The organism is Paenibacillus sp. P36, from assembly GCF_045866505.1.
Taxonomy (GTDB): Bacteria; Bacillota; Bacilli; order Paenibacillales; family NBRC-103111; genus Paenibacillus_E; species Paenibacillus_E chondroitinus.
Map to the genome: position 1 here is coordinate 4,003,290 of NZ_AP038372.1, position 115,343 is coordinate 4,118,632.

Below are 115,343 nucleotides of genomic sequence, written 5' to 3' on the forward strand. Positions count from 1 at the left end.
CCTGCTTTTATCCGGCGTATTCGGACTGAAATTTGTCACGAAGGAGAATGATAAGAAAGGAGCTGCCGTCTAATGGGTTGGATTTTTTTGATGTTTGCCGGTATTTTCGAGGTCGTAGGCGTTGTGGGCATGAACCAAATTAATAAGGCGAAAAATATTCGCTCGTTTAGTCTTTTCATCGTGGGTATTGTTATGAGTTTCTCGCTTTTAAGCCTGGCGATGAAAAGTTTGCCGATGGGCACTTCTTATGCCGTCTGGACAGGGATCGGTACAGTTGGCGGCGCCATCGTCGGTATGCTTTTTTATGGTGAGTCCAGGGATTGGAAACGTTTGATGTTCATTGCGATGGTATTGGCTGCGGCCGTAGGGTTGAAATTAATTGCATAACCACATAGATATCAATTTACAAAAAAAATGCATGAATAAGACGCTATCGTTCGTGAAGAACCGTTTCCTAAAAATTAATCCTATGTAATAATAGACATAAAAAATGTAAGAGGTAAAGGAGTACATCTTCAATGAAAATCAATTATCATGGTCATGCCTGTATTCAAATTCAAACGGGGGATAAATCTCTCATTATCGATCCTTTCTTAAGCGGTAATCCTGCGGCCAAAATTAAGCCAGAGGACATTAAGGTGGATGCCGTCCTGCTAACGCATGCTCATATGGACCATATTCTCGACGCAGCGCCTATTGCGAGCGCTAATAACGACGCACCGGTTGTTTCTATTGTCGAGCTTGCGTCCTATATGTCTTGGCAGGGTGTAAAAAATACCGTCGGCATGAACATGGGAGGCACATGCGATTTGGGCTTCGCTAAGGCGAAAATGGTTCAAGCGTTCCATAGCTCAGGTATCGTTATTGAAGAAACGAAACAAATTCTGTACGCGGGCATGCCTGCCGGGTTCCTTGTATTCGCAGAAGGCTTGACGATCTTGCACGCGGGAGACACCTCCTTATTCAGCGATATGAAAATGATTGGCGAGCGCCATCCGATCGACGTTGTTTTCTTGCCGATTGGAGACTTCTACACGATGGGACCGGAAGATGCCCTTCAAGCCGCGGAATGGTACAACGCGAAACTGACCGTGCCGATTCACCACAGTACATTCCCAGGGATCAAGCAAGACGCGGAGCTTTTCGTGAAGCAGCTTGAAGCGCGGGGATTAAAAGGCAAGGTCATGGCCCCTGGCGATGAGATTGAGATAGCGAGTCACTAAGATAGGTCTAAGGTAGGATGTGTCGATGATTTTGTCGAAAGCATAAGTGAGACTTCTAACATTTTGAAAAACCGCGAGGGTTATATACTCCGCGGTTTTTCGTTTTTTTAATGATAAAATATTTCACAATTTCTAGTGGTGGTCATGGTATAATCGAACTATTATTCGACAACATGAGCGTTTTTTTTCAAAAATCGAGAATGGCGTGGATTTATTGTAGCTAAAGGGGGGGCTTAGTTGTGAGTGAACATACATCCGCAAGTCGGACAACTAGCAGCCAAACAACGGCTCAAGCTCAGCCGGTCAGGTCCGAGACGGAAGTTCCAAGCACATTGGATACTCGTCAAATGACACCTGCAAGTATTATGCAAATGCAGAGAACGCTGGGGAACAGGGCGGTTCAGGGTATGGTTCAAAGGATGGGAAATACGCATCCCGTTATTCAAAGAGCGGGAGGAGCGAGTGCAACCCCAGCTCCTGCCATATCTCAAGAGCAGCAGCAGCGAAATGCTGATCTAGTAACGGCGCGTGACGCGAAAGTTAAGACGCTTGTTGATAGTTCTTATACGGAAATAAGCGAGAAACTGAAGCGAACGATCGATACATACTTGACTTCGGATTCCCAAGCGGATCCGATTCGTAAAAATGTGAAAGAAAAAGTGAAAGCAGAAATCAGAGCGAGTATGGGGTCAACGGGTACAGCAGAACAGAGAGAAGATGCCTATAAGTTCGCGCAAGCAAAAGCAGATGGCATTATGATAACCAAACTTAAAGAATATGCCATTGAAGTAGCGGATAGCGAGTTTGCCGTCAGCAAAAAAACAGCCATGAAGGATGAAGCGAACAAAGCCTATCTGATTACGCCAAATCTAAACAATGCCACATATGAAAAACAGAAAACAAAAGCAGCAGCTGATGCAAAGAAAAAGCTGGATACATATTCCAAAACCTTATTCACGAATTCGGTTACGGCTTCCAAAAGAGCTATTGCCTTGAAGTTCGCTCCCCCAACTGCAGCCGGTGGTACCTCTGGCTTTGATTCCATCAGTGTTGGAAGGGCAGGAACGGATGAGTTAACCAAGCGAATTGGTCTTGAAAGTCAGCTGGTCGACTTAGACGTTGTGAGGCAAGAAACTGTTGACGGGACGACTAGAGACATTAAAGATATGGAAGAAATCTATCTAAACATCCTGTTAGCTCCTATGAAATCAGCGGTTTTATCCAAATTAGGTGTAGGCCGAAGGGCGTTCAGAAGATCGGCGGAGTTGAATGCGTATCGTGAAGATCTTAAAAAAGCAGCGCGAACCAAAGTTAACGCGCAGATCAATAACGAGATAGATAATCCATCAAGTACTTCAACCCCAACAAACTCTGCTCCTACAGGAACGACTCCGACAAGTGGGACACCGACTGGCGCAACCCAGTCTTCAACAAGTACTTCGACTCCGGGGCCAATGCAAAAAGAATATCTGAAAACGGCTACGAAGGCCGTTGCCTATAAGGAATCTAAAGTCCTTGTAGACGATGTGATGAGGGATGAGGCTAATCTCATTCTGGAAAGAGTCATTCCTAAAGCACTTACCATTGAAGATATGACAAAAGTAGCAAAAAGCTCAGCTTATGAAGTGGCTAGATTACCTGAAGCCAAGCCGGAAAAGATTCGTGCCGCAAGCGTCAAGGCAGCTGAAGAACACGCAGCTAAATTGCTGAAATTGAACAAAGATAAAGCTGTACTTGAAGCCAGAAAGCTCACGAAGGGAACAAAAGCGGAAGGGACTACGGCTGCGACATTGCCGGATGCAGCTAAAACCACGCAAATTAAAGAAGCGGTTCAAAATGATGAAAAAACGAAGAAGCTTGCCAAAACCATTGTCAAGTCCGTAGAAGCAAGCGATTTATCTTCCGGATTAACGAAAGTCGGTCATTTAATCGACATTTCAACACCGAACCCAGGAGATTCAAGTTCATTAGAATTAGAGTTGAAAATTCCAGTTGCCTCTGCAGCAGGCGGCGGTAATGCCTACTTCCTTTTCGGATTCGCAGGAGAAGCAGAGCGGGAAGCGGATGAATTAAGCGTAAATACCCAATTAACCTTTGGCGCAGGGTTTACGACCTTTGGTTTTGATGCAAACGCACGTTTCGGGCTATTCCTTGAAGGAAAAGGTAAAGATACAGATACTGTCATGAATTTACTTTCCTATGGGTTATACAGACAGATGCCGGAAAGCGCACAAGCCTACTTCTGGGGCAAAGGCGGTAAATCCGGCGAATCAAGCTTGATTGAGGCTGAGAAGTGGGCCATGATGATCGAGGAAATGCATATGGGTGATGACGAAGCCGAGGTTAATGTTGGTTTCCTTACGAAATTGGCAATGGAAGCAAACGTAGGTGTCGCATCATTTTCTGCTGAGCTGGCATTCAAACGCCTCAGTAAATATAACAAAGAAATTATTGAGGCGAAGGGCAAGGATGCAGCTGGTAATGTGATGTCTGCGGCAGAGCGCTTAACGGCTGAGAAGGCCGGTAAAGGGATTGGCAAAGGCGAAGTCAATACAACCGTAGAAGCGGGAACTGAAATAGAAATCGAATTCGGTAAAGACAAAGTTGCTTTTGGTCTTGAAGGCTCTGCGACCTTCTTAAATGGGGACGAAACCAAGCTCAAAGAATTGAATCTGCAGCTATCGGCAAGTATCCCTTCGCAATTCGGAGAAGAGGGTGGAGATTTCACCAAGTATGCATCCAAAATTGTCACTGCTGCGATTGGCGGAGGTAAAAACCTTACTGCACTGTTCAGGAAAGGGATGGCTTCCAAGGCAGATAAAGCCAAACAAGTGACTGGTTCTTTAGTTGATGCTGGAACCGATGCGTTATACACGGGGAATTACTTCGATGATATTGGTGCAAGCTTTGCAAGTAAGATCCAAGGCGATGAAACGGTCAACGATACTATGCGATCCTGGCTGCCTGGCCAAGATTCAGAGGCATCCGATATTGAAACAGTTGATAAAATTGGATTATCCAATGCGCTTAAGCTGGAAATTGGTTTCCAAAGGGAATATGATGGAAGAAGCGTACCAACCTCACCTTGGGTAATCGCAATTTCAGCTTCTCAAGTAAAATCGCTGGAAGTTGACGCAGAAATTGTTAAGGTTGCTGTAGAGAAGTCCAAGCGACTAGGGCAATTAGAGTTCCGGAATGATAAAACCATGAAGTATGAGTTTATCGGTTTTGAGGGCGGCGGCCAAGACCGACCGGCGCCGACGCCATCTGCAAGCACCGCCACGGCAGGAACGACAGGAGCGACAAGTACGGGAAGTACAACGAGTACAGGAAGTACGTCGAGTACTCAAACAGCACCGGTTCAAACTCCAGCGCCGACTACAACGACTACAGCTAGTCAAGTACCGGTGGTCACGCCATAACATAGATGTGTAGAAATAATAAGAAGTAAAGGAGGTTTGTAGATGGTTGATCTGAGAGCTAATGGCGACGAAGAGAAGTCAATTTTGGATTTTGACATCGACATCGTATTTCAGACCCTCGTGGGTGATGCATTGAAAGCTAATGCGAAGCGATTAACCCTTACTGAATCTGAGGAGGAGAAGTCGCATTGTACGCTTAATCTTGAAGTGGAATGGAGCGTATACCAGCAATTGTTAGCTGGCGAATGGATGGGGCTGTACGCACAAGGAAGCAATCGAGATTTAGAAGTGAAATTCGATGAGAATCGGCCTGTTGAACTTCAAGTCATGTTAAAACAAAGCCTTATGAAAACGGTATTTCACAAAGGTTCAGAGATCGAAAATGTTCTGCAATCCTTCGTCGAGGACTCCGAAGAATCGCGACCTCTGCGCCAAAGCGAAAGCTGGCTGATCACAGAAGTGAAGCAGCAAATGAGTTTGCCGGATGGACTAGATGGGGGGACTTTGAGAGTTGGCTACCGTACTCAATGGGGCGAGCCTGCGGTCTCAAAGGCAGCATCCACCATCGTTAAATCTACTTTAAATGAGGTCGTGGACGACTATCTGAAACGGATGGAATTGCCATTTGAATGGGTGGATGACACCATTGCCCGTTTATCATTCTCAGGAGAGAATGGCGAATGGATCGTGTTGGTTCGTACAGATGAAGAGAAGCAAATTTGTATTGTATTTTCCATTTACCCGGCGTTAGTCCCCGAAGAGCAGCGGACGGAAGTGGCGAAATTCCTTTTCGAAGAAAATTATGATTTGGTGATCGGCAACTTCGAGATGGATGCAACCGATGGGGAGCTGCGGTATCGAACAAGCATCGATGTAGAGAACGACCGATTGACGATGGAGCTTTTCAACCAGCTTTTTACTACCAATGTCGTGATTATGGATCATTACTACCATGTGATTGATGACAGCATTCAGAACGTATAGTTTCAACAAAGTCCGCTAAATAGCGGGCTTTTTTTTCTGAGTAAATTGAAAGAAATTGGAGTTTACTATTATAGTAATGCCTATCGTTTGTTTCTATAATAAACTAAAAACACAACGAGGTGAGCTAGATGGAAACAACAATTGTAACCTCAACAACCAAACGTCGGTCTACAAAAGTAAAACGATGGGATTCCTTTATTACCGGGCATTTGTTTATCTCGCCTTGGTTAATCGGATTCTTATTGTTAACGCTTTATCCGATGATTCAATCCCTTTATTATTCATTTACCGATTTTTCGTTACTTGAAGAGGCGAATTGGGTAGGGGTCAGGAATTACGAGAAAATATTCACGGTAGACACTAGATTCTATCAATCTGTCAAAGTAACTTTCCTCTATGTGCTTGGTTCGGTTCCTTTAAGACTGATTGCCGCCTTATTTATTGCTATGCTCCTTGCCAAGAGCCTTAGAGGGATATCGGCCTATCGAACGATGATTTACTTCCCTTCATTAATTGGAGGAAGCATTGCCGTATCGTTATTATGGAAAAATATTTTTGGCAGAGACGGGTATATCAACGAAGTTCTTGGTTTATTCGGTATCCAAGGGATAGGCTGGATCAACAATCCAGACACCGCTTTGAGCACACTGGTTCTGCTCGTCGTTTGGCAATTCGGTTCTGCGATGGTTATCTTTCTGGCAGGATTGAAACAAATCCCACAAGACCTGTATGAAGCTTCCTCTGCGGATGGAGCGGGGAAGGTTAGACAGTTTTTTAACATCACCTTACCGATGCTTTCCCCAACGATCTATTTCAATATCATTATGGGTATCATCGGCGCCTTCCAAATGTTCACGCCTGCCATGATCATCACACAGGGTGGACCTATGAATTCTACGTATGTATACGCTCTATACTTATATGAGCGCGCTTTCAGTCAACTGCAAATGGGATATGCCTCCAGCCTTGCTTGGATTATGTTGATCATTATTGCACTTTCGACTTCCGTCATCTTTCTTTCATCCAAGTATTGGGTTTTCTATGAATCTGAAAAGGAGGAACAGAAATGAGTACCTCTTTACAACGTAGACATATATTCACTCACGTCATTCTAATATGCTTGAGCGTAGCCATGATTTATCCAGTCCTATGGTGGGTCGGAGCTTCCTTAAAGTCCAATCAAGAGCTGAGTATGCCCGGTCTGTTCCCGGCACATCCGCTATGGAGCAATTTCTCGAAAGGTTGGAACGCCATTCCCGGCCATTCGTTTACTGATTTTTACATCAATAACTTTGAACTCATTATTGGACTTCTGTTTACAACGGTCATTTCTTGCAGCTTGGTTGCTTTTGGGTTTGCTAGATTGCAGTTTCGGCTGCGAAATTTCTGGTTTGCAATCTTAATGCTTACCTTGATGCTGCCAGGTCAAGTAACGATCATTCCACAATATTCGTTGTTCCATCATCTCGGCTGGGTCAATACCTATTTACCGTTCATTGTACCTCACTCTTTGGCTGGGGGAGCAGGAGGAACCTTCTTCGTATTCTTGCTTGTCCAATTCATTCGGGGGATTCCTAGAGAACTGGATGAATCGGCGAAAATGGATGGATGCAGCTGGTTTGGAATCTATTGGCGCATCGTGATGCCACTCACGAAACCCGCGCTTCTAACCGTTATTATCTATTGTTTCTTATGGAACTGGGACGACTTCTTTGGTCATCTGCTCTACATCAATTCAGTCGATAAGTATACCGTAGGACTGGCCTTAAGAATGCTCAATGATTCGCAGTCCGCTCAGCAATGGGGACAACTTTTGGCGATGGGGCTTGTTTCCATCATCCCGTCGGTGATCATTTTTACATTTGCGCAGAAATATTTCGTCGAAGGAATCGCCACAACAGGGATTAAAGGTTGAGCGAATCTTAGGAGAATTTTGAAACAAATCGTTGGGTACTATCATAGGCATGATGATTTGATAGAGCTATAGTTAATAAAGATAGAAAATTCAAACTACTATATTACGAAGGGGTTATGACGAATGGCTACAATGAGAAAAAGACTGACAATCGCCATGTTAACAACAGCAATCGGATTATCGTTAGTAGGATGCGGTGCGGCAGAATCGTCGCCTAAAGCAGCTGAAAGCAAGAGCCCAGGAAGTACAACGAATGCTACAACAAGCAATAAACCAGTTAAGCTGCGCATTATGTGGTGGGGATCTCAGCCACGTCATGATGCGACCTTAAAAATGTTGGAGCTTTATACGAAAAATAATCCAAATGTCACGTTCGAACCGGAGTACTCAGGGTTTGACGGGTATATCGATAAACTGACTACACAAGCTGCAGCGAAGAATGCTCCGGATATTATTCAGATGGACGCAGCGTGGTTGGCAGATTGGAACGCTAGAGGTCAGTTGGCGGATATCAGCAGTATCAATGAAAAGGATGTAGATCCTAAACTGGTTGAAGCCGGGAAATACAAAGATAAGCAAACGGCAGTTCCACTTGGCGGGAATGCTTGGGGTCTCATTTATGACAAAGGCTCACTGGATAAACTCGGAATCAAACTTCCGGCAGAAGGGATTACCTGGGATGGATTCTTCAGCCTAGCGAAAGACATTAAGTCCAAGTTGGACAAGGATCATTACGTCATTGGGGATTTTGCGAGAAATCGTGATATGTATACGTCCTATCAATTAAGTAAAGGAAAAGGATATCCCGTCACACCGGATGGAAAGTTTAATTTTGATAAGGACACATGGTTGGAATGGATGAAGATGGCCGAAGATTTCCGCAATGCGGGTATTATTCCACCAGCTGATGTATCGGTCAGTGACGTTGATTTGGATCCGAAGCAAGACTTGATGCTTACTGGCAAAATTATCTTCAAAGCTGCGCATGCGGCACAAGCTTCTTCCTGGGACAGCTTGAAACCTGGCAGTATCGGTGTTTATGCGATGCCGAAGGACAAGCAGGGCGGAAGTTGGTTGAAGGCAACGTTCTTCTTCAGCGTCAGCCAAGATTCTCAGCATAAAGAAGAAGCCAAAAAGTTCATTGACTGGTTTATTAACAATCCGGAAGCAGGAGAAATTTCGGGAACAACACGTGGTGTGCCTGTTTCAAGTAAAATTCTAGCTCAATTACAACCGAAATTCAGCAGCGCTGATAAATTGACAATTGATATGATCAACATGGCAACACAAGGAGCTCAACAATTTAATCCGGGTGCCAAAGGTTGGAACAATTTCGATACGAAGGATTACAAAACGATCACTGAATCGATTATGTTTGGAAAAATGAAGATTGAGCAAGGATTTGACGAGCTGAAGAAAAAATCGGCTGAATATGAAAAATAAGTAGTTGAAAGCACCCCTTAGTTAACATAGAAACCCTAATTAGGTTATTCTGATGTTATAATTAAGGGGTGCTTTGACATGATACCCGTTTTTATAGGAGGCAACGAGATGTGGAAGGTTGCAATCATTGATGATGATCGGCAAGTACTCAAAGGAATGAAACAAGTGATTCCCTGGGAAGAAATCGGAGCCGAGTTAGTAGGAGAGGGTCTGAATGGAGAGCGCGGATTAGAACTGATTCGGGAGAAAAAACCCGATATCGTCATCACAGACATTTATATGCCTGTTATGGGTGGAATGAAAATGATAGAAACATTACGCAATGAGAGTTTTGAAGGAAAAATTCTTATTCATAGCGGTTACGCCGATTTTGAAGTGGCTCGTCAAGCGTTAAGACTTCAAGTTGAGGATTACTTATCAAAGCCAGTCTCTAGAAACACCATCACGGAAGTGCTGCTGCGAACGATTTCGTCCATCGAACTTGAGAATCAATCCAAGATTGAGCAGGAGAAACTGCGAGACCAAATTGATGAATATGAACCTTTCGTACGGAAAGAACAGCTAAAGACAGTCGTGACGGGGACAGCTAGCAATTGGAATGAAATGACACTTTTATGCAACATGAGAGAGGATCAAAGTCATATCGTCCTTGGATTAGAAATTCTAAGAACGTCGAGAATTTCCGATGTCCGTACGCAAGATCGATTGTTATTTCGGTTTGCCATCAAAAATATTATGAAAGAAATTCTCCAAGCCGAAAAGAGATCTTATGACTATGTTGAATTGCATGGTTATCATGCCGCTTTAATTCTTCATTTTGATAAGAATGCGGTGTATTCGGAGCATATCGATCATATAAGAACTATTGCCAAGAAAATCATAGAATGTGTACAAGCCTATCTCGATATTACAATCCGGATTGGCATCGGCAGATTCACAGAGAATTGGTCCAATCTATCGGATTCGTTGGAAGAGGCCTTTCAACCACTAGTCCCGGATGGCCGAGTGCTTCAATCAACCGGCGTGTTTGAATATGTGAATACGGAGCGTTTCCCCGCCAGTCACATGCAGACGACGGCCAAACCGATTAAGTTTTATCAGCAAATTATTGAGGATATCAAAACAACGCAAGGCAAGAATGCAGAAAAGATGATTGAAAGTTATATGGCTACCTTAAGGGTAAGCGCAACCCCTCCTCCATTCAGCTTACTTGGGGCGCAATTTTGGGCTATTTTCAGCTTCGCGCTAGCGGATGAGGATATCCGGCTGACGGAGATCTTTCAGGATCATAGTATGGAAAACGAATTGAATAAAGTGTATACGTTTGACCAGTATGCAGCATGGCTGCACAGCATTATTCAGCGAATTTGTTCGAATCAGCCTTGGCAAGAAAGCTTCAAGCATAAGATTGCCATTGATTTTATTAAACAATATATCCGTGAGAATTATGCCAACGATATCACGATTGCTGAACTTGCCGATAAAGTGTATATCTCTCGTAATTATTTAAGTCAAATCTTCAAGAACGCAACAGGAGAGACAATCAACAACTATATTATCAGTGTGAAGATGGAAGAGGCCAAACGGCTTATTTTAGAAAGAAAATATAGAATCTATGAGGTCGCAAATAAAGTTGGCTACAATAATATCCCTTATTTTAGTACCACTTTCAGAAAACACTTTGGAATTACACCAGCGGAATTACTCACATAAGGGCGGAATGGCGAATGAAGAAGATGTTTAAAAGATACCGGATCGATTATCTGCTTTTTGGAGGCTTAACAAGTTTTGTCCTCATCTTGCTCTCGATTGTCATTTTGTTAACTTACACACTTTCAACAAAAGAACTGGTGCGGGTAACAACCTATTATCAAAAAGAGAATTTGAATGAATTATATAACAAAATTGAAATTCAAATGCGCGCAATTGAGCAAATTTCTCTAGCTGCGACCAGGAATATTGTGACAACGGAATATCCAGACATGACCAATGATTCCTACGTCAATTATCAGAAACGTGAAGAACTAGAAACATTTTTGAGTAATATCGCATATTCTACGCCAATTATTCAGTCTATTGAATTATACACGGGGAATGCGTTTCCATCGAAATCACAAAGTCTTGTTTCATTTATTGACATGAATCAAGCCAAAGATCAAGTCTGGTATGAAGCTGTTGAGAATGCAGACTTCGCATGGATTGGCGAACATACCATTACTTCCAATCAAGGCCGAATAGAAGTCATCAGCTTCGCCCGCAAAATTTATTCGAATAGCGGGAAATACCAAGGGTTCATGATGCTTAACTTGAAAGCGTCATCAATTAAAAATCAGATCAGCGGTGAAATCCCGACCTCTAACCGGATACTGCTGGATTCAGGGGGCAGAGTGATAACTTACATCGGTGATCCCTCCTTACCGACGAAGATAAAGTCCTATTTGTTGGACATGAATAATGAAAGCGGTTATATGAAAGTGGGGCTTCCCGAAAGTAACGACTCGGTTAGCTCTCAAAAGAATACCTTAATGGTATGGGCCATGCATTATAATTCCAGTTGTATGCTCGTTCAGCTTACACCCCTGAATCAAATTACAAAAGGCAGTGTTCACATCTCCGCTGTTTTATCTCTTGTGGGTGTTTCGGCGATTCTGATTGCCTTATTGTTTACTTTATATTTTTCGAATCTATTCATTACACCTATACGTCAGCTGCTCCACGAAATGGGGAGATATACGGCTAACACGAATAAAGTGAATCTGCCGGAAGACTATCAGAATGAATTCGGTGTGTTATTCTCCGGTTATCGCAAATTAATGGATCGCATCAAGTCGCTATATGATTCATTGGAAAATCAATATAAGGAGCAAAAGAAAGCAGAAATTAAAGCGCTGCAAGCGATGATAAACCCACATTTTCTGTACAACACGTTAGATCAATTAAATTGGATGGCCCTGACTGCCGGGCATGATAAATTAAGTCAGATTCTTGAGCTGATGGGGAAAATGTTTAGAATCGGACTGTCCAACGGCGAAAGCCTTATCACGATTCGCGAAGAGTTTACACACGCGCTGTGTTATGTGCAAATCCAGCAGCTGCGCTGGGAGGAGGGGTTGACCGTATCCATCGATCTGTCAGAGCATTTACAGGATTGGTACATCCCCAAAATGACGTTACAACCGTTCATTGAAAATGCGATTATGCATGGATTTAACGAGCGATTAACCGGAAATATTACCATTAGCGCCAAAGAAGACCAAGGAGACGTTATTATTCAAATCACAGATGACGGCGTCGGGCTGAAAAAAAATTGGAATGCCCAACGGGAAGGAAATACTGGCGGTTATGGGATACGGAATGTCAGAGAGCGTTTCGAAGCTTTTTTCGGGACCCGTTATCGAGTCGACATTGAAAATAATTCGCAAGCCAGCGGTACGAGGGTAACGGTTCAATTTCCAATGCTAAAATACAAGCAAGAAGAGATGAATCTCAGCCTCGGAGCAAGTATCCCATAATCATCTTGGGATTGGCGTAACCTACAGAGGAGAGGTGAAAGAAGATGCGTGAGCCTAAGCCTTATTGGCGTGATGTACCCCTTAACTTGAGGAAGCAAGTGGAAGAGCAGATGGCAAGCCCGATTCGAACGGCAGCTCGTGTGTTCGGAGGATATGGACCGACGGCAACGTTTCGTATTTTTTTAGAAGATGGAAGAACGTTGTTTGCCAAGGGAGCAGGGCAGGGATCACTACCAGAGAATTGGCGGGTGCTTCCGTTAGAAGAAGCCGTGTATCGTGAGGTTCGTGCGATTTCGCCGATTTCACCACGTTATTATGGCTCAGTCAGCACCCAAGGATGGCATCTATTATTACTGGAGGATTTAAAGGGCAGTAAGAAAGTGCCGTCTTGGACCGAAGCATTAGCGGTTCAGGCGATGCGCGATCTAGCCCAATTTCACGTGCAAGGAATCGCCGAGGCTGATAAGGTGGAAGCGATGTCTGCCCGAGGTGTAACGGAGAACTGGCTTTCCATGAAACAGAGCAGCGAAGAGCGAAATTATTTTCTTGACTTGTTTCACGAGAATAGGGAAGAAGCGGAGGCTTGGCTGGATGCGGTGCTTGATGTTTTGATTCCTCTTGAAACGGATCTTATGCGTCAAGACCAACCCTGGGGTTTGATTCATAAAGACATACGCTCGGATAATCTTCGTTTCAAAGACGGCAGATTAGTGTTATTTGATTGGGCATTGGCTTGTAAAGGCCCCTTGCTATTTGATATTGGTTTTTTCTTTCCTAGCCTGGAAGGGGAAGGAGGGCCGACCGCAGAGCGATTATTGCCTATCTACAAAAAGGAAATGGCTGAACACGGGATTGAATTCCCCGAATATGCCGAACGAGCTGTTGCCGTTTGTGCGGCAGGATTCTTTGCTACAAGAGCGGGGAAACCGCCAATTCCTCAGCTCCCGCGGCTTCGATATATTCAGTGGTTACAGCTGGGACCTGCGCTGCGTTGGACATGCAATCTGCTAGGTCTGCCTCAACCGCCTAGATTATCGCCACTTAAAGATGAGTAATGTTAACTTATTCCATACATTGGAGGAATGGTATGAATCCTATTCAGAATAAAATCGGTGGCGTCTTTATTCCAGTCAGCAATATCGAACAGGCTCGGGACTGGTATTGTGATATTTTAGGCTTACCGACGGATGGAGAAGTTTTGTTTGGGCATATTTATGTTTTGCCGATGGAAGGACCTAGTCTTGTGTTGGACAGCAAGATATATGCACCTGATCACGTTTATAAAGTGCCAGCCTTTCAATTTCGCACCGATGATATCGTTCAAGCCTTTGAATTTATGAAAGCAAAAAATGTTCAATTATTAACTGAAATCGAGAATGATCACTGGTTTAATTTTAAGGACCCTGATGGTAATGTTCTAATGATTTGCAAGTAGTGTTTAAGCTAAGCTCCCTAATCTTAGGATTAGGGAGTTTTTTTATGTCAAATCTACAAAAAGACATGATCATTTCATAGAAAGTCATCATCAGTGTGTATGCCAATTTGGGTGAGAAAGTCGTAAGCTATTCCTAAGAAAGGAGGCAGTTGATATGTTGACAAGTCAGGTTTTTGCAGGAAGTGTGTTCCTAGCAGGATTGCTTTCGTTTTTCTCGCCTTGTATTTTGCCGCTGCTGCCTGTCTTTATTGCTCAACTCAGTGGCGTTACGCCAGGCAATGAAACGCAAGCTGTCAGAATAGGCAGTGTGCAGATTCGTCCTTATCTAATTGGGAATACGTTGTTCTTTATTCTAGGCATTTCATTCGTCTTCGTATTACTTGGTTTTGGAGCAGGTGCGATCGGTAATATCATTAACACCTCTTGGTTTATTCTCATTTGCGGAGCCATCGTCATCCTTTTCGGAATCTTTCAAACAGGTGTATTTCATGTGCTATTTATGCAGCATGAGAAAAAATTGTCCATCGATTTGAATGGGAAAAAGGGTTTCACAGCAGCCTTTTTACTCGGCTTTACCTTCAGCTTCGGTTGGTCTCCATGCATTGGCCCGATATTAGCGGCGGTGCTCAGCTTGTCTGCAAGTGAAGGATCATCCCTGCAAGGCGGCGGTTATATGCTCATTTATGCACTAGGCTTGGCTATTCCTTTTCTTATTCTTTCCTTTTTTTCAGATATGCTTGCAGGACGTTTAAGAGCACTTAACAAACATTTGCCTAAAGTAAAAGTGATTTCGGGCATTCTGCTCATCGTGATGGGCGTGCTGCTTATGACGAATAATCTAAATGTGATTGCGTCTATATTTTAATGGTGGACAGGAGGAGTTTTATGATGAAGAAAGTAAAATGGTTACTCGTCAGTGTGATTGTGCTTTCACTATTCGTTCTTGCGGCTTGTGGGGATAAAAACGCCACGAAGGCTGCTCAATCTTCATTAAATTCAGGGCAGCCCGCCCCCATGTTTGAGCTGAAGGATCTGAACGGGAATCAAGTTAATTTGGCTAGTTATGCCGGAGAAAAAGTGTACGTCAAGTACTGGGCTTCTTGGTGTTCGATTTGCTTGGCTGGGCTTGATGAAGTAAATGAATTGGCCGGTCAAGATAACGGCTTTAAAGTGATTACAATTGTCAGCCCAAATTATAAAGGAGAACAATCGACCAAAGCATTTACAGAGTGGTTTAACGGACTGCAAAAGGAGCAAAAAAGCAACTTAACGGTGCTGCTCGATGAAGATGGCAAATGGGCGCAAAAATTTGGGGTAAGAGGGTATCCGTCTTCTTATTACATTGGTTCTGACGGTATTCTGGCAAAGTCAGCGCCAGGCCATAACTTTAATGACGCCATTATTGATAATTTCAAGAAAATCTCTTGATTTTTCATTTGTTGAATAGGAGGAAAAGATATGAAAAGAATTCTGTATGTGAGTTCTCTGCTGCTGCTATTATTTGTTACGGCTTGTGCCAATTCGATTGGGGTTAACGGTAGTTCGAAAGCCGCGGGGTCATCATCAGCGATGTTAGCGAAAAATGAACCTACAACTACCAGATCCGCAAATCCTAATGATAAGATTGATTATTCCAATAGTAAGCTGCAAACCATTTATCTGGCAGGCGGCTGTTTCTGGGGAGTGGAGGCTTTCATTTCCCGAATTCCAGGCGTACAGGATGTAATTTCTGGTTATGCTAATGGAATAGGGGAAAATCCGACGTATAAGGACGTTGTTCGAGAAGACCGCAAATTTGCGGAGACGGTAGAGGTTAAATATGATCCGGCACGAATCGAATTGTCCGATCTGTTGACTCGTTTCTTTAAAATCATCAATCCAACAAGCGTGAATAAGCAGGGAAATGATGTAGGCATCAGCTATCGATCAGGCATTTATTATGTCAATGAGAGTGATGCTGCTGTGATCAACGAAGTAGTTGCAAAAGAGCAAACGAAATATGATAAAAAGATCGTGACGGAAGTACTGCCTCTGACGAACTTTTATGTAGCTGAGGAAGAGCATCAGGATTACTTGGAGAAACACCCGGATGGTTACTGTCATGTTGATTTAACGATTTTGGATGAGCCCGTTAAAGTTGACCCTACGAAGTACACTAGACCCAGCAATGAAGAGCTGAAGGCGAAGTTAACCGATCTTCAATATAACGTAACGGTACTCGGAGGCGAGGAGAGAGCTTATTCCAATGAATACTGGGATACGTATGATCCAGGTATTTATGTTGATATCACCACAGGCGAACCCCTTTTCTCCAGTCGTGACAAATATGATTCCGGCTGTGGCTGGCCAAGTTTTACGAGACCGATTGACCCTGATGTGGTAACTTATGAGAAGGACACTAGGTACAATATGGTTCGTACGGCGGTCAAAAGCCGCGTAGGCGGCATTCATCTTGGTCATGTATTTGATGATGGACCTGCCGAATCGACAGGGAAAAGATTCTGTATCGATAGCGCCTCCATCCGGTTTATTCCACTGGACGACATGCAAAAGGAAGGCTACGAATATTTGCGTACAAGTGTTGAATAAATCAGGAGGTAAAACACGATGTACAAATTATTGCTCGTGGAGGATGAAGAGCTGATCCGAAATGGAATCAGGCGGCTGGTTCCTTTTGAGAAATTTCACATCACAGAAATTATAGAGGCGGGGAACGGTGAGGAGGCGTATCAGCTATTCCTTGCTCATCGTCCCGATATCGTCCTGTTGGATATTAATATTCCAAAAATGAACGGGCTTGATTTTGCCAGAAAAGCCAAAGAACTGAAGCAAAATGTCAAGATTGCGGTGATAACCGGGTATGATTATTACGATTACGCGGTTACTTCTTTGAAAATTGGCATTGATGATTACGTGCTTAAGCCGGTTTCTAAGGAAGACGTGTATGAGGTCCTGCAAAAGTTAGTGAGTAAGCTTCAAAGTGAACAGCAGCAATCCGAGCTGCAAAGCCTTGTAAGTGATTATAAAACGACGCTGCAAGCAAAAGATGAATCCGATAACAAGGCATCTATTGCCAAAATTATCGATGAGAATATTGCTAATCCTGATTTCTCCTTAGCCATTTTGGCGGATCAGAAAGGGTTCAGCAGCGGGTACATGAGCGTTCTTTTCAAAAGATTGTTTAATGTCTCCTTTCAGGATTACTTAATTGCTGTCCGGTTAGAACGTTCAAAGCTTCAGCTCTTGGTGTCGGATTTGAAAATATATGAAATCTCAACGGCGGTCGGATTTGATAATCCGAATTATTTCAGCGCTGCTTTCAAAAAGAAATTTGGGGTCTCCCCCCTGCAATACAGGGAAAGGATTAAATATTCGTGATGAGATTTCCCCGGTCGCTGCAATCCCGTATTTCGTTCGTTTATATGCTAATCAGTCTCGTAACCATAGGAATTATCGGCACTGCCTTATATGTGGGCATTTCTAGAGTAGTCATGAATGATTCCATTCAGTCTTCGCAAATGGCCATTTCAAAAAGCGGGGCTTTCGTTGGAGCCTATATAGATCGGTTGTTGGTCTTGTCCAATGTGCTTGCTAACAATCCCCAGACCATCAAGACCTTAGCCTCTCCAACTAAAGAAGGGGAGAAGGATGAGATGCAGCTCATCCGTACTGTGCTGATGTCCGATTCCTATATTAAGTCTGTTGTGGTTATCGGAAAAGACGGCTATATGTTGTCAAATGAAACGAAGCTGAACATGCAGCGATCGTCCAATATGATGACAGAACCATGGTACGTAGAAGCAATTAAAGGGAAAGCACCGGCCCTTTCTTCTGCCCGCATGCAGGAATTTGCGATGGACAAGGACAAATGGGTCATTTCGATGAGCCAAGAAGTGAGAGATGAGAACAATCGGAACCTTGGCGTTATCCTATTGGATATCGAATACAATGGCATCGATGATTATTTGAAGGATCTGGATCTGGGGAGTAAAGGTTTTGCATTTATCATTAATAGCCAAGGCGGGATTGTTTATCACAAAGACCCGACATTTTTTGTTGATCCAGCGAAGAAAGAGCAATTAAGGAACATTAGCATGTCAGCTAGCGGTTACGATCGAACGCAAAATGTCCTTATTCAAAAAACACAAATAGCAAACTCCGATTGGACATTGGTCGGCGTTAGTTCGCTGGATGGTTTACTGCAAATTCGCAGTCAAATGATTCGATCTTTTGTTATTGTCGGTTTAGGACTGTTAATCATTCTTGTTACGGTGTCATTAATCATTGCCAGAAGCATCACGCGGCCGGTTCATCGATTAGAGCAGGCTATGCAAAAAGTAAGAGAGGGTACGTTGGAAGTAAGTGTGCCTGAATCTGGCGTGACGGAAGTACAGGGGCTTGCCCAACATTTTAACCTGATGGTTTCCGAAGTTCGCAGATTGCTCGAGGAAATTGAATTGAAGGAAAAAGCGCTGCACACCTATGAATTAAAAGTGCTGCACAGCCAGATCAATCCGCATTTTCTATATAATACGTTGGATACGATCGTCTGGATGGCCGAATTTAATGAAAGCGAACGGGTTATATCTACAACCAAAGCGTTGGCCAAATTTTTTCAATTGTCACTCAGCGGAGGAAGCGAGATGACGACGATTGAAAATGAAATGAACCATGTCGCTCAATATTTATTTATTCAGAAGGAGCGATATGGAGATAAACTTCATTATCAGCTGGACTACGACCCAGCGTTAGCGGTCAAAGTCATTCCTAAAATCATTTTGCAGCCTATTGTGGAAAATGCCATTTATCACGGCATCCGGGAAAAAGAAGGATCCGGATTCGTGGAAATTACCTGCGACTATACGGATGATGGACATGTGCAGTTCATTGTGAGGGATGATGGCGTGGGCTTCGACTCGGCTTCTCATCGCTTTAATAAAGACGTTGAGCCACCAACTTCTCAGCCTAAATTAGGCGGAGTTGGCATCAACAACGTAGATGAACGCTTAAAACTTTATTATGGCAAAGAATACGGGGTTCAGATCCAATCTCGTTCGGGAGAAGGAACAACAGTAACCATCAACATACCGTGAGAACTCCGAAGATGACTCATCAGGAAGGGAATCGATTCATGTGAACAAATCTAAGTTAATGGTAAACTTTATAATAGTTGTGCTGCTAGTCGCCCTATTAGGCACCGTATACACGGAAATAGATGCTTGTTTTTTGAATAATTAACTGAACTTGATCCACTGGCTCGAACACATTGGTGTGCCTTATGGAACTAGACCCCCAATATCATCGAATTTGATGCTGTATATGATTTATAACATGAATTAATTAAGAAGAGGCCCTCCCTTAAGTCATTTAATGACCGTGGGAGAGCCTCTTTTTTTGAATAACCGTTAGCGAAGGTGCAGCAAGGATTAGTTAGCCATTAAATAGCGACAAATCTAAGAATTTGAAGAAGGAAAAGTCTTCTAAGAACGACGATACCACGATTATTCATAAATCGAAGAACAATGGAGTTACGATTTCTGGAGACCACACGACCGTTAAAAACAGTAATGAACCCATTGGCGCTGCGGTAAACAATACCATAAAAGTGGTTGATTAATAAAGTCATTTCTATCATTCCTTTCTAGCGAGGATACTTTAGGATATGCTGGAATGACTTGTCTGTGAGGGCTCATTTAATAGATTAGTATGGAATTATGAATTGTTTCTGAATATTTACATCACGGCAGATCACCTACTTCATATCCCCATTGGCATATGTTATGGTTAAAGAAAATTGAAATAGATCCATGCAACTCGCAATACATTGAAACTGTAGGAACAGTTATTTATATCCGTTTATAAAAGTTTGTGATGAAAGGTGGTATTTCAACGATGCCTTTTAATCCTCGTATCTTAATTCTTACGGCTAGTTATGGTAATGGACATATTCAAGCTTCTAAAGCGCTGCAGCAGCAGTTCTTCAAACAGGGTATAGAGCAAGTGAAAATTGTTAATCTCATGAAGGAAGGCCATCCGTGGATCTACTCAATAACTTCTTCGTTAATCAGTAAAAGTACGAAAAGCTCTAAATTAGGCCTCGACTACTATGGTTGGAGCTATTATTTAACACGTGAAACGAAAGAGACCGCGCTATTTCAGAAATCAATGACTTATTTGGGTCAAAAGAAACTGAGAGAACTCATTCAAAAAGAACGTCCTGATGTTGTGGTCAACACGTTTCCTTTTGGCGCGGCTCCAATCGTTTGTAGTGCAATGGGAGTCAAAAATTTTACAGTACTCACGGATTACGCGTTACATGCAACTTGGCTGCATCCAAAAGTCGATCGGTATTATGTGGCAACGGAAGATTTGAAGCAACAAATTATTTTTAAAGGATATAACAAGGACTGTATAGAAGTCAGCGGCATTCCGCTGAAACAAGAGTTCGCAGCAGCGAGCATTCGTGCGCAATCGCAATCTCTGCGAAAGAAAATTATCCTTATCATGGCTACGGAAAGCGGTGTAACCAGTTATCTAGATGAAATGTTGGATTCGCTGCTTCTTCTTGAAGACTGTCAATTAGTTGTCATCTGTGGCCATAACGAGAAGTTGAAAGATCGACTTGAGGCAGATTTTGCTGCGTACCCTGGGATCACCATTCTTGGTTTTGTTGATAATGTTCACGAGTGGATGTCAAGAGCCATGTGTATTGTAACGAAAGCAGGCGGCTTAACGTTGACAGAGGCTATAGCTTTGCGACTGCCGGTTTTTGTATATAAGCCAAACGGCGGTCAGGAGAAAGAAAATGCCTTATATTTATCCAGGCTCGGTGTAGCTTCAATCGCCTATAAGATGGAGGACTTTTACATAAATATTGAGCAATTCATACGGCATCCCACTAAAAGCGAAGAAATGAGAGCTCGCATGGCCTCGTTGCAGCGCCATCATGCAGCGGCTCACATCGTTAATGATATGATGATGGTTTTGGATAATCCAATTATGTCCGCTTTAATTTGAGTTAGGGATGGATCAAGGAGTCTGCTGCGAAGCAGCTCCTTTTTTTGTTGAGGAATTTGAACGAGTTAGGTTGGAAAAGAGAGAAAAATGAGAAGCGTTTGCTGATAAACTGCTCCTAATATACATTGAATGACAAGATGCGTCTAATAACGAGCGAGTTGTTCGGAAAATAGAAGAAAATATTATTTCTAAGGAAATAAGGAAATATCAAACATCACACTGACTGGTGCCTAGCATTAAGTTTTGATAAAGTCACAGGAGATCAGAAGTTATTATCGAAATGAAAAACACAATAAATGTGGAGGTAGGAAACAGGTGACTTGTTAGAGTGAAAATTTAATTAAATGCCTCGATCTTGAAAATGATTTTGATTAGTAGCCCTTAGGTAATCAATCGAGCTTGCAATAGATGTAGGAGGTGAAAATTAATTGTTAAAACTAGAAGAGATAAATGAGTACCTATTCTATGAGTTTGCTTATGATGTCACATTTAGTAAATCTGATGTGTCTGAAACATGGCCATTTAAATTTAGATATCTGGAAACATTTCAACTAGATCATGAAATAATTAGAATCTATGAGTTTTCAGATGAGGGTGACGAGTATTTCTTTCTGGATGGTCCAATACTTACCTACTATAAAAAAGAGCAGATGACCATTAAGGAATTATATAATCAATTAGTAGGTTCAAGATGGATATCAAGTCAAGATCCTGTAGAGTTGAATAGATCAATTATTGGAGACGATTCGGTACCATCTGTAAAAGAACGTAGAAATACCTTGAATTTAATTGCAAAAGATGATTCTATCTTAGTTCAACAAAATTATAGCAGTTGGAAGGCTTTGTCCATATATATTGGCTGAATAATCAGTAACTAGACAAAAATCAATACTGGAACCAAATAGAGTGGCAAATAACAGATATAGGTAAGTGATGAAAAATGAAACCAAAACATTATGTACTTTCTTCATTAGTTACGTTAATCATCTGTCCGACAATACTTCAGCTAGTAATCCTTGTTTTTATTGCTAAAGCTGCTATTACTTTTGAAAGCTTATTAGGAATAGTTGTTTTCATGATATTTACGTTATTTCCGTTAGTAGTAATTGGAATTCCCTCTTCAATTTGTATTAATCTGCTACTAAAAAGAGTTATAATAGCAAGAATAATAATCGAACCCCTATTCTACATTGTGTTTTCGTTAATTGGAGTTGTAGTAACGATCTATGCATTTAGTAAAAACAGGACTGATGGCTTGTTCATATTCGATAAAGATAATTTATTAATTTATTCATATGGGATATTGTGTGCAATAACATTTCAAATTTCGCTACGTTTAATATCTCGAAAGAAAACATGATGACATAGATTAATAAAAATATCCGTATTAAATTCAAGGAGCCTGCAACACTGCAGCTCCCTTTTTTTATTCGACAAAACGAATCGGAATATGGCGATATTCGGCAGGGGACTAGTTCATTAGACATATTTTGAGCGGCGTATAGAGGGGAAAGGTCTCATAGGTAGAAAAAGGTAATTGACAACCTTTTTTACACCTAATGATGGAGGTGAAGCACGGTGCTGCGACGCCCTGTACCCATTTTTGTCCAGTTGCTCGCGGGGATGTTCTTGATTGCCGCACTGGCGATCGCGCTTACAAATTTGCTGAATTACCGCATGACGTCACAGATTGTGCTCAACCGTACCGCAAGCTATACCCAAGAATCCGTGGAACAGCTGTCAGCCAAAATCGATGTGTTGCTTCGCCAATACGATCAGGCTACGCAAATGGTTGCCTTCGATGAGAAAGTGCTGGCGGCTTTAAAAGCGGATGTTCCCCCGCAAGCAGCTGAACCTCAAGTTTCCATGGACCTAAATCGGTATTTGGCGGAAAAAATACGCTACATTGCCGGGGACATGCTGCTTCATTTATTTGACCGCAATGGACACGCGTACGCTTCCAATGAATCTCTGCAATTATTCTGGCGGATGGCGGACGATGTAGCTGCTGTAAGCTGGTACAGCAAAATGCAAACGCTTGACGGACACATGCTGTGGGTATACGGGCCTGCCTGGCGGGACGGCGAAATCCCGGCGATCATCGGAGCCCGCAAGCTGAAGGACCCATCAAGCCTGACACCGCTCGGGGATGAATTTATTGTCTTTCCGGTAGATAAAATCAACCGCATCATTGGCGAAACAGGCCAACGCATCGAGCGAAAGGTGCAGGTGATGGATTCCATCGGCAACATCGTGTATTCTACGGTTCCGCGAGAAATCGGTACGGCTGCGGATGTAGGCTTGTTCAGTAAATTTGGAAGAAATGCGCAACCCTTCTTCGAATGGAAGACAAGAGAGGATCAGCGACAAGTGCTGGTGTCTTATGCGAAATCTTCATACAGCGGTTGGACGACGATCGCCTATTTCAAACCTGAGGCAGTCAACAGCGAGGCTTCTCAAATTTGGGCGCATGCCTTGCTCACCATGGGTGCAGGCATCCTCATTGCACTAGTGTTTGTGACTTATTTTACATGGACACTCACCAAACCGATCCGGCTGCTGGCCGATGGCATGAATCGACTCCGTAAGGAAGGGGTCAAGCCGATTGACAAACCATTTGCGAGCCGAGAAATCACTAGACTTTATGCCAATTACAATGCCTTAGTGGAAGAGTTGGAGGACGTTGTAGAGCGGCTCTCGGAGCAGCAAATTACGGTGCAGTGGGCGCAGTTGGTTGCACTTAAGGCACAATTCAGGCCTCACTTTTTGTACAATTCGCTTAATCTGATTTACTGGACCATTGAGGATGAACGGCCGGATCAGGCGCAAGCTATGACACTCGCGCTAAGTGAACTCCTCCGTTATAGTGTCCACCCATCGACGGATCTCGTAACATTAGGTGAAGATATGGAACAGCTGAATCGTTATTTGCTTTTGCAACGAGCAAGATACGGGGAGAAGTTTCAGGTAAGTATAGAGGTGGAGGATGGGCTGGAACAACAACGCGTTATACGACTCGTACTCCAGCCTCTAGTCGAGAATGCTTTCCATCATGGTTTGGAGCAGCAAGAGGAGGGGGATTGGCAAATCCGAGTGCGGATCTACCGGCAAGACGGCATGGTGAAGTGCTCTGTAGAGGACAACGGCGTAGGGATGACGCAAGAGGCATTGCAGATGTTGGAGGTATCCATCCATCAAGAACAAAGCTTTGAGAAGCAGGGACGAGGAATCGGACTAAGCAACCTTCACAAGCAGCTGCAAGCGTTTTTCGGGCCTAGCAGCGGGATTAGCCTCTCCAAGAGTCCGCTAGGCGGGCTGCAGGTTATGCTGTCTTTGCCGCTTCATACTTCGGAGCTGGTTACGGTGCCACCCTTACTGTCCAAGAAAGGGGGGACTGGCGCTGCTTAATGATCGAAAAGGAAATCAATCTACCTTATGGCTCATTGTTTGCCTGGTGAGTTTCCTATTCTTAACTTCCTGTGAACCTCAAGCAGCTTTACCTAGCGTGAACGAAAACACGTCGCAAGTCGTGAAACTTCGTATTTGGCTATGGCCGGGAAGTGGACTTGAACGGCTCGTTAAGAAGTACATGGCCCAACATCCCGGAGTGGATGTGGAGATTGTCAGCTTTCAGCTTGACGATGTTTTGCCGGGGCTGATGACGTCACTTGCTACCAAAGCGGATACGCCCGATCTCGTTCTTCTTGAGGCTTCTCAACTAAATCAAGTAAAGCGTTTTCAAAATGAATTTTTTAATCTCTACGATTACGGCGATGAAAGGGAGCACTACTTGGATTGGAAGTGGCGCCAAGCAGAAAGCAAAGATGGCGGCTTTCTATTTGCGATGCCAGTGGACATCGGCCCTGTCGCATTAGCGTACCGCCGGGACTTGTTTCAGATGGCAGGGCTACCGGTCGATCGGGAGGAAGTGGCCGAATTTCTAACCAGTTGGGAACAAATGGAGCAAGTTGGCTTGGAAATCAAGAAGAAAACAGGCGCTTATCTTATCGATAATTTGACCAACGTATTTATGAGCTATTTGAACCAGTTCGACGGTTATTACTTGACGCCGATGGATCACGAACTTGATCCGCATGTGAAAGAAGCTTGGGATCAAGCTATACGCTTCCATAAGCTCGGGTTAAATGCGGGCCTTCCGTCGCAATCTTCCGCCTGGGCTGCAGCTGCCGTTAACGGGAAGTTTGCCGTTGTTGTTGCACCCTCCTGGCTTCATGGAGCTTTCAAGAAAGTTGCCCCCTCTACCGCAGGTGTCTGGGATCTAGCCCGAGCCCCTGGACTTCCCTCGAACTGGTCAGGGACATGTCTGGCTGTTCCACGGACGAGCCGAAATCCTCATGCGGCCTATGAACTCGCTCAGTGGCTGACAGCTCCGGCACAGCAACTGGACAATTTTATTGGCAGCGGTAATTTCCCTTCCACACCGGAATCTTATTCGACCCGGGAGTTTCTAGAGGTGCGTGATGCTTTTTTTCATGACGCACCTGTCGGTCAGATCTACTCCTACACGGCACTTCGTTACAAAGGGGCTTACAATGATTTTGAATATGAAGGGATTGAACGAATGATAAAAGAGGGTCTGCGCCGAGTGGAATCAGAGGGAGCGGATCCAGAACATACATGGGAGGATATCGTCCGCCGATTCTAGCAGATAAATACGGGAGGTTGATCGTGATGTTTACAATTCTTGTCGTCGATGATGAAGCAAATGTGCGCCACCCGGTGTGCAGAACCCTTTCACGTTTAGATGGTGTTGGAGAAGTGCTGGATGCAGCGAATGGACTTGAGGCAATGGCTTTGTTAAAAAAGCAGAAAGTCCACCTCCTTATTACGGATATCCGTATGCCTGCAGCGGATGGTCTGCAATTAGCGGAATTTGCGCGAGAGCATTCGCCTGGAACCGATGTATATGTACTTACGGGGCATGCGGAGTTCGATTATGCGCAGAAGGCCATGGAACACGGGGTTCATGCCTATTTGCTCAAGCCATTGTCCAAGGAAAAGCTCAGGGAGGTATATCTTGCATCGTATGAGAAACATCGTCGCAGACAGGAATCTCAGCAAGTTAATGTCATTAGAGAACGTGCGCTGCTGGAAAAGCGCCTTCATGATTTACTCCAAGGGGTACCGGTTCCAACCTTCGATGAAGGCTTGATTCCGTTACACAAGAAAATCATGCTCGTTTCCTTTTCAACCAAAGATTTGAGGTCATTAGGGGAAGCTTCGGTACGTTATTTTATACGGGAGTGCGCTTATGAAGCATTTAGCCGTCTGGGTACAGCAGCCGTGTGTCTGGAGGACCGGCTCGTCACGGTCGTGCTTTTTGCCAATCAATGCGATCAGGAGGCTTGGGAAAGGGAAGTGCAAGAGACGTCAAAGTGGATGGCGGCTAAGTTGCGAATTGAGGTGAAGACAGGGTATGGGGGAGCGACGAAGGAGATCGGCGATCTTAGCTTGATGTACATACGCAGCATGATCAGTCTTGGATTCACCGAAATTACGCGTAAAGAAAGTGGCGGTGAATCGTTCCCGCCGATCATCCGAGCGCTCCTAGGCTATATTCACAAAGAGTATGCGAGTGCAGCGAACTTATCCGACTTTGCCCAGCAATACCAAATCAACCCCAATTATTTGAGTAACCTATTTCACCAGGAAACAGGGATGACTTATACGCACTATTTAACGCAACACCGCTTGACTGAGGCAAAAAAGTGGTTAAGGGATACGAATTTGAAAATATATGAGGTGTGTGAAAAAGTAGGTTATAAGGATCCCGCTTACTTCAGCCGAATCTTCAAAACATTCGAGGGGATAGCTCCGGGGGCTTATCGGACGGTGGACGGAACTTTCCTAACTTAAGTCCAAGAAATCGAAGATGCGTTACCTATACGGGTTGTCCACCCCTGTTTATACTAAATGTAAGGGCTTTCTTGATAGGCTCGAAATTTGAAGGGAGCGTTAATCGATGAAAAACGTGTCGAAGGGTAAGGCCTTAGGTTTGCTAATGGCTTCCGTCCTCCTTCTTAGTGCTTGCAGCAGTGGTGGAGGAGCGCCGGAAGCAGTAAAAACGGATGCGAAAGCAAGCGATGGCAAGAAAGTTCAATTGCAAATGTGGTTTTGGCAGGGGGCTTCATTCGAGAAAATCATCCCAGAGTTTAACCGCACCCATCCTAACATCGAGATCATTCCGCAAATTTACAAATGGGAAGATGCGCACAAAAAGCTTTTAACGGCGATGTCAGCCGGATCTGGAGCTCCGGATATCGCAATGATCGATATTTCCCAGTTGGATCAGTTTCTGAAATACCCAGATAAATTTAATGATCTTAATACGTTTGGCGCCAAGGATATGGCAAAAGACTTTCTAGAATGGAAGTGGAAACAGTCCACGGTTGGCGAGAAACAGCTTGGTCTTCCGACGGATATCGGTCCGATGGTGCTCTATTATCGGCAGGATTTGTTCCAACAAGCTGGATTGCCATCTGAGCCAAACGACGTTGCAGCCAAGATCAAAACGTGGGACGATTTCCTAGCTGCGGGTAAAACGCTTAAAGAGAAAACAGGTGCCGATATTTTATCCAATCCTAACGAACTTTTTGGCGCTATTCGCGACCAAGGGGATGAATTGTACTTCGATAAGGACGATCAGCTCATCATTGAAAAAAATCCTCAAGTGAAGAAGGCTTTGGACTATTTTAAAAAGGCTCGTGATATGGGAATTGCGGGTAGTTACGATCAGAAGAATGCGCTTCAAGAGTATTCAGCAGCTCTCAACTCTGGCAAAATTGCCACGTACATTTCAGCCGCATGGGGCCGAGGACATGTCGAAACCCGTGCTCCGGATACGAAAGGGAAATGGCGTGCAGCGAAAATTCCGGAAGGCACTGGCAACATGGGCGGATCTTTCCTGACCATCCCTAAAGAGTCCAAATACGCTAAGGAAGCTTACACCGCTATTAGTTGGTTAATTTCTCCGCAGCAGCAGCTGGAAGTCTTTAAACTATCCGGCAACTTCCCTTCAACTCCATCCGTATATGGGGACAAGGCCTTCACGGAAACGGGCTATGAGTTTTGGGGCAATCAGAAGCTAGGTGTGTTGTACTCTGAAGTTGCTAAGGACGTAAAAGTGCAGCGTAAGGGGCCGAACTATCAAACGGTTGCGGATATTATTGGCGACGGCATGCAAGCTGTAGCGGTAGATAAAACGAAAGACCCTGATAAAGAGTTCTGGTCACTCGTCGAGAAAGCCAAAACGAAATTGAAGAATAAATAAAGGCCAATAGGGGGCAAGCTCGATTCACTAGCCCATTGCGGTGATGGAAGCGAATTGCTCCCTGTAGGTATATCTTATGAGGATAGGATGTGGAGCCGATGAAAGGGTTCAAAGCCCATCTGGCGCCCTACGTAATGATTTCTCCATTTTACATTCTCTTTATCGCTTTCAGCCTGTTTCCCATCCTGTTCTCGCTGTATCTGGCGTTTCATTCCTGGGATGGGCTTGGCCCCATGGAGTTTGTAGGGCTTCGCAATTTTCGTAATTTGTTGACGGACGATCCGGAATTCTGGACTTCGGTTGGCAACACTTTTGTCATTTGGTTTCTGTCCACCGTACCTCAACTCTTCGCTGCGCTCGTGATTGCCTTTTTACTTAATGCAGCTTTTATGCGGTTTAAGGACTTTTACCGGGCGGTTTATTTTCTGCCTAACATTACCTCCATTGTAGCGGTTGCCATCATCTTCGGATCGTTTTTTGGCAGCCAATTCGGACTCATTAACGGCCTGCTGCAGGCCATAGGGCTTCCTCGCATTGAATGGATCAATGATCCATTTTGGGTGAAAGTTGCCATCTCACTCATGGTCATTTGGCGATGGTCCGGTTATAACGCAATCATCTATTTGGCGGGACTTCAGAGTATACCACATGATTTGTACGAAGCTGCGACAATCGACGGAGCCAGCCGCAAGCAGCAGTTCTTCAGCATTACGCTGCCGCTTCTGAAGCCAATTATTCTCTTTACCGTTATTCTTTCGACGATTGGCGGCATGCAGCTGTTTACGGAACCGCTCATTCTGGTTGGCAATACCGGAGGAGCGACGAAAGGCGGCCTGACGCTGGTGTTATATCTGTATAATCAGGCGTTTGGTAACCAAATGTTCGGTTATGCTTCTGCCGTTGCATGGATGCTGTTTCTGATTATCGGCATATTTTCGTTTGTGAATTGGAAATTCGTCTCGAGAGGGGAGGGGGTTTGATGGTGCCATCATCTTCCAAGGTATCCTTCGGACGCGTCATCACTGCCGTTGCTGTGAAAAAGACAAGAGCGCCAGGCACCCTCTGGCTCCATGTTGTCATGATCACCGGGGCGATTCTATCCCTGTTTCCTTTCTATTGGCTGCTTGTCATGTCAACAGCGACGACGGCGGATATGTTCAGGTTCCCGCCTCGGCTTCTGCCTGGGGACCAACTGCTTGTCAATATTGGAAAAGTGCTTGATCATGTCGGCTTTTTCCGCTCATTTGGCAATAGCCTTCTTGTTGCAGGTACACATACGGCGTTGGTATTGTTTTTCTGCTCTTTAGCAGGATTTGCCTTTGCTAAATTCCAGTTTCCAGCGAAGGCGCCGTTATTCTTCTTTTTATTAGCGACCATGATGGTCCCCCAACAGCTAGGGCTAATTCCACAATTTATCATTATGCAAAAACTTGGCTGGATTAATGATCTCAAGGCGCTTATTGTACCAGGTGCGGCTAGCGCTTTCGGTATCTTCTGGATGCGGCAGTATACGACTTCTGTCGTGCATGACGAGCTTATTAATGCAGGTCGAATAGATGGCTGTAACTCGTTCGACCTTTATTGGAGAGTCGCGCTTCCAGTACTGCGTCCAGCACTTGCAACACTTGGGATCATTACATTCCTAGGGTCGTGGAACGATTACTTGTGGCCGCTTGTCGTCATTTCGGTGCAGGAAAAGTTTACAATTCAGATGTTGATTGCCTCTATGAACGGGGTATATAGCACCGATTACTCCATGGTGATGGCGGCTACATTAATGGCTACCGTGCCGCTCATCATTGTATTTTCACTATTTAGCCGCCAATTTATTGCCGGTCTTATGCAAGGGTCTGTGAAAGATTAATAGTTAACAGAGTTAAACGTTCACTCTAGGAGTGGACGTTTTTTTGTGCAGATGGAATGCCTTCAATCGTGTACAATGAGAAAAAGATAGGCATGACGATAAGCATCCTTTTCAAAAAAATAATGAGGTGAGCCTAATGAATGAGTCTGCTTTACACTTTTATGATGAACTTGCAGAAAACTACCATTTAATTTTCGAAGAATGGACACGAGCCGTTATTTCGCAAGGGGACACATTAAGCAGAATCATCCGTTCAAAATTCACGACTTCGGTTACAGAAGAAATCACACTGTTGGACTGTTCTTGCGGGATTGGCACACAGGCAATAGGCTTGGCATTAAACGGATTTAAAGTGACTGCGACAGATTTAAGTCCAGTGTCCGTAGAAAGAGCGAAAAAAGAGGCTATGTCTTTTGGGGTTGAATTAAATGGAGGAGTAGCTGATTTTCGATCGTTGGACAAAGACGTTTCCGGAATGTTTCATATCGTTCTTTCGGCCGATAACGCGATCCCTCACCTTCTTGCGGATGAAGATTTGCTTAAAGCTGCTAGTAATATGTATGATAAAATGGAAAATAATGGATTACTCCTGATTACAATAAGAGATTATGATGAATTGGTAAAACTGAAGCCAAAAGCGACGGAACCCCGTATTTTTGATCAGGGAAAGCGCATTGTTTTTCAAGTGTGGGACTGGGAAGAGGAGTCGGCTACTTATCTGACTAATCACTTTATTATGCAAGAAATTGACGGCGTGTGGAAAACTAAGCATAATAAAACGAGATACAGAGCGTTGCTGCGTGAGGAATTTAGTCGTATTTTGACGCAAGCGGGATTCTCTTCCATCGAATGGCTGATGCCATCCGAAACAGGGTATTACCAACCGATTGTCACTGCGCGAAAAAAATAAAAGAATAAAAGGATGGTGCAGATGTCTCAACCACTAGTTTATGTTCGGTTCCCTGAAGAAGCGGACATTGCACAGATCATTGCAATGAACAAGCGCAACAGGGAGTTTTTTGAGCAATTTTCTCCAAGCAATTCAGATGACTATTACACGGAGGAGCACATGCTCCAATGGATGAATAAAAGCAGGATCGATCGCATGGAAGATCGGAAATATTCCTTCGTGATATGCCAAACGGAAGATGAACAGATCGTCGGTACCATCGGGCTGACGTATGTCGTACGAGGACCGCTGCAGAGCTGCATGATTGGCTACAATTTGGACCAGGCGGCTAACGGCAAGGGTTATATGACGGAAGCAGTGAAACAAGTGGTACGTTATGCTTTCGAGGAATTGAGGATTCACCGGATAATTGGCGAAGCTTCTCCTAAGAATCCTGGTTCAATTCGCGTGCTAGAGAAGGCCGGGTTCCACAAGGAAGGGATCTCCCGCAGCAATGTGAAGATCAATGGCGTGTGGGAGGACCATCAAGTTTTGGCTATTATTAATCCCAATCCGGATATTTAGACGATTTAAAACGATGATCAGACCCATGTTGTGGGTCTTTTTTTGCTCTTCATCTTATGGCCAGATGTGCGGGAAAATAAGGGGTTGACTTGGAGTTAACTCCAAGGGGTAGACTAGGTTTGTGGATGACGATATGAATTTGAAAGTGAGGAATAATGAAATGGACTATGTGAAACTTGGAAATACGGGTTTGGATGTATCACGAATTTGTCTAGGGTGTATGAGCTTCGGTGTTGCAGAGCGATGGGTTCATCCATGGGTGCTTGATGAAGAGCGCAGCCGTCCTATTATCAAAAAAGCGTTGGAGCATGGTATCAACTTTTTTGATACGGCGAATGTGTATTCAGACGGTACCAGCGAGGAAATCGTTGGACGCGCCTTGAAGGATTATGCCAATCGTGATGAAATTGTTCTTGCGACGAAGGTTCATTTCCGTATGCATCAAGGTCCGAATGGTGCCGGTCTTTCCCGCAAGGCGATCATGAGTGAGATCGATAAGAGTCTTAAGCGATTAGGCACAGATTATGTAGATCTGTATCAAATTCATCGCTGGGACTACAACACGCCAATTGAAGAAACCATGGAAGCCATGCATGATATAGTTAAGGCAGGGAAGGCAAGATACATTGGTGCTTCCGCGATGTACGCTTGGCAGTTCCTGAAGGCATTACACACGGCTGAGAAAAATGGATGGACCCGATTTGTGTCGATGCAAAATCATTTGAACCTCATATACCGTGAAGAGGAGAGGGAGATGCTCCCGCTTTGCAGGGAAGAGAAAATCGGCGTCATTCCATATAGTCCCCTTGCTTCAGGACGATTGACACGTGATTGGTCGGAAGCGACACATCGTTCCGAAACCGATCAAGTTCAGAAATCAAAATATGATGCTACGGCAAATACGGATAAAGAAATTGTTGAGCGTGTTGCGGCAATCGCAGAGCAGCATGGTGTCCCGCGGGCGCAAATCGCGCTTGCCTGGTTGTTGCAGAAGGAGCCAGTAACAGCGCCTATTATTGGTGCAACGAAAATGTCAAATCTCGAAGACGCTGTAGCTGCTCTTTCCATTTCGCTAACTCGTGAAGAAGTTGCTTCACTCGAAGAGCCATATGTACCTCATCGGGTCATTGGTGCTGTTTGATTTATATAACGACTGAGAAAGGGGGGCGAGCAACATGTTAATAGCCGAAGCAAGTGAAAAATTTGACTTGTCACAAGATACTCTTCGTTATTATGAACGAGTTGGACTTATTCCAAGGGTGAATCGAAATAAAAGCGGAATCAGGGATTATACGGAAGAAGATTGCAGATGGGTTGAATTTATTAAATGTATGCGGGGTGTAGGTCTTCCAGTTGAAGTTTTGATTGAGTACGTAGCGTTGTTTCAACAGGGAGATGAGACGAAAGAAGCTAGAAAAGAGCTCCTCGTTGAGCAGCGTAAGCAGCTCAGAACAAGGATGGAAGATATGAAAAATGTGTTGGAACGCCTGGATGATAAAATTACGAGATATGAACATACCATTGCTGCAAGAGAAAAAACACTAAACAGAGCGTTAGACTAGTCTTGCATCTATGAGAAACCACATGCGACAACTTACTATTCTTACGATATAATAGTAGTTGAAAACGTTTCCGAGAGGGGCTGTAGCTGTGGGTAGAAACGATCGATTAGGCGAGCGGTTGACTCCGCTGTTGAAGAGCTTTATGGAGAAAGGGCCAGTTGGGTGTGCCTGTACGGTCGTACACCGGGGAGAAGTGATCTACCAGGAAACCCTGGGGTATGCAGATTTGGACAAAAAGCAAGAGATCAATCTTAACACCGTTTACCGGATTTATTCCATGACCAAAGTAGTGACCTGTGTTGCAGCACTCATGCTTTATGAGAAAGGCCTTTACTTGCTAAACGATCCGCTAGGCGATTATTTGCCGGAGTTTCAAAACCCACAGGTGTACAAGTACAATGATTTCGGTGTAAAGACATTGGTTCCGGCGGGAGCTCCGATCCGGATCAAGGATCTGTTTATGATGACTTCCGGGATTACATATGGTGGAGACGGCAACGAAACAGAGCGCCAAACGCGTGCGAAATTGGAAAAAGCGGCTGAGACCATGGATACTCGAACGGCGGTCAAAGCGATAGCCTCTGTGCCGCTCGCATTTGAGCCCGGTACTCGTTGGAAATACGGTATGAGCCACGATGTTCTTGCCGCATTGATTGAAGTGCTGTCAGGCCAAAAGCTCGGGGATTTTGTGGAGAAGGAAATTTTCGAGCCTCTTGGCATGAAGGATACCACCTTCCGAATTCGAGAAGATCAGCGTGACCGATTGTGCACAATGTATGATAGTAGTGGTGATGGTACAATGACGCCAAACACTAGATTGGATGCCTGCTATCAGCCGGATTGTCAGTTGGAGAGCGGAGGAGCAGGGCTGCTTTCGACAATTGGCGATTACAGCAAATTTGCGCAAGTACTGGCGAATGGCGGCGAACTGAACGGAACCCGCATCTTAAGCCCGAAAACCGTTCAATTGATGGCAACGAATCATTTGAATGCTCAACAGCTGCGAGATTTCGACTGGACGCAAATGAGCGGTTATGGCTATGGCCTCGGCGTCCGCGTCTTGCTGGATCCTGCGGCTGGCGGAAACAACGGTTCAATCGGTGAATTCGGGTGGGCAGGTATGGCAGGGTCCTATTTGCTAATCGATCCCAAAGAAGAAATCTCTATTGTCTACATGCAGCAGCTGCTTCCGAGCCGCGAGCCTTTTATTCATCCGCGGATACGGGCTGTTGTTTATGGGGCGATGGAGTGAGGTTTCTCAGCGTGTAAAAAAGAGGCGACCCCAAGGTCATTACAATGACCGAAGGATGGCCTCTTTTCATTAGGCAAACTTACTCAACAATATTGATTGTCACTTCGATGTTGCCTCTCGTTGCTTTGGAGTAAGGGCATATTTGATGAGCCGCTTCGGCAAGCTCTCTAGCCACTTGTTGGTCAACTCCGTCAACGGTCACATCGAGTTCTGCGGATAACTGAAATCCGCCGTCGTCCGTTTTGTTAATTGTAATATGGGCCGTTACTTGTGTGCCCTCTACTTTGATGCCTTTTTGGCGAATCGCCAGATTCAGCGCTCCATCGAAACAAGCTGAATAGCCTGCCGCAAAAAGCTGCTCCGGGTTCGTGCCATGGCCGCCTGGCCCCCCGAGCCCTGTTGGCGTTTTGAGTTCAAGGGAGATGACTTGGTCGGAAGAGACCACTTTACCGCTTCTTCCACCGACTGCTGTTACGGTTGCTGTGTATAGGCTTTGCATGATGATCTGCTCCTTATGGTACATGATTAATGTGAGTCCCCTATACATTACCCGAAAAAAGTGGATATTATGAGAAAATTTTCTTCATTTTCAACCTATGTTTGAGTGCCTTGTAGATATGGTAATTACGGCCAATTGTGACTTAAAAGATGGCTGGTTGGCGAATAGACTATACGTATAAGGAGGAAAGCGTCTATGAGTAACCTTACAAACCTTGCAAATCGATATAGGATCGTTCAACCGCTTAAGCAAATGACGAATGGACAGATCGTGAGAGGGAAGGATGTAGCCTCTAAGCGGGATGTTCTTTTATATATATTTCAAGAAAGTGATGCATTAGCGCACGAGGAAGTTTTACAGTGGATGAAAAAAGCGTCGCAGATCTCCAACGAGTTTTTCATGCAGATGCTGGACTTCGGTTCGGAAGAGGGATCGTTGTATGCCGTACTTCGGGCGGAGTCGGGAAGTCTATTATCCGATCGGCTGAACGATGTGGAGATAACTGGGAACAAAGCACTTACGTATGTACACGAGTTGGCTATCGCTATTCGAGAAGCACAACTGAAACAGCAGATGGCGTATTCGGTAGAAGTGAATAATCTTTGGATCACAGATAACGGTCAGCTGCAGATCATGAATCGTTGGACGGAGGGGAGCAACGGGAGGCGCGGTGCTCCGGGTCTGGGTTTGCTGCTTTATCAGCTGGCTGCGAAAAGCGATATTCCAACGTCCTCAATGAGTGCTTACTCATATGAGATGGGTTTGTTATTTGCCGACATGGCAGAAGCAACTCGGGAACGTGCCGTTGCATTAGCCTGCAAGGCGTATGAAGGCTTGTGCACGCTTGAAGATTTTCAACTGGAGTTGGAGGGAATCCTTGGTATTTCTGGCGAGAAGCGAGAACCTCGTACGCAATTCGATGCCAAACCTTCTACTATAAGCGAGAAAAAGATTGTCCTCAAATGGCCATTGATCGCGTCCGCCGGAGTCTGTGTACTTGTTTTGGTCTTCTTCTTATCGATGCGTCCGCACGCGGACTATGCGAATGATGCGAAGAAGCCGACGACGGCTAAGCCCGATTCCGCAGCGGTATCGACAAGTGGGGCAGATTCTTCGAAACCCTCTGCATCGCCAACACCCGATCGTACTCCTACACCCTTGGTTGAGCCTGGAGATGCCCAAACTCATCCGACTCCTGCTGGCGATAGCACAGGACAAGATGATCACGGCGTGGTTCCGGATCTGGTCAATCATACGAGAGAGGAGGCAGAGAAGATGGCTTTGGACGCAGGTCTTCGTTACGAGTTTTTCTTGGAGTCGAGCAGCGCCGCCCAGGGAACCGTATTCAAGCAAGACATCACACCAGGAACTGCGATTCATAATGGTGACCGTATTACGTTTTGGGTGAGCAAAGGGTCTTAAAGTGATAAATGCAACAAATGTAGACGCATTTACAATCATTCGTATGGTCCAAAAGAACTGTTCCTTTACGCAGGAGGCAATTGTGATCTAAAGTTGACCCTGTACGGAGTCGTCTCAGATAAAAGAGGGATGATGGAAGAGAGGAGTGCTGTTCAATAAATGAGCGAAGCGGGACATTTGGTTGAGGAAGTTGCACTGCCCAAGACAAGCCGATCTTACAAGTTAGGTGTAATTGGTTTAGGCGAAGGCCGCAGTATCCTTTCGGCTGCCTTGCAAAGTAATCGTTGGGAACTAACAAATGTATGCGACATTAATGAAGAAATGTGCAAGCTGCGTTGTGAAGAATTCGGACTTACCCGGTATACACGCCAATACGAGGACTTGCTAAACGATCCTGACATAGAAGTCATAGCGATCTATACGCCTGATCAGCTTCATGGCCAACATATCAAGATGGCGTTGGAAGCTGGGAAACATGTCATTGTAACTAAGCCGCTGCTTCCTTCACTCGAAGAAGCTAACGAGTTGCTTCGTGTTTGGAAATTATCGGGTAAGCATGTGTTTGTCGGGCAAAGCTCCCGCTTTTTTGAACCGATGATTCACCAGCGGAACGATTTTCTGGCTGGCCGTCATGGTGAATTGGATACGGTTGAGGCTTATTACATCTCAGATTCTCGTTGGTTTCTGCAAAAGGATTGGAGCCGTCAGAAGGGTTTTAGCTGGATGTACAACTTTATGATTCACGCTGTTGATTTGGCTAAATGGTATTTGCCTGACATTGAGGAAGTGTTCGGTTATGGGCATTCGAGCAGCAATAACAAGGCTTATGGCCTGACCGTTCCTGACACGATGAGATTCGTAATGAAAGACACGGAAGGCCGAATCGCACAAGTATCCGGTTCCTATACCAAGCCAACGATCAAGCATGTGGATCCTGGGATCAGTTGCACGCTCAGAGGGACTAAAGGCACAAGTAGAGCGGTATATTCCAAGCTGCTCTATCATACCCATTTCCCGCCAGAGCAACCGATTACACATTCGTATGAAGAAAAATTCCCCTATTATTTCCGGTTCGAGGGAGCAAGCCATCATGCCGGCGAGTATCAAAATTATATCGAATATTTTGCCGAGTGTTTGGACCATGGCACAACGCCAAAGCCGGACTTGAAAGAAGGCATACACACGATAGCCTTGATGACGGCGATGGAACGAAGCATGGAAAAGGGGCAGCCCGTGAAAGTAAAACAAATTATGCATGATTTTTCTTTGGATTTGTAATCAGCCTTGTAGGAGGAAACAACCGTGCTAACTTCCTTAGAGCTTGATCTTGTCGAAAATCTAATCTTAAGCGGGCAGAGCCTCGAACAAAAACGCGATTCGGCGCGCGAGATTTTGAATGCGCTTTCTGTAGAAGAGTTAGAGGCATATGGGACGAAAATTAATCAATACCAGAACCAGTTGGGGAATCCTGATGACACTTATTGGTTTTCTTTACAAGAAGTAAAAAAGCTTATGCAAAATGAAATAAATCGCAGGAGAATTGCCACATTAGGATTAACTTATTCGAATGGTGAGCCTGCAGCAATGAGTGGCGCAGAACTTGCTTCGATGCTCAAAAGTAATGTTAGATTTAAAAGCACAGACGGCATTAAAGACGCTACTTTAAAGCTGTCAGAAGAAGACCGCGCTTGGTGGCACGATGCCAAGCTCGGCATGTTCATCCATTGGGGAGCTTATTCCATCCTAGGAAGAGGGGAATGGGTCATGCATCATGAACAGATCCCCGCGGAAGCTTACCGAAACATCGCGATGTCCTTTCATCCGGAAGCCTTTGATGCGGATCAATGGGTGACGCTGGCGAAGGATGCCGGCATGAATTACATGGTGATGGTAGCCCGCCATCATGACGGTTTTGCCCTTTGGGACAGTCCGGGCAGCTACGGAAACTATACAACCATGCAGGCGGCGGCTAGACGCGACTTCATCCAAGAATATACAGAGGCCGCACATCGTCATGATATTCATGCCGGTCTCTATTATTCACCGATGGATTGGCGCTTCCCGGGGTATTTTGATCCGGTGGAGCAGTACGAGAATGCACTGCAGATGAAGCAGCAGCTGTATGATCAAATATCGGAGCTCATGACCCGTTACGGTCAAATCGATATTTTGTGGTATGACGGCTCATGGCTGTCCCACAAGGGATCGGATGCAGGCGGCGCCTGGTTATGGGAACCTGTTAAATTGAACCGGATGGTTCGCACGTATAATCCGAAGGTTGTGATTAACGAACGATCCGGCTGGGAAGGCGATTTCAGCTGTGACGAAGGACCGCATGACATTCGCGGCGGCATCATTCCATTCCCGTGGGAGAAAAATTTCAGCGTTGGCGGTTCATGGGCTTGGCAGCCGGGGAATAAAGCGATGGCTCTGGAGAAGGTGATGGATTTAATTCTCAACGTCTTTGTTCGAGGAGGTAATGCGCTGCTGAACGTCACACCGGATAAAGACGGGAAGATTCCGGACGATCAAGTGCTGTTATTTCGACAAATCGGCGAATGGATGAAGGTTCATGGGGAGAGCATTTATGGAACCAGAGGGGGTCCTTTTCAACCGCTGGATGATGTCTACGGTGCTACTTACAAGGACAATGTTATCTACCTGCATATCTTTAATCCTGAAGCATTCAGTCATGTGCTACTTCCGGCAATTCAGCAGCAAGTACTCGCCTGTCAAACGATTTCGGGCAGAGCCATCCCTTACCGGCAGCATGCAGATGGAATTTCCATCCAACTGCCTGAGGATTGTGTGGAAGCGATTGATACGAATGTGAAAATCACCGTAGATAGAGCTGTCGAGGGCATCTTGACTAACTAGTTTCTACTGTGTAACCGGTCAACTTAGGTTGATCGGTTTTTTATATACCAAGGAATAATGATGGAAACAAGTAGGAACTTTAAACTCCCCACCCTTTTAGAAATAAAGTATAATAAAGAAAATAATGGATTCTGATGCAGGGGGCGCTTATGTTAATCAGCCATTCTCGCAGTAGGTTCATCCCGTTCATCCTTATCGTGGTAACGATTCTTGCCGGATGCAGCCGATTAACCTTATCGCAGCAAGAGGCGGAAAACTCTACTAAAGATCAAACGGGCAATGCTAACCTGCAAATAAGTGTCGTCAATCAAAGCAAATATGCGCCAATCGGTAAGAATAATTTTTTTGTTGCCGAAATAGAAAAGCGCTTTCATATGAAGTGGGACTACATGTCAATTCCGGTAACATCGGGGATGGACAAGTTTAATGTGATGTTCGCATCCGGACAAATCCCCGATATGGTGCTAACGATGAACAATTTCTCTGCGGTGAAAAACTGGGCCGAAGCCGGTTATCTCCTGCAAATTGGCGATTATATCGACCGTCTGCCCAACTATCGGAAATTATTCAATGAAGAAGAGTGGAAGGACATCCAAGATTATGCCACGATTAACGGCAAGCTGTATATGCTTCCATCCAAAATAGATGTTAGAGATCCTATGGCCTGGATCTATAGGCGAGATGCATTTGAGCGGGCAGGTATTGCCGAGTTTCCCAAAACAACGGACGCTTTCTATGAAGATTTGAAGAAATTGAAAGCAGCTAATCCGTCGTTTGACGGCATCGGTGTGCGTGGCGGACCAAATACTACGGGAATTAAATCGCTGCTGGCAGGATTTCAGCATATTTTTCGGTTACCTCCGGATTTCGGCGGTGTGGATGGTTGGCTTGGCTTTTGGAACGATCCGGATGCACAGAATCGAGTGGTCTATGCGCCAGCTACGCCAAAACACCGGGATATGCTGATCTACCTAGCAAAGCTTTACAGAGAAGGGCTCATCGAGAAGGAATTTGCGACGATATCCGAAGAACAGTGGGCCGATAAGCGGAAGAAAGGCAAGGATTTGATCGATTTCCAATGGGTGAGTCAAGTGGCAGATCTGCAGAAAGATACGGTGAATCATCCAGGTATCGTATGGGACTATTCACGTTATCATCCACAAGCCTATGAGAAGCCGGGACTTGAGTTCCGTCCTGTTTCAGTAAGCCTTTATGGCCCTCTGCTCAGCAGCAAGTTATTACAAGATGAAGCCAAACGAAATCGGATTCTCAGCTATATCGACTGGGCGGCTTCCGATGAAGGCAGGCTTTTCCACATGATGGGCATGGAAAATGTGACCTACCAACATGACGGTGAATCGGTGCGTTATACGGCGGGGAACGATCGCAAAAGGGTAGCTTCGGAGTACGGCTTCGATTGGTTTTTAAGTAAAAGCCCCATAGCTCTCTCTTCGGATGAACCGTCCAAGAAAGCGAATGAGGCTTGGCAGGTGTATCAAAAGCTACCGTACGTCGAGCCCAGGAGCACTCCCTTTACGGACCAGGATTGGGAAACGCTTTCCATTTATATGGGGACTGTCCAAGATGTCGTGTATCGCTTTGCGACCAAATCGGTGATGGGACTTGAAGATGCATCCAAGGATAGCGTTTGGCAGGACTATTTGAATCAGCTCAATAAAGCAGGGCTGCAAGACATGCTGAACATTTTTCAAAAGTATTGGAAATAAGCTTGATCGCGTTTCGTCTCTGAAAGGAGAATGCTTCACATGTGGAATTGGAAAAACACGCATTTGCATAAACAATCATTTTTTGTGAAGTTTGTCTTATCCTATCTGCTTATATTGCTAATTCCAATTCTGATTGGAGTTCAGCAATATTATAAGACGCAGCAGGTTCTGGCTGAGGATGCAGCGGAAATGAATCTGCAAATTCTAAGGATGAGCCAGGATATCGTCGATCGACTTTTTCTTGAGGTAGACGATGTCGTCTCGACGCTTTCCGTGAATAACGATGTATTGAATTTAATGCAAAATGTAAGCGCTACTCCGACACCTGAGCAGCTCTATAATTTCTCATTACTGCGTAACACGTTGAATCAATATACCATCACGAATAAATTTTTCTTCGATATCTATTTATCCTTCAAGAATAGCCAGTCGGTGATCACGTCCAAAACTTCATTTGACTTGAGGGACAATAACGTCCGAATCGGCAATCAATCGCTAGCTGAATGGATGGATTCCGTATCGACGCGCGGCGATCAGAAGCAATACTATAATTTGGATGCGGTACAAATCGGTGCGATGAACTACAAGCTGATTGCGTATGTAAGTCCGCTGCCAAATGGATTTCAGGGCAAAGTTCAGGGCTCGATCGTCGTTTTCATCAATCAAAATGATATCAACGGGTTATTTCAGCGTTTGGTTATCAAAAACAAAGGGTTTGCTTATATTTTAGACACCAAAGGGCAAATGATAGCTCCAACTTCCGTCGATGATGTGAGAATCGGCAAGCCAAGCGCGGAAGCCACTGCATCAAGCTCCGGATCTTCCTTTGAAACCATGAACGGGATTAACATGCTTGTTTCACACTCGCGGTCTGATCAAAATGGCTGGAATTATATCGCCGCTCTCCCTACAAGTGTCGTACTTGCCAAAGCGGATTATATCAAACGAATGATCGTCATGATAACCGTTACCACCTTAATTCTTGGAATCGTTGTTGCCATTGTAATGGCTTACCGTAACAGCAAACCGATGTCCGAGCTGTTGGAAAGCAACCGGATGTTGAACACCCGAATGGAGCAGCAGCTACCATTGATTCAGCTTTCGATGATCGAGCGAATAATGAGAGGGTATTATAAAAACGAAGCGGATAGCAGGGAAGCTCTGTCTCAGGCCAAAGTTTCCCTTCAGGGGGACCGATTCTACGCGATTGCCGTTTCCATTTCAATGGGAGAGGGCTATACGATTGCGCCGAATGGTGGGAAAGCGATTCAGGACTATATCCTGATGTATCTCTATGAGCTTGTTCATGGATACGATTACTTGATCAGCTTAAACCCAGACAGGGCTGACATCATTGTTTCCCTTGAAGCCTATAAAGCGGAAACCCATGTAGAACGGATTCGATACGATTGGAAAAGTGGTAGAAACGACGTGCTCGCGGATAATGAAATCCGCCTCTCCATCGGAATCGGTCGCCTGTACAGCCAATTGCACGAGGTTTGGCGATCACATAATGAAGCCAGGCAAGCCGTAGATTATGCCGTTTCTGGGGGTCAAAATGTCGTCATCTGGTATGAGGACATCGCGCAAGGCTCCAACTATTATTACTATCCATTGGATCTGGAAATGAAATTAGTCCATACGATTAAAAACGGCGATGTGGATTCGTTAGAGCAGATCCTCTATCAATTGGAGGAACAAAATCACTCAGAACGACAGCTAAGCGCAACGACCAGGAAACAATTGGTCAGTGAAATTCAAAGTACCTTATATAAATTGATGGAACAGCTGCAATTCGGATATGCCACCTACAACGAGCTGAATGCTAAGCTTGAATTTATGCAAAATCATGCTGAACCGCAGTGGTCAACGGTGAAGTCCGCTCTACAGATCGTTTGTCACCATATCAACGATAATAAGAAACAGAAACATCATAAAATGGCAGATGATATGATGGAAATAGTGCATGCGCAATATTTGGATGCCAATTTCGGGTTGGCCAATCTGGCCGATCATTTTAAATGTTCGGAGAGTTTAATCTCCGTGCAGTTTAAGGAGTATGCAGGAGCGAGTTTCTCCGAATATGTGGAGAGAATGCGTTTGGACAAAGCCTGCCATCTGCTGCGCGACACGGAGAAAAGCATTAACGATATTGCGCTTGAGGTCGGATACAATAGTGACAAAAGCTTTAGGCGTGCATTCAAACGAACGCTCGGGACACAGCCGACTTCTTATCGGGACTCAACGACATAGCAGTAACACGAGCAAAGCGCAGAGCATGCGCTTTTTTTCATGTGCGCGATTAATTAAACTAGGCGCACACAACGAATGGATGAAAGTTCGATCATGATGTAAGCGTTACCATGATTAATGTATGGCCAAAAATTATTGTTCCGTGGGAAAAGTGGTGAATGGCACTTTATGTAAGCGCTTAATAAGCTTACCGTCACAGAGTTCTTACTGTATTTGGATTTATCACCATCGCAATTAGGAAATGTGTGTGCCACATGAACTGTTCCTTTACGATGCTGCCTATCGCAGCTACAGTTGAGTCTATAAAGCGCTGCCATAACAAACGGCGATATCCGATATTTGAGAAAGTTGGTGAGGCGAAACCTATGAATACCAGTGATAATGCCACCGTCGTGATGCATGCACCTACTAAGCCGGCGCCAGCAAGTAACTTCTTCTGGCACAGAGTAAAGCAGCAGAAAATCTTGCTGTTGTTATTAGTACCGGGCCTCTTGTACTTTTTCATTTTTTCTTATATTCCCATGTACGGTGTTTTAATTGCTTTTAAAAACTTTAAAATGCAGGCCGGGGAATCTTTTTTTTACAGTGTTCTGAAAGCTCCGTGGGCTGGCTCGCTTGGATTAAACCATTTTAAAACCTTTATACACGGTCCTTATTTTTGGATGCTGCTTCGCAACACGTTTTTGCTGGGATTATATTCGATTGTTTTTGGTTTTCCGGTGCCAATCCTTTTTGCGTTATTACTGAACGAGCTTCGCAACCGGTATTACAAAAGTTTTGTGCAGACAGTCAGTTATCTGCCGTATTTTTTATCCATTGTAGCTATTGTCGGCATGATGAAGCTAATGCTTGCTCCCGAAACTGGGGTTGTGAATCTGATCCTTGTAAAACTGGGCATGGAACCAATCTATTTCTTCGGAATGCCAAGCTGGTTCAGAACGTTGTTCATTTCATCGCATATTTGGAAAGATCTTGGCATGGGGGCTGTCATTTATTTAGCGGCCTTATCCAAAGTCGATGCGGAACAATATGAATCGGCCGTTCTCGATGGGGCAACGCGGATTCAACAAATTTGGCACATCACACTGCCGGCGATTAAACCTGTTATTGTCATAACGCTCATTTTAAGTCTCTCTGGTGTACTAAGCGTAGGTGCTGAGAAAGTTATCTTAATGTATTCCCCGTTAACTTACGACACAGCGGATGTTTTCTCCACTTATGTTTACAGGCAAGGGTTAATTGACATGAATTTCAGCTTCGGCGCAGCTGTCGATTTGTTCAATTCTGTCATTAACGTCATCTTCTTGGTAAGCGCTAATTACTTGGCGAAGAAAGTTTCGGGTGAAAGCCTGTGGTAGGAAATTAGGAAGGAGGGAATGGCGTGGTTAAAGACAGGACATTAAGTTCTAAGTTGCTGGATAGTATCGTTCATCTTGTTATGCTCATTGTCATCATCGTGACGTTGTTTCCAGTATTAAATATTATCGCCGTTTCGTTCAGCTCTCCGGAGAATATTTCGAACGGTTCGGTCGTTCTGTTCCCAAAAGGTTTTAATTTGAGCGCTTACCGAACGATTATGTTCGAAGATGTTCATATTCCCAAGTCATTCGTAAACTCCATCTTTATTACCCTCGTGGGAACTATCGCGAATGTCATGATTACAACGATTACTGCTTATTCGCTTTCCAAGAAATATTTGGTCATGCGTGGCTATTTCATTACCTTCGTAGTCATTCCCATGTTTTTCGGTGGTGGCATTATTCCGCTGTTTCTGGTTGTTAAATCGCTAGGCATGGTGAATTCCTATACCTCTTTAATTATTCCATCCCTGATGAGCCCATGGTGGTTAATTATTATGATTTCTTTCTTTCGGACATTTCCCGTTGAGATTGAAGAGGCTGCCAAAATTGACGGCTGCAGCGATTTCGGAGCGCTTATTAGGATCGTGCTGCCCTTATCAACGGCTGCGGTGGCTACAATCTCCTTATTTTATGCCGTAGCGCATTGGAACTCCTTTTTCCCGGCCATGATGTATTTGAATAATTACAATATGTATCCGCTCCAACTCATTTTAAGGGATATTGTGCTGCAAAATTCGCTGGCCGAGCAGCTTGCCGCATCCGGGAACGTTGCGTTAGCGAACGATGTGCAATCCAGTCTTACTCCGCAAAGCGTCCAATATGCTACTCTCGTTATTTCCATCATACCGATGTTGATTGTGTATCCGTTCATCCAGAAATATTTTGTTAAGGGCATCATGATTGGTTCTTTAAAAGGTTAGCACATCGATTTATGCGAGAGGGGGTTCTGGATGGTCAAATCGTAAGCGGTTTCAAGGTCATCTCATTTGTATCTAACTTTGTGAGGAAAAGGGGTTTTGAGTATGTTGAAAAAGAAATGGATCGTTTCCGCTGTTGTCGTTGGCATGTCTTCCACTACACTTTTATCAGGATGTTCAACCAATGCAAATAAATCTGACGTCACCACAACAAGCTCGACCGAAACCGCAAAAGCCGCTTCAGATCCGAATAGCATGGACAAAACCATTAATCTGAAAGTCGTTAGTCAGACGAAGTATGCGCCAAATGCGGTGCCGAACGAATATACGAAGCAAACCGAGCAGAAATTCAACATGAAATGGGATTACCAGGCGATCCCACTTTCCGCAGGCATGGATAAATACAATGTAATGTTTGCATCGGGTGACTACCCGGATTTTATACCGAATATGAACAATTGGAATGCAGTGAAGAAGTGGGCCTCTGCCGGCTATTTACTCCCAATCGGGGACTATTTTGACAAAATGCCTAACTACAGAAAGCTTTACACGGATGAACAATGGAAAATGCTGCAAGACTTTACGTCTGTAAATGGGAAAATCTATATGCTGCCATCGATTACGACGACTTACGATCCAATGGCCTGGATTTATCGAAAAGATGTTTTTGATAAAGCAGGGATCACTTCTTTCCCGAAAACAACCGACGAATTAATGGCTGCTTTACAAAAAATTAAAGAGTCGAACCCAAGTTTCATCGGCATTGGCATACGTGGCGGCTCAGGCAATACAGGCGTTAAAGCATTGCTCAACAGCTTTGCCAACACGTTCCGTGTACCAGCAGACTTTGCCGGGTCGACAGGCTGGACCAGTTTCTGGAAAGATCCGGATATGAATAATCAAGTTGTTTTCTCTCCGGCAACGACGAAACAACGCGACATGCTGAAATATCTTGCGAGGCTGTATAAGGCCGGTTTGATTCAAAAAGATTTTGCCACAGGTACGGAAGATCAATTCAATCAAAATCGTTTGAACGGGAAAGATGTGATCGACTTTCAATGGGTGAGCCAAATTGTGAGCTTGGAAAAACAGAACAAAAATGCCGATTGGGAATACGCCCGCACGTATATCGCAGATACAGCCAGCGGCAAAGAACCCGTCATGTTTAAGGGACCGGATTTCTCCCTGTTCGGCTCCATTCTAAGCAACAAACTGGCGAATGAACCAGACAAATTAAACCGCTTGCTGAAATATTTGGATTGGTCGTCAACGCCAGAGGGTCAGCTTTTTAACCAATTAGGTGTAGAAAATTTGACATACGTCATGAAAGACGGTGTTCCTGTTTATAAAGATGATTTGGATCGTAAAAAAGTGCTGGAGCAGTTTGGCTTTGACTACTTTATTGCAAAAAGCGATGCGGCTCAAAAATCCGACCCGACTTATGCCATTACGACGGAAGCAGCGCCTGCCTTCAAACAGATGACGACGTTCTTGGCGCCATATGCCACGCTTTCCGAAGATGACAGCAATACGGTGAATGCTACTATGACAGGGGTTTGGAACGAGGTTTACCAATTCGCTACGAAAGCGGTTATGGGTCTGGTTAATATCGAAGATGATAAGGTGTGGAACGATCACTTGGCCAATTTGAATAAGGTCGGATTAGATAAAGCGTTAGCTATTTACCAGAAATCCATCAAATAAAGGATTCGAGATTAGGCGTGCATCCAGTAAGAACAGGGAGGAATGGATATGAGAACGATTTATCTGTCAGTACAAGATCATGCAGCGCCAAGAATTTTGTTCGGTGCGGCACTTCTTACAAAGGCTCTGGAAGACCAAGGTTATCATGTTGAAACGTCTGAACCATGGATGACAACCCATTATCGGGAGCAGGTTGGGACGAAAATCTACATCGGCAACCGTAAGGAATCCGACTTGATCCGATCTCTGGAGGAGCAGGAAATCCTCTGTTATCATACGCAGGCTCCTGAGGAAGAAGGTTTTTATTTAGCTACGCTTCCTGGTCAATTGACCGTCATCTCCGGCGGCAGCGATACCGGTACACTATATGGGTGTCAAGAACTGGCAGCTATCCTTCGTGAAGAGAAGGGGCTTCCCGATCGATTGGCTTTTGGCGATGCGCCGTCATTCGTGCTGCGGGGACCCGCACTCGGGCTGCAGAAAACAAAGGTAGAGCCGCCACGCCGCACCTATGAATATCCCGTGACACCGGCGAGATTTCCTTGGTTTTACGATAAGGCCCTTTGGCTTGATTTCCTTGATATGCTCTTAGCGCAGCGCTGCAATGTCGTCTACATCTGGACGGGGCATCCATTCTCCTCCTTCGTGAAGCTTGACGATTACCCGGAAGCGCTCGAAGTGACGGAAGACGAGTTTCAGCTGAACGTAGAAACGTTTCATTGGCTGGCAGAGGAAGGAAATAAACGCGGCATTTGGATCGTTCTTAAATTTTACAATATCCATATTCCGCTGCCGTTTGCACAGAAGCATGGCCTGGAGCTGCACCAGCCGAAACCGACGCCACTGATTAGCGACTACTATAAAAAGAGCATTTCGGCATTTGTCCGAACATTCCCCAATGTAGGTTTGATGGTATGCCTAGGGGAGGCGCTGCAGGGACAGCTCTATGGGGCAGAATGGTTAACGGAAACGATTCTTGAAGGGGTTAATGAGGGTTTAAAGGATTTGCAGCTGAAAGAAAAGCCGCCGATCATCGTCCGTTCGCACGCTATCAACGCGGAAAACGTAATGGCTGCCGCACTCCCGCATTATCCAAACCTTTATACAGAAGCCAAGTTTAATGGAGAGTCTCTGACCACATTCACACCTAGAGGGCGCTGGCAGAACATTCATAATCACCTTAGTTCGCTGGAGACGATTCACATGATCAACGTGCATATTTTGGCCAATTTGGAGCCATTCCGTTGGGGCAGTCCTTCTTTTATTCAAAAAAGTATGCAAGCGGCCAAATACCGGCTTGGCGCGAACGGGCTTCACTTGTACCCGTTGTTTTACTGGGATTGGCCGTATTCACCGGATCAGGCTGCACCTCGGTTGCGTCAGTTTGATCGCGATTGGATCTGGTTTGCCTCCTGGTTTCGTTATGCTTGGAATCCGGACAGAGATCCCAAACAGGAGAGACGCTATTGGATAGATCTTCTCGCCGAGCGTTTCGGTAGCAGAGAAGCTGGTGAGTTGATCCTGACAGCCTACGAGGAATCAGGTGAATGTGCACCCAAAATTCTGCGCCGTTTCGGGATTACCGAGGGGAATCGGCAGACGATGAGTCTGGGCATGACACTCAGTCAATTGACCAACCCTGATCGCTATATGCCTTGGAAGGAGTTATGGGAATGTCAAGCTCCTCAAGGTGAGCGTCTGGAGGAATATGTTGTTAAGGAAATTGGAGGCAAGCCACATAGCGGAGAGACGCCTGAGGATATTATCCTGGAAGTTGAACGTGACACGGAAAAAGCAGTATATGCGATTCGAAAAGCAGGCGGTTCGGTAAGCCGGAATAAGGAGGAGTTCGACCGAATTGTCAATGACGTTGAAGCGATTCGGCTTATGACTTACTCCTACACGTATAAAGTTAGAGCTGCAATCAACATTCTAACTTACAAGCATACGGTCGGAGGACGTTATTTCGAACGGACTGACTTGCTGGAAAGCGCGCAGACACATGTAGAAGAGAGTCTTAGGAATTATCGAGAGCTTACTGCTTTGACGAATCAAACTTACCTGTACGCCAACAGCATGCAAACACCTCAGCGAAAGGTACCATTCCCGAATGGAGAAACCTATGGTCATTGGAGAGACTGTCTGCCGCTTTATGAGCAGGAATTTGAAAATTTAACGAAACAGGTGCAGCGTTTAAAAGAAGGTCGTTTACCAACAGCTCTGAAGGATACAGGTGGTAAAATTGAGCCGTATCAAGCCGTTCCTTTCGTACTGCATTCCAAAAATGCCGAGACGTATACGATTGAGAAGCAGCAGTATATTTTCAATGATGGAGATGTCTTTATTCAAAATTGCGCGGAAGAACTGACAGGTTTGACCGGTATTCGCTTCAGCCAGCGGGAAGCCTCGAAAGAAGGCGTAAATCTGGACATTGAGTTATCGGAGAAGTCTATGATCTTGGTTGGGTATTTCAATTCACCGGACTCCCAGTGGCTGAAGGCGCCAAATTTGGAGGAAAATACGCATGCAGATGACCGAGGCGGATTAGTGCCGGTTCTGACGAACGGCATGAAGGTCTATTTTTATCCAAGTTTAAATATTCATGCTTATTCGTATGAAGCCGGCAGGCATACACTGGTGTTCGGCAAAGGAGCTTATTTGCTTGTAGGCATCATTTCCGGTGAACAAAGATTGATGACACGTGATGTGTCCCATGAAGGCGTGAGCGCAGATACAATGGATTGGCTCTATAGCGCTGAAGAAGATACGCAGCCAGAGAGAATTGTCCAACCTACAAGGGGTGTATAAAAGTGAAAAATGATAGGGGCCACCGCCCTAAATTAGGACTCCAAGGTCCTGTGCTCGCCTGGCAGGATCCATGGGCCAAGGAAGCATCCGACCGGCTAATGCGAACAGGAACGGGGATGGTCACTCCATCCCAAGACCCTCTGCCGGACTCGGCTTCATATATGGCTGTTTTGCAGGAGTTGGGCACTCAGTTTTACGTGCATCATATGTTTCCAGACTTGTCCGGGCAAACGGAAATGTTAAATGATATGGTCAACTCCGGGATGGAGGTTACCCTGGGGAATGAATATGGCAACATTAACGGTCCGTTCGTTCAGGGGACGAATCGTTATGATGTCCCGGATGAAGCCATCCTTGCAGCAGCAGCCAGCGGGAAATTAATCGGGCTTTTGTATGACGAGCCTGAGCATCTGCAAATCAATGCCGGACAGTATCGCAAGGATGGATGGTTCCCGCATTGGGCGGAGACCGAAGGTCTCAACTTGGCTCAATCAGAGGAACATGTCATTGCTGCGGTTTCCGAACGGGTGAAGCAGGTGCATGATTTGCTGAACAAAAACGGTTTTGACGGGGACTCCGTTCCCTTAGTTTCGGAGCAGGTTTTCCCCGTCATGTTTCATACGATGGCAAGGGCGGGCATGACGCTTTGTCCTAAAATCATGAAAGAATCGTTCCAATCCTTGCAGCTGTCGACGGCGCTTGGAGCTGCGAAGCAATATGGACGTTCCATGTGGATTTGTGCCGACTTGTGGGGACCGGATATTGGAGCCTGGTTTACCCGAACATCCGGATTTCCCGGACATTCTCCTGCCGAATACGAATCTGCCCTGAAGTTAGGGTACTATATGTCCCCGACACACCTGTTTACGGAAAATGTGGACGCATTGCTTGCCTATGATGGCACCCGGTTCCGTAAAACTGAGTTTGGTGAGATCTGGGAACAATTCGTGAGGGATTTCGTCCCCGAACATCCACTTACTTGGCGGCATTCCGATGCTGCTCCGGACATTGTCATCATCCATTCGGATGATAGCAATTACGGACAGAACGCCCGTTTATTTGGAAACCGCAGCAGCAGGAGTCCTGAGGAGACTAATAGTATATTTGAAGTGTGGCATCTGCTTAGCCATGGCACTATACCATCGCATGGCAGCTGTATGCACATTCCTGGCTTTCATTTCCCGCGCCATGAGTTAAAGCAAAGGGTGCCGTTTGAGCAGTTTCCGCTGAAGCATGGTGCAGGCTTTCTATCTGCGGAAGCTATTCATCCGTTGTTTTACCCGGTTAATAATGTTCTCGTCTTTGATAGTGCTGTGCGAGCTGAGCAGATTGGCCACCCGAAACTGATTCTCGTAGCAGGTTCCCGAATCACCGATGAAACGCTCCACGCTGTCCGAAGAAAAGCGGAAGAAGGGGCAATCGTGATCATTGGGAAATGGCTGCTCTCCGGGAAATGGCGCGATTCCCGTACATTTGGGAATGGGGTATGGCTGCCAGTCGATAGTTTCTTGCATGAAAACACACTTGAGGCTGTAGGGCCATTCCTCGGGAGCCAGGATTGCTGGATACAAAAATTCGGGAGTACCGAACTTAGAATATATAAGAAAGACTCCGCAGGATTTACTTTGGAATTTGAAACCCTTCTTTCCTGATTTCGGAAGGGTTTTTTCCTTTTACTTTTTTAAACTGCCTGCTGAAGAAAGACAAGTCCTTGTATCCCAACGCTTCGGCGACTTCAGAGGCATTCATCCCGTTATAGCGCAGCAAATGTTCAGCCCGCTCAATGCGCGTTTGGATGATATATTGTTCCAGGGATATTCCCATAACTTCTTTGAATTTGAGAGAAAAATAGCGCGGGGATAGGTTGGCATTCTCCGCCAATGATTCCATCGAATGTGGCATGCCAGGTGTCTGACGGATACGGTGAGCAAGCATTCGAATGAGCGAGGTTGTATGATCGGTTGGGTGCAAGGCCGGCTGTTCTTCCTCGCGTTTTAACTGCATCAGCATCAAAGTTAACAACAATTTTCCTTCAATAGCGGAATCTGACGAATTCTCCAACATCGCTTCAACATAACGATTGAGATAAGTTTCAAAAAGGTATCGATCCTTCACAGTATGAGTACCAGATGGCATTGAAGGTAGCAATTTCTGATAATCAGCCAAAGAAAAGTGAATATAAGTGACGGTTAAGGGCTGCTGAGGATCATGGCTTGCTGCTGTGCGGTCTCCCGGTCTGAATACGAAACATGTTCCACCTCCGATGGGGGATGTCAAACTGTTTCGCAGCATCGTGCCCGAACCGCTCCAAGCGTACCAGAGATCGAAATCTTCCAATGGCTGCTGCCGAGTATCCCATTTCCAAGTCCGTTCGCATGTGACTTTGCCGAAGTTGCTGCTTAAACCGAATTGTGAGATGAATTCCACGTTCAAGTTTCTCCTTTATGTAGAAAAGTACAAAGATTTCGACCTGTAGTGAATTCATTTTACACTGATTTATCCGTAATATGAAGTTATTCAAGATATCTTTAGTACAAACATTTGAAGGAGATGTTTTACGATGCTGCATCCGTTTATGGGAATCGAACAATGGGATCGAATTGGTTTGTCCGTTGAGGAATCGGCTAAGCGTCTTCAGCGCATTGCGTACGTTGATCGGCGTTGTATGAATCTAGAAGCGGGACACATGACGGCACGGCCTGAATATGAGGTAAAAGGAGCATTAGCTCGGTTCACCTGGCAGGATGCCGAATTTTATAACCAGTTCCGCAACCGCTGCAAGCAGCTTCGGATGGGCGTGAGAGCATTTGAGAAGTGCCCGGATGATGCATTAGATCTGTTGATGACGACAATTTTGGAATCGTCCAATACGCTAAACTTGCTGGTCGCTTTATTTGAGGTGCTGAAGCCAGCATCAATCAATGCGGTGAACAGGTATCTATCTGAAGCTCAACCACTCGTGGATGAACCGACGATCCATCTTTTGCAGCATCAGCTCAGCGACCGCAAAGGGCAAATGGTTTGGGGCGAGCAGGCGATTGCTCACTTTATGGCATCCGCCAGCGGGGAAGAGGTAGAGAGCGCAGAGCGCTGGAAGCAGTATATTCAAGCGCTGCTGCAAGCAGCTGGGGGCATTGATGGATGCGAGGATCAGATACCAGCCAATCCGAGTTTGATTGTGGAGACGGAACCCTTTCAGCTCCCTGTTGCGAGCACCAGAGATGATCGGTTTCAAACGTCCGTCGTTAAAATGAAGGGCATGACATTCGAAGACAATGACGAAGGACGTTTTCTTCAAATGATGCTTTCCCGTTACTTCGAGATGTCGCCTGCCGAAGGTGTCGCTTATGTGCACTTTTCTACGGAAGGGAAGCCGTGGTCCTTTTACTACGATACCGCCAGACATTGTTGGGATGAGGTCAGGCACTGCTGGTTCGGAGAAGCGGCGCTGCGGAGTAAGGGCTACGATGTTCATGCCATCCCGAATTGGACGGGCTGGTATGATATGACCAGTCAATTGTTCAATAAGGATGAAGCATATACGCATCTAACCATTGCTATAGAAAAAGCTGCGATGAAATATCCACCGGGAAAAAGAGAAGAGTGGGAATTCTGCCGGGATGTCGTCAAGGACCCGTTAATGACGACATTCCAGGATTTCGATTGGGCCGATGAGGTGGTTCATGCCGGGTTCGGGCAGAAATGGATTATTGATGAACTGTTTCAGGGCGACAACGTGAAAGCCTTGGATGCAGCAGAGGATACTGTGGCGAAACGAGCCGTGTACATGGACAACTTCGATAAAGAAGGGAATGTGCCGCCGCCGAGCCGTTTTGCCGGCAATTATTAAAGAGCAAACGAGGCTGTCGATCGACGTCGAGAAGGGTGCCCTTCTGATAAAATCGGCAGCCTTTATCTTTGATATTCCTTGGGAGTGAAGCCGGTCATCTGCTTAAAAATTCGGCTGAAGTAAAACTGATCGAGGTAACCGACACGTTCGCCAACTTCTTTAATCGTTAAATTGCGATAATGCGTCAACAGATATTTGGCCTCATTAATGCGCAGTGTCATCAGGTAGCGGGAGGGAGGTTCGGAGGTGTATTTGATAAAAATTTTGCTTAAATATGAGGCTGTGAAATTGAAATGCCGTGCAATTTGTTCAAGGTTTAACTCTTTGGTGAAGTTTTCTCGCATAAACTCACGGACAAGTTGAACGATATCCTCTGGATTTTGAGTCGTTTGCATGTTCAAACCTTTTAAATGGTCCTGAAACTGAGCTCTCTCATTCTCAATAAGCGAAATGTTCCGAGACAGCACGCGCTGCAGCTCTTCTGTTGAAACCGGTTTGAGCAGATAATCTTTGACGTTATACTGCATAGCTTCCTTGGCATAGGCGAAATCGGCATAGCCGCTGGCGATAATTTTGCGAATGCGAGGAAAGTAGCTGTCAAGCGACTTGATAAGCTCCAGCCCATCCATAACGGGCATGCGAATATCCGTCACGATAAGATCAGGCTGATCTTGGCGCACCAGCTCAAGCGCTTCTTTACCGTCTTGCGCAGCGCCGATGACTTTTACCGTACCGCAAAGGTTCTCAATTCGCTTAACAAGATTATTACGAATCAAATCCTCATCTTCGACGACGATGACCTTAACTAACAGCCGTTCCTCCATGACCATGATGTTCGTTGATACCTCCTTGCGTAAGTGTTCCGCCAATCATGACGGTCGCGCCTTGCCCATCGTTTACAATCCTGAAAATAGTATCGTTACCGTACATCAGTTTCATGCGGATATAAATATTTAACAGTCCCATTCCGTTTAATTGGAGTAAAGGAAGTACGTTCGTTTTATCAATTTCCTTGATTTTCCCATGAAGAACTTGCAAGCTTTCCTCACTAAAACCTTCTCCCGTATCGGCAACTTCAACTTGCCAATGGTTACCTGAGATTGTTCCTCTCACACGGATCGTCCATGGCGGCTGATGTTTGGTTGCAAATTTGAGCGCATTTTCCACTAATGGTTGGATAATAAGCTTTGGTATTCGCAGTTCTGTGAGCTGCTCATCGATGTCAAATTCAAACTGAAGCTTACGCCCGAAACGGATTTGATTGATTTCCAAAAATTTTCGGGTATGCAGAACTTCCTCCTTGAGAGCGACCAGGGAACCGTCTGCCGAGAAATAACGAAGAAAGTCGGACATATTTTCGGTCATGGCAACGATTTCCGCGTTCATATTTTCCTGCGCCATAACCTGGATTGTCGTTAGTGTATTATACAGAAAATGCGGATTCATTTGCGTCTGCAGAGCAATCAGTTTCGCTTGCAGTTCTTGGTGCTGCGACATTAGCAAATCATCCATGGATTGCTTTAGCCGCGTGCTCATCTTCATGAACGACCAATACAACTGGTCCAGTTCGTTTAATCCGCTATTTAACTGGGGTACGGCAACACGTTCAGTGCCGAGGTCTTCCAATCGCATGGTTCGCATGGAACGATGAATTTTTTGAATCGGCATTGTAATCCGTTTTGCCGCAAGAAAGGATAGTAAAATAGCCAACAGCAGAATAACCAGAGCTACTAGCACCGTGCGCTTCGCAAAGGTGAAAAGAGGCGACAGCAACTTGTTTTCAGACACGATAATGACCGTACTGAGCCCGGTAAAGTCGGAGTAATGCAGCGATAACAGCGCTTTTTCCCCCGTATCCTGATTGTAAAAGATTTGGTCTCCCGCTGTACCATCCGTTCCCTTATATTGCATATAGGGCAAGTATCGTTCTTTATCTGCATTCGTGGGATAGATGATTTCGTTTGCATCATTGTAAACGAGGACTTTAGCTTGGTAGGGATTACGTTCAGTAAAATCGATAGCGCTTTTGAAAATGCGATTAAAGTACTGCTTAACTTCGATAATCCCCATTGGCGTATTGTAGTTATCGTAGAAAAGACGGAATAAAGAAATCGAAAACTGCTTCTCTTGCGAGGAGATGAAACGTGACATTTCCTCGTCGGGCACAGGAAGAGCAATATATTTTCCAGCTGCGTTATTCATCACTGTGTTAAACCAAGGCTTATCTTGGGGGACATAGCTTCGTTCTCCATTATCAAAGCCGTTGCCATATACTTTGCTTTTGAAATCATACAAATACAGCTGTTCAACAGGCCGAGATGGACCGATTGCAGCCGTGAGGATGTCTGTCAATTCTTTGGCATTTTGCACTGATTTCTCAGCGCTGGTGACATTAACGTTCTCTGGTTGCTGCTTCGGTTCCGAGTTGGTTGTGAGGGAAAGATAGCTTTGAAAATGATTTTTCACGAGGTTGGAGTACATCACATTCAGCGAAACATCGTTTAATTTATGGAACTCGGAATCAATGTTGTCCTGCATGGACTGTCCCATGCTTTCCAAGGTATCCGTCGCATTCTTTCGCAGCAGATCGGAGGCCCATAGATAGAACCAGGCAACCAGAACGGTGAACACGATAACGATAATGAACGAATAGGTGGAGAAAAGAATCGAGCGTATGTTGCGGTGTTTAGTCCACATAAGCTGCCTCCAAACGGTCGGTGTGCCTTTGTTGTTTTCATTTTCCATCGGGTCGACCGTTTTGTCAAAGCTTTTCTTGAAAGCGTATGCAAGTCAAATTTGTGCATAAAAGGAGTCGGATTTCTCCATGTTAGATAACGGGCACGGCATCTATAATGAGGGCATATCCGAAATGTAAGCGGATTTATGAGGGTCATAAACCAAGGGGAGTGGTGTTGTGAAAAAGCCGTTATGGATGTTGGCCGTATCTGTAGTTACCGTGGCATTGGTTGGAGGATGCAGCAGTGGATCTGCGCCAAGTGCGACTAGTAGTGCTGCAACGCCCGCAGGAAAAAGCGAAACATCTGCAACTGAGAGCAAACCTCCCGCTAAGAAAGACGTGACGCTAACGTATATTGCAAGCCAAGGTTGGATTAAGGATACGGAGATGCAGCTGGCCAAAAAGTTTGAGAGCGAAACCGGCATCCGTATTGATTATCAAATTATTCCAGCCGACCAATACTTTAATGTGCTGAAGACGAAGCTGAATGCCAAGGAAGGTCCGGATTTATTCGGCGGCCAAAGCGGCAAAAGTGAGATAAGTTTAAATTACAACGTAGAGAAAAATGCCGTTGATCTGAGCGATCAAGAGTGGACCAAGCGGGAGGATAAGCTTTCACTGGAGCAGCTTTCACTAAACGGAAAAGTGTATGCGCTTACGATTTGGGATACCGGCAACAGCTTTGTCGTTGTATACAACAAAAAGATTTATGAGAAGCTCGGGATCAGCGTGCCAAAAACGTATGAAGAGTTCAAGCAAGCTTCCTTGAAAATTAAGCAATCCGGCATAACGCCGATCTATGAACCTATTGCAGACGGTTGGCACCATGTGCTTTGGTTCGCAGAACCGGGACCTCGGTATGACGAAGTTACGCCTAATCTGTACAACGATCTGAACGCAAACAAAAAGAAATTTGTTGATGATGCAAGCATGAAAACCTCCTTGACTCAGCTGAAGGAAATGTATGATCTCGGATTTTTTGGTGATAACACGTTCTCTGACACCGGTTCGGATACAGCGAACAAACTGGCTAGCGGTAAATTTGCCATGTCCCTGTCGACACAAAGCACACCAGGTGATGTCACCAAAATTAATCCCGAGCTGAAAACCGAAGACTTCGGATTCTTCCCGATTCCACTTGCCGATAATCAATTTTATTACATCAATCCTGGTGGTCCGAGTAAGTTCGTTTATTCCGGATCGAAACATATCGAAGAGGCGAAGCAGTATCTAGCCTTTTTAGCCAAACCGGAAAATCTGCAATATATGGTCGACAACGACAAGACGGTCTCGAATCTAAACTTCACAGGACTTAAGGATAAATATACCGACGAGCAGAAAAAGCTGTTTGCGGCTTATCCAAAGCGAGGCACTGACCTCCAGGATTATGTCAACTATGTCAATCCGCAATGGATGGATATGGGGAAAGATATGGTTGCGATGTTCAGTAAGGCAATGGAGCCAATCGATGTACTGAAAAGCATTGATAAGCGAAGAGCAGACATGGCAGGGGTGGCCAAAGACCCGGCCTGGGCCAAATAAAAGAGATTAGCATTCTATTCGGAGTGGGGAGTTTACCGCTATGAACAATAAGATTTATCCTTCTTATTTCAGTTGGGCGACACTCGGGTTATATCTGATTTTTTTTATCATACCGGGATTGATGGGCTTCTACTATTCATTCACCGATTGGAACATGTATTCCAATGACATTCAGTTCATCGGTTTTGATAATTTCAGATCGCTGTTCTCAGCCGATGAGAAATACATGAAGTTTATTATGAATACGCTCAATTTTACGGTATCGACGGTGATTCTGAAGACGTTGCTCGGACTTGCATTTGCCATCGCTCTTAACGAGGGCATTCGAATGAAAGGGTTTCACCGAGTGATGATTTTCATGCCTTCGATCGTTCCGATGCTCGTGGTCGGCCTTATTTTCAAATCCGTGCTTAATCCTGCTACAGGCCTTCTGAATGAATCACTGCGAGCAATCGGCTTAGATGTCCTGACGCAAAAGTGGCTCGTTGACGTGAATTGGGCGTTCAAATCAATAATCGCCGTCGATACATGGAAGGGTGTAGGGTACATCATGATCATCCTGCTCGCCGGCTTGCAATCGATCTCGAAAACCTACTATGAAGCCGCACAGATCGATGGTGCAAATAGTTGGCAAAAGTTCAAATATGTTACGGTCCCACTTCTGATGCCTGCTCTCGTCGTTACCACCGTGCTCAATTTATTGCATGGCCTTAAGGTCTTTGAGGTTGTGTACGTTCTGACGAATGGGGGTCCGGGCTATGCGACGGATGTGCTGTATACGACGATTTTCAAGGAATTTTCGCAAGGAAGGTACGGCGTAGGGACAGCCTTGTCAACCGTACTGTTCTTGTTCATGACCATTGTCGGCTACTTCGTGATTCGGTTGATGGCCAAAGAAGAGGAGATTAGCGCATGAGAATGAACCCCGTTGTCTCCTTGCTTCGAAACGTATTTGCTTGGGCACTTAGCTTGCTCATGTTCATTCCTCTGCTGCTGATCGTCATCAATTCTCTGAAAACACAGCTGGAAGCAAACACAATGAGTATGAACCTGCCGAAAAGTTTGGCATGGAGCAATTATGCCGTTGTTATTGAACAAGGTAAACTAATCCAATCGTTTTTTAACAGCTTGCTATACGCCAGTGTGTCAACCGTGCTAGGAATTGCGCTTGCTTCCATTGCGGCTTATGTATTTTCCAGAAACCGAACGTTCATGAATCGGATTCTTTATTTATTCGTCATCATGGGCATCGCGATGCCAGTCAACTTTGTTACCTTAACCAAAGTCATGCAAATGACGCATCTCATTAATACACAGCTTGGCATCATTATTTTACTGGCCGTCGGCTCGATCCCGTTCAGTGTATTTCTTATCTATGGATTCGTAGCCTCTGTACCAAAAGAGTTAGACGAGGCAGGGATTGTGGACGGATGCCCGCCATTCAAGCTATTTTACGCGATTGTTCTTCCTCTTTTAGTACCTGTCATTGTGACAGTCGCAATTTTGAATTTTATGGGCGCTTGGAACGATTTCGTGCTTCCTTTATATTATTTGAACTCTTCGACGAAGTGGCCGATGACGTTAGCCGTTTACAACTTTTATGGACGTTTTCAGGTCAATTGGAACTTAGTTTCGGCGGATATTGTACTTACAACACTGCCGGTCATCGTCATCTATCTTATTGGCCAAAAATACATCATTTCCGGGATGACATCCGGATCCGTCAAAGGATAGCTAATTTTTAATAAAAGGAGTTGGACACACTATGAATAAGCCCAAATACAAACTAGGCGTTATCGGGCTTGGGGAAGGACGCAGCATTATCTCTGCAGCGCTGCAAAGCGAACGTTGGGAGTTGGTCAATGTTTGCGATATTAATGAAGATTTGTGCAAGCTGCGCAAGGATGAATTCGGGTTTGGGCGATATACGCTTAACTACGCGGATCTGCTCAATGATCCTGAAATAGATGTCATTGCCATCTATACACCGGATCAACTGCACGGCCGTCATATCCAAATGGCGTTGGAAGCAGGCAAACATGTTATTGTAACCAAACCGATGCTTCATTCTCTGGAAGAAGCCAGCGGACTGCTTAGTGTATGGAAAAGCTCGGGCAAACATGTTTTTGTGGGACAGAGCTCCAGATTTTTTGAGCCGATGATTCATCAACGCAATGATTTCTTAGCCGGCCGCCATGGTGAAATGGATACCGTAGAAACCTTTTACATATCGGACTCTCGCTGGTTTTTGCAGAAAGATTGGAGCAGGCAGCGGGGGTTCAGTTGGTTGTATAATTTTATGATTCACGCCGTTGATCTGGCCAAATGGTATTTGCCTGAGATCGAAGAAGTGTTCGGTTACGGGCACTCGAGCAGTGCGAACAAGGAGTACGGGTTAACGGCGCCGGATTCGATGAGATTTGTGATGAAAGATAAGGAGGGGCGAATCGCCCAAGTGGCCGGTTCCTACACCAAACCTTCGCTGCAGCATATTGATCCAGGTATAAGCTGTACACTCAGGGGGACGAAAGGGACGAGTAGAGCTGTCTACTCCAATCTGTTGTATCATACGCATTTTCCGCCGGAGCAGCCTGTGACCCATTCGTTCGAAGAGAAATTCCCGTACTATTTCCGTTTCGAGGGAACAAGCCATCATGCGGGTGAGTACCAAAATTACATTGAATATTTTGCGGATTGTCTGGAACAAGGTGAAACGCCGAAGCCGGATTTGGCGGAGGGGATTCACACTCTTTCGATTCTGACAGCGATGGAAAGAAGTATGGAAAGCGGTAAGCCCGTGAAAGTAAACGATGTTTTAAAGGAGTATTACTTGGAACTGTAAAAGTTAATTCGATATTTGACAGGTAGATCCTCAGCGTACTGCTGTGGGTCTATTTTTGTTTTTGGAGCGTTTCGTAGAATAGTCGATTTTTCGGAAGATTCACTAATATTCGAATGAATCGTAATTATGTGCATAATTCGTAGTACTGCAGATTTATTTTTCTCAATATTACAACTATTATTAGAATTAAGGTGGACAGTAACAATAGACAGCACAAGAGGGAGGGATAGCAGATATGAAGCTGGCCGTAATGGGCGCAGGGGCTATAGGTGTCAAGCATTTAGAGGCAGCAAGTGAGATTGACGGATTGGAGCCTGTCGCCATTGTTGAGATTAATGAATCTCTGGCCTTGGAGACAGCTAAGAAGTATGGAATTAAGGCTTATACAGATTATCAAGAAATGCTGCAGAAAGAAAAACCGGATATAGCTGTGATTGCGCTGCCACATTTTTTACATAAAGAAGTGTCTATCCGCTGTGCCGAGCATGGATCTCATATTTTACTTGAGAAGCCGATGGCTTTAAATACAGTGGAATGCGATGAGATTATTGCTGCAGCTGAGCGTAATGAAGTTAAGCTAATGGTTGGTCACACGCAACACTATTTTCCAGAGAATATTGAAGTTAGACGAATTATTGAGAGTGGCGAGCTTGGAAAGCTTGTCATGATTAATGATACGCGGAACGTAAACTACTATAGAGCAGATCGACCCGGGTGGTTCTTTGAGAAGAGTAAAGCAGGTGGAGGCATCATGATGAATCTGGGGGCGCATTCTATTGATAAAATTCAATGGATGACACAAAGCAGGGTCACCAAGGTGAAGGCATCCGTAAGCTTCCATGAAGAACGGGGTGACGTTGAAGGCAGCGGAATTGTTTTTATGGAAACCTCCTCCGGTGTTCCCGCTGTGATTACGCAATCCGGATATTCAGGAGTTTCACGTAATGAAACGGAGTTTATGTTTACAAAGGGTATGCTCAAGCTGGAGACGGGGAAGGGCCTGTCCATAAGCCGTGACGGTTTGTACGAGCCAGTCCTGCTGAAGCCGGCTGAGCAGCCTTTAGTCCAACAATTATTAGATTTTATGGATGCGATTACAAATGATACTTGGCTGGATTGTTCCGGTGCATATTCCAAGACAGTCGTTTCTGTCATCGAGAGTGTATATGCTTCAAGTGAGACAGGAACGGAGCAGATCGTGAAATAACCATATAAGAGGAGTGATGAGATGAGTGAAAAAATGAGATTTGCTGTTATAGGAGCTGGAGTGATTGCTCCCTCTCATGCGAAGGCCATTCAGGGTAACTCGCAAGCAGAATTGGTTGGCATCGCCGATGTTGAGGTTGAAAAGGCTGAAAAATTAGCGGCAGATTTTTCAATTCCGCAAGTGTATCAGGACTACCAGCAGCTGCTGAAGCGTGATGATATTGATGCTGTTACAGTAGCGGTACCAAGCGGCTATCATGCGGAAGTCGTCATTGCGGCAGCACAGGCAGGCAAACATGTGTTGTGTGAAAAGCCGCTTGATATCACTTCGGAAAACATGACGCTTATGATCGATGCTTGTCGCAAAGCAAATGTGAAGCTTGGCTGCGTATTTCAACGTCGCGTAACTGAGGCGTCTATTGTCGCGAAAAAGGCCATAGAGGCTGGCAAGCTGGGTAAGCTGGTGCTTGGTGATGCTTACCAGAAAAGCTATCGCAGCCCTCAGTATTACAAAAGCGCCGGCTGGCGCGGCACTTGGGCTATCGATGGCGGCGGAGCCCTAATGAATCAGGGTGTGCATGGCATCGACTTGATTCAGTGGCTGATGGGCGATGTTCATTCTGTCTTTGCCTATTCATCCGCGCTGGTTCGCGAGATTGAAGTGGAAGACACGGCAGTAGCCGTTGTGAAATATAAGAACGGAGCATTCGGGGTGATACAAGGAACTACCTCTGTGTATCCGGGGCAGGAGACGCGCTTCGAACTTCACGGGGAGAAAGGCACGATCATTTTTGACGATACGGGGTTCAAGCAGTGGAAAATTGCTGATAGTGAAGAAGAAGCGCCTAAGGTGGAGCCAAGAGTTAGCGCCAAAAATGATCCTTCCCATATCGCCAATGACGGGCATTTTATATTCGTTGATGATTTAATCCAAGCTATTCGTGAAAACAGGGATCCCCTGGTATCAGGAGAAGAAGGCAGGAAAGCTGTGGATTTAATTCTCGCTATCTATGAATCGGCACGGAGCGGGAAAGAGATTATGTTGAAATAGTCCTCTGCAGATGACATGACGCAGGAAAACGTAGGGGGGATAGGTTTGCCGGAAGAGTCAAAACGTGAGGGTAAGACCGTTGTTACAGGGAGACATTACCGTACAGGATTGCCAATAGAAGTAACTATCGCTAATGGACATATTGAGAATATTTGCTTGTTAGAAGCTGGGGTTCAGGACCAGCTGCCGTGGATTGGACCCGGTCTGGTTGATTTGCAAATCAACGGCTACGCAGGTAGAGATTTCAATCAAGCACCGTTAGCGAAGGAGACAGTCATGGAGCTGACGCGTGATCTTTGGAACAAGGGTGTCACCACCTATTATCCAACGGTAATCACGAACAGTGCTGACAAGATTAGTCAGATATTACGCGCCATTTCCGAAGCCTGTCGAACGGATCCCTTATCCGATAGCTGCATTCGCGGTATACATCTGGAGGGCCCGTTTATCTCACCCGAAGATGGACCGCGGGGAGCGCATGGTAAACCGTATGTTACAGCTCCGAATTGGGAGTTGTTCCGGCAGTGGCAGGAAGCTGCGGAAGGTCGTATTACCTTTGTGACGATGTCACCGGAATGGCCGGAATCCGACGAGTTTATCAGGTGCTGTACCGAAAGCGGAGTTACGGTTTCAATTGGGCATACCAACGCTTCGCCTGAACAAATTCGTTCAGCAGTAGCCGCCGGGGCAAAGGTGTCCACGCATCTCGGCAACGCAGCTCACCTGATGCTGCCAAGACATCCAAATTATATTTGGGAGCAGTTGGCGGCAGATGAGCTCTGGGCATGTATGATTGCTGATGGTTTCCATTTACCCGAGTCGGTGCTGAAAGTATTCATGAGGGTAAAAGGCAACAAAGCGATTATCGTCAGTGACGCTGTCTATTTAAGCGGACTCGAACCAGGACGTTACACAACGCATATTGGCGGCGAGGTCGTGCTGGCGCCAGATGGCAAGCTGCATTTGGCTGAAAATGCCAAGGTGCTGGCAGGCTCCGCCCAAATGCTGGTGTGGGGCATTCAGCATTTGGTGAAAAAAGGCTTATGCAGCTTGGCCGATGCCTGGGATATGGCTTCAATCCGGCCATCGGAGTTAATGGGCCTGCAGACAGCTAAAGGACTTCAACAGCATGCTCCGGCGGATCTCGTGTTGTTTGCGTTTAAGGACGACGGTTCGTTACATATTTTGAGCACATATAAAGAGGGAAATCTCGTATCACGCGCATAAAAATAGCTGAAAAGCACAGAAAGGGCTGATTGTTATGACTACCCCAAAATCGATAATCATCGGGATGATCGGGCTTGACACCTCCCATTGCACGGCTTTCACTAAACTGCTAAACGAGCAAGATCATGAGTTTCACGTTCCCGGGGGAAAAGTCACTTATGCTTTTCCCGGCGGATCACCTGATTTTGAAATGAGCTATTCGAGGCTAGAGCGGTTCACCAGTTCGATTCGCGACGAGTACGGTGTGCAGCTGCTTGATTCTCCTGAGGCAGTAGCGGAACGTTCTGATGCGATCTTACTAACTTCTGTGGACGGTCGCGTTCATTTGGAACAGTTTCGGAAAATTGCTCCCTACAGGAAGCCTGTGTTCATCGATAAACCGTTTGCCGTTTCGACTTCTGATGCCAAGGAAATCGTGCGGTTGGCGGCCGAGTATAACGTACCTTTGATGAGTGCTTCATCGCTGCGTTATGAACAAGGGCTGGTTGATGCTCTTTCAGAGAATACAGCTGATATTATTGGCGCTGATTGCTACGGACCGGCGGAACTACAGCCAACACAGCCCGGCCTGTTCTGGTACGGCATTCACTCTGCAGAAATGTTGTATCGCATTATGGGAAAAGGGTGTGTTCAGGTGACCGCAAGCACGAGCGAATTCCATGAACTGGCCGTCGGTGTTTGGGAGGATGGCCGAATTGGGACAATTCGCGGCAACCGGCAGGGAAATAAAACGTTTGGGGCTGTCATCCACCGCTTGAACAAAACGGAATTCGTAGATGGCGACAAGCATCCGAAACCGAAATATGCCGGTCTAGTCGAGGCGGCGGTAGCCATGTTCCAATCAGGAACGCCATCTATTGATGCTCAAGAAACGGTTGAGATCATCCGCTTCCTTGAAGCGGCGAACGAGAGCCGGTCTACTGGGAAAACGGTGAAGCTCTAGCATATCTCTTACCAAACATACAATCTGCATAATTTGAAGGAGTGTAAAAACTTATGATATGGGACCGTCTTGGCGTCATTAGCGATGAAGTAAGCCATGATTTCATAGAAGCACTGGATTGGATACAAGCCGAAGGCTTAAAATACGTGGAAATTCGCATGGTGGACGGTATAAATATAGCCAATCTGACGGATGAGCAGGTAGAGCGGGTTCGTCAAGAAGTCGATAATCGAAGCCTGCACATCTCTGCATTGGCTTCACCTTTATTTAAATGCGCACTTGATCCATCTCGTCCTGTTGAAGCTGGAGACAGGTTCGGGCAGGAGGAAGAGAGCGTTGAAACACATTTTGATAAGCTTGCTCGTACAATTGAAATAGCAAATAAACTTGGCACGAGCCTTATTCGGATATTCTCCTTTTGGAGAGAGAAAGAACCTGATCAGTTCGTAGATGAAGTCGCAGGCCATTTGAAAAAAGCAGCTGAAATTGCTGCACGTCACAACATCACTTTATTGCTAGAGAACGAAGGCTCCTGCAACGGAGGTTATGCGTTCGAAGTAGCTAAACTTATTCGGAAGGTCAACGCTCCAAGCTTGAAAGCCTTATGGGATCCCGGTAATGAAGCTTTAGGAAAGCATTGGTCTTATCCCGAAGTTTATAACGAAGTGAAGGAACTGTTAGCCCACGTGCATCTGAAGGATGCCTTGATTGAAAGCGGAGGCAAGCCATCCTGCGTGCCGATCGGTTCGGGTAGAGTTCCGTACGTGCAACAAATTCAAGATTTGGAGAATGAGGGATACACGGGGCTATATGTCATAGAGACTCATTACATTCCTCCTGGCGGCAGCAAAATGGAGGGCACCAAGCAATCCTTAGAGGGATTGAGAAAGCTGTTTAGCCATCCGCCGCTGAAAGAAGAAACAGCAGAACATCTTAAGGTGAAAGTTTTTGAAAATCGCCAGATCATGGGAGCTGCAGCAGCTGTAGCGGCAGCAACGAAGATCAAAGAGCTGTTGTCTCGAAAAGACAAAGTAAGAATGATTTTTGCTGCAGCTCCTTCTCAAAATGAATTTTTGGCGGAACTCGTGAATCAGCAAGGTATCGACTGGTCGCGTATCACCGCATTTCATATGGATGAATATATCGGTCTTCCTGATGATGCACCGCAAAAATTCAGTCAGTTTTTAACCGATAGACTGTTCAAATTGGTTAAGCCAGGGGAGCTTCATTTGATTCAGAGCTCTACGACAATTGAGCAGGAATGTCAGCGCTATAGCGACCTGATTGCGGCTGCACCAATTGATATCATTTGCCTCGGTATCGGGGAAAACGGGCATATTGCTTTTAATGATCCTCCTGTGGCCGATTTTGAAGACAGCTTCATCATTAAGCCGGTTGAACTGGATGCTCCTTGTCGCCAACAGCAGGTCAATGATGGCTGCTTCCCGGACTTTGATGCCGTGCCTACCCATGCATTAACTTTGACCATACCGACGATGATGGCTGGCGCGCACTTATTCTGCATCGTTCCAGGATCAACCAAACGTGCTGCTGTTGAACAAACACTTCGCGGACCGATAAGTACCTCCTGCCCGGCATCCATCCTGCGCACACATCCGGATTGCACCTTGTATGTGGATCGAGATTCGTATGGAATGCTGCAAGTACCTCAAGTATCAACTCAAGGAGGTCAGGCATGATTCGATCAATTGAGGAATTGGAAGCCAAGCTTGCGGAGCCGTCAGAAGCTTTAATTCAGGATCTCGCTGCGGTGGAGGGGGATATCATGCTGCTAGGTATTGGCGGGAAAATGGGGCCAAGCTTAGCGAGACTTGCTAGGAATGCGTTGAAGAAAGCGGGTGTTGAAAAAACAATTTGGGGTGTTTCCCGTTTTTCGGAGCCTGGCTTGAAAGAGCAGCTGGAACAGGAGGGGATCCACACGATCGCGTGCGATCTGCTGGATGATGAGCAGTTGCAGAAACTTCCTGATGTGAAAAATATCATCTACATGGCTGGCAATAAGTTCGGGACAACGGGACGCGAGCATTTCACATGGGCAATGAATGCGTACTTGCCGGGACGTGTAGCGGAAAAGTTTAAAAATTCCCGCATCGTGGTCTTTTCATCCGGAAATATTTATCCGTTTACCCCTGTGTTCCAGGGTGGTGCAACAGAATCACAAGCTCCCTCTCCGCTTGGAGAATATGGCCAATCAACGCTTGGTCGTGAACGTATATTTGAGTATTTTTCTCGGAAATATGAGATTCCAATGGTCATCTATCGGCTGAATTATGCGATTGATCTTCGGTATGGTGTACTGCTGGAGGTTGCCAAAGCCGTAAAAGCAGGTAAGCCCATCGATGTGACCATGGGGCATGCGAATTGCATTTGGCAGGGAGACGCCAACGAAATGGCTCTGAGAAGTTTGAACATTTGTTCAAGTCCTCCGAATGTTGTAAATATAACAGGTCCGGAAACGATGTCCATGCGCTGGATCGCTCAGGAGTTTGGTAAGCGGCTGGGCACTCAACCAGTCATTGTTGGGCAGGAAGCGGAGGATGCATTGTTAAATAATGCCTCTAAAGCTTTTCAACGATTCGGGTATCCGCGGGTGACACTTCTCCAAATGTTGGATTGGACTGCCGAGTGGGTGGCAAATGACGGCGCAACCTGGAATAAGGATACTCACTTCCAAGAAAGGGAGGGGAAATTCTAATGCCTTCCAATCTAAGCGGAAGCTTGTCTAAGACCAAGCTGCAAGCGCTGCATGAAGGGCTTGTGATTCCTGCTCATCCTCTGGCATTGGATGAAAGCCGGCAGCTGGACGAACAGCATCAGCGTGCGTTAACCCGTTATTATATAGCGGCAGGCGCAGGAGGGATTGCAGTTGGCGTACATTCAACCCAATTTGAAATTCGAAATAAAGACGTCAACCTGCTGGAGCCGGTGCTCCGAATGGCTTCAGAGGAGGTAGACAGAGCGGGTTTAGAGCGTCCTTTTATTAAAGTAGCAGGGATTTGCGGTCCTACGAAGCAGGCGCTGGCAGAATCGGAGTTGGCGCTTAAGCTAGGGTATGATGCAGGGCTCCTTAGCATGGGAGGTCTGCAGGATTGGACGGAAGCGGATATTCTGGAGCGAACGAGAGCGGTGGCCGGTCAAATGCCGGTCATCGGCTTTTATCTGCAGCCGTCGGTAGGCGGGCGTACATTCAGCTTTGATTTTTGGCGGCAGTTTGCTGAAATTCCAGGTATTGTCGCGATCAAAATGGCGCCGTTTAATCGTTACCAAACGATTGATGTTGCTCGGGCCGTCTGTTATTCAAGCCGTCGTGATGAGATTGCTCTGTATACGGGCAATGATGATAATATTGTTAACGATTTGTTGACAACCTACCGTTTTCAAGTCGATGGTGCTCCTGTGGAAAAAAGCATTGTCGGTGGGCTTCTGGGACATTGGGCGGTTTGGACGCAAAAAGCAGTTGAGCTGCTGGAGGAAATCAAGCAAGCGAGAAATGCCGGGCAGATTGACAAAGCGTGGTTAACTCGCAATATCGAGGTAACGGAGACGAATGCGGCGTTTTTTGACCCGGCGCACCATTTTGAAGGCTGCATTCCGGGCATTCATGAAGTTCTGCGCCGTCAAGGATTGCTAAAAGGGACATGGTGCCTGAACCCTAATGAGGTGTTGTCTCCAGGCCAAGATGAAGAGATTGACCGGATGTATGCGGATTATCCACATTTAAACGATGATGAGTTTGTTACAAAGCATTTGAAGGAATGGCTTATAAACAAATAGCCAAAGAAAAAGAGTTAAGCACTTACAGCGTGCTTAACTCTTTTTTGAATATTTCATTTTTTCTGAATGTCGAACCGTATAGAAGTCTTGTATTTCGTATAGTGTATGTATTCTCCACTCATCCAGAAGAGGAGGGCTTGGCTATCCTGGCTGCCACGAGTCAGGAATGGCCGCACCTGGTGGGTGGAAGAATTTGCTGTAATAGGTGCAGATGACCACGTGACTCCAAGATCGGAAGATGACCACCGTTCGATCTCAAACGTTCCCTGAACTTCCCGGGATACATACACGATGGATGGATCGGAGTGATCCAGAATAATTCCGCCTGAATAATAGGGCTCGGTCTCATGAACTCCTTCAGGGGTTTGAGGGAACCAGCGGCCAGCCGGCGTGATCTCATTCGTCACCCATTGTGCGCCATTCCAGCGGCTGTAGTAGTAACGATGATCCTCCAAGGATTCAAATACGGCATAGACGATGACTGGATATCCTTGCTCATCTTCGGCTATATCCCAAATCCAGGCATTGCGTTGTGCACTTATGCCGTCGAACACTTTGTCTATTTCGGATAGTTCAAGCGGTAAATCTGTCGTTTGTTTGATTAACGAGCCGTCTGCGCGGTAAATAGCTCCTTCTCGATAACGGGCATAATAAATACTGTTATAAGGTTCAATGTTCGGATGCCCATCGGTACAAGAGAAATGTATCGTGTCTTTTCCATTGGAGGCATACCGGATATATGGTCGTTGACCGCTATCCATGATCAGCGTGCGCGCAGGGGACCATTCACTGTGTACCAAATCAGTGGAAACGCTAAAATTAGGCTTGAAATTGCCTCCACGCCAGAACAAATAGAGCCTTTTTTCCGCCGATAGATAGATTGGAGTAGGGTAGGTGTAGCCGAAATGCCCATCGGTATTCGCAGGAAGCTGCATCTCAGCTCCGAAGGAGGAGAGATCTTCCGGCATCCGTGTTGTCCGATAGTACATCTTGGACCCATTATGAGCGGAATAAAAGATCGTGATATGTCCCGAATCGTCTATGTACAGGGATGGGTTGGCGTGGTCATCCTGCTGAAGAGCAGAACGGATCAAGAAAGTCTCGTAAGCACCCAGCAGGTGATCGTAATAGCCAATCCATACATCTCCGATGCTATTCAACCAGCCGATATACGTTCTATGGTGCTGCCCCTGATAGTAAAGTGCGCGAGGATCTGCGAAAAAGCACCATGCCCCGTTGGATGTGAATTCTTGCGTCAAACTTAAGGGTGAATTCATCTGTCATTCTCCTTATCTCTGATTAAACAGAACGCCATACTGGGAAGCGGCTGCTCCCGGTAAGGCGTTCTTTGTTTCCCGATTTTAAAAACAGATTATTTGAGTCGGTCGTAAGCGGTTTGCGTGATTTTCATCAGTTCGTCTACACCAAGCTTTTTAGCTTCGGCAACATATTGATCCCACTCATCCATGCTGCGTTGACCTAGTATGAACTTGGTAATTTGCTCGTTGCGGTGCTTGTCTACGGCTGCTTGCAGCAAGGAAACATTGGACAGCTCGCTTTCAATGTACTGTGGTCTCACATGGTAGACACTGTCATGCTTGCGTGCCAAATCATAGGCATTACGCTGCTCTTGCGTAGCAGGAATTAGATGAGCGTCATAATTAAACCAAGTGTAGGTTCCGTTCGTCGCGAGTCCCGTCTTTTTACGAACATCGGTTATATCCAGATATTCAGGGCGCAATTTCTTTTGCCCATTCTCAGTGATGTACACTTCGTCGCCTTTGCCCCAGCTAAGCAGTTCTTTCCCTTCCTCGCTATAAAACCAATCAAAGGCTTGGAGCGCTTCCTTGACTTTCTTGGATTTGGAAGAGAAGGTCATGCCTGTTTCCAGAATGTGGGTATACGGGTTTACACTAAATCCGGGAACACCCTCAGGAGGGGGCATGAATGCAAGATTGAAGCTAGGATTCGTCTTTTTCATAGGGATGTTGAACAGATCCAGACGACCGATATAATCGAGTATCATGAACGTTTGGTCATTCGAAACGGCATTTTGCCATTGTTGCACGTTGAAAGTCAGCCAGTCCGGCGGAATAAGCCCTTCTTTTTGCATACGTTGGAAGAACTCAATCATTTTCTTGTATTCGTTCTCAATAGGCCCGTAGCGCACCTTGCCGGTTTTCTCATCCTGGAACAAACCATTCATTGTACCGAATTGTGCGGTGGCAAAGTTAAGGATTCCAAGATTAGCTCCGCTTCGGAAGGAGAACGGATAGCTGTTAGGGTATAGTTCCTTCAGCTTCTTGCCTACAGTAATCAGTTCCTCATAATTGGCAGGAGGTTTAAGCCCGTTTTTCTTGAAAATATCTTCCCGATACATCCAGATGACACGATTCGTTTCACCAAAGCCTTCATTGGGAAGCATGTACATTTTACCGTCAGCGGCCAAAGCAGCTTTCGCGATGTCTGGATATTTCTTCAGCCAAGCGGTTAAATTCGGCATAACATCTTTATAATCCAGAATGTTGGCGAGAACCCCTTGCTGCCCAAATTTATCAGCGTCTGCGCGAGGGTTGAAAAAGGTGATGTCAGGCATGTTACCAGAGGCAACATTCAGATTAATGGTATCCTTCAGTTCACCGGACGGAAGCTGAACATTGAAAGTGGCGCCGGTTTTCTCCTCAATCCACTTCCAGACAACCCAGTCCTTGTTATACGGCCAATTCGGGTGAACCTCTAGTAACATGGTAAACGTATTTTTGGGTTTTTCCGTCTTGACAGCAGGATTCGTTGTACCGCCTGCGTCCGTCGCTGTTGGGGTAGATGTGGTTCCTGAGCAGCCAACCAACATCGAGGCACTGATTAATAGTGATCCAAGTGTCGTAGTCCATTTCTTCATGCGTGAACCTCTCCTTTTCATTTTTCTAATTTCTCACTAAACATTATTGGGTTATTGCTCTTTACACCTAAGACTTGACCGCCCCGATCATAACGCCTTTGACAAAATACTTCTGCAGGAAAGGGTAGGCGAGAAGGATGGGAACTGTGGAAACCATGATTGTTGCGAACTTCAACGGTTCTTCCAGCACAACATTGGCATCGCCAACTGCGGCAATATCCGCTTGGTTCGACTGGCCGGCAAGAACGATGTTGCGCAAAATGACCTGCAAGGGGAAAAGCTCTTGATCTCGTAAATATAGCAACGGCAGCAAGAAATTGTTCCATAATCCTACCGCGTAGAACAAACCGATAGTGGCGAATACCGCTTGAGACAAAGGGACAACGATTCGGAAGAAAACACCGAAATCGCTCAGTCCGTCCATTTGTCCCGATTCCTCCAGTTCTGCCGGGATATTGGAGAAGAAGGTACGCATGATGAGCAAATTCCATGTGCTTACAGCGCCAGGAAGTACCATGCCCCAGACTGTGTCGATAACGCCGAGTTCTTTTACAACTAGAAAAGTAGGGATCATCCCACCGCTGAAGAATAGGGTGAATATAATGATCATTGTAAATCCACGCCCGAATAACATATTTTTTTTGGAAAGAGCGTAAGCCCCTAGCGATGTGATAACAAGTGAAAGGGTAGTGCCCAACACGACGTAAACAATCGTATTCCAGTAGGCGGTGCCAATGCGCGGATCTTTTAAAACGACTTTATACATGTCTATATTGAAGCCTTTTGGGTACCAGCTGATTTCTCCTTTGAGCACATGAATGTTGCTGCTTAGTGAAACAGCGGCCATGTAGATAAAAGGATACAGCGTAAGCAGCACAACTCCTAGAAGGATGACGATGTTTACGACTGAAAATAAAGTGATTTTGGAGCGTGTCATATGGAAGAATCCTCCTCAAGGGTTACCACAGACTTGTTTGTGATAGGCGCCGGCTTAGTGCATTCGTGCTATAGATAAAGAAAAAACACACAATCCCAGTGAACATATCTATAGCGGCGGCGTAACTGAAATTACCGCTTACGAGCCCTGTACGATACACATAGGTGCTTAGAATATCGGCGGTAGCATAGGTGGCAGGGTTATATAGCAGGAACACTTTTTCAAATCCTATTTCCAGTACTCGACCGACATTTAGGATGAACAATATGATGATGGTCGTGGAAATTCCCGGCAGTGTGACGTTCCAAAGCTTCCTCCAGCGGCTGGCGCCGTCTATATCAGCAGCTTCATAGAGGGAAGGATCAATGGAAGAAAGCGCAGCTAAATAAATGATGGCCTCCCATCCAATATGCTGCCAAACCTCTGAACCGACATAAATGAATCGGAACAACTCAGGTTTAATCATAAAATGAATCGGTTCGAAGCCAAAGGATTGAATCATGTGGTTAACAAAACCTTGAGAAGGGGATAAGAACAAAACGACCATTCCTGCAACTACGACATTAGAGATGAAGTGCGGTAAATAACTGACGGTTTGAACAAAACGTTTGAATACCATGTTCTTGACCTCATTAAGAAGCAAGGCCAAGATAATAGGGGCAGGAAATCCGAAAATAAGTTTATTAATGCCAAGCAGAAATGTATTTCGCAGAATGATCCAAAAATCCGGACTATTAAAGAACATCTTATAGTACTTAAGCCCAACCCACTGACTGGCCCATATCCCTTTGTACAGGTTATAGTCCTTGAACGAAATGACAATTCCGAACATCGGCAAATACTTAAAAATTAAATAATACAGCAAGCAAGGTAAGAACATGAGAAGCAAACTCTTGCTTTTTGCGATCTTCCTCCACATTAGAACAGTTCGACCGGGAACGCCCGGTAAGGAAGTCTCCGGATTTGCTCCAGCTGCGTCTAACTTATTCATTTGAGTATCCCCCCCGATCATGAGTACTTGAAGGTGCTAGTGTTCTTGTTATTTCGAAACTAGCATAGCACCGTTCGTATAGAATGTAATCCATAATAATTCCGAATTGTCCCCTCATCTATGAAATTCGTAAATATGTTAAGTTTTCGTGAAAAAGTGAATAGGCAAAATTGGCTTTTTTCCGTATTATTTAAATAAGACTTCTCGTAGATGATAAATACATTGAGATAGGAAAGACCATAAAAACAGATATGGAGGGGAGTAGGATACGTTTACTTTCGCGAGTCCAATCTAGAACGTCTTCCTTGCTCATTCGTTTGCTGCTAGGTTTTCTCACTGTCATTGTGCTGTTGATGTCTTTTAATTATTTGTCATTTACATTTTTCCAGAACAATATTAGAAACGAAATCATTAGTTATAACGCTCAGAACATCCGATTTACCTCAGAGAGGTATGAGGAACATTTTCAACTCGTTCAGAAGCAAATGTATGCTCTTTATTTTAACGATGACGTGGATCGTCTTCAGAAGGCCAGCGGGAATGCTCGTTATGCGCTGCTGGATAGGGTCAAGCAGGAGATTATCAAGGTTGTTGGTAATCCTTTGATCTATGTAGACAATGCCATTATTGTTTTCAAGGAAGGTTCATTAACGTTAAGCAGAATAGGGACCAATGACAGAGCGTCGTTGTTCGAAAAGTTCTATGCGAGCACCGATTACCCGGATTCTTTCTGGCAAAAGCAATTCAACGAAACGTATAGTGCCAAGATGTTTCCCATGTCCAAATTTTATGAGCATTCTTTTCATAAAGCCGGTGATGTGACAACCAAAGGATTGTTCATCCCTTATGTCCTTAAGCACTGGCAAAATGAGGACTTCTACATCGTTGCGATGATGGATGCGAATCAGCTATTCGAAGCTTTTCATCGTTCTGTGAATGCCAATTTCATTATCTTGGACAAGCAGGGTTTACCTTTGTTTTCAACGGGAGGGTTGGCTAAACGAGAGGAGCTTCCAGAACTGCCTGTAGACAAAACGTATTTGCTGCGTGACAATACCTATTACTTTTATCAGACCGGACAGAACAGCGGGTACACGTATATAAATATCATACCTAGTGCTAGCATTTCGAAGCAGATTTCCAAGCTTAATCTGACACTATTTGTTCTACTCATACTTTCTTTAATCGTGAGTGTTGTTATATCCGTGCTGTTCAGTGTTCGCTTTAACCGCCCGGTTAAGCAGTTGGTTTCCTCGCTGCAGACGACAGGGGGAGAGGATGTTCGATTTAAAAGCAATATTCGCGAGTTTAAACTAATTGGTCAGAAGCTGGACGATATGCTGCAGACGAATGCAAGGATTCAGTCGGATCTGGCACAAAAAAATATCCAGCTTTTGTCGTACAGTTACTTGAATAAACTGAAGAAAATCTATAGCGGCTCTCCAGGAGCTATAGATATGATTTCCACACAGGCATATCGTTTCGTCGTGTACGAGATTACGTACAAAGATAGGTTCTGGGAGGAAATGAAAGAAGAGCCGGGCCCTTTAACTTACAGCATTTATACGTTTATCAATCATAGCTTGCTCAAGGTATTCCCCGCTTCATTAACGATTCAAATCGAGAGTCGGCAAATGCTATCGGTTATTAATGAAATTGACGATTCTCGTCTGGATGCCTATATGACAGAATTATTGAAAGTCGTGGCTCATGACGCTGATTTCTATTTCCTGACCATCGCGATCTCACCGGCATTTCCACAGTCGTTTGATTTCACGGAGGCTTATGAGCAGACGGTTAAACTGCTGCAAGAACGAAAGCTGAACGAAGATACGCAAATTGTTCGTCAGCATGCCGGTCGTCAATCTGTACATTTGCTAACGTCTGCTCAAGAACAACAATTCGACTGCAATCTGGCAGCAGGAAATACACAGGAGTTGCTGCATCTGCTGGATCGCCAACTTGCTCTTATGGAACGCAAGTGTGAAACGGTACTGCAATATCAAGAATTTTTAATTGATATTGTACAAAAGGTGCGCAAAGCGTTCCATGTGCTGCGGTTAGACGAACGGGCCATACAGCCTGTTATCGCCGGATTGAGCACGAGTCAAAGTTTTTATTCGGGTCGGCATTATCGCAAATTTTTCAGCCAACTGCTTGTTGCAGCCTGTGAGGAGATTCGAAGTAATCAGAAAAATGAAGATCCCGTCATTGATTTTGTTGTGGACTATGTGAACAAGCATTTTGCTCAAGATATTACGCTGGATATTGTAGCCGAGCACCTACATATTACTGGAGGCTATTTGTCCACGTACTTCAAGGAGAAGACGGGGGAAAACTTCATTGATTATATTAATGGTGTAAGAATCCGGGTGGCGCAGCAAATGCTGCTGGAAACGGACCTGAGAATACAGGACGTCGCCAGCAGTTCAGGATACCAGAACATTAATTCCTTCAACAGGATGTTCAAGAAATTTACGGGGATGCCGCCACGCGAATTTCGCAGGGAGAAACGCACGGAAGACGAAGTCGGTTAAACGAAGGCCCTTAGCTCGCAGCTAGGGGTCTATTTTTAGTATTTTAAAAATTTGTAAAAGGGGAGGTTAATGAAAAAGAAGAGCGAATAATACATGGAGATGTTCCTTATTTGGCGAAAAGGTGACACGACATGTAAAGAATGGGGGTGTTCCAAGTTGAGAGATACGAATGTCAGAGAAGTCAGGATTTCTGATTATCCGAATATTTATTTGTTGAACCAACACTTTAATCCGAATCTATCTGTCTTTACGGAAGAGAAAGTAAAAGAGAAGCTAGTCACCCTTACAACCAAAACAAAAGATGTCATCTTTGTGTATGAACAACATAACGAAGTGATTGGATATATTCATGGCAGTCCCTATGAATTACTGTTTGCTGACTCGCTAGTAAACATCCTGGGGTTCGTTGTCAATGTGGAGTACCGGGGTCAAGGGATTGGCAGCCTGTTGATTGAAAGCCTTGAACAGTGGGCCAAGGATGCCGGGTATTCGGGGATCAAACTGTTATCGCATCCAACGCGTGTACAGGCTCACCATTTCTACGAGCGACGAGGGTATCAGTTTACGAAGGACCAGAAAAATTTCATAAAGACGTTCCGTGAGAACTAAAAACAGGCTGCCAGCTTATGTGGCAACCTGATCTTCTAGAGCCTAGACAACACCTTGTGCAATCATCGCGTCTGCGACTTTTGTAAAGCCTGCAATATTAGCACCTACAACCAGATTGCCCGGGTGGCCGTATTCCTCTGCGGCTTGAACAGCGCTTTTGTAAATATTTTTCATAATGGCATGAAGCTTATCGTCTACCTCATGGAATTGCCAGGAGTAGCGCATGCTGTTCTGAGACATTTCAAGCGCGGATACGGCAACACCACCGGCATTCGCTGCCTTAGCAGGTCCGAAGAGCACGCCTGCCTTCAGGAATACCTCAATGGCTTCTAAAGTGGATGGCATGTTTGCGCCTTCGCCAACCGCTTGTACGCCATTTCTTACCAGGATTTTAGCCGATTCCTCGTTGATTTCGTTCTGCGTCGCGCTCGGTAGAGCAATGTCGCATGGAATCGTCCAAATGCCGTCACAACCCTCATGGTAAGTAGCAGTAGGGTGCTCGTTGACATAATCGCTGATTCGCTTTCTATCCACTTCTTTCAAGCGGCGTACGGTGTCTAGGTCGATTCCATTTTTATCATAAATATAACCATTGGAATCGCTGCAAGCAACGACTGTAGCGCCTAGCTGCATCGCTTTTTGCATGGAATAGATCGCCACGTTGCCTGAACCGGAAACAACGACAGTGCTGTCTTTAAAGCTAAGGCCTTTGGACTGTAGCATTTCATTTACAAAGTAAACGCAACCATACCCCGTTGCCTCTGTACGTGCCAGACTACCGCCATAGATAATCCCCTTGCCAGTCAAAACACCAGCCTCGTAAGCACCGCGAATTCTTTTGTACTGACCGAACATGAAGCCGATTTCCCGCGCGCCAACGCCAATATCGCCGGCAGGTACGTCTGTATCTTGCCCCATATATTTATAAAGCTCCGTCATGAAACTTTGCGTAAATCGCATGATTTCATTATCGGACTTGCCTTTAGGATCGAAATCGGAGCCGCCTTTACCGCCGCCAATTGGCTGTCCAGTGAGGGAGTTTTTGAAGGTTTGTTCAAACCCAAGGAATTTGATGATGCTGGCATTAACGGAAGGGTGAAAACGCAAACCGCCTTTGTAAGGTCCAATCGCGCTGTTAAATTGCACACGGAAACCGCGGTTCACATGTGTAACTCCTTGGTCGTCCACCCATGGCACGCGGAAAGTAACCAAGCGTTCCGGCTCGACGATTCGTTCAAGGATACCATGTTTCATGTACTTCGGATGTTTGGAGAGAACAGGAATCAGGGATTCAAGGATCTCTTTCACTGCTTGGTGGAACTCTTTTTCATGAGGATTACGTTTAACCACTGTTTCGTATACGCCGTGTACGTATTCACTTGCAATTGTTTCGTTATCGACCTGTACTATCACAATCTCATCCGCCTTCATAATCAAGTATAGTTAAAAAAGTTTATTATAATAGTTTTACCTTATCCGAAGCATTTGATCAATTAAAATTTACATGTCATGTAAGCTTACTCCACTGAGTGAATGAAGTGCCCATTCAAAGTCAAAAAAAGGCCGCGAAGAAAAAGTCCTCGCGGGTGTTTTTATTGCATTTCACGAAATGTCTTGCGAAAGTCACTAGGTCTCACATTTGTTTTGCTGTGGAACAGGTTCGAAAAGTAATGGGGATCGACGTAACCAAGCTTGTATCCAATTTCACTTATGGTCAATTGAGTGTCGACCAACATTCTTTTAGCGGATTCTATCTTTTTAGCAATGACATAGTTATAAAGGGTAGTTCCCACCTCTTTTTTAAATAAGCGATTCATGTGTCTGGTAGAAACACCAATTTGAGAAGAGAGCTCAGATGTGTCGTAAGGAGAGAAGACACTGTTATCCAGAAATTGTTTGATAGATTGAACTGTTGACGTTAAAGTATCGCCTTGTTTTCGCAATACCTCAGAGAGGCAAACGATGATTCGCATAAGGATGATCTGAAGCTCAGTTTGCAGCTCCTGCGCGGATTTATGTTTAGCGTTGTCGATCGCCTCGTGAAAAAGAGAGTCTAACCCGCTATTCTGCACGACGATATGGGGAAGCAATTGATACGCTTCGAGCATCTTAAGAATCCAGTTGCCGCTAATGTTTAACCATATGTAGCTCCATTGCTCCTCATGCTGAGGGTCTGAGACAACTTCATGGTAGCAGCCGGCAGGGAGGATGAAGACATCCCCCTGACGCGCAGTCAAGGTTCGTGTACCAACCGTAACGTTTCCTTGTCCTGAACGTACCAAGCCGATAACAGTTACCTGCGCAAGCTCCCGAATATTACAGTAATCCGATTCGCAGTAATTTACCCCCAAGAACTGTACGCTAAGGGGAGGAGGGTCTCCTACCTGCGGCAGATGATAGATAGGACCATGCTTCCCGAGCTTATTCACGTTCTTCATCCTCTTTAAGCATGCCAAACCCGAGGCATCGCCATAGACTCTTTACCTAGTTCCGCCCACGCATATTTCAACAAAAGCTCCGATTTCAGGGTCTGGTATTCAGGAAGATTCCATAAATTGCGGATTTCGCCCGGATCTTCTTGCAAATCAAAAACTTCCCCATACGTTTGGTTATAATACACGGTTATTTTATATCTTTCATCCACATAGGTTTTTTGGTGAATCGTCGTTGGGGTATGACGAAACTCGCAAATCGCATGATCCCTGGCTTGGCTTTGCTGACCGCGCCAGACTTGTGACTGATCAACACCTGTCATATGGTGAGGAATCTTAATGCCACATAGTGAGAGGAAGGTAGGGGCTAGATCTACCAATGACTGAATGGCAGGCGAAGTAACGCCAGCCGGAACTTGACCGGGATATCGAACCATGAACGGAATCTTGATGAGATCCTCGTAATGGAAGCCGCCTTTAGCCTGAAGGCCGTGTTGACCATAGAAATGCCCATGGTCCGTTGTAAATACTACGATTGTATGATCCGCGAGGCCTAGCTCATCAAGCTTATCTAAAATATTTCCAATGTATTTGTCCATTAGACTGATCATGCCATAGTAGGTCGCGACCAGCTGTTTACGGTCTTGCTCGGAGTACAAGGCTGAATGGGAATGATAGCCATGGACCGCATAGTCACCTTCCTGCCAGGGTTGAAAATCAGGATTTTCCAATTGGGTTAATTGAAAATGCGGTGGATTGTGGTCATGCTCGCCAGGCGTGACTTCTGGAATCGTCAGCTGATCGGGATCATACATCGTATCCCACGGTTCAGGTACCAAATAATCCGGATGTGGGTCAAAGAAGCTGGACCAAAGGAAAAAGCTTTGATCTTCTTCTTTATATTGCTCCAGAAGCGCGTTGGTTCTCTCGGCAATCCAGGTATTGTAGTGATATTGCTCTGGAATAGGCCATTTGTGAAGAATGGAGCGATCCATCGTCCCGGTTGGCGGCAGGAAATAATCACGCCAGTTCATGCAGCCCTTTTCTTCCATCCACAGGGCGTAATGTTGGCCGACATGCGCTTCATTCGTATGATTACGGGCTAGTTCTACATGATCGAAGCCGTAGAAGGGTCCATGATTCTTTTTCCAGAAATCAAGATCTTGTAAGATCGGATAAGCTTCGAGAGAAGGATATTGTTCAGTAGCAGCTAAGGGTTGAAAATGAGCTTTACCGACAAGTGCAGAATTGTAACCGGCTTCACGAAAATCTTCACCGACCGTATGCATATTCTCTAACAGCTTTGTGCCAAGTGTCCATGCTCCGTGTTGGCTTGGATACATGCCTGTAATGATGGAAGCTCTGGTCGGCGTGCAAGTCGGGTTCGGACAGTAGGAACGCGTAAAAGTCGTTCCTTCCTTCACCAAACGATCCAAATTCGGCGTTTTGATTTCCGAGTTAAAAGCACCTAACGTATTCCAATGCTGCTGGTCACTTGTAATTAACAAAATATTAGGTTTCTTCATCCAATAACTCCTCCATGTTTCGAAATTCTATATTAATCATAAGGTCGAGTTGTTGAATTTAAAATATCATAGAAACGTATACGTTTAACATTTTGTTAGGTATGATAATCATAAAGTTATCTATCAAGTCTTGAGGTGAATATGCAATGCAGGAATTTCCCCACGAATATGCACAACACCATTATTTAAATCCTAATGAGTTTATAAAAATGAGCGGCTTGTGGTGTATTCGTGTTGGGCATAACGTTGCCAAACCGAACTATCAGGTCGGTCCTAAAAGAATTGAATGCTACAGCCTGCACTTCGTAGTGGAAGGTCAATTACTTCTTCAATCTGAAAGCGGGGAAGCGATTCTTCAACCGAATGATCTTTGCTGCTTTTTCCCGGATGAATCCTATTCCTACCGTATCTACGATCAAAAAGAGACTTTAAAGCTTGTTTGGATAGCTTTTCAAGGTCCGCAAGCTTTACAGCTGCTGCATTCGCTTGGATTAACACAGAATAGTCCCGTATTACGTGCAAGATGCAGCAGGGAAGTCTGGACAAAACTATATGCTTTCCTGCAGTTCATCTCAGATCAACCGGATGAAGCGGAGGACATTGGCTTTTCAATGGGACTTCAGGAACAATTGTATGGAATTTTTGCTGCCCTTATGAAAGGGGGCAAAACAATAATAGATGAGAAAACGAACAACGTAGATGACCTTCCTTGGTTAAAACGGTCCCTTGATTTTATGCAGCTGCATGCGTTGGAAGGAATCAGCATCAAAGAGGTTGCTGAAGAGGCGGGGGTCCATCGATCATACTTTTCTGATATTTTCAAGAAGCGGATCGGTGTATCGCCAAATCGTTATTTATACCGTCTCAAAATGGAAAAGGCTGCGGCATTGATCTCTTTAAAGGATCGGACGATCACGGAAGTCGCTTATAGTGTCGGCTATCCAAGTTTATATTCGTTCTCAAGGGCTTTTCGCAACTATTATGGCTACTCTCCTGAAAACATGCCGTGATTTGTTCGATGTCCGTTTTCCTCACCTTATGCGCAGCTTTCTATATTAAGAGTTTGGACAAAGCACGGTATACTTATCTTAGTCATACGGCGATTAGGAAAGGAAGAATCCAATGAACAACGATTTTATCATACAGCCTCCACATCCTGAAACGGAATGGGCTGCCTGCACCAGCTATTCAGAAAATGCGGTTAGCATTGAACGATTGATCGATGTTCCTTTGAAGGACGCGAGTATTTGTACCGGACCGGAGCATTCGTATTATTTGACGGGAACGGTTGATGGCGCTAATGTGCTGGTGTGGACTTCGACGGACTTAAAGACATGGACAGAGCCAGTAAGCGTATGGAGCTTAGAGCTGGAGGGGACATGGCAAAAAGAAGGGACAGGCACAGCTGGCATTTGCGCGCCGAAAATACGTTTCATTAAAGGAACGTTTTGGGTTACATACGGGTTAAGCCAAGGCGGTACGGGATTGCTTAGATCCACGTCGAATTCCGCGTTGGGGCCATACGAAGATATGGGAAAGATGACAACGGATGGGCAGGATGCCTCGTTATTTGAGGATGAAGACGGAGCTGTCTATTGGGTTTACAGTCATGGTCAAATCGCTCGTATGAAAGAGGATATGACCGGCTTTGCGGAAAAACCGAGGATGATTGAGGTACAGCCGTGGAAAATAGCGGGACGCGAGGATGATGCATCGTATACCGGCAAGTTGCAAGTCGGTACGTATGGTGCTTTTTTATACAAAAAAGATGGAACCTATGCCATGTTTTGTGCCGATCGTTTTACTCGGATGGGTAGCGAAGCAGTGGATACGTTTGTTGCTGTCAGCCATTCCATCTATGGCCTTTACAGTCGGAGATATTTGGCGCTTCCCCATGGCGGGCAAATAAGTCTGTTCGATGGACCCGAACATCAGATTTATGCCTCATTTACAGGTAGTGGCGAATATTCATTGGTTGAGCATTATCCGGCTGTCGTTCCAATGACTTTTGCCAGTCCTGGATTCATAAGGCCGACGGAGGCCGTGGTGCTGGAGAAGGGTGCAGTGGGCAGTCTCAAACCTGTCGCTGATTTTCCAATTCGAGATCCTCATATAAGCACCGGACCAGATGGCACTTATTATCTGACAGGGACATCCGATAAGCCGCATCGCAATTTTTGGGACCGGAATAATCAGCTGCTCTTGTGGAGGTCATCTGACTTGCAGGAGTGGCATCATGTTGCGAAAGTGTGGGATCTATCCGAGAACGGTTCATGGGAGAACCATATTTATGAGAAACCGTGTCTCTGGGCACCTGAGATGATCTATTTGTATGAAACATTCTGGATCACTTATTCCCTACAAGGCGGGGGTACCGGGTTAATCAAAAGTTTGTCCGGAGACGCTGAAGGTCCTTATATCGATATGGGCCGCATGACGAATACAGATATTGATTCAAGCTTTTTCCAGGATAGCGATGGCGAGGTGTATTTTGTCTGGCAGGATGGGAAAATAGCTCGAATGAAAAAGAATATGACGGGATTCGCGGAAGAGCCCCGTAAGCTGCTGTGTTTAGACGGCCAGCGTGTCGGTTATGAAGGTGCTTTCATCGTAAAATATCAAGGGAAGTATATCCTTGGTGCGGCGGAATGGAATGGCGATAAACGGGTAGACGGCACTTACGATTTAATGTATGCCGTAGCGGATCACATTTATGGACCATATACGCCTAGACGTGTGGGGGTGCCTCATGGAGGCCACGGGACGATGTTTATCGATCGAGACGGCAGACTTTGGTCCACCTTTTTTGGGAACGATCGCACGGCACCTTTCCGGACGCGCCCGGGAATCGTTCTTCTTGAAACGGAGGAAGATGGACAAGGGCTATGCATAACGCCTAGTTGTGAGTAATATAAAAGCATGAATCAAGCTCGGGCTGCCGGGCAGGGTTCATGTTTTTTTCTAATCTAAGCGCAGTAGAAGGGAGCACCTACCTATGAAGTTTTCCTCCTTGAAGAAGTTAATTTCACCTACGGTAAGCATTCAGGGGAAAATCTTCGTCGCCTTCAGCTTGGTAACACTGCTGGGCATCGTTGCCGTGACGAGCATCGTTTATTTGTATATGAGAGAAACAGTCAAGAACAATGCGATCACGTCGGTGACGGAAAGTATCCGTCAGGCAGACGAGTCCTTGAATCTCCGATTAGAAGAGGTAAGTCGATTAAACACGGTTGTTGCTACAAATAAAACCGTATTGGACACACTGCTTAGCAAGACGGAGGAACCGAGTTTCGAGTGGTTTCAGGAACAAAAACGAATCGAGGAGTTTTTATCCGCTCTAATTGCCTATAAGCCGTACATATCGAGGGTAGCCGTTATCGGCTTGAATGAAAAGGTGTTTTTTGTTGGTTCCCCGTGGCTCGACAAGAACATTTTATTCACCCCGATGATGGACGATTTGCTGCAAAATGGATCAGGCCACGCCTATTTTCATCAAACCGGCTTTAATAATTCGATTGTGACCGGGCGTGAACTCCGCTATAACCGGAATTTAATCGGTATGGTCATGTTTGATTTGAATGACGAAATTGTTAGAAAGATTTATGATGTTAAACCTACATCGGATAGCATGTTATATGTCGTAGACAGGAAAAACGAGTTTATCTATCAACCGAGCACAAGCGCTCTTGATAAAGAAACGATCATTAAGCTTAATCAGGAACTTAACGGTACAGACGGTTCGGTTGAAAGGATCATTAACCAAACCTCTTATCTCGTCGTTTTGCGTAAATCTGAGTATACAGGGTGGTCTACGCTTGCGCTCGTACCCATGAAGTCACTATTAACCGAAACGGCGCGAATCCGTCATATGTTAGCCACTGTAGCTATTATCGTTTTTATCATCATTGTCATTGGCACTTTACAGGTTTCTTCCCGCATGACGAGAAATATTCGCAGGTTAAGATCGATGATGATGCATGTCATGGAAGGCAATATGTCGCTGCCGACTGTCGAAATCCATTCCAAGGATGAAATCGGTCAGCTGTATCAAGTTTTCAAAAGCATGGTGGAGCAATTAAAGCGTTTACTTGAGGGGATCATGACAACGGAGAAAGAGAAGCGTGAAGCCGAATTGGCTGTTCTGCAGGCTCAAATACGTCCTCATTTTCTATATAACACACTGAATACGGTGAAATATTTAGCTAAGCTTAACGGCGTACCGAACATTGTTGAAGTATCTGAATCCTTGATTGAGCTCATGCGCGGTGTGCTTGGAAATACGAATGAATTTCTTACACTACAAGAAGAACTTCAGTATGTCCGTAGTTACGTCACCATTGAAAAATACAAATATGTAGAACCTGTCCATCTGATGATTGAAGTTGAAAATGATGAGCTTTTACAGCTTAGCGTGTTGAAACTGATGCTCCAGCCTCTTGTGGAGAACGCCATTATTCATGGGCTCTCCGGCTCGGAGTGCGAGGGCGAAGTGTTGATTCGCATCTATGAGGAGAGCAAGGAATTGAGAATCGATGTCCGAGATAACGGCAAAGGGATGTCGAAAGATCAGATCAAGGCGCTCTTCGAAGCGAATACAAATACACGCTTTAGCGGCATGGGAGTGCGCAATGTGCATGAGCGTATCGTTCGTCTTTTCGGAGAGCCATACGGAGTTTTTCTAGATAGTGAACCTGATGCCTATACGACAGTGCAGATCAGATTTCCAATGATAACGTGAAGTGAACAGGAGGGGTGAAAGATGTTTGAGGTCTTATTGGTTGACGATGAGGCGTTAGCCCGTAACGATGTGAAGGGAATGCTGGACTGGGAAAAACATGGATTCACCATTTGCGGAGAAGCGCAGAACGGCGCTATAGCCCTTTCTATGATGGAGCAGCATACGCCGCACATTGCCATTGTGGATGTGAGCATGCCGGCGATGAATGGGGTAGAACTCAGCCGCCGAATCAAAGAGCAATTTCCGATGGTTAAAATGATTATGCTGAGCAGCTTCGACGATTTCGATTATGTTCGCACTTGTTTGATGAATGGAGCCATGGATTATTTGCTCAAACATCGTTTGAACGCAAACGCACTCTTGGCGCTTCTGGATCGAGCCGTTATGGAGCTGCAGAGTGAAGCTCGGGAACATAAAGCACGCAGCGTGCAAACTCAAATCATCGAAAGTCTAAGCCCGGTAATACTGCGCGAACATGTGGCGAATTTGGCTAGAGATGTGGAAGGTGCTGAAGAATCATTGCTGGCTTATGCCAAAGACAATGACCTCTACACGCATGCCGTCAATTATGGAACTGCCGCCGTTCAAATCGTACCGTTTCTGCTAGTCACGGAGTTGTTGAATGACGTTCAGAAAAATAGGTTTGTACAGCAAGCGACAGATGTGATGCAAATGGCAGTTGGTGACGTTCAGAAACGAACGGTAGGTTATGTGGGGGAGGGACGATTTATTATTCTGTTTTCATCCGAGGAGCGAAGTGAACTTGCGGTAACGAGCCAAATTAATCAAGCTGCTAGCGCGCTTTCGCATTCCCTGGAGAAATTTCTTAATTTGAAATGTGTCTGTATCATTGGCCCGCGAAGCGGGAGTTTAAAGCAGCTTGTCGCCAGTTATCGCAAGGCCGATCAAGAGATGAATGATATTTTATATCAAGGTATGCACCCTGCGACACTAAGAGATGCTCTGATTGTAGAAGAGAAGAAACAACTGCTCCTTTACCTGGAGCAGCTCGACGGGGATAGGATTCACCATACGATTACAACCATTTTTGCCACTGTCAGACATCAGCCTGTGTACGCTATGACGGTACAAACCATAGTCAGCGAATTGCTTCGACTCGTGGAGATGTCGCTGAAACGGCAATTTTCTCATATCGCCACGGAAGATGTGCAGCTTATCCCTACACGGAATGAATTTGGACGGATGAGCCGTGTTTCCGAAATCGAAATGTGGGTATTGTCTTACTACGCACGGATTGTTGATTTCATTAAGGAACAGCAAGCTGGGAGATCCTACTCACGTCATATTGGCAAAGCGGTCCAATACATTTCGGATAACTATGCCGCCAATATTTCCTTGGAAAGCACAGCCGGTGCCCTCAATCTAAATCCGTCCTACTTAAGCAGATTGTTCAAAGAGGAAACGCAAATGACATTTACAGAATATATCAATCGCGTCCGTATAAAAAAAAGCTGTATGCTCATGGAGTCCGATGCTTACGCGCTCAAGCAAATAAGCAGTGAGGTTGGCTTTTTGAGCTATACTTACTTTTTCAAAGTGTTTAAAAGCATAACAGGAATGACGCCGCAAGCTTTCATCGATCATTTAAAAACATCAAAAAAGTAGAATGAAATGTCATATATGTTGAATCAGAAGGATGAAATCATTCTTTATAATGAGATCAACCCTTAGAAAACGCTTTCCTACAAGGGGAAAACAACATGAACGGAGGAAAGAAAGAATGAAAAGAAAATGGGGGACAGTACTGCTTTCTACTTTAGTTGTTTCCAGTTTGACGTTATCGGCTTGCGGCACGGATAAGCCAAGTACAGAGAAAGATGGCAAATCCAAAGGGGAAACATCAAGTAATGCATCTGCAGAAGGATTTCCGATTGTCAAAGAACCGTTGAAGCTGAAAATGTTCACACGAATTGCGCCTGTCAACGGACCGTTTAAAGACATGCCGGTGTTTCAGGATTACGAGAAAATGAGCAACATTCAAGTTGAGTTCATTGAAGCGCCAACGGATGGTTTTAATGAGAAAAAGAACCTGCTTTTCGCATCGAATGAACTTCCTGATGCTTTGTACCGCTCAGGCTTGACACCATTAGAGGCAATTCGATACGGCTCCGGAGGACAATTGATTCCTCTAGAGAGTTTAATTGATAAGTACGCGCCGAATATTAAAAAGTTGATGGATACATATCCGGAAATTCGTTCTGCGATCACGACACCTGAGGGTCACATTTATGCCTTGCCTGGTATCGTAACTGTAAACGCTGCCAGAACGGATAAACGTTGGATGAATCAAGTGTGGCTGAAGAAGCTGAATCTGAAAGAACCTGAGACAACAGATGAACTGTATGAAGTACTGAAAGCTTTCCGGGATAAAGATCCGAATGGCAACGGCAAACAGGATGAAATCCCGATGACAGCGCGAAATGGCCTTAGCATTGTTCCTATCATGGCAGGATCCTTTGGCTTGGATTTCCAATTAGGATATAACATTAACTTGGACAATGACAAAGTGAATATTTGGATGGGCAGCGATCGGAATAAAGAATTATTAATGTACCTAAATAAGCTGTATTCCGAGAAATTGCTTGATTCAGAGTTATTTACGCAGAAGGAAGCCCAGTATTTGGCTAAGCAAGGGACAGGAAATACCGGTTTCTTCTTTGATCAGACGAATAATCCCATGCTGGATACGAAAGTAGCGGATCAATACATCGGTATAGCTCCAGTGAAAGGGCCTCATGGTGATAGATTGCAGTTGGCGCAACCGGTTCCTAGAGACTTTGGTGCTTTTGCCATCACATCTGTAAACAAAAATCCCGAAGCTACGCTGCGTTGGGTTGATTATTTCTTTGGCGATGAAGGCTCTACTTTATTGCGTTTCGGTCGCAAGGGCGAGAATTATGAATTGCGAGATGGCATTCCATTTTATACAGAAGCCTTCCTGAATTCCGGTAATCAAGGTAAAATCACCCCTTACGCTGGAGGAGGAGCGCCGCACTTGATCAGCGAGAAGGTGGCTTCATACATCAATCCGCCTCAGGTTCAGGAAGCTCAAAAGAAGCTGGATCCGTACATGCCGAAGATTCGTTATGCATCACCGATGTTTGATGAGCAAACGGCTCAACAAATTAATATTTTGCGTAACGATATTGATAAATATTACGAGGAGCAGAGCACGAAGTTTATCGCAGGTGCCCTAAGTTTTGATAAGTGGGGCGAGTTTCAGAGCACTTTGAAGAAAATGAAAATTGACGAGCTTCAGAAACTGTATCAAGAAGCTTACGATAAACTCAAACAGCAAAAATAAGTGTTGACGGCTGGAGGACGACAGATGAACAGTACGGCAAATACAGCGGGCACTGCGTCTCGACCCAAATCGAGGCGCTCCAGCCTCTTGAAATCTGTGAGCAGTCGATATGATCTTTACCTAATGCTGCTCATTCCAATTGTGTGGTATCTTGTGTTCCATTATGGGCCTTTATACGGTCTGCAGATCGCTTTCAAAAACTTCAGCCCGGCAAAGGGGATCAATGGCAGCCCATGGGTAGGGCTTGATCACTTCAAGCGTTTTGTAGAATCTTATTATTTCTGGAGACTCCTGTGGAACACGATTTCTATTAATTTATTTTCCTTATTATTTGCATTTCCGATTCCGATTCTGCTCGCTTTACTGGTTACAGAAATTCGTAATAAAGCATTCAGTAAAGTGGTGCAAAACATTACGTACATTCCGCATTTTATTTCCATCGTTGTAATGGTGGGAATGCTGATGCTCTTTTTATCTCCACAAGGCGGTCCGTTGAATACAATCATTGCGGCGTTTGGCGGAGAACCTGTACGATTTCTCGATTCTGCGGCATGGTTCAAGTCGATTTTTATCAGCTCCAATATCTGGCAAAATATGGGGTGGCAATCGATCATCTATATTGCAGCATTAAGTGGAGTCAATCCACAGCTGTACGAAGCCGCAAAAATGGATGGTGCAAGCCGGCTGCGTCGCATCTGGCACGTCTCTATACCGGGTATTCTACCGGTTATCGTCATTTTATTGATCCTCGATGTGGGACACTTCATGAATGTTGGGTTTGAGAAAATTTTGCTCATGCAAAATAATTTGAATTTGGAGTCAAGCGATGTCATTTCCACTTTCGTCTACTCGGCGGGTATTTTGAAAGGCGAGTACAGCTATACAGCTGCTATAGGTTTGTTCAACTCCTTGATCAACCTTGCGCTGTTGATTCTTGTGAATCGCTTTGCCCGTAAGAAGGCGGAGACAAGTTTATGGTAGGAGGAGCCGAGTGATGCAGATGCAAACGCTCACAAAAAGGAGCTCGGATGAAAAAGTATTTGATGCTGTTGTAAACGTACTGGCCGCTTTAATTGTAGTTATCGTGTTGTATCCGCTCATCTTTATCGTAAGCGCCTCTTTCAGCGATCCCGCACTAGTGCTGAATGGCGATGTCATCTTGCTGCCCAAGCAGATCACGTTAGAAGCATACCGGAACGTTTTTCATAACGATCAGATTTGGAATGGTTATGGAAATACGATTCTGTATACGCTAATCGGTACAGTAATCAACCTGGTGATGACGACACTTGCCGCCTATCCACTGTCAAGACCGGATTTGCCTGGACGTGGTGGCATTATGTTTTTCGTCACGCTTACGATGTTTTTCAGCGGGGGCCTCATTCCTTCCTATCTCCTCGTGAAAAATTTAGGCATGGTGGATACGATGTGGTCATTAGTTATCCCTGGCGCAATTGCTACGTATAACTTAATTGTTATGAGAACGTATTTTCAAACCAGCATTCCTTGGGAGATTCAGGAAGCCGCAAATATCGATGGATGTTCGAATTGGAAGCTGTTGACCCATGTGATTTTACCGTTATCGAAACCGATTATGGCCGTCATGATCCTTTTCTATGCTGTCGGTCATTGGAACTCTTATTTTAATGCCTTAATCTATATTCGCAGTAAAGATTTGTATCCGCTGCAGCTTGTGTTGCGTGAAGTGCTCATGGTTAGTCAGTCGGATGCAGCCGATAGCAACGTTGGGCTTGAATCTAAAGTGCTTTTAGCTGAAAGCATTAAATATGTGGTTATTATCATTTCCAGCTTGCCGGTATTGTTGATGTATCCATTCGTACAGCGGCATTTTGTGAAGGGCGTTATGATTGGCTCATTAAAAGGATAGAACGTGAAAGGAAGCGTTGCGTTTATGGTGCAAACTAGAGCTAGCATTCAAGTGAATACAAATCAAGTCGGTACTAGTCCAATTAATCCTTATATATTCGGTCATTTTGTAGAGGATATCCGTGATCATATGGATGCGATGTTGGCTTATCCGCTGAGAGATATGGATTTTGAAAGTACGGATGTCGCGTACAGGGGGCTATCAGGGAACTGGCGTCCTTTTACAAATGGGAAAAGCACGCTGTATGGGCTTGAACCTGCGGCAGCTCATCACTCCGGTCATAGTCAGCGGATCAGAATGTATAGCGATGACGAGGGATATGCCGGGATTAAACAAACGATTGCCGTCCAACAAGATCAAACTGGCTATACACTTGCGCTGTATGCAAGAGCTTCTATAGAAATCAAATTCGTTATTGCGGAAATCGTGGATAAAACGAGTGGCGAAGTGCTCGGACATACACGTATCAAAATTGAAAGCCATAATTGGAAGCATTATGAAGCACGTCTCCAGGTACAACGGGATTGTGAAAATGCTGAGTTCAGATTATATGTGCCATCGGAGCATGAACGCTGGTTGGATCATGTTTCCACGGGGATGCTTTGGTTGGATCATATTTCGCTGCTCCCTTCTAATAGCGTAGGCAATGTTCGCAAAGAAGTGATGGAGATGACGAGAGACTTGAATGCCGGCATGATGCGGCTTGCCGGGAATTATATCAGTGCCTATCATTGGCAGCAGGCTATCGGTCCTGTGTATGAGCGCCCTGCAGTCATAAATGAAGCTTGGGGTGGCTGGACGAATAAATATTTCGGAACAGACGAGTTTATCGCATTTTGTCGGGAATTGAAGGTAGAACCGCTTATCTGTGTTAATGATGGATCTGGAACACCGGAAGAAGCAGCGGAGTGGATTGAATATTGCAATGGCAGTGTGGACACACCGATGGGGAAACTTCGGGCGGCTAATGGGCATCCCGAGCCATATGGCGTGAAATATTGGGAGATCGGGAACGAAGTATGGGGAGCATGGCAGGTAGGCCATTGCACAGCAGAACAGTTCGCAGAACGCTATATGCGATTTGCCGAATCCATGAAAGCGGCCGATCCCGAGATTAAGCTGCTGGCCTGCGGTCATGACAAAATGGATTGGAATCAAACCTTACTGGAAAAAGCTGCTGAGCACGTTGATTTCTTAACTTTACATTTGTATCACGGGTGTAACCGTTTTGGAATGAATCACGGCACGTTAAGAGAAGATCGCTACAAAGCTATCGTTTCTTTTCCCGAATGGACAAGAGAAACCGTACGTCAAACGAGGGAACTGTTCGCCTCATCTGATCGGTATGCTCATATTAAATTAGCTGTAACGGAATACAACACCATGTATTATCCGAACACGATTCGCAAAGGTCTGCCTAACGAACATACACTTGAAGCAGCCGTGGCGAATGCAGCGAATTTGAATGAATTTATCCGAAATAGCGATTTGATAGAAATCGGCAGCTTCTCGGACCTAGTGAATGGTTGGCTTGGCGGATGCATTCGCGTAGGTGATTTCTATGCGGACCAGTTCCGAGGGAAATCCTCCGGAAGAAGTGAAAATTCCTTAACCATTTACGGCACACCAACCTATTATGTCATGAAAATGTATGCGAACCGTGATCTCGGCTATGTCGTTGAAACCCATACCGATTGCGAAAGCTTTCAAGTAAACAGCCCAATTCAAGTTCCTCATTTGGACGCTTTGCCGAATTTGGATGTTGTGGCTTGTACGAATGCTCAGAGGGATAAGCTGACCATTTTTATCGTGAATCGAGGTCTCGACGATACGTTTGCAGATATTCAGCTTAACGGTTTTGCTGAAACTGGCACTGCTCGCTTGCTGGAAGTCACTGCGGATCACTATGAAAGCATTAACGATGCGTTAAATCCTGAAACCGTAGTCTGCAAATCCCATGATCTGTCGATTATGAAATCGCAAGTGAGCTGTCCATTAAGAGCATCGTCTATTTACGTATTAGAAATCAATCGCTAATGGGAAAGAAAGACAACCGATTGCGATTGAAAAAAGCATGGATCATAGCGCTAGCAATGTGTGCCGCAATCCTGGTCATTGTGGCGGTTGTTATGCAATCCCAACTTCAGGGGCGGGAGGAGGCGAACAGGATGGAGGTAGCCTTGGGTCAAACCTACCAGAATCCTTTTGTTTTGGATCAAGAATGGGAGGATTACGGCATTGGTGACCCTTACATTCTGCGTTTTAACGGTAAATACTATTTATATTGCAGCACGAAGGACAGAAGAGTCGGCGTTAAGGCCTGGAGTTCGGATGATTTAGTGAAGTGGCGATACGAAGGTTTGGTTACGGAGGAACCTGTCAGTGAGGGTGCTTATGCGCCGGAAGTTGTCTATTGGAACGGTGCGTTCTATATGTACACTTCGCCGGCGGGCAAAGGACATTATGTCTTACAAAGTGACAAGCCTACCGGGCCATTCGTAAAAAAGACGGATAATCTGGGCTTCACGATTGATGGTTCTGTTTTTATCGATGATGATGAGAAATGGTATTTTACTCACGCCAAATTCGGCGGTATTATGATAAGTTCGATGCCCAATCCATTTACAATTGACGCAGGAAAACAATTGAACGCTTCCTTAGGGCACTGGACGGAAGGTTCCATGATCATCAAGCGAAATGGACGGTATTTCATAACGTACACGGGTAATCACGTTTTCAGCAAGGGCTATCGCGTTAATTACGGCGTTAATCATGAATCTCCCGTTGCCGCCTATACCATTCCTGAGAATAATCCGATCCTGATTTCCACAGCGAACGATTTCAATGGCCTCGGTCACAGTGCAACAGTTATGGGACCTAATCTGGATGCTTACTACATCGTCTATCACAATCTGATAGGACGCTCTGCGGAAGGACCACCCGTCCGCAAAATGAATCTGGATCGGCTTGTATTCAACGGTGATAAGATGTCCGTGTTAGGACCGACGCACGGAACACCGCAGGAAGCGACCGAAATGCCTGAATTCCGAGATGAGCCAGGTGCAGCGCCTTCCGCAGACAAGTGGGAGAAGATCAGTTCAACAGAAGGTGGAGAGACCTTGCTGTCACGAATAGGCACTGGCAGCGACTATACGGTTGAGTACAATTTCCGAGTGGGGGAGCAGGATGATGCGCCAAACTTGCTGGAAACATTATTCGCCTACACCGATTCGGAAAACTACTGGGCCACACGTATTAATGGAGCTTCAATGGAACTTGCGCTCATCAAGCGTGTGAATGGCAGTGAAGCGGTTGTTTCCACGAAGAAGCTGCCGCAGGGCACGGATCTTACGAAACTCCATACAATCCGCGTTGAGACAGGAATGTCTGGTACGATGATTTATTGGGACGGGCTGCTTAAGATTGAGTATTCCAGCGAGGTGGCGAAGGCCGGAAGTATTGGCTATCTGTGGCCTCAGGAAACAAAGCCAGGCTTGCATTACACGGCTTTTTCCAACGAATTCAATGGCAGCAGCGATCGGAAAGTTGTAAAACCGCTGCCAGGTACGATGGAAGCTGTTCATGGTATTCAAGAGGGGCATCCGGGGATTGTTTCAGGAATTACTCCTGACGGGAGTGATGCCGTGAGTTTGTCTGGTAATGGCGAGGGGCTCAGATACCCAGTCCATATTCGGCAGGACGGCAGCTATTTGCTGGCTGTGAATGTGTCCAAAGCGTCGGCAGGGTCGACTGTACTGGTCGAAACGAATGGAGCGTCGAAGAAAATAAAGCTCGATTCCTCCTTCTTTACAGCTGATTCGGAATGGACGAAAATACCTCTGGGGGTATTCGAGATGAGGCAAGGGACACAATGGTTGTCTCTACGCCACCTGAAAGGCGAGATTACGCTTAGGTATGTCGAAGTGAATTTAACCGTACCGGTGCCTGAACAGTCGGTTGTTAAACCGAACCAAGTAGGGCTTGTCAATCGTTTCGGCGGCGAATGGGGCTGGGCAGACTATACCGTCAGCTTTGAGATGACAATGAAAAAAGCTACATCGGACGAGGCGGGGATTCTGCTGAGGACGACAAATGAATCGGAGTTCAAAGATCAGGTCAAAGATGCGTTCATGGGTTATGAGCTTGCGTTTCATAACGGTAAAGTTAATCTAAGCCGCGTCAGCTATGAAAATGCCGTGGAAAAAGCATCCGGTTCGCTGGCATTTGAGCCTGGCCAAACCCGGAAGGTTACCGTGAAGCTGGAAGGACCAACGATTGCCGTTTTTTCCGATGCAAGCAAAGAGCCTTTGCTCCGTTGGACCGATCCGAATGCGTTTCTTAACGGGCGTATCGGTTTGCGTGGCGTTTCGTCCGATTGGGAGATATCTCCGCTGACGGTTACTAGATAAGTTAGGAATAGACACTGACACTTCCTTGTGGTCAGTGTCTATTTTTTCGTGAAAATGAACGTCAAAATTGCGCACGGTTTGCATGGCACTCGCGACAGGAATATACTTAAAATTGGTATACTTACATGTACGAAGAAGGAGGCACTTACATAATGAAGCTTCGCTGTGCAATATTAGACGACTATCAGCAAGTGGCTTTAAAGGCTGCGGATTGGTCAACGATTACGGACCAAGTGGAGGTCAAAAGCATCCATCAGCATATCAATCAGCCGGACGAGCTTATCGAGCAAATCGCTGATTGCGAAATCGTCGTGATTATGCGCGAACGGACTCCTTTTCGCGCAGCTCTCCTCAAGCGGCTTCCCCATTTAAAGCTGCTTGTTACGACAGGCATGCGGAATGCGTCAATTGACTTGGATGCTGCCGCAGCGCAAGGCATCACTGTTTGCGGTACGGGTGGGGCAGGCAATGCAACCGCTGAGCTCACTTGGGCTTTGGTTCTAGGGCTTGCACGCAACATCGTGCAAGAGCATAACGCTATTCGCAGCGGTCAGTGGCAGAGCACAATTGGAACAGATTTGTACGGCAAGACACTTGGCGTACTGGGCCTTGGCAAACTTGGCACCAAGATCGCCAAGTTTGGCCAAGCTTTTGGCATGGACGTCGTGGCATGGAGCCAAAATTTGACGCAAGAGCGAGCGGATGAAGTTGGCGTGAGATTTGCTAAGTCGAAGGAGGAGCTTCTTGAGAGCAGCGACTTTGTGTCGATTCATCTTGTCCTCAGCGACAGGACAAGAGGGCTGATCAGCGCGGCGGATCTCAAGCGTATGCGTTCTTCAGCATACTTGATTAATACGTCCCGTGCTCCTATTGTAGATCAGGAAGCACTTGCCGAGGCTTTGCAAAACCAATGGATCGCAGGCGCCGCAGTAGACGTGTTCGATGTGGAACCGCTGCCGAAAGACGATAAGTTCAGAACGTTACCGAATCTGCTTACTACTCCGCATATCGGCTATGTCTCGGAAGCGAATTATCAGGCTTTTTATAGAGATGTAGTTGAGGATATTAGAGCTTATCTAGCTGGTTCGCCGGTTCGAACCCTCTCCTAACGTAAGCGAATTAATTGGACGATTTCTATGACGTGATTCATAAATTTATGAGCAGCTCCTAGGCTAAAAGGGGCTGCTCTTTTTATAATCGTTAGATTTTGGAAGTCGTTGCAACTTGACGTGTAGGTGCACAAACTATATTATTAAATGGCAAACAGTTAATTGATTAACTATTTAGACGGAGGTTATGTCCTATAACGAAGTGGAACCCTTTTGAACAATCTCCTTTACCAGTCAATGTTTTTCTGACGTTATACAAAACGAATCATCATTTGGTTCAACAATTAGAAGAACAACTGGTTAAGTTTGATTTAACCTTAGGCCGTTGGTGCGTTTTAGTTGCCATTAAGTCTAGTGATAGAGCTATGGTCCCATCGGAGATAAGCGATGATCTCGCTGTCACAAGAGCGAATATCAGCAACTTATTAAATACTTTGGAGAAAGCTGGACGTATCCGAAGAGATTTTGATCCCTCGAATAGGAGGAGAATTCTAGTCAGTTTGACAGCAGAAGGCCATGAACTCATAGAACAAGTATGGCCTGTTTATGAACAAACCATTACTGAAAATGTTGGGAATAAACTTACCCTTGACGAGCAGAATCAGCTTGAAAAATTGTTGAAAAAGTTGGTTTAACCGCTCCTTCTGTCCTTATAGGGACAGTCCCTCAAATAGTTAATTGATTAATTGTTAGCCAATAAATAAAGAGGAGCTTTGCACATGTTAAAAGATAAAGTTGTGATTATTACAGGAGGCGGTGGAGGTATCGGGCTTGCCGCGACTCGTTTGTTTTCTGCGAAGGGAGCAAAAGTACTCATTACTGGGCGCCAGATAGGTCCATTGGAAGAAATAACAGTAAGTGATGGGAACATTAAAGCGTTTGTAGCTGACGTTAGTGATCCGGACTCGGCAAACAAAACAGTTGCAGCAGCTCTAGAACATTGGGGACGTCTTGATATTGTCGTGAATAATGCAGGTGGAGGCGTGATCCAGCCGCTAGCTGATGTGAGCGCGAAATCGATTAACGATATATTCGCAGTTAATGTAACAGGTCCAACATTGTTAGCGTCTGCTGCCATCCCTCACCTCGAGCAAACAAAGGGGTCAATCATTAACATGTCGAGTACCTATGGAAGTAAAGCAGCTGCAGGCTTATCTCTCTATGCTTCAAGCAAGGCTGCTGTGGAACATCTAACACGATGCTGGGCTCTCGAACTTGCTCCGATGGGAATTCGTGTGAATGCCATCGCTAGCGGACCGGTAGAAACGGCATTTCTTCGAGAACGTATGGGACTTAACGAGGACCAGATCAATGAGGTGAAGGAACAAGAACGTAAGATGATTCCCCTTGGGCGTCGCGGTGTGACAGATGATGTAGCAAGTTGGGTGGTTAATTTGGCCGACAAAGATTCAGGTTGGATCACAGGACAGATTATTGGCGTTGATGGCGGACTTGTAATATCTTGATTCTTGAATGAAAAAAGCAGCCATGATCTCATGGCTGCTTTTGGCTCTTAAGATGAGCCATATCATTCGCACTTTGTGAATGCGATTACAAATTATTTTTTAAAGCTTCCCAAATATTTGAGTGCGACTCCGAGTGCGCCAAGATAATAACCGATTAACAGTAAGAAACCTGTCGGGTCAAGGGCCATCATGTTGGAGAGCATGAATAATGGGAACACATAGAACAGTAAGTCTTTCAAATAAGAGAGAAATAAGTCGCTGGAGAACGAACCGGCTTTGAGAGCAGTATATAAGTTGTATAAGAAGCTTAGGCCCATCAAACCAAGAACTACAAACATTGCGTAGAGCATCCATCCTGTAAGTGCTAGTGTCATTTGGATTCACCTCCCAAGTGGGAAGATTTACTACTGAGATATCATATGTAGCTCGATGACAAGTCGTACTAGGACGAAGCACTGATTTTTAAAAAAAGATACTCAAATAGTTACATAACTAATATTATGTAAACAAATTTAAAGCTGCATATTGTTTCGGTAAATAAGAGGGGCCACGCCGACGTATTTTTTAAATAATCGCGAAAAGTAAAAGACGTCTTTAAACCCTAACGAATCGGCCACTTCTTTGACCGTATCCTCCGTATTGAGGAGAATGTTTTTCGCTTCAGCGATCTTCAAACGGTTGATATAAGCGTTGAGCGGATAGCCTGTATACTCACTCACAACTCTGCGCAGCGTAGAAAGCGAGATGTGATGCCGTTTGGCGATGCTTTTCGCATCGAAAGGCTGAAAGAGGGAGTCCCCGAGGTCATCCATAATGTCGATGACTTGTTGTGTTTTTGTCGTTTGGGCCGTAGCTTGCGCTTTTAGCATAAATTCAAAAAGCAACGTTTCCACAAGCAGCGCGGCGCGATCCATGTTATCAGGCAATCCACTTTCCATCAGCATAAAAATGCGTTCGATTCGGTTGTGTTGGGTAGCATCCTCATGTCCGACTTGTTTCGCTTCATCGACATTGGTCAACCAACTGCCAAGCCATTCCTCGATACGGGTTCCCTCAAAAGTAAAATAAAACTCATCCCAGAAGCCGTCTTGATCGGGACCGTAATTATAAATGACACCGGGTCGCAAGAAGAGCAAACTGCCGCTTTCCACACGTTGTACCGGCCCGTTATTTGCTTGATAGGAGCCGTTACCACCAGCTAAGTAAATAAATGCCCATTTAGAGAAAGTAGCTTGATGTCGAAAAGAGATGCGTCCTGGCAAGTGGCCAACGTTTGTAATTATCAAAGATTGCAGCTTTAGCTTGCTGGAATCGATAGGCGAAGTAATGATCCTTAATGGATAAGGACTGATCATATAGTCCATGATCTTTGGCATGTTGTATGTTACCTCCGTAATATTTCAAGGGATATACTGATACATATTGAGTTTAATGACATTAATTATATTCGTTATATCTGAACATTTTATCCATGGAAATAGTATTGACGATTTTAGCGATTTCGATTTTATGCGGATGAGTTATACAGGTTTCTCAATCCAAACATTAATTAATGATGCAAATAATTAATGTCATTAATTAATTTCAAGCTACAATATTGAATACTATCCGTCCCTAAAATGCTCATTTAGTTTCTTAAGAGCCCATATTTTCACTTTTAATTGTTTGGCAAAATGTAAGACGGGTAATTGCTCCGGTAGTTTAATTCCAAACGAAGCTGGCAGTGTATTCATGGAGATTTCAGCTTCGGCTGATTGCAAAGGCCATGGATCGTGATCGATCTCTCCTCGATAAATCCTCCCGCGGCGATCCTGGCAATATAGACAGTAACGTTCCGTTAGCCAGTACTCCAATGTTCCAGCTACTGCATGCCGAATGGGTGAGGTGGGACGGTACTCCGCTAGAAACTCACCTTGCCGCGCGCGCGGATCTTGACGAACACTATGGTAGAACGTAGTGTTATTTGATGTTTGCTTCACTTCAATGTGTGTATAAAAATAGGGGAGATGGAACAAAGTGCGCGCCGCTTCCACAGCAAATTTGTTATAGGCATCTAAGCTGAAGAAGTATACGCCGGGTTTCCCGTGAATCGTGACGTAGGTGCGGACATTGATTTCCGGGAAGGATGAGAAATAAGGCAATGCCGGAATGCCCCTGGGAGTAACGCCTGTCATATGGAAAGGAACGACGCCTACCCAAGCTTTTCCTTCGAAAGTATCGATTGGAATTGAAGAAGGAAGAAGATTTCTAATGATTTCGAGAGGAACGGGCCAATGAGCGAATAGCAAGTCATTCCATATTTGATGCATGATCCACGGTTTTGCAGGCAAGGGCCATGATCGACTCATAGGAAAAGCTCCTTCAGTTGATGTAGGATATATCCATCATCGTATAAGTTAACTTGTGTGCTGTAAAGGGTTTTACATATGTTCGCACTTCCGGTAGGGAATGCGTGAAATATGTGGTATAATGAAGCACAATCTGGAAAGAAAGCAGGCGACTCTCACAACATGAATGGGCAAAATCGGAAAGATGTCCTGCCGGGAATCGAAGTCAATATTGTCTTGAAACAAGATCAGCGGAGCGGAAAGCTTACACGAGGAATTGTGAAAGACTTATTAACGAATTCACCGACACATCCGCATGGGATTAAAGTAAGACTAACCGATGGACAAGTAGGAAGAGTGAAAGAAATACTATCACCGGCAAGGTGATGAGGACGCAGGGGGAACGAGAATGGCAAAAGCGAAAGTTGCAAAAAGACCAACACGCGACGAGTTTGTTTTAGAAGAAATTGGGAATCAACTGTCGGAAGCGAAGATGGAAAACTCAGAGATTGTCCTTACGGTATGGGGACGCGAAGAACAGGTGCGTGGACTGATCAAGACGATGGATTCACGAACAGGTCGCGTACATATGGAAACCAACAATGGGGAATTGGATAAAGTTCCTTTTATGGACATTATGAAAGTGGAATACCCTAGAGATTAGCTCTCTTTTCGGCCTAATTTGGCCGCTTTTTTCTGTCAAAAAAATTGCACTAAATCTATATTTAACGCAACTTAGATTCTAACGGACGGAGTGAATGAGATTGGGACAAGGATTCGAGTATGATGACGACTATTTGGAGCTGTTTGATACCTGGATGAAGGATCAGGGGTTTACCAAAAGAACACAGCAAGCTTACCTGGGGGATGTTCGTTTATTTCTATCGTCAACGGAAAAATCTTTAGCCAGCATAGAGGCGATTGATATCATGCGTTTTCTAACTAAAATGCGTCAGGGAGGGGCAGGCGATGCTGCACGTAATCGATATTTGTCATCGATCCGGACTTTTTTCACAGCATTGATCGATCTTCAATTGGCGTCCAGCAATCCATCTCTCCACATAAAGAAATCGAAGGTAGAGAAAAATCAGATTCCAACATTTCTAAGCGAGCAGCTGTTGTCCGTTTTCCTGCAATCGATCGAGGGGAAATATCAGATTCGCAATGTGGCGATGTTTCTGTTAATGAGTTACGCAGGGCTGCGGGTTAGCGAACTGCACCGATTAAATACCGCGGATTTTAATCTGACGACCAAGTCGCTGCTTGTTTACGGGAAAGGTCGGAAATGGCGCTTGATCCCGCTGCCGGATGAATTGGTCAAGGTGTTGAATAAAGCGCTGGCAGAGCGGCTGGATTCACGGAGTAAAGGCGAGCAGCCTTTTTTCGTATCACAATTTGGGCGCCGAATCAGCATACGGATGATTCAAACGATCGCGGAGAAACATTTCGAGGAGCTGAAAAAGCACTATGCGGAACTGCAAGGAAAGTCTATTTCCAGCCATAAGCTGCGGCATACTTTTGCTACGATGCAGGTACTCGCAGGAACGGATATTCGAACTCTGCAGGAATTGTTAGGTCATGCAAGCATACAAACAACACAGATTTATACGCACGTTGCTGATAAACAAAAGCAAGAGGCAATGAATCGCGTTACAGCGTTCATCCCAGCTGGAATGGGGATATAAGGACATGGAAAAAAGACATCACAGTCATATATTTCTCTTTTGGCGCATATAAGGCAACAGAGAGATTAAACCTTTGCAATACAAGGGCATTGGTAGGAGGCATGCAAATGACCATTCAGCCCCCCATGTTACGCGGTGGTGACACCATAGGAATTGTTACTTTGGGAAGTCCGCTTGACGCTAGTATCATTGATGCAAGAATTGCGACGCTTGAAGGTATGGGTTTTGAGGTGCTTGTTGGGAAATATGCGTATTCTTACGATGGAATTGTTGCTTCAACGGCTCAGCAGCGAGCAGAAGATTTCATGGCCATGATTTCGAATCATCAGGTCAAAATGATCCTGCCGACCAGGGGAGGCACAGGGGTAAGAGATATTTTGCCGTATTTAGATTATCAGTTGATTAACAAAAATCCAAAAATTATAACAGGCTACAGCGATATTACGATCTTATTAAATATCCTCAATCAATTTTCGAACTTAATTACGTTCCAAAGTCTTCTTTTAATTGATTTTGACCCTAACACACCTAAGTATAACTTTGATCAGTTTTTCGCGGCGACATCGACATTATCACCAACAAGGGTGATTCAAAATCCACCTGGGATTCCGCTGAAAAGCTTAATTCAAGGCAATGTGCGAGGGCAAATTGTCGGTGGAAATCTAACCTCGTTCGTAGGATCCTTGGGAACACCGTATGAAATCAACACAACAGGAAAAATCGTGATGATCGAAGAGACACATGAACCAACGAACACGATTTATCGTTACTTGACGCAATTGATTATGGCCGGTAAGTTCCAACATTGCCAAGGGATTATCATGGGCCAATGCACGAATTGTTCCGTTTCGTATTCAACGACTTACGATGATCTAATCAACGGTGTCATGTATCCGCTAGGCAAACCTCTGATGACGAATTTGAGTACAGCACATGGGTACTATAAGGCAGCAATTCCAATCGGAGCTATGGTGGACCTCAATACATTTGATAACACACTTACAGTGCTGGAACCAACGGTTAAAATGTAGCATGAAAATTTGTTTACATAATATTAATTATGTAATGTATAAGGTAACCCTGACTCTTGAATGAGACAGGGTTATTTGAATTCGAGAGGAGGGATTTTACATTCTGTCACTTTAATTCTGGTATTTCGGAACACTTTGTATAATGAAATAAATCTATGGTGTTATATAATATAACATATACAGTTATTGTAAATTACACATTTATAACGCGAGGATAGGGCAAGTTGAGGAGGAGCAAAATGAATTCAGAGCTTTCTCGGCAAAAGGTGGAAATATCATTGGATGGCGTATGCAAGGTGTTCGGTAAAAGAGGGAGGCAGGTGACGGTCCTCCAGGACATTACATTCGATGTGCACCAGAATGAATTCATATCCTTACTTGGCCCTCGGGGCTGTGGGAAATCAACGCTGCTGCGAATCATGGCAGACCTTTTGCAACCGTCCAGCGGCCAAATTCTGATTGAGAAAGAACATCCGCGGGAAGTTCGTTTGCGTAGAAAGTTTGGCATTGTGCTGCAGCAACCAAGTTTATTTGAGTGGCGCACTGTTCAGGAAAATGTTGAACTTCCCCTAGAGGTACTAGGCCAAAACCGCTCGGAGTATAGACATACGATCGATCAGCTGCTTGAAACGGTAGGTTTAACGAAATTCAAAGATTATTATCCCTGGCAGTTAAGCGGTGGTATGCAGCAAAGAGTTGCGATTGCCCGTGCTTTAACCTTGGATCCGCCTATTTTATTTATGGATGAACCTTTCTCAGCGTTGGATGCGTTCACGAAGGATAAGCTGCAAGTCGAGCTCCTTGCGATTAAGAAGAAAACAAACAAAACCATCGTTTTTGTTTCACACAGCGTGTCCGAAGCCGTCTTCTTATCTGATCGAATCATTGTTTTAACGGCTCATCCTGGGCGTATACATTCGATTCACTGCGTTGGTCTAGGAGAGGAACGCACCGCACAAATACGGGAATCGGAGCCGTTTCAAACGCTTTCCGCCGACATTCGAACCAGCATATACCAAGTGCAGTCTCCCAAAAAGGAATGAAAATAAAGATTTAACAGTGACTCCAAGGGATGTCTCTCTCTTTTTGCACATAGAAATAAGATAGGGATTTTTTTGCAAGGATTACGAGGGGAGGAGGCTGTCTATGCAGAGTAATGAAATGAGTAATTTGCCCACCAAGGAAGAGCTGCTTGAGAAAGATCGCAAATATGTGTGGCACCATATGTCTGCACATAACGAAAATCCCATGATCCTTGCTTCCGGTGAAGGGAGCTGGGTGACGGATGTGGACGGCAATCGTTATTTGGACGGCATGTCCGGGTTATGGTGCGTGAATGTAGGCCATGGACGGAAGGAAATTGCCGAAGCTGCCGCTGCACAAATGATGAAGCTTGCCTATGCCACCATGGTGCAATCTCACATCCCGTCAATCGAGCTTGCAGCAAAAATCAATGAGTGGCTGGATGGTGACTACCGCATTTTTTTCTCAAACTCAGGTTCGGATGCCAATGAAGTGGCTTTCAAAATCGCGAGGCAATACTTTCATCAGAATGGGAAGCCAACGAAACACAAGTTCATTTCCAGGCATCGCGCCTATCATGGGAATTCGATGGGGGCTTTAGGAGCAACGGGGCAAGCGCAGCGAAAGCTGAAATATGAACCGCTTGGCGTAGGATTCCAGCATGTTCCACCACCTTACTGCTACCGCTGTCCTTTCGGCCAAAAGCAGGGGAGCTGCAGCTTGCAATGCGCTAAAGCCATCGAGGATGTCATCGTTTGGGAAGGCGCAGATTCCGTTGCTGGCGTCATTATGGAGCCGGTCATTACGGGAGGTGGCGTGATTGTGCCGCCGGACGAGTATTTGAAAACAGTTCGCAGCATCTGCGATAAATATGACGTTTTACTCATCGTAGATGAAGTGATTTGCGGTTTTGGGCGTTCCGGTGAGAAATTCGGTCATCTCAATTACGGTGTCAGACCTGACATTGTGACGATGGCCAAAGGCATGACAAGCGCTTACTCACCTTTATCCGCTACGGCTGTTTCCACCGAATTATATGATTCGTTCAAAAACAACCAGGACCCCACAAGCCATTTACGCCATATTAACACGTTCGGTGGCAATCCGGTTTCTTGTGTTGTTGCCTTGAAAAATATTGAAATTTTAGAAAATGAAAATTTAGTGGCACGTTCCGCTCAGATCGGAGACGCTTTTAAAGACGGCTTGAAACCTTTACTGGAACATCCGCACATAGGTGAAATCCGAATTTTTGGATCGGCGATGGGGATTGAACTGGTTGAAGATGTGAAGACCAAAGAGCCTGCAACGGCAGAGCGCGTGATGAGCATCATAGCTGCTTGCAAGCAAAAAGGGCTGCTGATCGGAAAAAATGGCGATACTGTGCCTGGCTATGCCAACATTCTTACTTTAAGCCCGCCATTCTCTTCAACAGACGACGATATTGCTTTTATCGTAGACACTTTACTTGCTGTGTTCGATGCCAATTAGGAGAAAGGATGAAGGACATTGTCTACAAGCTCTCGGCTTCAAATTGACACTTCACGCTTGCATCAGCATATTCATGAACTTTCACAAATTGGAAAAATTGGAGATACTGGCGTCTGTCGATTGGCGCTCTCCAAGGAAGATCGGGAAGGCGTGGAACTCGTGAAACAATGGATGGAAGAGGCAGGAATGGAAGCGCACATCGATCCATTCGCTAATCTCATCGGGAAGTTGAGAGGCCGTAATCCGGATGCTCCAGTGCTTATGCTCGGATCTCATATCGACTCACAGCCCTATGGCGGCAGATTTGACGGCGCGATTGGCGTGCTTGGGGCGATTGAGGTGGTTCAAACGCTGGTGGAATCGGGTCAAACACCTGAATGCGATATTGAAGTTGTAGCGTTCTGTGACGAGGAAGGATGTCGTTTCAATAAAGGTTTGTTCGGTGTCCGTGGCATGACCGGCAAGTTGGAAGAGAATGAGCTTGAGCGGACGGATAAAAGCGGCGTTACACGCCGGGAAGCATTAATCGAGTTCGGTTGTGACCCTGCGAATTTCGAAAATTATGAGTTTCAACAAGGACGTATCGGCACTTTTCTGGAGCTTCACATCGAACAAGGACCAGTCCTTGAAGCGTTAAATGAACCCATCGGTATCGTTACAGGCATATCGGGTCCGTTATGGCTTACCGTTGAGATGACCGGGTTTGCGGGTCATGCAGGATCGGTCCCGATGTCAATGCGTCATGACGCCCTGCTGGGAAGCGCCAAGATTATCGTTGCTCTCAACGAGCTTGTGCAGCAAGTGCCGAATGCTCCTACGGTTGGAACGGTAGGTTCACTTACGGTTTTTCCGGATTCTCGCAACATCATTCCCGAAAAAGTGTCCTTCACGATTGATTTGCGCGATATCGATTTATTGCGTCGCAATGCGCTCGAAACCGAATTGTTGAGTGTGATCGAGAACGTTTCCAGCGAACATGGGCTTATGTATACGATTCGGGAGGATACGAACAGTGAACCGCGTTATTGCGCCGGTTGGATCATGCAGAGCTTGCGCGAGGAGGCGGGAGGGCTGGGAATTTCTCCGCCAGAGCTCATGAGCGGTCCGTTTCATGATTCTTTGGCGATGTCGCATGTGTGTGATTACGGGATGATATTCGTTCGATGTTTGGAGGGAATCAGCCATAATCCGAAGGAATATGCAAGTCCTGACGACATCGCATTAGGTACTGAGCTGCTGTATCGCACAGCTCGCCGAATCGCTCTAGGAAATCAGGGATTGCAGACTTGATGGACAGTCATCAATTAGTTAGCCTATACGCGCGGAGGTGTGGCAAATGGGGACATCATTTATTTCACTAAATGATTTGAAACGTAATTTCGCCGAAGTCAAAGCGGGCATGAAGCCGAAAGAGGCGATCGAAGAATCGAATCGATGTTTGTATTGTTATGATGCTCCTTGTGTACGCGCCTGTCCGACAGGGATTGAAATTCCCTCTTTTATTAAAAAGATTGCCTCAGGCAATCTCAAAGGTTCTGCTCGCACTATTATGGAGGCAAACCCGGTTGGAGCTACATGCTCTAGGGTATGCCCGACGGAGGAGCTCTGCGAAGGGGCTTGCGTGCTTAATCAATCGTCCAAGCCTATTCTAATCGGACAATTGCAGCGCTATGCGACAGATTGGGCGATGAAAAACGAGGTCGTTTTATTCAAAGCTGGAGCAAGCATCGGGAAATCCGTTGCTATCATTGGTAGCGGGCCTGCCGGCCTTTCGGCTGCCCGAGAGCTCGCTCGATTCGGCTTTCAGGTGACGATATATGAAGCGAAAGAACAGGCAGGAGGATTAGATACATACGGCATCGTCTCCTTCCGATTACCTCAGGAGATTTCGCTTTGGGAAGTAGAGCAGATTCGCCAACTTGGTGTTGATTTTAAAATGAATACACGTGTTGGCGTAGATATTACAGCGGAATCCCTGTTAGAAAATTATGACGCTATTGTGCTGGCGGTCGGGATGTCGAAGGTGCCGATGCTTGGCATTGAAGGCGAAGCCTTAACGGGCGTTTACGATGCCATAGACTTCGTTGAAGCAACGAAATCAGCCGCAGACCTGGAAACGAACCTGATCGGGAAGCGTGTAGCCGTCATTGGCGCGGGAAATACGGCGATTGACGCAGCCACCTGTTCGATAAGGCTTGGCGCAGAGCAGGTGCAGATCGTGTATCGGCGAACGCAAGCGGAGATGACGGCGTATGATTTTGAATATGATTTTGCCAAAATGGATGGCGTAGCATTCAGATGGCTGACAGCTCCGAGTCGGATAATTGGCGATGCTAACGGAAACGTAACAGCCTTAGAATGCATCCTGATGGAGCTGATCGATGTTGAAGCGGGGCGCAGGAGACCTGTCCCTGTAGCCGGGTCAGAGTTCATTATTCCGGTTGACGCGGTCATTAAAGCGATCGGACAAACGCGCCATGCATCCCTAATTGAACAGTTCAAGCTATCACATATTCGCGGGACAGTGACGGTGAATCCTGAAACAGGCCAAACTTCAAATCCCAAAGTATTTGCAGCAGGTGATGTTATTTTCGGAGAGGGGCAAGGGGAGGCAATGGTTGTTTCAGCCGCTCAGCAAGGGAAGCAAGCCGCTTACGCGATCTACAAACAAGTGACAACAGCTCAGAACGAGTCTGCCTGATAGCTGGTCATTAATCGTACATCATACTGGAGGGATACGGCATGGCAGATCTTCGCATCAATCTAGCAGGCATAACTTCACCAAACCCTTTCTGGTTGGCATCGGCGCCTCCGACTAATACAGGTTACCAAGTCCAGCGGGCATTCGAAGCCGGCTGGGGCGGGGCGGTATGGAAAACGCTCGGAGACCCCATTATCAATACCTCCTCACGATTTGCTGCGGTACATTTCAATGGACAACGTGTCGCTGGATTTAACAATATTGAATTGATTACGGACCGCCCGCTTGAAGTCAATTTGCAAGAAATATACGAGACGAAGAAACGTTTTCCCCATCATGCGCTTGTTGTTTCACTAATGGTTGAACCCAAACGTGAAAAGTGGCATGAAATTGTAAAAAAAGTTGAAGCCGTTGGGGTGGACGGACTTGAACTGAACTTTGGCTGTCCGCACGGGATGGCGGAGCGCGGCATGGGATCAGCCTCCGGGCAGCAGCCCGACCTTGTGGAAGCGCAAACGATGTGGGCGAAAGAAGCGGCGAGGACACCGGTCATCGTGAAGCTGACGCCGAATATTACGGACATTACAAGTACGGCGAAGGCCGCAGTTCGAGGCGGGGCAGATGCGATCTCTCTGATCAATACGATCAATTCGTTAGCTGGGGTCGACATAGATACGTGGAATACGATCCCTCATGTCGGAGGGAAGGGCTCTCATGGTGGCTATTGCGGTCCTGCTGTAAAGCCGATCGCGTTGCACATGGTCGCAGATTGCGCACGCAATGCGGAGGTTGGCATTCCAATCTCGGGAATTGGCGGTATCTCCAATTGGCGGGATGCCGTTGAATTTATGCTGATGGGTGCCACAGGTGTGCAGGTATGTACGGCGGCTATGCATCATGGCTTCCGAATCGTAGAGGATATGATCGATGGCTTGAACAACTATCTAGACGAAAAAGGGCTCGCTAGCGTGATGGACTTGGTTGGTAAATCCGTTCCCCGTTATTCGGATTGGGGAAATTTGGATTTAAACTATGCCGTTGTCGCCAAAATTGATAACGACACTTGTATCAACTGCAATAAGTGCCATATTGCTTGTGAGGATACCTCTCATCAATGCATCGATATGCTGACCTCCGATACAGGAGAGTCATATTTGCAAGTTCGAGAAGAAGACTGTGTCGGATGCAACTTATGCGCTATAGTTTGTCCAGTAGAAGGTGCCATAACGATGGTTGAGGTGGCTGGCACGGAACCTCCCTTGACATGGAACGAAAGACAAGAAGCGATTGCCAAACTAGGCGAAGGGAATTCCAACAAAAAGGAGGCTGTATAACCATGGCCAAACTGATTAGGAATGGCACAGTTGTGACGGCTGCTGATCAATATCAGGCCGACGTTCTGATCGAGAACGGCATCATTTCGCAGATTGGGCTAAATCTTGAGCTGGAAGGCGCTGAAATCATTGATGCGCAGGGATTTTATGTGTTCCCAGGCGGCGTCGATCCGCACACGCACTTGGATATGCCTTTTGGCGGGACGGTTACAGCCGACAATTTCGAGACAGGAACGAAAGCGGCAGCTTTTGGAGGAACGACAACGATCATTGATTTTTGCCTGACAAGTAAAGGCGTGCCGTTGAGTGAATCTGTTCAAACCTGGCATAACAAAGCGGAGGGAAAAGCTGTGATTGACTACAGCTTCCATCTGATGATTGCTGAAATTAACGACGAAGTGCTGACTGAGCTGCCCAAAATGATCCATGACGAAGGGATCACTTCGCTCAAAGTTTTCATGGCGTATAAAAATGTGTTTCAAGCCGACGACGGAACGCTTTATCGAACATTGCTCGAAGCGAAACGGCATGGCGCACTGGTCATGGTGCACGCTGAGAATGGTGACGTGATTGATTATTTGATCAAAGAAGCGTTGGATGCAGGAAATACAGAGCCGATTTACCATGCGCTGACACGTCCATCCTTGATTGAAGGAGAAGCAACAGGGCGGGCAGCCAAATTAACTGCTTTGGCAAACTCTCAATTGTACGTAGTGCACGTAACATGCGAGGAAGCTGTTCAGCAAATTGCCGAAGCGAGGAATCAAGGAGTTGATGTATGGGGCGAAACTTGTCCGCAGTATTTAATGCTGGATCAAACATTCTTGGAGAAGCCGGATTTCGAAGGCGCAAAATATGTGTGGTCGCCACCGCTTCGCCCTAAAGAGCATCAAGATGCACTATGGACTGCACTTAAAAACGGACAGCTTCAAACGCTGGGATCAGATCACTGTTCCTTTAACTTCAAAGGTCAGAAGGAGCTTGGGTTAGGTGATTTTAGCAAAATCCCGAATGGCGGTCCTTGTATTGAAGACCGATTCTCGATTCTGTTTTCGGAAGGGGTCCTGAAAGGGCGGATAACATTGAACCAATTTGTCGATATCGTGTCAACGCGAAGTGCCAAATTGTTTGGTTTATTCCCTAAGAAGGGAACAATCGCCGTGGGCTGTGATGCCGATATTGTTATTTTTGATCCGAATACAGCTCGTGTTATTTCTTCCGACACTCACCATATGAATGTGGATTATAATCCGTTTGAGGGTCTTGAAATCACCGGAGAACCTGTAACTGTGCTATCTAGAGGGGAGTACGTAATTCAGAATAAACAGTTTGTGGGCACACCGGGCATTGGTCAATTTGTGAAACGGAAGACCTATCCATCTGAGCCACTTCAGGTTAAGCCTGAGCAAGATACCGTGGGGCAAAGGGGTGCTACGCATGTCTGAACATGCACAATTTATGCTGGAGAAGCAAAAACTCGATGGTTTTGTTGCGCAGAAGTTTAAAATTGTCGGGGTGAAGGAAGATCTGAGCGGCGCATGGCTGCAATTCGAACACCCCGGCGGCGAAACAGCCACCCTGCATCTGAAGACAGCGAATGCGAGGAAATATTATGCCACGCTGCTCATTCGGCAGGGCCAGGAACAGATCTAAGCAATGATGCCATGTATGTATTCGTAGCCATGGAGCGCAAGCTCTATGGCCATTCTTTTGTCGGGGCGCATATAATCTTCACCTAACAGAAGGGCGATTTTGTCCAAGCGGTGGTATAGGGTTTGTCTCACGATGAAAAGTTCTTTGGCTGTCTCCTGCTTGGAGCCGCTTAAAGCTAAATACATTTTCAGGGTTTTCAAAAGTTGGCCGTTTTTCTCCCGATCATAGTGGAGGATACGACCAAGATATTCTTCAATAAAGGACGCTAATGAACCACTTTGTTTCATCATCAGGATGACTTTGCCCACGTGAAGCTCATCGTAGAATGGTTGTTCCAGTATTCCGATGTCTTTCTGAATATCAATCGTATCTTGGGCTGTTTGATAGCTTAACTTGAGGAGCGAAGGATCACTGATTCTTTTGCCTATCCCCAAAAAAGGTGAGAAAAGCGCTGTCTCCTGCAGGTAATCTGTCTTTTGCAAGCGTTGGATAGCCCTCATCATTCGATCTTGAAAAGGGGATGCCCCTAGCTGATCAAGCAGGATGAAAACGAACTGAGCGTTGGTAAAGTGTGGGACCAGATAGAAGCCTTCACCTTCGAAGATGGAGCGCGCTACCATTTGTTTTTGGAGAAGCTGCGCTTCATGATCGATCACGTCTTCCCGTACAGCTCTGCTTTCGAACACGCACACAACAGCTTGCTCAAGCTTCAAATTGGGTTTCAGTGCCAACATGTAGTCCCGAATGATTTGCTGCGTATGCTTTCCGTTCAGCCAATCCGTGACCCAAAGATCCTGCTTATACCGCTTTTTCTCCTCCATGTAGGTTGTGCGCATCATTTCTTGTGCAATGGCCGTTGCAAACCGGTCTAACGCAAGAATTTGGAATTCGCTTAGCTCCTGTTCACCATACAAAAGAAGATCAGCAAACATGCGTTCAAGGGCAAGAATAGGGCGATGGGCGAGCTTGCATTTGATATCAGGGAGTCGGAAGATTTCGCCAAAGATCCATTGTTCATAAAAGAGATCTGCATCGGTTCTCGGTAATTCAGGAATAAACCGTGCTTCTTCTCCATAAGGAAAAAAGGCGACTTGAGCGTGTGTCGTTTCGTGTAATAGCTGTAAAAGCGGCTGTAACCCCTTCCCTGAGAGGAGCAGTTGATTCAACTGCGTAGATAGGGCTTCAAGCTCGGACACCATGGAATAATGCTGATGGATGAAATAAGCATGCAAATCTTGTGTAATATCAATATAACGGACTTCTTCATGGAAAAAGATGAGAGGAAAATGTTCGCGCATGGCGAGCTCTTTCAGACGTTCGAGGGGTTGCTTCGTATAAGTCCCCAGTTCAATACATAACCCGGATGCTCCGCTGTCGATGAGTTGTTGGAGGAAGGAAAGGCTTAATTCTTCGTTATCATGCCAGCCAATTCCCGTGTTAAGGATGAGTTCATGGCCATTCAATAGTTGTCCGACGTGCGGCACTTCCATAATGTGAACCCAGCGAACAATGCGGTTCAAAGCTTCTTCACTTGCGATGGTTTCGGCTTTCTGAAACAGAGGGCGCTGCAAAATATCTTTCACGGTTAGTTGCAAAAGTGTCTGAACCATTCTCATCCACCGCCTGTTTGTTAGTGAAGTTTACTTGAGAGCCGACATGGTATTTTTTCTATTATACAATGCGCCCACTGAGTTTTGGGGGATTATTCTTGCATTTGAAAAAAATCGCGAGTAATTGCGGTTTTTTTTGTTTGAAGGGGCAACCGTAGGTTACCCTTGTTTAACGAATGCGAAGCTTACATCTTATTTGTTTGGCGTTGAGTACTTCACCCCAAGAGATTTGCGCTATCGCTTGCGCGGTTACTCCTTGGCAAGTGAGGGGAACTGTGGTCCTCTAATTGTCCGTTTTCCTACAGAAAACGGGGTTAGCGATCAAATTAGGTCCTGTAGTTCCGCTTGAACGCGGAAAAGGTCTAAATTTGCTAGAATAGCAGCCTGTAGTTCCTCAAAGGTGTATGTTTGACCAACTTAACTCTAGTATGAGTTAATTCCTCCGCCAAGTGTCTCAGAAACGTTGAATGATTAGTAACGCTGGGTGTTTTCAACCAAATAAGTTCGCTTCTACTGGTATCCTTGTTGGACACAATCCAATGAAAGCACCCATAATACACTCAATTCGCTCCTTTCATTGGACGAAATCCAATAGAACGGCCATATTCAGCGCTATAGCATCACGTTTAAATGATCTCATTGGATTTCATCCAAGAAGATTGCGTAGTTAGCCTTCAAATCAATAGGTTGGTTGGATTTCATCCAATGTCCCAACTCGACAGCATATTCTGCCGACCCAACACCAAGGAGTTCTGTCGCAGTTGAAAACGTGCGTTGTCGGCTGCAGTTCAATTTAGTATGATTGAATGTACGATTGGAAGAGGAGGACAATACTTAACGACATGAATGATTAATGTCATTAATAATCACTGGAGGACCTTACATAATGAAGGTAAACCCAAAAAAGACTAATTCTATGGGGCAATACGCTGAGCTTCTAAGCCGATATTTGTTCCCGCAGAAAGGTACACTCGTTTTATTGACGCTGCTTTTATTTGCTTCTATAGGACTGCAGTTAGTCAACCCCCAAATCATCCGCTATTTTATCGATCAGGCGCAAGCTGGTAGTGCCATGCAGCCATTAATCACTGCAGCTGTTTTCTTTATTGGTTTTTCGCTTGTGCAGCAGCTCGTTTCGGTCATCGCAACGTATTACAGCGAAAATGTAGGGTGGAAAACAACGAATAAACTACGTGTTGATTTGGCAGCACATTGCTTGTCTCTGGATATGTCCTTTCATAAATCGCATACGTCCGGCTCGCTTATCGAACGTGTAGACGGCGATGTGAATGCGCTTGCGAACTTTTTCTCCTCCATGATTATTCATCTATTCGGAAACCTGCTTCTGATGGCAGGCATTATTGTGCTATTATTCCGGGAGAATTGGATCATTGGCGCAGGAATGGCTTTTTTCGTCGTCTTTGCCGTTTTTATGATTCAATGGATTCGTAAATTCGCAGTGCCTGTATGGGCGGGTTGGCGGCAGGCGAATGCCGAGTTTTACGGTTTTATTGGCGAGCATTTGGAAGGAACGGAGGATATCCGCGCCAATGGGGCAGTAGGATTCGTGATGAATCGTTTTTATACGATGCTAAGAAAAATGCTGCCACTGCGAGTGAAAGCGTTTCTAGGTTTCTGTGCGATGTGGAATATGTCGATTTTTGTTTTCGCATTGGGCAATGCCATGGCTTTTGGAATTAGCGCTTATCTGTGGTATAGCCAGAACATCTCCCTCGGTACGGTGTACTTAATTTTCTTTTATACAGAGCTGCTAGCGAAGCCAATTGAGAAAATCCGTACGCAAATGGAAGATTTGCAGAAGGCGGATGCAAGTATTTCCCGAATTCGTGAACTGTTTGCTACGCAATCCGAGATTAACGATGGGCCAGGAGCGCTGCTGCCGAAGGGACCGCTTAGTGTTGAATTCCGCGATGTAACGTTCAGTTACGACGGGGATCAGCCTACGCTCAAAGGCGTAGAATTGAATTTGAAGCCAGGAGAAGTGTTAGGCTTACTTGGGCGAACAGGCAGTGGCAAGTCAACGATGGCTAGACTTTTACTGCGGTTTTACGATCCGCAAAGCGGAGTGATTGCGCTAGGCGGAACGGATATACGCGATTGCACGTTAGCGGAGCTTCGCAAACATGTCGCGCTGGTAACGCAAAATATTGAAATTATGCAGGGAGCCATTCGTGATAATTTAACCTTTTATGATAGCTCCATTACGGATAAAGAAATTATCGATGTGCTCACGGAGCTTGGACTCGGCTCATGGTATGAGTCAATGCCTGAAGGACTGGATACAATGCTGGCCTCCGGAGGAGGCAGTTTATCAGCGGGAGAAGCGCAATTGCTGGCCTTCGCACGGGTGTTTTTAACGAAACCGGGGCTTGTCATTATGGATGAAGCCTCCTCGAGGCTAGATCCTCTCACCGAGCAGCGCATTGAAAAAGCCGTATCCAAACTGTTG

93 protein-coding genes (2 of these 93 cut by a window edge) are annotated in these 115,343 nt (G+C 45.4%); 78 read left to right on the top strand and 15 right to left on the bottom strand.

From position 1 onward, the window contains the following. From ACKTT9_RS17960 to ACKTT9_RS18105, 30 genes are all read left to right on the top strand, one after another. A protein-coding gene (locus ACKTT9_RS17960; RefSeq protein WP_407872653.1) for a DMT family transporter crosses the window boundary here: on the top strand, window positions 1–73 show its 3' portion. Its footprint begins 269 nt before the window's first position; the window shows 73 of its 342 coding nt (coding positions 270–342); the start codon falls outside the window, past its left edge; it ends in the stop codon at window positions 71–73. Further along, window positions 73–387, top strand: coding sequence for a multidrug efflux SMR transporter (locus tag ACKTT9_RS17965; RefSeq protein WP_127454300.1), 315 nt, complete (start codon window positions 73–75; stop codon window positions 385–387). The genes ACKTT9_RS17960 and ACKTT9_RS17965 overlap by 1 nt, the downstream gene beginning before the upstream one ends. A gap of 131 nt (window positions 388–518) precedes the next feature. Beyond that, window positions 519–1,223, top strand: coding sequence for a metal-dependent hydrolase (locus ACKTT9_RS17970; protein WP_407872654.1), 705 nt, complete (start codon window positions 519–521; stop codon window positions 1,221–1,223). Window positions 1,224–1,462: 239 nt separating this feature from the next. Further along, window positions 1,463–4,645 carry a hypothetical protein gene (locus ACKTT9_RS17975; protein WP_407872655.1) on the top strand — a complete coding sequence of 1,061 codons (3,183 nt, stop codon included), beginning with the start codon at window positions 1,463–1,465 and terminating at the stop codon, window positions 4,643–4,645. Window positions 4,646–4,687: 42 nt separating this feature from the next. Further along, complete coding sequence (locus ACKTT9_RS17980; protein WP_407872656.1) at window positions 4,688–5,629, top strand: YbjN domain-containing protein; 942 nt, start codon at window positions 4,688–4,690, stop codon at window positions 5,627–5,629. Window positions 5,630–5,757: 128 nt separating this feature from the next. Continuing rightward, window positions 5,758–6,699 carry a carbohydrate ABC transporter permease gene (locus tag ACKTT9_RS17985; RefSeq protein ID WP_157326372.1) on the top strand — a complete coding sequence of 314 codons (942 nt, stop codon included), beginning with the start codon at window positions 5,758–5,760 and terminating at the stop codon, window positions 6,697–6,699. Further along, window positions 6,696–7,544 (top strand): carbohydrate ABC transporter permease, encoded by an 849-nt coding sequence (locus ACKTT9_RS17990; protein ID WP_157326371.1) that lies wholly within the window; start codon window positions 6,696–6,698, stop codon window positions 7,542–7,544. Before ACKTT9_RS17985 ends, ACKTT9_RS17990 begins: the two co-directional genes overlap by 4 nt. A gap of 123 nt (window positions 7,545–7,667) precedes the next feature. Next, a complete protein-coding gene (locus ACKTT9_RS17995) occupies window positions 7,668–8,987 on the top strand; it encodes an ABC transporter substrate-binding protein (protein WP_407872657.1) in 1,320 nt (439 codons plus the stop codon). 108 nt (window positions 8,988–9,095) lie between these two features. After that, window positions 9,096–10,700, top strand: a complete 1,605-nt coding sequence (locus tag ACKTT9_RS18000; RefSeq protein ID WP_407872658.1) for a response regulator — start codon at window positions 9,096–9,098, stop codon at window positions 10,698–10,700. Between the two features lie 14 nt (window positions 10,701–10,714). Beyond that, a complete protein-coding gene (locus ACKTT9_RS18005; RefSeq protein WP_407872659.1) occupies window positions 10,715–12,499 on the top strand; it encodes a sensor histidine kinase in 1,785 nt (594 codons plus the stop codon). Between the two features lie 44 nt (window positions 12,500–12,543). After that, window positions 12,544–13,554 (top strand): aminoglycoside phosphotransferase family protein, encoded by a 1,011-nt coding sequence (locus ACKTT9_RS18010; protein ID WP_407872660.1) that lies wholly within the window; start codon window positions 12,544–12,546, stop codon window positions 13,552–13,554. A 32-nt stretch (window positions 13,555–13,586) separates the two neighbouring features. Continuing rightward, window positions 13,587–13,934 carry a VOC family protein gene (locus ACKTT9_RS18015; RefSeq protein ID WP_379172091.1) on the top strand — a complete coding sequence of 116 codons (348 nt, stop codon included), beginning with the start codon at window positions 13,587–13,589 and terminating at the stop codon, window positions 13,932–13,934. 154 nt (window positions 13,935–14,088) lie between these two features. After that, window positions 14,089–14,799 (top strand): cytochrome c biogenesis protein CcdA, encoded by a 711-nt coding sequence (locus tag ACKTT9_RS18020; RefSeq protein ID WP_407872661.1) that lies wholly within the window; start codon window positions 14,089–14,091, stop codon window positions 14,797–14,799. 20 nt (window positions 14,800–14,819) lie between these two features. Beyond that, entirely contained in the window at window positions 14,820–15,362 is a 543-nt protein-coding gene (locus tag ACKTT9_RS18025; RefSeq protein ID WP_407872662.1) for a redoxin family protein, read from the top strand. A 30-nt stretch (window positions 15,363–15,392) separates the two neighbouring features. Further along, a complete protein-coding gene (msrB, locus tag ACKTT9_RS18030) occupies window positions 15,393–16,523 on the top strand; it encodes a peptide-methionine (R)-S-oxide reductase MsrB (protein WP_407872663.1) in 1,131 nt (376 codons plus the stop codon). Window positions 16,524–16,541: 18 nt separating this feature from the next. Further along, window positions 16,542–17,312: a response regulator gene (locus ACKTT9_RS18035; RefSeq protein ID WP_407872664.1), complete on the top strand. Its 771-nt coding sequence runs from the start codon at window positions 16,542–16,544 to the stop codon at window positions 17,310–17,312. Further along, window positions 17,312–19,027: a sensor histidine kinase gene (locus ACKTT9_RS18040; protein ID WP_407873060.1), complete on the top strand. Its 1,716-nt coding sequence runs from the start codon at window positions 17,312–17,314 to the stop codon at window positions 19,025–19,027. Before ACKTT9_RS18035 ends, ACKTT9_RS18040 begins: the two co-directional genes overlap by 1 nt. Before the next feature lie 799 nt (window positions 19,028–19,826). Continuing rightward, window positions 19,827–20,951 (top strand): MGDG synthase family glycosyltransferase, encoded by a 1,125-nt coding sequence (locus ACKTT9_RS18045; protein WP_407872665.1) that lies wholly within the window; start codon window positions 19,827–19,829, stop codon window positions 20,949–20,951. A 428-nt stretch (window positions 20,952–21,379) separates the two neighbouring features. Next, window positions 21,380–21,814 carry a hypothetical protein gene (locus tag ACKTT9_RS18050; RefSeq protein WP_407872666.1) on the top strand — a complete coding sequence of 145 codons (435 nt, stop codon included), beginning with the start codon at window positions 21,380–21,382 and terminating at the stop codon, window positions 21,812–21,814. 715 nt (window positions 21,815–22,529) lie between these two features. Continuing rightward, window positions 22,530–24,359, top strand: a complete 1,830-nt coding sequence (locus tag ACKTT9_RS18055) for a sensor histidine kinase (RefSeq protein WP_407872667.1) — start codon at window positions 22,530–22,532, stop codon at window positions 24,357–24,359. A gap of 97 nt (window positions 24,360–24,456) precedes the next feature. After that, window positions 24,457–25,617: an ABC transporter substrate-binding protein gene (locus ACKTT9_RS18060; protein ID WP_407872668.1), complete on the top strand. Its 1,161-nt coding sequence runs from the start codon at window positions 24,457–24,459 to the stop codon at window positions 25,615–25,617. A gap of 26 nt (window positions 25,618–25,643) precedes the next feature. Then, window positions 25,644–26,828, top strand: coding sequence for a response regulator (locus ACKTT9_RS18065; RefSeq protein ID WP_407872669.1), 1,185 nt, complete (start codon window positions 25,644–25,646; stop codon window positions 26,826–26,828). A gap of 106 nt (window positions 26,829–26,934) precedes the next feature. Continuing rightward, window positions 26,935–28,242, top strand: a complete 1,308-nt coding sequence (locus ACKTT9_RS18070) for an ABC transporter substrate-binding protein (protein ID WP_127454324.1) — start codon at window positions 26,935–26,937, stop codon at window positions 28,240–28,242. Window positions 28,243–28,340: 98 nt separating this feature from the next. After that, on the top strand, window positions 28,341–29,222 hold the full coding sequence (locus ACKTT9_RS18075) for a carbohydrate ABC transporter permease (protein WP_127454326.1): 882 nt from the start codon (window positions 28,341–28,343) through the stop codon (window positions 29,220–29,222). Window positions 29,223–29,320: 98 nt separating this feature from the next. Continuing rightward, window positions 29,321–30,106 (top strand): carbohydrate ABC transporter permease, encoded by a 786-nt coding sequence (locus ACKTT9_RS18080; RefSeq protein ID WP_407873061.1) that lies wholly within the window; start codon window positions 29,321–29,323, stop codon window positions 30,104–30,106. 136 nt (window positions 30,107–30,242) lie between these two features. Then, window positions 30,243–31,016: a class I SAM-dependent methyltransferase gene (locus ACKTT9_RS18085; protein WP_407872670.1), complete on the top strand. Its 774-nt coding sequence runs from the start codon at window positions 30,243–30,245 to the stop codon at window positions 31,014–31,016. A 21-nt stretch (window positions 31,017–31,037) separates the two neighbouring features. Then, the gene (locus tag ACKTT9_RS18090) at window positions 31,038–31,580 is read left to right on the top strand and encodes a GNAT family N-acetyltransferase (RefSeq protein WP_407872671.1); all 543 of its coding nucleotides are present in this window, start codon (window positions 31,038–31,040) and stop codon (window positions 31,578–31,580) included. A 160-nt stretch (window positions 31,581–31,740) separates the two neighbouring features. Then, window positions 31,741–32,721 (top strand): aldo/keto reductase, encoded by a 981-nt coding sequence (locus ACKTT9_RS18095; protein WP_407873062.1) that lies wholly within the window; start codon window positions 31,741–31,743, stop codon window positions 32,719–32,721. Between the two features lie 34 nt (window positions 32,722–32,755). Further along, window positions 32,756–33,142, top strand: a complete 387-nt coding sequence (locus tag ACKTT9_RS18100) for a MerR family transcriptional regulator (protein ID WP_407872672.1) — start codon at window positions 32,756–32,758, stop codon at window positions 33,140–33,142. Window positions 33,143–33,230: 88 nt separating this feature from the next. Continuing rightward, complete coding sequence (locus ACKTT9_RS18105; protein ID WP_407872673.1) at window positions 33,231–34,394, top strand: serine hydrolase domain-containing protein; 1,164 nt, start codon at window positions 33,231–33,233, stop codon at window positions 34,392–34,394. A gap of 79 nt (window positions 34,395–34,473) precedes the next feature. Here ACKTT9_RS18105 and ACKTT9_RS18110 read toward each other — a convergent pair whose 3' ends face one another. Beyond that, complete coding sequence (locus ACKTT9_RS18110; RefSeq protein ID WP_157326349.1) at window positions 34,474–34,893, bottom strand: organic hydroperoxide resistance protein; 420 nt, start codon at window positions 34,891–34,893, stop codon at window positions 34,474–34,476. 195 nt (window positions 34,894–35,088) lie between these two features. On the opposite strand from ACKTT9_RS18110, the gene ACKTT9_RS18115 reads away from it, so the two are divergent. The 10 genes from ACKTT9_RS18115 (at window position 35,089) to ACKTT9_RS18160 (ending at window position 51,614) form a co-directional block, all read left to right on the top strand. Then, entirely contained in the window at window positions 35,089–36,315 is a 1,227-nt protein-coding gene (locus ACKTT9_RS18115; RefSeq protein WP_407872674.1) for a PASTA domain-containing protein, read from the top strand. Between the two features lie 159 nt (window positions 36,316–36,474). Beyond that, the gene (locus tag ACKTT9_RS18120; RefSeq protein ID WP_407872675.1) at window positions 36,475–37,593 is read left to right on the top strand and encodes a Gfo/Idh/MocA family protein; all 1,119 of its coding nucleotides are present in this window, start codon (window positions 36,475–36,477) and stop codon (window positions 37,591–37,593) included. Between the two features lie 24 nt (window positions 37,594–37,617). Then, window positions 37,618–39,192 carry an alpha-L-fucosidase gene (locus tag ACKTT9_RS18125; protein WP_407872676.1) on the top strand — a complete coding sequence of 525 codons (1,575 nt, stop codon included), beginning with the start codon at window positions 37,618–37,620 and terminating at the stop codon, window positions 39,190–39,192. A 149-nt stretch (window positions 39,193–39,341) separates the two neighbouring features. Further along, entirely contained in the window at window positions 39,342–40,919 is a 1,578-nt protein-coding gene (locus tag ACKTT9_RS18130; protein WP_407872677.1) for an extracellular solute-binding protein, read from the top strand. A gap of 39 nt (window positions 40,920–40,958) precedes the next feature. Further along, window positions 40,959–43,172, top strand: coding sequence for a helix-turn-helix domain-containing protein (locus ACKTT9_RS18135; RefSeq protein WP_407872678.1), 2,214 nt, complete (start codon window positions 40,959–40,961; stop codon window positions 43,170–43,172). A gap of 365 nt (window positions 43,173–43,537) precedes the next feature. Next, window positions 43,538–44,530: an ABC transporter permease gene (locus tag ACKTT9_RS18140; protein ID WP_407872679.1), complete on the top strand. Its 993-nt coding sequence runs from the start codon at window positions 43,538–43,540 to the stop codon at window positions 44,528–44,530. Between the two features lie 23 nt (window positions 44,531–44,553). Next, window positions 44,554–45,453 (top strand): carbohydrate ABC transporter permease, encoded by a 900-nt coding sequence (locus ACKTT9_RS18145; protein ID WP_407872680.1) that lies wholly within the window; start codon window positions 44,554–44,556, stop codon window positions 45,451–45,453. Between the two features lie 102 nt (window positions 45,454–45,555). After that, window positions 45,556–47,154, top strand: a complete 1,599-nt coding sequence (locus ACKTT9_RS18150; RefSeq protein ID WP_407872681.1) for an extracellular solute-binding protein — start codon at window positions 45,556–45,558, stop codon at window positions 47,152–47,154. Window positions 47,155–47,202: 48 nt separating this feature from the next. After that, complete coding sequence (locus ACKTT9_RS18155) at window positions 47,203–49,962, top strand: hypothetical protein (RefSeq protein ID WP_407872682.1); 2,760 nt, start codon at window positions 47,203–47,205, stop codon at window positions 49,960–49,962. A 2-nt stretch (window positions 49,963–49,964) separates the two neighbouring features. Continuing rightward, window positions 49,965–51,614 carry a hypothetical protein gene (locus tag ACKTT9_RS18160; protein WP_407872683.1) on the top strand — a complete coding sequence of 550 codons (1,650 nt, stop codon included), beginning with the start codon at window positions 49,965–49,967 and terminating at the stop codon, window positions 51,612–51,614. On the opposite strand, the gene ACKTT9_RS18165 is transcribed toward ACKTT9_RS18160, so the two are convergent. Further along, window positions 51,583–52,389, bottom strand: a complete 807-nt coding sequence (locus tag ACKTT9_RS18165) for a helix-turn-helix domain-containing protein (protein ID WP_407872684.1) — start codon at window positions 52,387–52,389, stop codon at window positions 51,583–51,585. The two genes, ACKTT9_RS18160 and ACKTT9_RS18165, sit on opposite strands and share 32 nt — an antisense overlap. Window positions 52,390–52,522: 133 nt before the next feature. Between ACKTT9_RS18165 and ACKTT9_RS18170 the strand changes: the two genes are divergently transcribed. Beyond that, on the top strand, window positions 52,523–53,812 hold the full coding sequence (locus ACKTT9_RS18170) for a hypothetical protein (RefSeq protein WP_407872685.1): 1,290 nt from the start codon (window positions 52,523–52,525) through the stop codon (window positions 53,810–53,812). Between the two features lie 62 nt (window positions 53,813–53,874). On the opposite strand, the gene ACKTT9_RS18175 is transcribed toward ACKTT9_RS18170, so the two are convergent. Continuing rightward, on the bottom strand, window positions 53,875–54,642 hold the full coding sequence (locus ACKTT9_RS18175) for a response regulator (protein WP_407872686.1): 768 nt from the start codon (window positions 54,640–54,642) through the stop codon (window positions 53,875–53,877). Continuing rightward, window positions 54,614–56,509: a sensor histidine kinase gene (locus tag ACKTT9_RS18180; RefSeq protein WP_407872687.1), complete on the bottom strand. Its 1,896-nt coding sequence runs from the start codon at window positions 56,507–56,509 to the stop codon at window positions 54,614–54,616. Before ACKTT9_RS18180 ends, ACKTT9_RS18175 begins: the two co-directional genes overlap by 29 nt. A gap of 217 nt (window positions 56,510–56,726) precedes the next feature. On the opposite strand from ACKTT9_RS18180, the gene ACKTT9_RS18185 reads away from it, so the two are divergent. The 11 genes from ACKTT9_RS18185 to ACKTT9_RS18235 all read left to right on the top strand — a co-directional run bounded on the left by ACKTT9_RS18185 (window position 56,727) and on the right by ACKTT9_RS18235 (window position 69,155). Continuing rightward, complete coding sequence (locus tag ACKTT9_RS18185) at window positions 56,727–58,091, top strand: ABC transporter substrate-binding protein (RefSeq protein ID WP_407872688.1); 1,365 nt, start codon at window positions 56,727–56,729, stop codon at window positions 58,089–58,091. A gap of 40 nt (window positions 58,092–58,131) precedes the next feature. After that, window positions 58,132–59,007 carry a carbohydrate ABC transporter permease gene (locus ACKTT9_RS18190; RefSeq protein ID WP_407872689.1) on the top strand — a complete coding sequence of 292 codons (876 nt, stop codon included), beginning with the start codon at window positions 58,132–58,134 and terminating at the stop codon, window positions 59,005–59,007. Further along, window positions 59,004–59,825, top strand: coding sequence for a carbohydrate ABC transporter permease (locus ACKTT9_RS18195; RefSeq protein WP_407872690.1), 822 nt, complete (start codon window positions 59,004–59,006; stop codon window positions 59,823–59,825). Before ACKTT9_RS18190 ends, ACKTT9_RS18195 begins: the two co-directional genes overlap by 4 nt. Before the next feature lie 31 nt (window positions 59,826–59,856). Next, entirely contained in the window at window positions 59,857–60,933 is a 1,077-nt protein-coding gene (locus ACKTT9_RS18200; protein ID WP_407872691.1) for a Gfo/Idh/MocA family protein, read from the top strand. A gap of 235 nt (window positions 60,934–61,168) precedes the next feature. Then, entirely contained in the window at window positions 61,169–62,140 is a 972-nt protein-coding gene (locus tag ACKTT9_RS18205; protein ID WP_407872692.1) for a Gfo/Idh/MocA family protein, read from the top strand. 21 nt (window positions 62,141–62,161) lie between these two features. After that, window positions 62,162–63,190, top strand: a complete 1,029-nt coding sequence (locus ACKTT9_RS18210) for a Gfo/Idh/MocA family protein (protein ID WP_407872693.1) — start codon at window positions 62,162–62,164, stop codon at window positions 63,188–63,190. Between the two features lie 45 nt (window positions 63,191–63,235). Further along, window positions 63,236–64,417, top strand: coding sequence for an N-acetylglucosamine-6-phosphate deacetylase (locus ACKTT9_RS18215; RefSeq protein ID WP_407872694.1), 1,182 nt, complete (start codon window positions 63,236–63,238; stop codon window positions 64,415–64,417). A gap of 34 nt (window positions 64,418–64,451) precedes the next feature. Then, a complete protein-coding gene (locus tag ACKTT9_RS18220) occupies window positions 64,452–65,360 on the top strand; it encodes a Gfo/Idh/MocA family protein (RefSeq protein ID WP_407872695.1) in 909 nt (302 codons plus the stop codon). A 53-nt stretch (window positions 65,361–65,413) separates the two neighbouring features. Beyond that, window positions 65,414–67,060: a TIM barrel protein gene (locus tag ACKTT9_RS18225; protein WP_407872696.1), complete on the top strand. Its 1,647-nt coding sequence runs from the start codon at window positions 65,414–65,416 to the stop codon at window positions 67,058–67,060. Continuing rightward, window positions 67,060–68,076: an NAD-dependent epimerase/dehydratase family protein gene (locus tag ACKTT9_RS18230; protein ID WP_407873063.1), complete on the top strand. Its 1,017-nt coding sequence runs from the start codon at window positions 67,060–67,062 to the stop codon at window positions 68,074–68,076. Before ACKTT9_RS18225 ends, ACKTT9_RS18230 begins: the two co-directional genes overlap by 1 nt. After that, on the top strand, window positions 68,076–69,155 hold the full coding sequence (locus ACKTT9_RS18235) for a dihydrodipicolinate synthase family protein (protein ID WP_407872697.1): 1,080 nt from the start codon (window positions 68,076–68,078) through the stop codon (window positions 69,153–69,155). Before ACKTT9_RS18230 ends, ACKTT9_RS18235 begins: the two co-directional genes overlap by 1 nt. A 53-nt stretch (window positions 69,156–69,208) precedes the next feature. Here ACKTT9_RS18235 and ACKTT9_RS18240 read toward each other — a convergent pair whose 3' ends face one another. The 4 genes from ACKTT9_RS18240 to ACKTT9_RS18255 form a co-directional block, all read right to left on the bottom strand. Further along, on the bottom strand, window positions 69,209–70,432 hold the full coding sequence (locus ACKTT9_RS18240) for a BNR-4 repeat-containing protein (protein ID WP_407872698.1): 1,224 nt from the start codon (window positions 70,430–70,432) through the stop codon (window positions 69,209–69,211). A 95-nt stretch (window positions 70,433–70,527) separates the two neighbouring features. Further along, complete coding sequence (locus ACKTT9_RS18245) at window positions 70,528–72,054, bottom strand: extracellular solute-binding protein (protein ID WP_407872699.1); 1,527 nt, start codon at window positions 72,052–72,054, stop codon at window positions 70,528–70,530. 67 nt (window positions 72,055–72,121) lie between these two features. Further along, window positions 72,122–72,991 carry a carbohydrate ABC transporter permease gene (locus tag ACKTT9_RS18250; protein WP_407872700.1) on the bottom strand — a complete coding sequence of 290 codons (870 nt, stop codon included), beginning with the start codon at window positions 72,989–72,991 and terminating at the stop codon, window positions 72,122–72,124. 22 nt (window positions 72,992–73,013) lie between these two features. Beyond that, window positions 73,014–73,910, bottom strand: coding sequence for an ABC transporter permease (locus tag ACKTT9_RS18255; protein ID WP_407873064.1), 897 nt, complete (start codon window positions 73,908–73,910; stop codon window positions 73,014–73,016). Window positions 73,911–74,287: 377 nt separating this feature from the next. Between ACKTT9_RS18255 and ACKTT9_RS18260 the strand changes: the two genes are divergently transcribed. Both ACKTT9_RS18260 and ACKTT9_RS18265 read left to right on the top strand, forming a co-directional pair. After that, on the top strand, window positions 74,288–76,519 hold the full coding sequence (locus ACKTT9_RS18260; RefSeq protein WP_407872701.1) for a helix-turn-helix domain-containing protein: 2,232 nt from the start codon (window positions 74,288–74,290) through the stop codon (window positions 76,517–76,519). Between the two features lie 156 nt (window positions 76,520–76,675). Then, window positions 76,676–77,128 carry a GNAT family N-acetyltransferase gene (locus ACKTT9_RS18265; RefSeq protein ID WP_407872702.1) on the top strand — a complete coding sequence of 151 codons (453 nt, stop codon included), beginning with the start codon at window positions 76,676–76,678 and terminating at the stop codon, window positions 77,126–77,128. Between the two features lie 42 nt (window positions 77,129–77,170). Here the strand turns inward: ACKTT9_RS18265 and gdhA are convergent, their stop codons facing one another. From gdhA to ACKTT9_RS18280, 3 genes are all read right to left on the bottom strand, one after another. Next, window positions 77,171–78,541 carry an NADP-specific glutamate dehydrogenase gene (gene gdhA / locus ACKTT9_RS18270; RefSeq protein WP_246069088.1) on the bottom strand — a complete coding sequence of 457 codons (1,371 nt, stop codon included), beginning with the start codon at window positions 78,539–78,541 and terminating at the stop codon, window positions 77,171–77,173. A gap of 179 nt (window positions 78,542–78,720) precedes the next feature. Beyond that, a complete protein-coding gene (locus ACKTT9_RS18275; protein ID WP_407872703.1) occupies window positions 78,721–79,557 on the bottom strand; it encodes an AraC family transcriptional regulator in 837 nt (278 codons plus the stop codon). A gap of 14 nt (window positions 79,558–79,571) precedes the next feature. Continuing rightward, window positions 79,572–81,086, bottom strand: coding sequence for a sulfatase (locus ACKTT9_RS18280; protein WP_407872704.1), 1,515 nt, complete (start codon window positions 81,084–81,086; stop codon window positions 79,572–79,574). 146 nt (window positions 81,087–81,232) lie between these two features. Here ACKTT9_RS18280 and ACKTT9_RS18285 point away from each other — a divergent pair, with 146 nt between their 5' ends. From ACKTT9_RS18285 to ACKTT9_RS18340, 12 genes are all read left to right on the top strand, one after another. Beyond that, the gene (locus ACKTT9_RS18285; RefSeq protein ID WP_407872705.1) at window positions 81,233–82,096 is read left to right on the top strand and encodes an AraC family transcriptional regulator; all 864 of its coding nucleotides are present in this window, start codon (window positions 81,233–81,235) and stop codon (window positions 82,094–82,096) included. Window positions 82,097–82,208: 112 nt separating this feature from the next. Then, entirely contained in the window at window positions 82,209–83,996 is a 1,788-nt protein-coding gene (locus ACKTT9_RS18290) for a family 43 glycosylhydrolase (RefSeq protein WP_407872706.1), read from the top strand. Between the two features lie 85 nt (window positions 83,997–84,081). Then, on the top strand, window positions 84,082–85,824 hold the full coding sequence (locus ACKTT9_RS18295) for a sensor histidine kinase (protein WP_407872707.1): 1,743 nt from the start codon (window positions 84,082–84,084) through the stop codon (window positions 85,822–85,824). A 21-nt stretch (window positions 85,825–85,845) separates the two neighbouring features. Next, entirely contained in the window at window positions 85,846–87,450 is a 1,605-nt protein-coding gene (locus tag ACKTT9_RS18300; RefSeq protein ID WP_407872708.1) for a response regulator, read from the top strand. Between the two features lie 115 nt (window positions 87,451–87,565). Beyond that, entirely contained in the window at window positions 87,566–89,149 is a 1,584-nt protein-coding gene (locus ACKTT9_RS18305; protein ID WP_407872709.1) for an extracellular solute-binding protein, read from the top strand. Between the two features lie 24 nt (window positions 89,150–89,173). Beyond that, window positions 89,174–90,130 (top strand): ABC transporter permease, encoded by a 957-nt coding sequence (locus tag ACKTT9_RS18310; RefSeq protein WP_407872710.1) that lies wholly within the window; start codon window positions 89,174–89,176, stop codon window positions 90,128–90,130. Between the two features lie 13 nt (window positions 90,131–90,143). Next, window positions 90,144–91,037 carry a carbohydrate ABC transporter permease gene (locus tag ACKTT9_RS18315; RefSeq protein ID WP_407872711.1) on the top strand — a complete coding sequence of 298 codons (894 nt, stop codon included), beginning with the start codon at window positions 90,144–90,146 and terminating at the stop codon, window positions 91,035–91,037. A gap of 24 nt (window positions 91,038–91,061) precedes the next feature. Further along, window positions 91,062–93,074, top strand: coding sequence for an alpha-L-arabinofuranosidase C-terminal domain-containing protein (locus ACKTT9_RS18320; protein WP_407872712.1), 2,013 nt, complete (start codon window positions 91,062–91,064; stop codon window positions 93,072–93,074). 131 nt (window positions 93,075–93,205) lie between these two features. Further along, window positions 93,206–95,446 carry a family 43 glycosylhydrolase gene (locus tag ACKTT9_RS18325; RefSeq protein WP_407872713.1) on the top strand — a complete coding sequence of 747 codons (2,241 nt, stop codon included), beginning with the start codon at window positions 93,206–93,208 and terminating at the stop codon, window positions 95,444–95,446. A 152-nt stretch (window positions 95,447–95,598) separates the two neighbouring features. Then, window positions 95,599–96,555 (top strand): D-2-hydroxyacid dehydrogenase family protein, encoded by a 957-nt coding sequence (locus ACKTT9_RS18330; RefSeq protein ID WP_407872714.1) that lies wholly within the window; start codon window positions 95,599–95,601, stop codon window positions 96,553–96,555. 272 nt (window positions 96,556–96,827) lie between these two features. Continuing rightward, entirely contained in the window at window positions 96,828–97,190 is a 363-nt protein-coding gene (locus ACKTT9_RS18335; protein ID WP_407872715.1) for a MarR family winged helix-turn-helix transcriptional regulator, read from the top strand. A gap of 84 nt (window positions 97,191–97,274) precedes the next feature. Beyond that, complete coding sequence (locus tag ACKTT9_RS18340) at window positions 97,275–98,021, top strand: SDR family NAD(P)-dependent oxidoreductase (protein WP_407872716.1); 747 nt, start codon at window positions 97,275–97,277, stop codon at window positions 98,019–98,021. A gap of 92 nt (window positions 98,022–98,113) precedes the next feature. On the opposite strand, the gene ACKTT9_RS18345 is transcribed toward ACKTT9_RS18340, so the two are convergent. The 3 genes from ACKTT9_RS18345 to ACKTT9_RS18355 form a co-directional block, all read right to left on the bottom strand. Then, window positions 98,114–98,395: a hypothetical protein gene (locus ACKTT9_RS18345; RefSeq protein WP_315950149.1), complete on the bottom strand. Its 282-nt coding sequence runs from the start codon at window positions 98,393–98,395 to the stop codon at window positions 98,114–98,116. Between the two features lie 138 nt (window positions 98,396–98,533). Beyond that, entirely contained in the window at window positions 98,534–99,397 is an 864-nt protein-coding gene (locus ACKTT9_RS18350) for an AraC family transcriptional regulator (RefSeq protein ID WP_407872717.1), read from the bottom strand. A gap of 228 nt (window positions 99,398–99,625) precedes the next feature. Beyond that, window positions 99,626–100,369 (bottom strand): YqjF family protein, encoded by a 744-nt coding sequence (locus tag ACKTT9_RS18355; RefSeq protein WP_407872718.1) that lies wholly within the window; start codon window positions 100,367–100,369, stop codon window positions 99,626–99,628. A gap of 162 nt (window positions 100,370–100,531) precedes the next feature. Between ACKTT9_RS18355 and ACKTT9_RS18360 the strand changes: the two genes are divergently transcribed. The 11 genes from ACKTT9_RS18360 to ACKTT9_RS18410 all read left to right on the top strand — a co-directional run bounded on the left by ACKTT9_RS18360 (window position 100,532) and on the right by ACKTT9_RS18410 (window position 111,263). Next, window positions 100,532–100,735, top strand: coding sequence for a YwbE family protein (locus ACKTT9_RS18360; protein WP_145663343.1), 204 nt, complete (start codon window positions 100,532–100,534; stop codon window positions 100,733–100,735). Between the two features lie 22 nt (window positions 100,736–100,757). Further along, entirely contained in the window at window positions 100,758–101,012 is a 255-nt protein-coding gene (locus ACKTT9_RS18365) for a YolD-like family protein (protein WP_407872719.1), read from the top strand. A gap of 94 nt (window positions 101,013–101,106) precedes the next feature. Continuing rightward, the gene (locus ACKTT9_RS18370; RefSeq protein WP_407872720.1) at window positions 101,107–102,033 is read left to right on the top strand and encodes a tyrosine-type recombinase/integrase; all 927 of its coding nucleotides are present in this window, start codon (window positions 101,107–101,109) and stop codon (window positions 102,031–102,033) included. 107 nt (window positions 102,034–102,140) lie between these two features. Next, window positions 102,141–103,064, top strand: coding sequence for an LD-carboxypeptidase (locus ACKTT9_RS18375; RefSeq protein ID WP_407872721.1), 924 nt, complete (start codon window positions 102,141–102,143; stop codon window positions 103,062–103,064). A gap of 239 nt (window positions 103,065–103,303) precedes the next feature. Further along, window positions 103,304–104,107, top strand: coding sequence for an ABC transporter ATP-binding protein (locus ACKTT9_RS18380; RefSeq protein WP_407872722.1), 804 nt, complete (start codon window positions 103,304–103,306; stop codon window positions 104,105–104,107). A gap of 103 nt (window positions 104,108–104,210) precedes the next feature. After that, complete coding sequence (locus ACKTT9_RS18385; RefSeq protein WP_407872723.1) at window positions 104,211–105,575, top strand: aspartate aminotransferase family protein; 1,365 nt, start codon at window positions 104,211–104,213, stop codon at window positions 105,573–105,575. Between the two features lie 18 nt (window positions 105,576–105,593). Next, entirely contained in the window at window positions 105,594–106,865 is a 1,272-nt protein-coding gene (locus ACKTT9_RS18390) for a M20 family metallo-hydrolase (RefSeq protein WP_407872724.1), read from the top strand. Window positions 106,866–106,911: 46 nt separating this feature from the next. Beyond that, entirely contained in the window at window positions 106,912–108,276 is a 1,365-nt protein-coding gene (locus ACKTT9_RS18395) for an NAD(P)-dependent oxidoreductase (RefSeq protein ID WP_407872725.1), read from the top strand. A gap of 41 nt (window positions 108,277–108,317) precedes the next feature. Then, the gene (gene preA, locus ACKTT9_RS18400) at window positions 108,318–109,610 is read left to right on the top strand and encodes an NAD-dependent dihydropyrimidine dehydrogenase subunit PreA (protein WP_407872726.1); all 1,293 of its coding nucleotides are present in this window, start codon (window positions 108,318–108,320) and stop codon (window positions 109,608–109,610) included. Window positions 109,611–109,612: 2 nt separating this feature from the next. Further along, window positions 109,613–111,055 (top strand): dihydropyrimidinase, encoded by a 1,443-nt coding sequence (gene hydA / locus ACKTT9_RS18405; protein WP_407872727.1) that lies wholly within the window; start codon window positions 109,613–109,615, stop codon window positions 111,053–111,055. Continuing rightward, entirely contained in the window at window positions 111,048–111,263 is a 216-nt protein-coding gene (locus ACKTT9_RS18410; RefSeq protein ID WP_407872728.1) for a hypothetical protein, read from the top strand. Before hydA ends, ACKTT9_RS18410 begins: the two co-directional genes overlap by 8 nt. Here ACKTT9_RS18410 and ACKTT9_RS18415 read toward each other — a convergent pair. Beyond that, a complete protein-coding gene (locus ACKTT9_RS18415; protein WP_407872729.1) occupies window positions 111,260–112,873 on the bottom strand; it encodes a PucR family transcriptional regulator in 1,614 nt (537 codons plus the stop codon). The two genes, ACKTT9_RS18410 and ACKTT9_RS18415, sit on opposite strands and share 4 nt — an antisense overlap. Window positions 112,874–113,759: 886 nt before the next feature. Here ACKTT9_RS18415 and ACKTT9_RS18420 point away from each other — a divergent pair. After that, window positions 113,760–115,343: the 5' portion of an ABC transporter ATP-binding protein gene (locus tag ACKTT9_RS18420; RefSeq protein ID WP_407872730.1), read on the top strand. Its footprint extends 180 nt past the window's final position; the window shows 1,584 of its 1,764 coding nt (coding positions 1–1,584); the start codon lies at window positions 113,760–113,762; its stop codon lies off the right edge, out of view.

What these genes read in the sequence shown, in the direction of transcription:
- ACKTT9_RS18415 (WP_407872729.1), bottom strand. Translation starts at nt 112,873, where the DNA reads ATGGTTCAGACACTTTTGCAACTAACCGTGAAAGATATTTTGCAGCGC.
- msrB (WP_407872663.1), top strand. Translation starts at nt 15,393, where the DNA reads ATGAAAAGAATTCTGTATGTGAGTTCTCTGCTGCTGCTATTATTTGTT.
- ACKTT9_RS18110 (WP_157326349.1), bottom strand. Translation starts at nt 34,893, where the DNA reads ATGCAAAGCCTATACACAGCAACCGTAACAGCAGTCGGTGGAAGAAGC.
- ACKTT9_RS18200 (WP_407872691.1), top strand. Translation starts at nt 59,857, where the DNA reads ATGAATAAGCCCAAATACAAACTAGGCGTTATCGGGCTTGGGGAAGGA.
- ACKTT9_RS18410 (WP_407872728.1), top strand. Translation starts at nt 111,048, where the DNA reads ATGTCTGAACATGCACAATTTATGCTGGAGAAGCAAAAACTCGATGGT.
- ACKTT9_RS17970 (WP_407872654.1), top strand. Translation starts at nt 519, where the DNA reads ATGAAAATCAATTATCATGGTCATGCCTGTATTCAAATTCAAACGGGG.
- ACKTT9_RS18130 (WP_407872677.1), top strand. Translation starts at nt 39,342, where the DNA reads ATGTTAATCAGCCATTCTCGCAGTAGGTTCATCCCGTTCATCCTTATC.
- ACKTT9_RS18065 (WP_407872669.1), top strand. Translation starts at nt 25,644, where the DNA reads ATGTTTACAATTCTTGTCGTCGATGATGAAGCAAATGTGCGCCACCCG.
- ACKTT9_RS17990 (WP_157326371.1), top strand. Translation starts at nt 6,696, where the DNA reads ATGAGTACCTCTTTACAACGTAGACATATATTCACTCACGTCATTCTA.
- ACKTT9_RS18280 (WP_407872704.1), bottom strand. Translation starts at nt 81,086, where the DNA reads ATGAAGAAACCTAATATTTTGTTAATTACAAGTGACCAGCAGCATTGG.
- ACKTT9_RS18325 (WP_407872713.1), top strand. Translation starts at nt 93,206, where the DNA reads ATGGAGGTAGCCTTGGGTCAAACCTACCAGAATCCTTTTGTTTTGGAT.
- ACKTT9_RS18285 (WP_407872705.1), top strand. Translation starts at nt 81,233, where the DNA reads ATGCAGGAATTTCCCCACGAATATGCACAACACCATTATTTAAATCCT.
- preA (WP_407872726.1), top strand. Translation starts at nt 108,318, where the DNA reads ATGGCAGATCTTCGCATCAATCTAGCAGGCATAACTTCACCAAACCCT.
- ACKTT9_RS18090 (WP_407872671.1), top strand. Translation starts at nt 31,038, where the DNA reads ATGTCTCAACCACTAGTTTATGTTCGGTTCCCTGAAGAAGCGGACATT.
- ACKTT9_RS18045 (WP_407872665.1), top strand. Translation starts at nt 19,827, where the DNA reads ATGCCTTTTAATCCTCGTATCTTAATTCTTACGGCTAGTTATGGTAAT.
- ACKTT9_RS17980 (WP_407872656.1), top strand. Translation starts at nt 4,688, where the DNA reads ATGGTTGATCTGAGAGCTAATGGCGACGAAGAGAAGTCAATTTTGGAT.
- ACKTT9_RS18240 (WP_407872698.1), bottom strand. Translation starts at nt 70,432, where the DNA reads ATGAATTCACCCTTAAGTTTGACGCAAGAATTCACATCCAACGGGGCA.
- ACKTT9_RS18225 (WP_407872696.1), top strand. Translation starts at nt 65,414, where the DNA reads ATGATATGGGACCGTCTTGGCGTCATTAGCGATGAAGTAAGCCATGAT.
- ACKTT9_RS18070 (WP_127454324.1), top strand. Translation starts at nt 26,935, where the DNA reads ATGAAAAACGTGTCGAAGGGTAAGGCCTTAGGTTTGCTAATGGCTTCC.
- ACKTT9_RS18365 (WP_407872719.1), top strand. Translation starts at nt 100,758, where the DNA reads ATGGCAAAAGCGAAAGTTGCAAAAAGACCAACACGCGACGAGTTTGTT.
- ACKTT9_RS18175 (WP_407872686.1), bottom strand. Translation starts at nt 54,642, where the DNA reads ATGGTCATGGAGGAACGGCTGTTAGTTAAGGTCATCGTCGTCGAAGAT.
- ACKTT9_RS18205 (WP_407872692.1), top strand. Translation starts at nt 61,169, where the DNA reads ATGAAGCTGGCCGTAATGGGCGCAGGGGCTATAGGTGTCAAGCATTTA.
- ACKTT9_RS18035 (WP_407872664.1), top strand. Translation starts at nt 16,542, where the DNA reads ATGTACAAATTATTGCTCGTGGAGGATGAAGAGCTGATCCGAAATGGA.
- ACKTT9_RS18015 (WP_379172091.1), top strand. Translation starts at nt 13,587, where the DNA reads ATGAATCCTATTCAGAATAAAATCGGTGGCGTCTTTATTCCAGTCAGC.
- ACKTT9_RS18210 (WP_407872693.1), top strand. Translation starts at nt 62,162, where the DNA reads ATGAGTGAAAAAATGAGATTTGCTGTTATAGGAGCTGGAGTGATTGCT.
- ACKTT9_RS18150 (WP_407872681.1), top strand. Translation starts at nt 45,556, where the DNA reads ATGTTGAAAAAGAAATGGATCGTTTCCGCTGTTGTCGTTGGCATGTCT.
- ACKTT9_RS18040 (WP_407873060.1), top strand. Translation starts at nt 17,312, where the DNA reads ATGAGATTTCCCCGGTCGCTGCAATCCCGTATTTCGTTCGTTTATATG.
- ACKTT9_RS18020 (WP_407872661.1), top strand. Translation starts at nt 14,089, where the DNA reads ATGTTGACAAGTCAGGTTTTTGCAGGAAGTGTGTTCCTAGCAGGATTG.
- ACKTT9_RS18315 (WP_407872711.1), top strand. Translation starts at nt 90,144, where the DNA reads ATGCAGATGCAAACGCTCACAAAAAGGAGCTCGGATGAAAAAGTATTT.
- ACKTT9_RS17995 (WP_407872657.1), top strand. Translation starts at nt 7,668, where the DNA reads ATGGCTACAATGAGAAAAAGACTGACAATCGCCATGTTAACAACAGCA.
- hydA (WP_407872727.1), top strand. Translation starts at nt 109,613, where the DNA reads ATGGCCAAACTGATTAGGAATGGCACAGTTGTGACGGCTGCTGATCAA.
- ACKTT9_RS18080 (WP_407873061.1), top strand. Translation starts at nt 29,321, where the DNA reads ATGATCACCGGGGCGATTCTATCCCTGTTTCCTTTCTATTGGCTGCTT.
- ACKTT9_RS18220 (WP_407872695.1), top strand. Translation starts at nt 64,452, where the DNA reads ATGACTACCCCAAAATCGATAATCATCGGGATGATCGGGCTTGACACC.
- ACKTT9_RS17965 (WP_127454300.1), top strand. Translation starts at nt 73, where the DNA reads ATGGGTTGGATTTTTTTGATGTTTGCCGGTATTTTCGAGGTCGTAGGC.
- ACKTT9_RS18370 (WP_407872720.1), top strand. Translation starts at nt 101,107, where the DNA reads ATGAGATTGGGACAAGGATTCGAGTATGATGACGACTATTTGGAGCTG.
- ACKTT9_RS18025 (WP_407872662.1), top strand. Translation starts at nt 14,820, where the DNA reads ATGATGAAGAAAGTAAAATGGTTACTCGTCAGTGTGATTGTGCTTTCA.
- ACKTT9_RS18195 (WP_407872690.1), top strand. Translation starts at nt 59,004, where the DNA reads ATGAGAATGAACCCCGTTGTCTCCTTGCTTCGAAACGTATTTGCTTGG.
- ACKTT9_RS18000 (WP_407872658.1), top strand. Translation starts at nt 9,096, where the DNA reads ATGTGGAAGGTTGCAATCATTGATGATGATCGGCAAGTACTCAAAGGA.
- ACKTT9_RS18190 (WP_407872689.1), top strand. Translation starts at nt 58,132, where the DNA reads ATGAACAATAAGATTTATCCTTCTTATTTCAGTTGGGCGACACTCGGG.
- ACKTT9_RS18010 (WP_407872660.1), top strand. Translation starts at nt 12,544, where the DNA reads ATGCGTGAGCCTAAGCCTTATTGGCGTGATGTACCCCTTAACTTGAGG.
- ACKTT9_RS18250 (WP_407872700.1), bottom strand. Translation starts at nt 72,991, where the DNA reads ATGACACGCTCCAAAATCACTTTATTTTCAGTCGTAAACATCGTCATC.
- ACKTT9_RS18330 (WP_407872714.1), top strand. Translation starts at nt 95,599, where the DNA reads ATGAAGCTTCGCTGTGCAATATTAGACGACTATCAGCAAGTGGCTTTA.
- ACKTT9_RS18170 (WP_407872685.1), top strand. Translation starts at nt 52,523, where the DNA reads ATGCTGCATCCGTTTATGGGAATCGAACAATGGGATCGAATTGGTTTG.
- ACKTT9_RS18255 (WP_407873064.1), bottom strand. Translation starts at nt 73,910, where the DNA reads ATGTGGAGGAAGATCGCAAAAAGCAAGAGTTTGCTTCTCATGTTCTTA.
- ACKTT9_RS18085 (WP_407872670.1), top strand. Translation starts at nt 30,243, where the DNA reads ATGAATGAGTCTGCTTTACACTTTTATGATGAACTTGCAGAAAACTAC.
- ACKTT9_RS18290 (WP_407872706.1), top strand. Translation starts at nt 82,209, where the DNA reads ATGAACAACGATTTTATCATACAGCCTCCACATCCTGAAACGGAATGG.
- ACKTT9_RS18245 (WP_407872699.1), bottom strand. Translation starts at nt 72,054, where the DNA reads ATGAAGAAATGGACTACGACACTTGGATCACTATTAATCAGTGCCTCG.
- ACKTT9_RS18235 (WP_407872697.1), top strand. Translation starts at nt 68,076, where the DNA reads ATGCCTTCCAATCTAAGCGGAAGCTTGTCTAAGACCAAGCTGCAAGCG.
- ACKTT9_RS18135 (WP_407872678.1), top strand. Translation starts at nt 40,959, where the DNA reads ATGTGGAATTGGAAAAACACGCATTTGCATAAACAATCATTTTTTGTG.
- ACKTT9_RS18300 (WP_407872708.1), top strand. Translation starts at nt 85,846, where the DNA reads ATGTTTGAGGTCTTATTGGTTGACGATGAGGCGTTAGCCCGTAACGAT.
- ACKTT9_RS18140 (WP_407872679.1), top strand. Translation starts at nt 43,538, where the DNA reads ATGAATACCAGTGATAATGCCACCGTCGTGATGCATGCACCTACTAAG.
- ACKTT9_RS18115 (WP_407872674.1), top strand. Translation starts at nt 35,089, where the DNA reads ATGAGTAACCTTACAAACCTTGCAAATCGATATAGGATCGTTCAACCG.
- ACKTT9_RS18350 (WP_407872717.1), bottom strand. Translation starts at nt 99,397, where the DNA reads ATGCCAAAGATCATGGACTATATGATCAGTCCTTATCCATTAAGGATC.
- ACKTT9_RS18395 (WP_407872725.1), top strand. Translation starts at nt 106,912, where the DNA reads ATGGGGACATCATTTATTTCACTAAATGATTTGAAACGTAATTTCGCC.
- ACKTT9_RS18100 (WP_407872672.1), top strand. Translation starts at nt 32,756, where the DNA reads ATGTTAATAGCCGAAGCAAGTGAAAAATTTGACTTGTCACAAGATACT.
- ACKTT9_RS18380 (WP_407872722.1), top strand. Translation starts at nt 103,304, where the DNA reads ATGAATTCAGAGCTTTCTCGGCAAAAGGTGGAAATATCATTGGATGGC.
- ACKTT9_RS18310 (WP_407872710.1), top strand. Translation starts at nt 89,174, where the DNA reads ATGAACAGTACGGCAAATACAGCGGGCACTGCGTCTCGACCCAAATCG.
- ACKTT9_RS18320 (WP_407872712.1), top strand. Translation starts at nt 91,062, where the DNA reads ATGGTGCAAACTAGAGCTAGCATTCAAGTGAATACAAATCAAGTCGGT.
- ACKTT9_RS18005 (WP_407872659.1), top strand. Translation starts at nt 10,715, where the DNA reads ATGAAGAAGATGTTTAAAAGATACCGGATCGATTATCTGCTTTTTGGA.
- ACKTT9_RS18295 (WP_407872707.1), top strand. Translation starts at nt 84,082, where the DNA reads ATGAAGTTTTCCTCCTTGAAGAAGTTAATTTCACCTACGGTAAGCATT.
- ACKTT9_RS18075 (WP_127454326.1), top strand. Translation starts at nt 28,341, where the DNA reads ATGAAAGGGTTCAAAGCCCATCTGGCGCCCTACGTAATGATTTCTCCA.
- ACKTT9_RS18305 (WP_407872709.1), top strand. Translation starts at nt 87,566, where the DNA reads ATGAAAAGAAAATGGGGGACAGTACTGCTTTCTACTTTAGTTGTTTCC.
- ACKTT9_RS18385 (WP_407872723.1), top strand. Translation starts at nt 104,211, where the DNA reads ATGCAGAGTAATGAAATGAGTAATTTGCCCACCAAGGAAGAGCTGCTT.
- ACKTT9_RS18120 (WP_407872675.1), top strand. Translation starts at nt 36,475, where the DNA reads ATGAGCGAAGCGGGACATTTGGTTGAGGAAGTTGCACTGCCCAAGACA.
- ACKTT9_RS18355 (WP_407872718.1), bottom strand. Translation starts at nt 100,369, where the DNA reads ATGAGTCGATCATGGCCCTTGCCTGCAAAACCGTGGATCATGCATCAA.
- ACKTT9_RS18095 (WP_407873062.1), top strand. Translation starts at nt 31,741, where the DNA reads ATGGACTATGTGAAACTTGGAAATACGGGTTTGGATGTATCACGAATT.
- ACKTT9_RS17985 (WP_157326372.1), top strand. Translation starts at nt 5,758, where the DNA reads ATGGAAACAACAATTGTAACCTCAACAACCAAACGTCGGTCTACAAAA.
- ACKTT9_RS18375 (WP_407872721.1), top strand. Translation starts at nt 102,141, where the DNA reads ATGACCATTCAGCCCCCCATGTTACGCGGTGGTGACACCATAGGAATT.
- ACKTT9_RS18155 (WP_407872682.1), top strand. Translation starts at nt 47,203, where the DNA reads ATGAGAACGATTTATCTGTCAGTACAAGATCATGCAGCGCCAAGAATT.
- ACKTT9_RS18340 (WP_407872716.1), top strand. Translation starts at nt 97,275, where the DNA reads ATGTTAAAAGATAAAGTTGTGATTATTACAGGAGGCGGTGGAGGTATC.
- ACKTT9_RS18345 (WP_315950149.1), bottom strand. Translation starts at nt 98,395, where the DNA reads ATGACACTAGCACTTACAGGATGGATGCTCTACGCAATGTTTGTAGTT.
- ACKTT9_RS18180 (WP_407872687.1), bottom strand. Translation starts at nt 56,509, where the DNA reads ATGTGGACTAAACACCGCAACATACGCTCGATTCTTTTCTCCACCTAT.
- ACKTT9_RS18360 (WP_145663343.1), top strand. Translation starts at nt 100,532, where the DNA reads ATGAATGGGCAAAATCGGAAAGATGTCCTGCCGGGAATCGAAGTCAAT.